The organism is Streptococcus sp. ELY_86 (genome assembly GCF_058314495.1).
This window is the reverse complement of record NZ_JBZFUK010000004.1, coordinates 1-115,343: the sequence shown is the minus strand read 5'-3', so window position 1 is coordinate 115,343 and position 115,343 is coordinate 1. Positions and strand designations below refer to the sequence as shown.

At 42.8% G+C, this 115,343-nt stretch carries 105 protein-coding genes, 1 tRNA gene, 1 other RNA gene and 1 pseudogene (1 of these 108 running past the window's edge); 65 read left to right on the top strand and 43 right to left on the bottom strand.

Annotated features, from left to right (window positions below; translation table 11 throughout):
* The 3 genes from dnaB to rpsD form a co-directional block, all read left to right on the top strand.
* Positions 1 to 1,025: the 3' portion of a replicative DNA helicase gene (dnaB, locus tag AC4HAN_RS07245; RefSeq protein WP_491091910.1), read on the top strand. The gene continues 340 nt to the left of window position 1, outside the view; 1,025 of the gene's 1,365 nt are visible here — the last part of the coding sequence; its start codon lies off the left edge, out of view; it ends in the stop codon at positions 1,023 to 1,025.
* Between the two features lie 14 nt (positions 1,026 to 1,039).
* Positions 1,040 to 1,312, top strand: a complete 273-nt coding sequence (locus tag AC4HAN_RS07240; RefSeq protein ID WP_491091909.1) for a Veg family protein — start codon at positions 1,040 to 1,042, stop codon at positions 1,310 to 1,312.
* A 544-nt stretch (positions 1,313 to 1,856) separates the two neighbouring features.
* Positions 1,857 to 2,468 (top strand): 30S ribosomal protein S4, encoded by a 612-nt coding sequence (gene rpsD / locus AC4HAN_RS07235; RefSeq protein WP_491091908.1) that lies wholly within the window; start codon positions 1,857 to 1,859, stop codon positions 2,466 to 2,468.
* Positions 2,469 to 2,643: 175 nt separating this feature from the next.
* Here rpsD and AC4HAN_RS07230 read toward each other — a convergent pair whose 3' ends face one another.
* The gene (locus AC4HAN_RS07230; RefSeq protein ID WP_491091907.1) at positions 2,644 to 3,201 is read right to left on the bottom strand and encodes a TetR/AcrR family transcriptional regulator; all 558 of its coding nucleotides are present in this window, start codon (positions 3,199 to 3,201) and stop codon (positions 2,644 to 2,646) included.
* Between the two features lie 129 nt (positions 3,202 to 3,330).
* Between AC4HAN_RS07230 and AC4HAN_RS07225 the strand changes: the two genes are divergently transcribed.
* Entirely contained in the window at positions 3,331 to 5,718 is a 2,388-nt protein-coding gene (locus AC4HAN_RS07225) for a YhgE/Pip family protein (RefSeq protein ID WP_491091906.1), read from the top strand.
* 94 nt (positions 5,719 to 5,812) lie between these two features.
* On the opposite strand, the gene AC4HAN_RS07220 is transcribed toward AC4HAN_RS07225, so the two are convergent.
* Together AC4HAN_RS07220 and AC4HAN_RS07215 are read right to left on the bottom strand one after the other, a co-directional pair.
* Positions 5,813 to 6,589, bottom strand: coding sequence for a Cof-type HAD-IIB family hydrolase (locus tag AC4HAN_RS07220; protein WP_491091905.1), 777 nt, complete (start codon positions 6,587 to 6,589; stop codon positions 5,813 to 5,815).
* A gap of 274 nt (positions 6,590 to 6,863) precedes the next feature.
* Entirely contained in the window at positions 6,864 to 7,805 is a 942-nt protein-coding gene (locus AC4HAN_RS07215; protein WP_491091904.1) for a TDT family transporter, read from the bottom strand.
* A 167-nt stretch (positions 7,806 to 7,972) separates the two neighbouring features.
* Between AC4HAN_RS07215 and AC4HAN_RS07210 the strand changes: the two genes are divergently transcribed.
* Positions 7,973 to 8,314, top strand: a complete 342-nt coding sequence (locus tag AC4HAN_RS07210; protein ID WP_057491160.1) for a metal-sulfur cluster assembly factor — start codon at positions 7,973 to 7,975, stop codon at positions 8,312 to 8,314.
* A gap of 55 nt (positions 8,315 to 8,369) precedes the next feature.
* Here AC4HAN_RS07210 and ilvD read toward each other — a convergent pair whose 3' ends face one another.
* The 3 genes from ilvD to AC4HAN_RS07195 form a co-directional block, all read right to left on the bottom strand.
* Positions 8,370 to 10,085, bottom strand: a complete 1,716-nt coding sequence (gene ilvD, locus AC4HAN_RS07205) for a dihydroxy-acid dehydratase (RefSeq protein ID WP_491091903.1) — start codon at positions 10,083 to 10,085, stop codon at positions 8,370 to 8,372.
* A gap of 147 nt (positions 10,086 to 10,232) precedes the next feature.
* Complete coding sequence (locus AC4HAN_RS07200; RefSeq protein WP_491091953.1) at positions 10,233 to 13,013, bottom strand: cation-translocating P-type ATPase; 2,781 nt, start codon at positions 13,011 to 13,013, stop codon at positions 10,233 to 10,235.
* 191 nt (positions 13,014 to 13,204) lie between these two features.
* Complete coding sequence (locus AC4HAN_RS07195; RefSeq protein ID WP_491091902.1) at positions 13,205 to 14,581, bottom strand: NAD-dependent succinate-semialdehyde dehydrogenase; 1,377 nt, start codon at positions 14,579 to 14,581, stop codon at positions 13,205 to 13,207.
* Positions 14,582 to 14,715: 134 nt separating this feature from the next.
* On the opposite strand from AC4HAN_RS07195, the gene AC4HAN_RS07190 reads away from it, so the two are divergent.
* On the top strand, positions 14,716 to 15,294 hold the full coding sequence (locus AC4HAN_RS07190) for a DNA-3-methyladenine glycosylase (RefSeq protein WP_491091901.1): 579 nt from the start codon (positions 14,716 to 14,718) through the stop codon (positions 15,292 to 15,294).
* A gap of 108 nt (positions 15,295 to 15,402) precedes the next feature.
* On the opposite strand, the gene AC4HAN_RS07185 is transcribed toward AC4HAN_RS07190, so the two are convergent.
* Genes AC4HAN_RS07185 through AC4HAN_RS07170 form a run of 4 tightly spaced genes read right to left on the bottom strand, consistent with a single transcriptional unit; the run spans position 15,403 to position 18,782 of the window.
* The gene (locus tag AC4HAN_RS07185; RefSeq protein WP_491091900.1) at positions 15,403 to 16,068 is read right to left on the bottom strand and encodes an ABC transporter permease; all 666 of its coding nucleotides are present in this window, start codon (positions 16,066 to 16,068) and stop codon (positions 15,403 to 15,405) included.
* The gene (locus AC4HAN_RS07180; protein ID WP_491091899.1) at positions 16,068 to 17,000 is read right to left on the bottom strand and encodes an osmoprotectant ABC transporter substrate-binding protein; all 933 of its coding nucleotides are present in this window, start codon (positions 16,998 to 17,000) and stop codon (positions 16,068 to 16,070) included. The genes AC4HAN_RS07185 and AC4HAN_RS07180 overlap by 1 nt, the downstream gene beginning before the upstream one ends.
* A 1-nt stretch (position 17,001) precedes the next feature.
* A complete protein-coding gene (locus tag AC4HAN_RS07175; protein ID WP_491091898.1) occupies positions 17,002 to 17,634 on the bottom strand; it encodes an ABC transporter permease in 633 nt (210 codons plus the stop codon).
* Positions 17,631 to 18,782 carry a betaine/proline/choline family ABC transporter ATP-binding protein gene (locus AC4HAN_RS07170; RefSeq protein ID WP_491091897.1) on the bottom strand — a complete coding sequence of 384 codons (1,152 nt, stop codon included), beginning with the start codon at positions 18,780 to 18,782 and terminating at the stop codon, positions 17,631 to 17,633. Before AC4HAN_RS07170 ends, AC4HAN_RS07175 begins: the two co-directional genes overlap by 4 nt.
* 381 nt (positions 18,783 to 19,163) lie before the next feature.
* On the opposite strand from AC4HAN_RS07170, the gene AC4HAN_RS07165 reads away from it, so the two are divergent.
* Positions 19,164 to 20,501: a replication-associated recombination protein A gene (locus AC4HAN_RS07165; RefSeq protein ID WP_491091896.1), complete on the top strand. Its 1,338-nt coding sequence runs from the start codon at positions 19,164 to 19,166 to the stop codon at positions 20,499 to 20,501.
* A gap of 377 nt (positions 20,502 to 20,878) precedes the next feature.
* Here AC4HAN_RS07165 and AC4HAN_RS07160 read toward each other — a convergent pair whose 3' ends face one another.
* From AC4HAN_RS07160 to AC4HAN_RS07145, 4 genes are all read right to left on the bottom strand, one after another.
* Entirely contained in the window at positions 20,879 to 21,295 is a 417-nt protein-coding gene (locus AC4HAN_RS07160; RefSeq protein WP_491091895.1) for an arsenate reductase ArsC, read from the bottom strand.
* Positions 21,292 to 21,600 (bottom strand): thioredoxin family protein, encoded by a 309-nt coding sequence (locus AC4HAN_RS07155; RefSeq protein ID WP_491091894.1) that lies wholly within the window; start codon positions 21,598 to 21,600, stop codon positions 21,292 to 21,294. Before AC4HAN_RS07155 ends, AC4HAN_RS07160 begins: the two co-directional genes overlap by 4 nt.
* A gap of 11 nt (positions 21,601 to 21,611) precedes the next feature.
* On the bottom strand, positions 21,612 to 22,610 hold the full coding sequence (locus AC4HAN_RS07150) for a permease (RefSeq protein ID WP_491091952.1): 999 nt from the start codon (positions 22,608 to 22,610) through the stop codon (positions 21,612 to 21,614).
* 76 nt (positions 22,611 to 22,686) lie between these two features.
* On the bottom strand, positions 22,687 to 23,016 hold the full coding sequence (locus AC4HAN_RS07145) for an ArsR/SmtB family transcription factor (RefSeq protein WP_491091893.1): 330 nt from the start codon (positions 23,014 to 23,016) through the stop codon (positions 22,687 to 22,689).
* Between the two features lie 190 nt (positions 23,017 to 23,206).
* On the opposite strand from AC4HAN_RS07145, the gene AC4HAN_RS07140 reads away from it, so the two are divergent.
* Positions 23,207 to 23,620 carry a MarR family winged helix-turn-helix transcriptional regulator gene (locus AC4HAN_RS07140; RefSeq protein ID WP_491091892.1) on the top strand — a complete coding sequence of 138 codons (414 nt, stop codon included), beginning with the start codon at positions 23,207 to 23,209 and terminating at the stop codon, positions 23,618 to 23,620.
* Position 23,621: 1 nt separating this feature from the next.
* Positions 23,622 to 23,981 carry a rhodanese-like domain-containing protein gene (locus AC4HAN_RS07135; protein ID WP_491091891.1) on the top strand — a complete coding sequence of 120 codons (360 nt, stop codon included), beginning with the start codon at positions 23,622 to 23,624 and terminating at the stop codon, positions 23,979 to 23,981.
* Between the two features lie 481 nt (positions 23,982 to 24,462).
* Here AC4HAN_RS07135 and AC4HAN_RS07130 read toward each other — a convergent pair whose 3' ends face one another.
* Positions 24,463 to 25,470 (bottom strand): carboxylesterase family protein, encoded by a 1,008-nt coding sequence (locus AC4HAN_RS07130; protein WP_491091890.1) that lies wholly within the window; start codon positions 25,468 to 25,470, stop codon positions 24,463 to 24,465.
* Between the two features lie 89 nt (positions 25,471 to 25,559).
* Between AC4HAN_RS07130 and AC4HAN_RS07125 the strand changes: the two genes are divergently transcribed.
* Entirely contained in the window at positions 25,560 to 26,222 is a 663-nt protein-coding gene (locus AC4HAN_RS07125) for a Crp/Fnr family transcriptional regulator (RefSeq protein ID WP_491091889.1), read from the top strand.
* Between the two features lie 136 nt (positions 26,223 to 26,358).
* Here the strand turns inward: AC4HAN_RS07125 and AC4HAN_RS07120 are convergent, their stop codons facing one another.
* The gene (locus AC4HAN_RS07120; protein ID WP_491091888.1) at positions 26,359 to 27,117 is read right to left on the bottom strand and encodes an SDR family NAD(P)-dependent oxidoreductase; all 759 of its coding nucleotides are present in this window, start codon (positions 27,115 to 27,117) and stop codon (positions 26,359 to 26,361) included.
* A gap of 75 nt (positions 27,118 to 27,192) precedes the next feature.
* On the opposite strand from AC4HAN_RS07120, the gene AC4HAN_RS07115 reads away from it, so the two are divergent.
* Positions 27,193 to 27,561 (top strand): MerR family transcriptional regulator, encoded by a 369-nt coding sequence (locus tag AC4HAN_RS07115; protein ID WP_075347369.1) that lies wholly within the window; start codon positions 27,193 to 27,195, stop codon positions 27,559 to 27,561.
* A gap of 241 nt (positions 27,562 to 27,802) precedes the next feature.
* A complete protein-coding gene (locus tag AC4HAN_RS07110; protein WP_491091887.1) occupies positions 27,803 to 29,671 on the top strand; it encodes a hypothetical protein in 1,869 nt (622 codons plus the stop codon).
* Between the two features lie 54 nt (positions 29,672 to 29,725).
* On the opposite strand, the gene AC4HAN_RS07105 is transcribed toward AC4HAN_RS07110, so the two are convergent.
* Positions 29,726 to 30,298 carry an NADPH-dependent F420 reductase gene (locus AC4HAN_RS07105; protein WP_491091886.1) on the bottom strand — a complete coding sequence of 191 codons (573 nt, stop codon included), beginning with the start codon at positions 30,296 to 30,298 and terminating at the stop codon, positions 29,726 to 29,728.
* 176 nt (positions 30,299 to 30,474) lie between these two features.
* Between AC4HAN_RS07105 and AC4HAN_RS07100 the strand changes: the two genes are divergently transcribed.
* Both AC4HAN_RS07100 and AC4HAN_RS07095 read left to right on the top strand, forming a co-directional pair.
* On the top strand, positions 30,475 to 30,795 hold the full coding sequence (locus AC4HAN_RS07100; protein ID WP_075347394.1) for a winged helix-turn-helix transcriptional regulator: 321 nt from the start codon (positions 30,475 to 30,477) through the stop codon (positions 30,793 to 30,795).
* A 9-nt stretch (positions 30,796 to 30,804) separates the two neighbouring features.
* Positions 30,805 to 31,275, top strand: coding sequence for a pyridoxamine 5'-phosphate oxidase family protein (locus tag AC4HAN_RS07095; RefSeq protein WP_491091885.1), 471 nt, complete (start codon positions 30,805 to 30,807; stop codon positions 31,273 to 31,275).
* Positions 31,276 to 31,318: 43 nt separating this feature from the next.
* Here the strand turns inward: AC4HAN_RS07095 and AC4HAN_RS07090 are convergent, their stop codons facing one another.
* Positions 31,319 to 32,170 (bottom strand): AraC family transcriptional regulator, encoded by an 852-nt coding sequence (locus AC4HAN_RS07090; protein ID WP_075347365.1) that lies wholly within the window; start codon positions 32,168 to 32,170, stop codon positions 31,319 to 31,321.
* Between the two features lie 122 nt (positions 32,171 to 32,292).
* On the opposite strand from AC4HAN_RS07090, the gene AC4HAN_RS07085 reads away from it, so the two are divergent.
* The 7 genes from AC4HAN_RS07085 to AC4HAN_RS07055 all read left to right on the top strand — a co-directional run bounded on the left by AC4HAN_RS07085 (position 32,293) and on the right by AC4HAN_RS07055 (position 37,929).
* Complete coding sequence (locus AC4HAN_RS07085) at positions 32,293 to 34,230, top strand: glucose PTS transporter subunit IIA (RefSeq protein WP_491091884.1); 1,938 nt, start codon at positions 32,293 to 32,295, stop codon at positions 34,228 to 34,230.
* Positions 34,231 to 34,239: 9 nt separating this feature from the next.
* Positions 34,240 to 34,992, top strand: a complete 753-nt coding sequence (locus AC4HAN_RS07080) for a ChbG/HpnK family deacetylase (RefSeq protein WP_491091883.1) — start codon at positions 34,240 to 34,242, stop codon at positions 34,990 to 34,992.
* 54 nt (positions 34,993 to 35,046) lie between these two features.
* The gene (locus AC4HAN_RS07075; protein ID WP_491091882.1) at positions 35,047 to 35,193 is read left to right on the top strand and encodes a hypothetical protein; all 147 of its coding nucleotides are present in this window, start codon (positions 35,047 to 35,049) and stop codon (positions 35,191 to 35,193) included.
* Entirely contained in the window at positions 35,165 to 35,401 is a 237-nt protein-coding gene (locus AC4HAN_RS07070) for a hypothetical protein (protein ID WP_491091881.1), read from the top strand. Before AC4HAN_RS07075 ends, AC4HAN_RS07070 begins: the two co-directional genes overlap by 29 nt.
* Before the next feature lie 96 nt (positions 35,402 to 35,497).
* Complete coding sequence (locus tag AC4HAN_RS07065; RefSeq protein WP_491091880.1) at positions 35,498 to 36,283, top strand: acetoin reductase; 786 nt, start codon at positions 35,498 to 35,500, stop codon at positions 36,281 to 36,283.
* Between the two features lie 43 nt (positions 36,284 to 36,326).
* On the top strand, positions 36,327 to 37,094 hold the full coding sequence (locus AC4HAN_RS07060) for a protein-ADP-ribose hydrolase (protein WP_491091951.1): 768 nt from the start codon (positions 36,327 to 36,329) through the stop codon (positions 37,092 to 37,094).
* A complete protein-coding gene (locus AC4HAN_RS07055; RefSeq protein WP_491091879.1) occupies positions 37,045 to 37,929 on the top strand; it encodes an SIR2 family NAD-dependent protein deacylase in 885 nt (294 codons plus the stop codon). The genes AC4HAN_RS07060 and AC4HAN_RS07055 overlap by 50 nt, the downstream gene beginning before the upstream one ends.
* A 445-nt stretch (positions 37,930 to 38,374) precedes the next feature.
* Here the strand turns inward: AC4HAN_RS07055 and rpmG are convergent, their stop codons facing one another.
* On the bottom strand, positions 38,375 to 38,524 hold the full coding sequence (gene rpmG, locus AC4HAN_RS07050; protein ID WP_002262412.1) for a 50S ribosomal protein L33: 150 nt from the start codon (positions 38,522 to 38,524) through the stop codon (positions 38,375 to 38,377).
* Positions 38,525 to 38,539: 15 nt separating this feature from the next.
* Entirely contained in the window at positions 38,540 to 38,722 is a 183-nt protein-coding gene (rpmF, locus tag AC4HAN_RS07045) for a 50S ribosomal protein L32 (protein WP_003079131.1), read from the bottom strand.
* Positions 38,723 to 39,073: 351 nt separating this feature from the next.
* On the opposite strand from rpmF, the gene hisS reads away from it, so the two are divergent.
* The 4 genes and pseudogenes from hisS (at position 39,074) to AC4HAN_RS07025 (ending at position 44,294) form a co-directional block, all read left to right on the top strand.
* Entirely contained in the window at positions 39,074 to 40,351 is a 1,278-nt protein-coding gene (hisS, locus tag AC4HAN_RS07040; RefSeq protein WP_491091878.1) for a histidine--tRNA ligase, read from the top strand.
* 344 nt (positions 40,352 to 40,695) lie between these two features.
* Positions 40,696 to 42,450 carry an aspartate--tRNA ligase gene (aspS, locus tag AC4HAN_RS07035; protein WP_491091877.1) on the top strand — a complete coding sequence of 585 codons (1,755 nt, stop codon included), beginning with the start codon at positions 40,696 to 40,698 and terminating at the stop codon, positions 42,448 to 42,450.
* Positions 42,450 to 43,388, top strand: a complete 939-nt coding sequence (locus AC4HAN_RS07030) for a YitT family protein (protein WP_491091876.1) — start codon at positions 42,450 to 42,452, stop codon at positions 43,386 to 43,388. Before aspS ends, AC4HAN_RS07030 begins: the two co-directional genes overlap by 1 nt.
* 28 nt (positions 43,389 to 43,416) lie before the next feature.
* Positions 43,417 to 44,294, top strand: a pseudogene (locus AC4HAN_RS07025) (YitT family protein).
* 96 nt (positions 44,295 to 44,390) lie between these two features.
* On the opposite strand, the gene argS reads toward AC4HAN_RS07025, so the two are convergent.
* A complete protein-coding gene (gene argS / locus AC4HAN_RS07020; protein ID WP_491091875.1) occupies positions 44,391 to 46,082 on the bottom strand; it encodes an arginine--tRNA ligase in 1,692 nt (563 codons plus the stop codon).
* A gap of 171 nt (positions 46,083 to 46,253) precedes the next feature.
* Between argS and argR the strand changes: the two genes are divergently transcribed.
* From argR to AC4HAN_RS06965, 11 genes are all read left to right on the top strand, one after another.
* A complete protein-coding gene (gene argR, locus AC4HAN_RS07015; protein ID WP_491091874.1) occupies positions 46,254 to 46,691 on the top strand; it encodes an arginine repressor in 438 nt (145 codons plus the stop codon).
* Entirely contained in the window at positions 46,688 to 47,035 is a 348-nt protein-coding gene (locus AC4HAN_RS07010; RefSeq protein WP_491091873.1) for a YlbF family regulator, read from the top strand. Before argR ends, AC4HAN_RS07010 begins: the two co-directional genes overlap by 4 nt.
* Positions 47,028 to 49,577 carry a DNA mismatch repair protein MutS gene (gene mutS, locus AC4HAN_RS07005; RefSeq protein ID WP_491091872.1) on the top strand — a complete coding sequence of 850 codons (2,550 nt, stop codon included), beginning with the start codon at positions 47,028 to 47,030 and terminating at the stop codon, positions 49,575 to 49,577. The genes AC4HAN_RS07010 and mutS overlap by 8 nt, the downstream gene beginning before the upstream one ends.
* A 72-nt stretch (positions 49,578 to 49,649) precedes the next feature.
* Positions 49,650 to 51,605, top strand: a complete 1,956-nt coding sequence (mutL, locus tag AC4HAN_RS07000; RefSeq protein ID WP_491091871.1) for a DNA mismatch repair endonuclease MutL — start codon at positions 49,650 to 49,652, stop codon at positions 51,603 to 51,605.
* A 208-nt stretch (positions 51,606 to 51,813) separates the two neighbouring features.
* A complete protein-coding gene (gene ruvA / locus AC4HAN_RS06995; protein ID WP_491091870.1) occupies positions 51,814 to 52,407 on the top strand; it encodes a Holliday junction branch migration protein RuvA in 594 nt (197 codons plus the stop codon).
* Positions 52,408 to 52,444: 37 nt separating this feature from the next.
* Positions 52,445 to 53,014, top strand: a complete 570-nt coding sequence (locus AC4HAN_RS06990; protein WP_491091869.1) for a DNA-3-methyladenine glycosylase I — start codon at positions 52,445 to 52,447, stop codon at positions 53,012 to 53,014.
* Positions 53,015 to 53,272: 258 nt separating this feature from the next.
* Entirely contained in the window at positions 53,273 to 54,529 is a 1,257-nt protein-coding gene (locus AC4HAN_RS06985; RefSeq protein ID WP_491091868.1) for a competence/damage-inducible protein A, read from the top strand.
* A 43-nt stretch (positions 54,530 to 54,572) separates the two neighbouring features.
* Positions 54,573 to 55,721 (top strand): recombinase RecA, encoded by a 1,149-nt coding sequence (gene recA / locus AC4HAN_RS06980; protein WP_491091867.1) that lies wholly within the window; start codon positions 54,573 to 54,575, stop codon positions 55,719 to 55,721.
* 89 nt (positions 55,722 to 55,810) lie between these two features.
* Positions 55,811 to 56,209 (top strand): transcriptional regulator Spx, encoded by a 399-nt coding sequence (gene spx, locus AC4HAN_RS06975; protein WP_491091866.1) that lies wholly within the window; start codon positions 55,811 to 55,813, stop codon positions 56,207 to 56,209.
* Between the two features lie 319 nt (positions 56,210 to 56,528).
* Positions 56,529 to 56,948 carry a hypothetical protein gene (locus AC4HAN_RS06970; RefSeq protein ID WP_491091865.1) on the top strand — a complete coding sequence of 140 codons (420 nt, stop codon included), beginning with the start codon at positions 56,529 to 56,531 and terminating at the stop codon, positions 56,946 to 56,948.
* Positions 56,949 to 56,978: 30 nt separating this feature from the next.
* Positions 56,979 to 57,596 carry an SP0191 family lipoprotein gene (locus AC4HAN_RS06965; protein ID WP_491091864.1) on the top strand — a complete coding sequence of 206 codons (618 nt, stop codon included), beginning with the start codon at positions 56,979 to 56,981 and terminating at the stop codon, positions 57,594 to 57,596.
* 107 nt (positions 57,597 to 57,703) lie between these two features.
* Here the strand turns inward: AC4HAN_RS06965 and AC4HAN_RS06960 are convergent, their stop codons facing one another.
* Positions 57,704 to 58,150 carry a DUF3021 domain-containing protein gene (locus AC4HAN_RS06960; RefSeq protein ID WP_491091863.1) on the bottom strand — a complete coding sequence of 149 codons (447 nt, stop codon included), beginning with the start codon at positions 58,148 to 58,150 and terminating at the stop codon, positions 57,704 to 57,706.
* 14 nt (positions 58,151 to 58,164) lie between these two features.
* Positions 58,165 to 58,599 carry a LytTR family DNA-binding domain-containing protein gene (locus AC4HAN_RS06955; RefSeq protein WP_491091862.1) on the bottom strand — a complete coding sequence of 145 codons (435 nt, stop codon included), beginning with the start codon at positions 58,597 to 58,599 and terminating at the stop codon, positions 58,165 to 58,167.
* A gap of 166 nt (positions 58,600 to 58,765) precedes the next feature.
* Between AC4HAN_RS06955 and AC4HAN_RS06950 the strand changes: the two genes are divergently transcribed.
* The 9 genes from AC4HAN_RS06950 (at position 58,766) to nrdG (ending at position 65,491) form a co-directional block, all read left to right on the top strand.
* The gene (locus AC4HAN_RS06950) at positions 58,766 to 59,035 is read left to right on the top strand and encodes an IreB family regulatory phosphoprotein (protein ID WP_003089901.1); all 270 of its coding nucleotides are present in this window, start codon (positions 58,766 to 58,768) and stop codon (positions 59,033 to 59,035) included.
* Positions 59,032 to 59,451: a Holliday junction resolvase RuvX gene (gene ruvX / locus AC4HAN_RS06945; protein WP_491091861.1), complete on the top strand. Its 420-nt coding sequence runs from the start codon at positions 59,032 to 59,034 to the stop codon at positions 59,449 to 59,451. The genes AC4HAN_RS06950 and ruvX overlap by 4 nt, the downstream gene beginning before the upstream one ends.
* 92 nt (positions 59,452 to 59,543) lie before the next feature.
* On the top strand, positions 59,544 to 59,855 hold the full coding sequence (locus AC4HAN_RS06940) for a DUF1292 domain-containing protein (protein WP_491091860.1): 312 nt from the start codon (positions 59,544 to 59,546) through the stop codon (positions 59,853 to 59,855).
* A gap of 68 nt (positions 59,856 to 59,923) precedes the next feature.
* On the top strand, positions 59,924 to 60,052 hold the full coding sequence (locus AC4HAN_RS06935; protein ID WP_491091859.1) for a hypothetical protein: 129 nt from the start codon (positions 59,924 to 59,926) through the stop codon (positions 60,050 to 60,052).
* Positions 60,053 to 60,127: 75 nt separating this feature from the next.
* Positions 60,128 to 61,660, top strand: coding sequence for a glycosyltransferase family protein (locus AC4HAN_RS06930; protein ID WP_491091950.1), 1,533 nt, complete (start codon positions 60,128 to 60,130; stop codon positions 61,658 to 61,660).
* Between the two features lie 99 nt (positions 61,661 to 61,759).
* Complete coding sequence (gene nrdD / locus AC4HAN_RS06925) at positions 61,760 to 63,964, top strand: anaerobic ribonucleoside-triphosphate reductase (protein ID WP_491091858.1); 2,205 nt, start codon at positions 61,760 to 61,762, stop codon at positions 63,962 to 63,964.
* 274 nt (positions 63,965 to 64,238) lie between these two features.
* Positions 64,239 to 64,409, top strand: a complete 171-nt coding sequence (locus tag AC4HAN_RS06920) for a hypothetical protein (protein ID WP_491091857.1) — start codon at positions 64,239 to 64,241, stop codon at positions 64,407 to 64,409.
* Positions 64,384 to 64,905: a GNAT family N-acetyltransferase gene (locus AC4HAN_RS06915; protein WP_491091856.1), complete on the top strand. Its 522-nt coding sequence runs from the start codon at positions 64,384 to 64,386 to the stop codon at positions 64,903 to 64,905. The genes AC4HAN_RS06920 and AC4HAN_RS06915 overlap by 26 nt, the downstream gene beginning before the upstream one ends.
* Positions 64,886 to 65,491, top strand: coding sequence for an anaerobic ribonucleoside-triphosphate reductase activating protein (gene nrdG / locus AC4HAN_RS06910; RefSeq protein WP_491091855.1), 606 nt, complete (start codon positions 64,886 to 64,888; stop codon positions 65,489 to 65,491). Before AC4HAN_RS06915 ends, nrdG begins: the two co-directional genes overlap by 20 nt.
* Before the next feature lie 111 nt (positions 65,492 to 65,602).
* Here nrdG and yaaA read toward each other — a convergent pair whose 3' ends face one another.
* Entirely contained in the window at positions 65,603 to 66,334 is a 732-nt protein-coding gene (gene yaaA, locus AC4HAN_RS06905; RefSeq protein ID WP_491091854.1) for a peroxide stress protein YaaA, read from the bottom strand.
* A 21-nt stretch (positions 66,335 to 66,355) separates the two neighbouring features.
* Positions 66,356 to 67,150 (bottom strand): zinc transporter ZupT, encoded by a 795-nt coding sequence (zupT, locus tag AC4HAN_RS06900; protein ID WP_491091853.1) that lies wholly within the window; start codon positions 67,148 to 67,150, stop codon positions 66,356 to 66,358.
* 228 nt (positions 67,151 to 67,378) lie between these two features.
* Here zupT and AC4HAN_RS06895 point away from each other — a divergent pair, with 228 nt between their 5' ends.
* The 8 genes from AC4HAN_RS06895 to AC4HAN_RS06860 all read left to right on the top strand — a co-directional run bounded on the left by AC4HAN_RS06895 (position 67,379) and on the right by AC4HAN_RS06860 (position 82,614).
* Complete coding sequence (locus AC4HAN_RS06895) at positions 67,379 to 69,322, top strand: Ig-like domain-containing protein (protein ID WP_491091852.1); 1,944 nt, start codon at positions 67,379 to 67,381, stop codon at positions 69,320 to 69,322.
* Positions 69,323 to 69,446: 124 nt separating this feature from the next.
* Entirely contained in the window at positions 69,447 to 71,045 is a 1,599-nt protein-coding gene (locus tag AC4HAN_RS06890; RefSeq protein ID WP_491091851.1) for an Ig-like domain-containing protein, read from the top strand.
* A gap of 143 nt (positions 71,046 to 71,188) precedes the next feature.
* Positions 71,189 to 73,039 carry a collagen binding domain-containing protein gene (locus AC4HAN_RS06885; protein WP_491091850.1) on the top strand — a complete coding sequence of 617 codons (1,851 nt, stop codon included), beginning with the start codon at positions 71,189 to 71,191 and terminating at the stop codon, positions 73,037 to 73,039.
* Positions 73,040 to 73,290: 251 nt separating this feature from the next.
* Positions 73,291 to 74,250, top strand: a complete 960-nt coding sequence (pgfS, locus tag AC4HAN_RS06880; RefSeq protein ID WP_491091849.1) for a glycosyltransferase PgfS — start codon at positions 73,291 to 73,293, stop codon at positions 74,248 to 74,250.
* Positions 74,247 to 77,171: a glycosyltransferase PgfM1 gene (gene pgfM1, locus AC4HAN_RS06875; protein ID WP_491091848.1), complete on the top strand. Its 2,925-nt coding sequence runs from the start codon at positions 74,247 to 74,249 to the stop codon at positions 77,169 to 77,171. The genes pgfS and pgfM1 overlap by 4 nt, the downstream gene beginning before the upstream one ends.
* 34 nt (positions 77,172 to 77,205) lie before the next feature.
* The gene (galE, locus tag AC4HAN_RS06870) at positions 77,206 to 78,222 is read left to right on the top strand and encodes a UDP-glucose 4-epimerase GalE (RefSeq protein ID WP_491091949.1); all 1,017 of its coding nucleotides are present in this window, start codon (positions 77,206 to 77,208) and stop codon (positions 78,220 to 78,222) included.
* 181 nt (positions 78,223 to 78,403) lie between these two features.
* Positions 78,404 to 81,217 (top strand): glycosyltransferase PgfM2, encoded by a 2,814-nt coding sequence (pgfM2, locus tag AC4HAN_RS06865; RefSeq protein ID WP_491091847.1) that lies wholly within the window; start codon positions 78,404 to 78,406, stop codon positions 81,215 to 81,217.
* A gap of 368 nt (positions 81,218 to 81,585) precedes the next feature.
* On the top strand, positions 81,586 to 82,614 hold the full coding sequence (locus AC4HAN_RS06860; protein ID WP_491091846.1) for a YeiH family protein: 1,029 nt from the start codon (positions 81,586 to 81,588) through the stop codon (positions 82,612 to 82,614).
* A 141-nt stretch (positions 82,615 to 82,755) separates the two neighbouring features.
* Here AC4HAN_RS06860 and AC4HAN_RS06855 read toward each other — a convergent pair whose 3' ends face one another.
* The 4 genes from AC4HAN_RS06855 to AC4HAN_RS06840 are packed head-to-tail and all read right to left on the bottom strand — an operon-like array spanning position 82,756 to position 85,706.
* Entirely contained in the window at positions 82,756 to 83,517 is a 762-nt protein-coding gene (locus AC4HAN_RS06855; protein ID WP_491091845.1) for a hypothetical protein, read from the bottom strand.
* Positions 83,514 to 84,416, bottom strand: coding sequence for an ABC transporter ATP-binding protein (locus tag AC4HAN_RS06850; protein WP_491091844.1), 903 nt, complete (start codon positions 84,414 to 84,416; stop codon positions 83,514 to 83,516). Before AC4HAN_RS06850 ends, AC4HAN_RS06855 begins: the two co-directional genes overlap by 4 nt.
* Positions 84,413 to 84,619, bottom strand: a complete 207-nt coding sequence (locus tag AC4HAN_RS06845; protein ID WP_491091843.1) for a PLDc N-terminal domain-containing protein — start codon at positions 84,617 to 84,619, stop codon at positions 84,413 to 84,415. Before AC4HAN_RS06845 ends, AC4HAN_RS06850 begins: the two co-directional genes overlap by 4 nt.
* On the bottom strand, positions 84,600 to 85,706 hold the full coding sequence (locus tag AC4HAN_RS06840) for a helix-turn-helix domain-containing protein (protein WP_491091842.1): 1,107 nt from the start codon (positions 85,704 to 85,706) through the stop codon (positions 84,600 to 84,602). Before AC4HAN_RS06840 ends, AC4HAN_RS06845 begins: the two co-directional genes overlap by 20 nt.
* Before the next feature lie 1,116 nt (positions 85,707 to 86,822).
* Here AC4HAN_RS06840 and AC4HAN_RS06835 point away from each other — a divergent pair.
* A complete protein-coding gene (locus AC4HAN_RS06835; protein WP_491091948.1) occupies positions 86,823 to 86,921 on the top strand; it encodes a type I toxin-antitoxin system Fst family toxin in 99 nt (32 codons plus the stop codon).
* A gap of 335 nt (positions 86,922 to 87,256) precedes the next feature.
* Here AC4HAN_RS06835 and AC4HAN_RS06830 read toward each other — a convergent pair.
* From AC4HAN_RS06830 to AC4HAN_RS06815, 4 genes are all read right to left on the bottom strand, one after another.
* Positions 87,257 to 87,329, bottom strand: a tRNA-Lys gene (locus AC4HAN_RS06830).
* A non-coding RNA gene (gene ssrS, locus AC4HAN_RS06825) (6S RNA) lies at positions 87,328 to 87,521 on the bottom strand. The genes AC4HAN_RS06830 and ssrS overlap by 2 nt, the downstream gene beginning before the upstream one ends.
* Before the next feature lie 66 nt (positions 87,522 to 87,587).
* On the bottom strand, positions 87,588 to 88,856 hold the full coding sequence (locus AC4HAN_RS06820; RefSeq protein WP_491091840.1) for a replication-associated recombination protein A: 1,269 nt from the start codon (positions 88,854 to 88,856) through the stop codon (positions 87,588 to 87,590).
* Between the two features lie 32 nt (positions 88,857 to 88,888).
* Positions 88,889 to 89,380, bottom strand: coding sequence for a GNAT family N-acetyltransferase (locus tag AC4HAN_RS06815; protein WP_491091839.1), 492 nt, complete (start codon positions 89,378 to 89,380; stop codon positions 88,889 to 88,891).
* Between the two features lie 223 nt (positions 89,381 to 89,603).
* Here AC4HAN_RS06815 and AC4HAN_RS06810 point away from each other — a divergent pair, with 223 nt between their 5' ends.
* From AC4HAN_RS06810 to dtd, 8 genes are all read left to right on the top strand, one after another.
* Complete coding sequence (locus AC4HAN_RS06810) at positions 89,604 to 90,074, top strand: DUF3013 family protein (protein WP_491091838.1); 471 nt, start codon at positions 89,604 to 89,606, stop codon at positions 90,072 to 90,074.
* A 151-nt stretch (positions 90,075 to 90,225) separates the two neighbouring features.
* Positions 90,226 to 91,179 carry a 50S ribosomal protein L11 methyltransferase gene (prmA, locus tag AC4HAN_RS06805; RefSeq protein ID WP_491091837.1) on the top strand — a complete coding sequence of 318 codons (954 nt, stop codon included), beginning with the start codon at positions 90,226 to 90,228 and terminating at the stop codon, positions 91,177 to 91,179.
* A complete protein-coding gene (locus AC4HAN_RS06800; RefSeq protein WP_491091836.1) occupies positions 91,180 to 91,923 on the top strand; it encodes a 16S rRNA (uracil(1498)-N(3))-methyltransferase in 744 nt (247 codons plus the stop codon).
* 21 nt (positions 91,924 to 91,944) lie between these two features.
* Positions 91,945 to 92,958: a LacI family DNA-binding transcriptional regulator gene (locus tag AC4HAN_RS06795; protein ID WP_491091835.1), complete on the top strand. Its 1,014-nt coding sequence runs from the start codon at positions 91,945 to 91,947 to the stop codon at positions 92,956 to 92,958.
* A 195-nt stretch (positions 92,959 to 93,153) separates the two neighbouring features.
* Positions 93,154 to 95,337: a PTS transporter subunit IIBC gene (locus AC4HAN_RS06790; protein WP_491091834.1), complete on the top strand. Its 2,184-nt coding sequence runs from the start codon at positions 93,154 to 93,156 to the stop codon at positions 95,335 to 95,337.
* Positions 95,338 to 95,512: 175 nt separating this feature from the next.
* Positions 95,513 to 96,313, top strand: coding sequence for an endonuclease/exonuclease/phosphatase family protein (locus AC4HAN_RS06785; protein WP_491091947.1), 801 nt, complete (start codon positions 95,513 to 95,515; stop codon positions 96,311 to 96,313).
* Positions 96,314 to 96,477: 164 nt separating this feature from the next.
* Positions 96,478 to 98,700 carry a RelA/SpoT family protein gene (locus tag AC4HAN_RS06780; protein WP_491091833.1) on the top strand — a complete coding sequence of 741 codons (2,223 nt, stop codon included), beginning with the start codon at positions 96,478 to 96,480 and terminating at the stop codon, positions 98,698 to 98,700.
* A 123-nt stretch (positions 98,701 to 98,823) separates the two neighbouring features.
* The gene (gene dtd, locus AC4HAN_RS06775) at positions 98,824 to 99,273 is read left to right on the top strand and encodes a D-aminoacyl-tRNA deacylase (RefSeq protein WP_491091832.1); all 450 of its coding nucleotides are present in this window, start codon (positions 98,824 to 98,826) and stop codon (positions 99,271 to 99,273) included.
* A gap of 198 nt (positions 99,274 to 99,471) precedes the next feature.
* On the opposite strand, the gene treR is transcribed toward dtd, so the two are convergent.
* Positions 99,472 to 100,227, bottom strand: coding sequence for a trehalose operon repressor (treR, locus tag AC4HAN_RS06770; protein ID WP_491091831.1), 756 nt, complete (start codon positions 100,225 to 100,227; stop codon positions 99,472 to 99,474).
* A gap of 179 nt (positions 100,228 to 100,406) precedes the next feature.
* On the opposite strand from treR, the gene treP reads away from it, so the two are divergent.
* Together treP and treC are read left to right on the top strand one after the other, a co-directional pair.
* Positions 100,407 to 102,374: a PTS system trehalose-specific EIIBC component gene (gene treP, locus AC4HAN_RS06765; RefSeq protein ID WP_491091830.1), complete on the top strand. Its 1,968-nt coding sequence runs from the start codon at positions 100,407 to 100,409 to the stop codon at positions 102,372 to 102,374.
* Between the two features lie 91 nt (positions 102,375 to 102,465).
* On the top strand, positions 102,466 to 104,097 hold the full coding sequence (gene treC / locus AC4HAN_RS06760; RefSeq protein ID WP_491091829.1) for an alpha,alpha-phosphotrehalase: 1,632 nt from the start codon (positions 102,466 to 102,468) through the stop codon (positions 104,095 to 104,097).
* Between the two features lie 103 nt (positions 104,098 to 104,200).
* Here the strand turns inward: treC and AC4HAN_RS06755 are convergent, their stop codons facing one another.
* From AC4HAN_RS06755 to AC4HAN_RS06730, 6 genes are all read right to left on the bottom strand, one after another.
* Entirely contained in the window at positions 104,201 to 105,328 is a 1,128-nt protein-coding gene (locus tag AC4HAN_RS06755; RefSeq protein WP_491091828.1) for a sodium ion-translocating decarboxylase subunit beta, read from the bottom strand.
* A gap of 14 nt (positions 105,329 to 105,342) precedes the next feature.
* The gene (locus AC4HAN_RS06750) at positions 105,343 to 105,687 is read right to left on the bottom strand and encodes a biotin/lipoyl-containing protein (protein WP_491091827.1); all 345 of its coding nucleotides are present in this window, start codon (positions 105,685 to 105,687) and stop codon (positions 105,343 to 105,345) included.
* Complete coding sequence (locus AC4HAN_RS06745; protein WP_491091826.1) at positions 105,684 to 105,980, bottom strand: OadG family protein; 297 nt, start codon at positions 105,978 to 105,980, stop codon at positions 105,684 to 105,686. Before AC4HAN_RS06745 ends, AC4HAN_RS06750 begins: the two co-directional genes overlap by 4 nt.
* 14 nt (positions 105,981 to 105,994) lie before the next feature.
* Positions 105,995 to 107,389: an oxaloacetate decarboxylase subunit alpha gene (locus AC4HAN_RS06740; protein ID WP_491091825.1), complete on the bottom strand. Its 1,395-nt coding sequence runs from the start codon at positions 107,387 to 107,389 to the stop codon at positions 105,995 to 105,997.
* Between the two features lie 143 nt (positions 107,390 to 107,532).
* Positions 107,533 to 108,813 carry an Nramp family divalent metal transporter gene (locus AC4HAN_RS06735; RefSeq protein WP_491091824.1) on the bottom strand — a complete coding sequence of 427 codons (1,281 nt, stop codon included), beginning with the start codon at positions 108,811 to 108,813 and terminating at the stop codon, positions 107,533 to 107,535.
* Between the two features lie 27 nt (positions 108,814 to 108,840).
* Positions 108,841 to 109,812, bottom strand: a complete 972-nt coding sequence (locus AC4HAN_RS06730) for a dihydrodipicolinate synthase family protein (protein ID WP_491091823.1) — start codon at positions 109,810 to 109,812, stop codon at positions 108,841 to 108,843.
* A 244-nt stretch (positions 109,813 to 110,056) separates the two neighbouring features.
* Between AC4HAN_RS06730 and AC4HAN_RS06725 the strand changes: the two genes are divergently transcribed.
* Positions 110,057 to 111,049: a LacI family DNA-binding transcriptional regulator gene (locus AC4HAN_RS06725; protein ID WP_491091822.1), complete on the top strand. Its 993-nt coding sequence runs from the start codon at positions 110,057 to 110,059 to the stop codon at positions 111,047 to 111,049.
* A gap of 243 nt (positions 111,050 to 111,292) precedes the next feature.
* Here AC4HAN_RS06725 and AC4HAN_RS06720 read toward each other — a convergent pair whose 3' ends face one another.
* The 3 genes from AC4HAN_RS06720 to AC4HAN_RS06710 all read right to left on the bottom strand — a co-directional run bounded on the left by AC4HAN_RS06720 (position 111,293) and on the right by AC4HAN_RS06710 (position 114,890).
* Entirely contained in the window at positions 111,293 to 111,937 is a 645-nt protein-coding gene (locus AC4HAN_RS06720) for a DUF4767 domain-containing protein (protein ID WP_491091821.1), read from the bottom strand.
* A 7-nt stretch (positions 111,938 to 111,944) separates the two neighbouring features.
* Positions 111,945 to 112,538 (bottom strand): hypothetical protein, encoded by a 594-nt coding sequence (locus tag AC4HAN_RS06715; RefSeq protein WP_491091820.1) that lies wholly within the window; start codon positions 112,536 to 112,538, stop codon positions 111,945 to 111,947.
* 621 nt (positions 112,539 to 113,159) lie between these two features.
* A complete protein-coding gene (locus tag AC4HAN_RS06710; protein WP_491091819.1) occupies positions 113,160 to 114,890 on the bottom strand; it encodes an alkaline phosphatase in 1,731 nt (576 codons plus the stop codon).
* Between the last annotated feature and the right edge of the window lie 453 nt (positions 114,891 to 115,343).

Sequence of the window (115,343 nt, the reverse complement as noted above, 5' to 3'; positions counted from 1 at the left end):
TGCTGCGCCGGATTATTGACCGCTTAACAGAAACGGTCAATCAAGCCTATGAGGGAGCGACAGATTCTGAAGAGATTATTGCAGGTGCTGAGAAAGCCCTGGTTGATGTCAATGAGCGCAGCAATCGCAGCGGTTTTCGCAAAATTTCTGATGTTTTAGCCATCAATTATGAAAATCTTGAACTGCGGTCAAAACAGACTTCAGATGTTACTGGGCTGCCAACAGGTTTTCAGGATCTTGATAAGATTACAACAGGCCTGCATCCGGATCAGCTGGTTATTCTGGCTGCCAGACCGGCAGTCGGTAAGACAGCCTTTGTTCTTAATATTGCGCAAAATGTCGGAACAAAAAGCAACCGGCCGGTTGCCATTTTCTCGCTTGAAATGGGGGCGGAAAGTTTAGTCGACCGGATGCTTGCATCAGAAGGTATGGTAGATGCCCATCATTTGCGGACCGGTCAGCTGAGTGAGCAGGAATGGCAAAACATTACGCTGGCTCAGGGAACTCTTGCTGAAGCTCCCATTTACATTGATGACACCCCGGGGATTAAAGTCACAGAAATTCGGGCGCGTGCCCGCAAACTTGATCAGGAACTTGAAAATGGACTGGGTTTGATTGTTATTGACTATCTTCAGCTGATCACAGGAACACGTCCGGAAAATCGTCAGCAGGAAGTTTCTGATATTTCCCGCCAGCTAAAAATACTTGCTAAAGAGCTTAAGGTTCCGGTTATTGCCCTCAGCCAGCTGTCTCGCGGTGTTGAGCAGCGTCAGGATAAAAGGCCGGTTCTGTCTGATATTCGGGAGTCAGGTTCTATTGAACAAGATGCCGATATTGTTGCTTTTTTGTATCGTGATGATTATTATGACAGAGGTGACAAGGAAGACGGACAGGATCAGCTGGAGGACAATACTATTGAGGTTATACTGGAAAAAAATCGGGCAGGTGCCAGAGGAACAGTTAAACTGATCTTCCAGAAGCAGTATAATAAATTTTCGACCATAGCCCCATTTGAGGAAAGATAGGAGAGATACATTTAATGAGTGATGCATTTGCAGATGTCGCAAAGATGAAAAAAATTAAAGAAGATATTAAAAATCATGAAGGTCAGTTGGTTGAACTGACGCTTGAAAACGGCCGTAAACGGGAAAAAAACAAGGTCGGCCGTCTGATTGAAGTTTACTCGTCATTATTTATTGTTGAATATAAGGATGAGGCAAGTATTCCGGGTGAAATTGACAATACCTATGTTGAATCGTATACTTACTCGGATATTTTGACGGAAAAAACGCTGATTCACTACTTTGATTAGATCCTTGGCAGGCTTGATCTTTTATGGTTGACAGAAAATTGACAAAGTTGTAAAGTTTGCAACAAGTCTGCCAACACGGTACAGATTTTAAATCACGCCCTGCAAAACACCAATGGCTAGGTCTATTTGAGACAGTTAAGCTTTGGACTGCGATTAGGCTAGAAAGCACCTTGCAGGAAAGGCAAGGAGATTTTGCCAGATGGCAAAAGCCGATAATTGATTTTAGCTGCTTTGTCACAATAAAATATTATGCGAAAAGGCTTTACAAAGCCTTTTTTCTGTGTTATACTATCGTTTGTGTGAAATAGCAGCAGAGCAAAATAAAGCTCGTCAACAGGTGTCCCCGGTGGCTGTTTGCACTGCATACATTGCTTCTTAGGCTAAACTTTTATTTAATGTTGCCTTCGTGCTTTGTTTTTCGGTACAAATGATCTACTAACTTTTATCAGTAACCTTTGCTGTTTAGGCGAAGGGCATCTGCACGAATTAGGTTTGCTTAAAACGTTATTTCCTACAAAATATTTATTTTATAGGAGGACATCAAATGTCACGTTATACAGGTCCATCATGGAAACAATCCCGCCGTCTCGGTTTGTCACTTACAGGTACAGGTAAAGAACTGGCACGCCGTAACTACGTACCGGGTCAGCATGGTCCAAACAATCGCTCAAAACTGTCTGAGTACGGTTTGCAGTTGGCTGAAAAACAAAAACTGCGCTTCTCATACGGCCTTGGTGAAAAACAATTCCGTAACTTATTCGTTCAAGCGACTAAAGTCAAAGAAGGAACACTTGGTTTTAACTTTATGATTCTTCTTGAACGCCGTCTTGACAATGTCGTTTACCGCTTAGGTCTTGCAACGACACGCCGTCAAGCACGTCAGTTTGTCAACCACGGACACATTCTTGTTGATGGCAAACGCGTTGATATTCCTAGCTATCGCGTTGAAGTGGGTCAGGTCATTTCAGTTCGTGAAAAATCAGCTAAGGTTCCAGCTATCCTGGAAGCAGTTGAAGCTGTTGTCGGACGTCCCGCATTTGTTTCTTTTGATGCTGATAAATTGGAAGGTTCACTGACACGTCTTCCCGAACGTGATGAAATCAATCCGGAAATCAATGAAGCCCTTGTCGTTGAATACTACAACAAAATGCTCTAATATAGGATTATTGCTTATCAAAAGGCTGGAACTAATCGTTTCAGCCTTTTATAATGGTTCTTTTTAATTAAAGGTAGATCAGTCAGCTTATAATAAAAAGGCAGGTACGGCTTCACGATAAAAAAAGCGATTCAAATCGAACCGTTTTTTTGCTTTTAAGAAGAATTAACATAACTTAATGCATCATTTTAATAATAAAATCTGTCATCTGTTCAGGGCTTTCAACCTTACCGCGGGCAATCCACATTTGGCAGACGCCAAAGAGGGCATTGATAATATAGATTGTTCCGTATTCTCTTTCAACATCCGTCAAATTTTTGTTTTGAAAATTATTTTGAATGGTGATGGAAAGACCGACTTGCAAATCTTGAGTGATTAACAGCCGAAATTTGTTTTTCAGGAATTCCTGAATTTCTTTGGTGCCATTCTCAGAGAGCAGGGCTGCAAACAGCGGTTCTCGATTGAGAAATTCAAAGACTTCTAAAATAGCTCCTTCCTGGTTGGCTGAATTTTTGTCAAAAATATACTCCAATTTGCTGAAGAGTGTCTGCTGATAGATGTCAATCATTTCATATTTGTCTTTATAATGCGTGTAAAAGCCGCTGCGGCTGATATGGGCTGCTTTGGCTAACTCAGTTGTTGTAATGTCGTTAAAACTCTCTTTTTCTAATAAATGAGCCATAGCTGTTTCCAAGGCTTGCTTTGTTTTTTCTTTTTTTAGAGATTTTGTCATGGTCAAACTCCTTTTGAACAGAATTATACACACTGTCTAAAATTCTGATTTTTATCTTGTAAAATGCTTATTTATGAGTATAATCTATTATATCAAATATTTAGACATAATGTATAAAAAGGAGAGAAAATGTTAGCGGAATTAAAAGCAGTCTTAAAAAAGCCTATGCTTTGGATTACAATGGTGGGGATAGCCCTTGTTCCTGCTTTATATAATATTATTTTTTTGCGTTCAATGTGGGATCCTTACGGCCATGTGTCAGACTTACCGGTTGCTGTAGTTAATGAAGATAAGCCGGCATCTTACAACAATAAAGAAATGACCATTGGTGAAGATATGGTTGACACCATGGCGCGAAATAAGAATCTGGATTATCATTTTGTCAGCAGCGAGAAGGCCCAAAAGGGACTGCAAGAAGGTGATTATTATATGATTATTACTCTGCCGAACGATCTGTCCCAAAAGGCAGCCAGTGTTTTGACAGATGACCCCAGACAAATCACCATTTCCTATCAGACGTCTAAAGGGCACAGCTTTGTTGCTTCTAAAATGAGCGAGACGGCTGCTAAAACCTTAAAAGCATCTGTCTCAAAAAATATTACAGGAACCTATACAAAATCTCTTTTTAAAAATATGTCAACTTTAAAAACTGGTCTTGGTGAGGCCAGCACCGCCAGTCAAAAGATAGCAGGAGGATCCAGCCAGCTGGAAAAAGGAAGTCAGCTGATTGGCAGCAATCTGGCAACCTTGGCTAATTCCAGCCAAACATTTAATCAAGGGGCTAACAGCTTGTATTCAGGTTTACAGACCTATACAGGAGGAGTGGGGCAGTTAGCTGCCGGGACAAGTCAGCTTAATAGTAAGTCACAGGAACTTCTGGGGGGAGTTTCCCAATTAAGCAATGGTTCAGGCCAGATTCAGCAACTGGCCAATGCTGCCAGTCAGCTCAATCAGGGACTGGCTGCTCTCTCAGCCAAGACAAACCTCTCAGCCCAGCAAAGTCAACAAATTACTCAGCTGATCGGCTCTTTAAATGGCCTCAATACAGCTATCCAAAATTTCAGTGCGGCTCCTGCAGCAGCGCCCAGCAATGTCAATATCAGCAGCTATCTGTCAGCTATAACGACAGCAGCACAGAATATTGTCAATTCGGCCGGTACGACCCAGCAGACGCCAGCAGGCAGTCAGCAGCAGAATCCTCTAGCTGCTGTGCAGGCGACCAGCGCTTACCAAAAGCTGTCTGCATCAGATCAATCTGAAATTGCTGCTGCTTTAGCTAATACAAGTAATTCAACGGCAGCGACAGCAACAGGTCCTGATGCGGCAACCGTTTCTCAGGCAAAGGCCATTTTAACCAGTGTTCAAAGTATTCAAAATTTACTGCCAAACGGACAGGCTGCAGCAAATACTGGCAGCAATCCCAGCGCAGCTTTAACTCAATTAAAACAAACAGCAAATCTGGTGCTGCCGAGTGCATCTGCAAGCTTAACAACTTTGTCAAGTGGATTGACACAGATCAATACGGCTTTAAATACACAGATTATCCCGGCCAGCAGCTCGTTAGCCAACGGCGCAGGTCAGCTTGGAAACGGTCTGTCAGCAGGAACTGCTGCATTGACAAAGGGGTTAAATGCTTATACCAGTGCAGTCGGCACGCTTAATAACGGTGCTAATACATTGGCTGCCAGCAGCAGTCAATTAACTGCTGGAGCCAGCCAGCTGGCTAGCGGTGCCAGCCAAATTTCTACAGGAGCCGGTAAATTGTCAGAGGGAAGCAACACCTTGACAAAGAACTTGACAGAACTGTCAAGCGGAAGCAGCCAGCTTTCTAAAGCTTTATCACATGCAAAGAATAAACTGTCAATTGTATCGGTTGCTGATACTAACGCCAGCACTTTAGCAAATCCTGTTTCTATCAAGCATCAGGATAAGGATCACGTAAAGAATAACGGTGTAGGGATGGCTCCTTACATGATGTCAGCAGCCTTGATGGTTATGGCCTTATCAACCAATACAATCTTTAGGGAGGCTCTTTCAGGTAAAAAGGCAAAAACTCTTAAAGAATGGCTTGAACAAAAATTTGCTGTCAATGGTTTAATTGCTGTAGCAGGAGCCATTATCCTTTATGCTGGAGTCCGTATGATAGGTTTGACGTCCAATTTTGAGCTTAGGACTCTGGGCTTGACTATTCTTACAAGTATCACTTTCATGACGCTGGTAACAGCCTTAGTAACCTGGCATGATAAATTCGGTGCCTTTGCGTCCTTAATTTTACTCTTGCTGCAGTTAGGATCCAGCGCCGGAACCTATCCTCTTGATGTAACAGATAAGTTCTTCCAAAACGTCAATCCTTATTTGCCAATGAGTTACTCTGTATCTGGCCTGCGAGAAACAATTTCAATGGCTGGTACAATCGGCAGTCAGGTCTTGGCTTTAGGCGTATTTTTCGTCATCTTTGCTGTTCTGGGGCTGATAGTCGGAAAACGAAAAGTTGTTTTGCAAAGAAGAGCGGCCTGAAAAGGATAAGCAGAGCTTCACAGCTTACCCTTTTAATTGACTGAATTAAAAAACGAAAAAGATTGGAAAACCTGACTTCCAATCTTTTTTACTGTTAAATTAAATGGTAGTGTGCCAAGGCATGCTTAATTCCGTCTTGATCGTGATGGTGAGTTATAAAGTCTGCTATCTCGCGAACTTCCTCAACGGCATTTTCCATTGCAATTGAATAATCAGCAGCCAAAAGCAAAGGAATATCATTTTTACCATCTCCGAAAGCATAAGTTGGAACATGCTGCAGATTGAGAATATCCTTGACGATATTGACACCTGTTCCTTTGTCAAATCCCACCTTGGTGACGTCAATAGAATAAGGGCTGTTTCTGAAAAAATGGAGCTGAGGGATGGCTTTTTGATATAGGGCATCATGGCTCTTATCAAGACTGCCGACTAACAGCATGTTGATAGAGTTGTCAAGATAAAAATGTTCATTAACTGGCGGTAGTTCCTCATTAAAATAAGTAAAATGTTCTTTCAAGCCTTGGGAATTGCCTGACAGGCGGATGTCAAAGGGCGTGTAATAGGCGATTTCCTCTTCAAAACTGCGAGCCAAATCCAGCAATTTATCAGTAATTTCGCTGTCAATGTTTTGTGAAAAGACTTCTTTTCCTTCAATATAGATAGACATACCGTTCATCATAATAACAGATGTGATGCCTGACTGTTCAAGCACCCCGTTAAGCTCCTTTATCGAACGTCCGGTAGCAATAATAGGAAGATAGCCGTTTGCAGTCAGCTCCTTAAGAGCCAGCTGATTCTCAGATGAAACTTGTGACTGCTTGTTCAAAAGCGTTCCGTCAAGATCAAAAAATACTAAACCTTTATAATTCATGGTAATAGTTTACCATAAAACCTGCATATAGAAAAGCCTATAAAAGATAGGTATCTGCTGACAGGTTGACAGATTTGTAAAAAAGTAAACTTGTAAGGCTAAATTGGGAGAGCTCGCTTGATCTATTAATATCGAGTATAAGGCTGAAGAGAGTGTGCTTTTTTACACATAGCAGGTTGACACAATTGTAAACAAGACTGACCGCTGCAGCTGGTACTTCTGTCAAGCAGAAAAAACCTGCCTGATTCTACTGGATTGACAGGGAAATTTATTTTTAGCTGTCAGGAGCCTTGCTGTGAAACAAGAACCTCAGATAGTGAATAAAGACGAAGAGAACCAGCAAAACAGCCAGTATCTCCTCTAGTTTAACCAAGAGTTGAAACAAAGGATGCTGCACATTCAGATAAAGGCCGGCCGCACGCAGTGAAGTGATGGATATGACAAAGGGAAAGGTAAAAGCGGAAAATCCCGGGTTGAAATCTCGTTTTAAAAGAACAGGCAATTGGACAACAACAAAGAAATAAAGGAGCTGTGAGGCTAAGAGTAAAAACCAGACAATCTTGATATTTGGATGTTGTCCGTCTGGGAAAGTTTTCAAATAGCCCGCAAGCAGGAGCGACAAAGGAGCACAAAATGTAGAAATATTGGGTTTGGCACTCTCAGGAAGACCGATGCGGTAGGCTTTAATCGTCATAAAAGGCAGGACCAGCAGGGTCAAAATCAAGCAAATCCAAAAGATCATTTGCCCTAGCAAATACTGTCCGCTGATAGGAGCTGTCAGAGCAGCTACTGCAATGCCGACATAAAGAACTGACCATGAAGGAAAGACGTAGTCCCAGCTGAAATGCAGGACAAATGTAAAAGTAAAATAAATGATTAAGCCGGCATTTCCCAAGAAGGCCAGCCACCAGACAAGCCGGCTGGCGGCAGTAATCCAAGAACCCAGTCCGGAAAAAATTTGAATATAACCTGCAAGCAGCATGCCTGACATAAAAAAGGTCGGAAAGACGGAAGCAACCAAGGGCTGCAGCAACTGCTCTTTTGCCTGAGGGAGGTTGTTCAAAATCCCGATGATTAAAAGCAGGTAGATAAAGAGGGCGGCTATCCCTAATAAGTAGCGTAAAACCGGATGGTAAAGTTCCAGCAGATTTCCAAGAGCAAACAAGCCCAGACTCAGGCCTGACATCACAAGAGGTGGATTCTTCACATTTTTCATCTCCTCTAAACTCCCTTTCCTTTTATCATTCTTCTTATTTTAACATAAAAAGAGCCTGCTTTTAGAAGGGAAATTATCTGAAATGGAAAAAATCATTTATTAAATATTGAAAAAAAGGTTTATTTATGGGAAAATATAGCCAAATCACTTTGTGAAGGAGAGCATAAATGAGAGATGATATCAAAATCAATGAGCGCGCTGCAGCCATTAGCGATCAGCTGATTGAAAAACTTGAAAAAATATATGACCCGGAGATTGAACTGGATATTTATAATCTTGGATTAATCTACGAAATAAATTTGGATGAAGAAGGGTTCTGCAAATTAGTTATTACCTTTACTGAAGTTAACTGCGGCTGCATCGATACACTGCCTGCAGAAATTATTGATTCTCTGTCTGAAATTGATGGCATCAATAAGGTTGGAGTGGAAGTCGTCTGGTCACCGGCCTGGAAGATTACGCGTATCAGCCGTTTTGGCAGAATTGCATTGGGAATCAGTCCTAAATAATAAGAAAGCTCACCGTTAGTTAAAACGATGAGCTTTTGTTTTTTGAGTGTTAATTCTATTTTTTACCGGTTTCTTCGGGTTTCCAGAAGTCTGTCACAGCTCCTTTAGAAGCGGAGGAAACGATGTGAGCGTATTTGCCTAAAACTCCGCGGGAATAAAGCGGCGGAATTTCGGTTTCAGCCTTGCGGCGTTCAAGCTCTTCTTCTGAGACGTCCATGGTGATTTCCTTGGTATCTTGGTCAACAATAACTGTATCACCGGTACGAAGGTAGGCAATTGGTCCGCCGTCCTGAGCTTCAGGGGCGATATGTCCGACAACCAAGCCGTAAGTCCCGCCTGAGAAACGGCCGTCAGTGAGCAGGGCCACCTTGTCTCCTTGACCTTTACCGACAATCATAGAAGAAAGAGAAAGCATTTCCGGCATGCCAGGTCCGCCTTTTGGTCCGACATAACGAACAACAACAACATCTCCGTCAACAATCTCATCTGTCAGCACTGCTTCGATAGCAGCTTCTTCTGAGTCAAAGACCTTGGCCGGTCCGACGTGGCGGCGAACTTTAACACCTGAAACTTTAGCAACAGCACCTTCCGGAGCGAGATTACCGTGAAGGATAATCAGCGGTCCGTCCGCACGTTTTGGATTTTCCAGCGGCATGATGACTTTTTGGCCTGGTGTCAGGTCGTCAAATTCAGCCAAGTTTTCAGCGACGGTCTTACCGGTACAGGTGAGACGATCACCATGCAGAAAGCCGTTTGCCAAGAGGTATTTCATCACTGCCGGTACGCCGCCGACATTATAAAGATCTTGGAAGACATATTTGCCGGAAGGTTTCAGGTCAGCCAAATGAGGAACTTTTTCCTGAATGACATTGAAATCATCAAGTGTCAGCTCAACATTAGCTGCATGGGCAATCGCTAACAAGTGGAGGGTTGAGTTGGTGGATCCGCCCAGAGCCATGGTTACCGTAATGGCATCTTCAAAAGCTTCGCGTGTCAGGATATCTGATGGTTTAATGCCCATCTCCAGCATCTTCACAACAGCACGGCCGGCTTCTTCAATATCTGCTTTTTTCTCAGGAGATTCGGCAGGATGCGAAGCAGAGCCCGGAAGGCTCATTCCCAAAACTTCAATGGCTGTTGCCATGGTGTTGGCTGTGTACATACCGCCGCAGCCGCCAGGGCCGGGACAGGCATTGCATTCGAGAGCTTTAACTTCTTCTTCGGTCATGTCACCGTGGTTCCAGTGGCCGACCCCTTCAAAGACAGAGACAAGGTCAATATCTTTACCGTCTAAATTACCGGGAGCAATAGTACCGCCGTAGGCAAAGATAGCCGGAATATCCATATTGGCAATGGCAATCATGGAACCTGGCATGTTTTTATCACAGCCGCCGATAGCGACAAAGGCATCGACATTGTGTCCGCCCATAGCCGCTTCGATCGAATCAGCGATAATATCGCGTGATGTCAGCGAGAAGCGCATTCCTTGGGTTCCCATAGCAATACCGTCTGAAACTGTAATGGTTCCGAATTGAACGGGCCAGGCTCCCGAATCTTTAACCCCGACTTTTGCCAGTTTGCCAAAGTCGTGCAGGTGAATATTACAGGGTGTATTTTCGGCCCAAGTGGAAATAACGCCAACGATAGGCTTTTCAAAATCGTCATCCTGCATGCCTGTTGCTCTGAGCATAGCACGATTAGGTGATTTAACCATTGAATCGTAGACAGAACTGCGATTTCTTAAATGTTTAAGAGTTTCTTTGTCAGTCATTTGACCGCTTCCTTTCATCTCATATATAGTTATCTGAAGCAGAATGCTATAACTTTATAAAACATTATAGCACAAATCTTGCTTGTAATCAGTATAATTGTTGCAAAATTCTATTATTTTCTGAAAAATTCTGTATGGTCTTTAAACTCAGCTGTGAGAATGCTTTCTGAGCCAAGCCTTGCGAATTTCTTCCAAAGCAAGAATAGGAATTGGACAGCAAATCAGATAAAGCCAGTTCACTGCTTCTAAAGGGGCTGTATTAAAAATATGGTTAAAAAGAGGCAGGTAGCTCAAAAGGATAAAGAGCAGGATTTCAGCCAGCATTCCCAGATTGATATAAGAATTTGAAAAGAGTTTAAGATCAAAGACAGACTGCTTAGTTGTCCGGCAGTTTTGCACCATGCCGATTTGGCAGAATATGATAGCTCCCAGCGTCATGGTTGTGGCTTCTGCATAGTAGGGGCCGCTAAAAGCAAATCCCTGACCGTGAATCAGATAGGTGAAAAAGAAAGCTCCCATGGCAAGAACAGCTTCCAGCAGACCGTACCAGACAAAGGCTTTAACCAGCAGCTTTTTAGTGAGGAGCGGGTCCGATTTGCGTCTGGGCGGTCTTTCCATAATATCTTTTTCAGCATTTTCAATACCCAGACCTAAGGCGGGCAGCATATCACTGCCAAGGTCAATAGCGAGAATCTGCATAACGGTTAATGGCAGAGGAATGAACCCGCGGGAGAACAGAAAGGTGGCTGAGGGCACTGCTTCAGAGGTATTGGAGTTGAAGATGTAGGTTAGAAACTTTTTAATATTTTGATAGACTGTCCGTCCTTCTTCGATAGCATTAACGATGGAGGCAAAGTTATCATCGGTTAAAATCATGTCAGCTGAGGATTTGGCGACATCGGTTCCGGTAATTCCCATGGCAACACCAATGTCAGCTTTTTTCAAGGCAGGGGCATCGTTGACACCATCGCCGGTTACAGCAACAACATGGCCCAGTTCCTGCAGATTGGTCACGATGCGGTATTTTTGTTCAGGAGCGATACGGGCAAAGACCACTTCGTCTTTAAGAATCATCTGAAGGTCACTGTCGGACAGCTCTCCTAATTCCTGACCTGTGACGAGGCGGGGATTGTTTCCTTGAACAATGCCAATTTTCTTAGCGATGCTGAGAGCTGTCAGACCATAGTCACCGGTGATCATGATAATTCTGATGTTTGCCTTATGGCATTTTTCAATAGCCTCAGCAACTTCCATACGCGGCGGATCCTGCATGACAAGTAGTCCCATGAAGATGAGGTCTTGTTCAATGATTTCAGGGGTATAATCCGCGAAATCCTGCGGCAGGTCAGGCGTGTAATCAAGCTGGCGGCAGGCCAGAGCCAAAACGCGCAGTCCATCTTTGGCATATTGGTCATTGGCTTTTAAAATGGCAGCTCTTTCCTTATCAGTCAAGGGTCTGATCTGGTTTTGGTCGTAAATTCTGCTGGACAGCTCTGCGATTTCTTTAGGCGCTCCCTTAGTAAAACTAATCAGATGGCTTCCATCCAGTGCTGTTTCGAGCTGGTGGATTGTTGTCATGCGCTTACGTTCGGAGTCGAAGGTCAGTTCATGAAGCCTGGGAGCTGTCTTTTCATTGTCGGTTAGGTTAATTCCAGCTTTTTGAGCAAGGACGTTTAGGCAGGCTTCGGTCGGGTCGCCAAGGACAGTGTATCGCGTTTGGTCTCCGTGAGGCGGTTCAATCGAAGCATTGCCGCAAAGGGCAGCTCCTCTGATGAGCCAGTTTAGACTGGGATTATCACTGACTTGAACCGGCTTTTGATTGGCTTCAATCCTGCCTTTGGGAGCATAGCCCAGACCTGTTACATCGTATTCTTGCTGCGGCGTCCAGATATGATTGACTGTCATTTCATTTTGGGTCAGTGTTCCAGTTTTATCAGAGCAGATAACGGAAGTTTCTCCCAAAGTCTCTACAGAAGCCAGCGTTTTGACCAGCGCATTTTTCTTAGCCATCTTTTGAACAGCCATGGCAAGTGACAGTGTCACGGTTGGCAAAAGACCCTCAGGAATAAAGGCCACAATCATGCCCAATGCAAAGACAAAGGCCTGTGCCAAGGGTTCTTTAATGAGTAAAACGGATGTGAGCAAAAAGAAGATACCGACCGATACAGCGATCAAGGAAATCTGCTTGGTCAGACGGTTGAGTTCTTTTTGCAAAGGACTGGTGACATTGCTGACGCCTTGTGTTAAATGGGCAATCTGTCCAAATTCTGTTGCCATACCGATATTGGTGATTAGAACTTTAGCATTGCCCTTGCTGACAGATGTGCCGGCAAAGACAAGATTGTCCAAACTGAGAAGATCGGGATCTTTCTCAGAAATAGCACGGTTATTTTTATTGACAGGGTTAGACTCACCGGTAAGGGCAGACTGGTTAACCTGAAAATCATCTGTAGCAGAAATAATGCGAGCGTCAGCAGAAATACTGTCGCCCTCTTCAATCATCATCAGATCACCCGGTACCAGCTCTTGGGCAAGAATCTTTTCTTCTTGATTTTGCCGGGTAACACGGGCATAGGAAGGCAGCATGTGCTCAAGGGCTTCTGTTGCCTTGCCGGCCTTATATTCTTGGAAGAAGGAAAAGCATCCGTTGATAATGTTGACCAGCCAGATAGCTATTCCCAGCTCAGGTGTCCCTGCAAAGAAGAAGGCGACTGCTCCGCCAATCCAAAGCAGAATTGCCATCAAAGACAAAAAGTTTTTGGCAAATTTGATGATTAAGGGTTCTCCTTTGATTTTTTCCAGTTGGTTAGGGCCGTATATTTCCTGCCTTTTGGCAGCTTCATCAAAAGAGAGTCCCTGAGGACTGGTCTTTGCCTGTTCAAAGACAGTCTGTACATCGTATTGGTATAAATTAGGCTGTCTGTTAATGTTTTGCTGATTGCCTTTTCTAATCACGAAAAACACTTCCCATCTAATGTAAGCCTTTTACTTTATAAGATGATTATACGCCTATTTTCAGAAAGTGGTGCAAAAAAAGTTTAACTTTTCTGGAAGATACAGGCAAATAAAAAACTCCTAAATGCAAGCGCATTTAAGAGTTCAGAAAACGTCAGCTGACTTTATTGGTGAGGCGTGAACACAAGGTGTTCGTTGACGAAAGCATCAAATCCAAGATTGCTGAGTTCGCGGCCGTAGCCTGAGTTTTTGATACCGCCAAACGGAACTTCCGGATGAGATGTCCAGCCGGAATTGATGAAGGACATACCTGTTTCAACTTTAGCAGCAACTTCTTTGGCGTGCTCAAGATCTTTGGAGAAGACTGTACCGCCCAGTCCATAGCTGGAATCATTAGCGATAGCGATAGCTTCTTCTTCGGTATCCACTTTGTAGATAGATGCCACAGGGCCAAAGATTTCTTGGTTGTAGATTGGGTTGTCTTTAGTAATATCAGTCAAGACAGTAGGCATGATAAAGTTTCCCGGATGGTCAATCGGTTCATTGCCATAAACTACATGCGCTCCATTATCTACCGCCAATTTGATTTGACCGAGAACATCTTCTTTGGCTTCAGCAGATGACAGCGGTGCAAGTGTTGTTTCAGGATCCATTGGGTCGCCCCATTTAGCTGTCTTAAAGGCTTCAACAACGATATCAACGAATTTCTTATAGTTGTCATCGCCAACAACGATAAAGCGTTTCGATGATGTACATACCTGACCGGCATTGTAGAGACGGGCAAAGAAGACAGTATTCTTCAAGAGATCAAAATCAGCGTCTTCTAAGATAAGGAAGGCATCGTTACCGCCAAGTTCAAGTGCAGATTTTTTCAGATTTGCTCCTGCTTCGGCAGCGATTGAAGCACCGCCGCGTTCAGAACCGGTCAAGGCAACACCTTGAACCCGAGGGTCTGCAATAGCATTGTTTACTTGGTCGTAAGTGAGGAAGAGGTTCTTGAAAGAGCCCTCAGGAGCGCCTGCTTCTCTAACCAAGTCTTCAAATGCTTGGGCAGAACCCGGGCAGATAGACGCATGTTTTAGGACGGTTGGATTGCCGATCATAAAGTTAGGAGCGAACACGCGCATTACTTGATAGAATGGGAAATTCCAAGGTTCTACCATAAAGAGCACGCCGACTGCCTGTTTGATATAATAGGCATCTCCGTGGATAGGTTCAAATGACTTAGGCTGCAGGAATTCTTCTGCTTTATCAGCAAAGTAGTCGGCAATTTCTGCACATAAATCAACTTCCCCTTGAGCTTCTGTAAAAAGTTTACCCATGTCTTTGGTCATCGCTTCAGCATATTTGTCACGGTCCCTGCGAAGAAGGTCAGCTACTTTATGCAGCTGGGCTTTACGTTCTTCTAAGCCGCCTTCAGCACGCCATTTTTTATAAAGAGCGTGTGCTGTTGCCAATGCCTTTTCTAAATCTGCATCACTGTTGTTTGCAAATTCTTTTAAAACCTCATTCGTATACGGGTAGGTTGTCTTATAGGCCATAGTTGTTCCTCCAATTTTTATTTAATTAAATTCATTATAGCACTTTTGAAACCGATTTCAAGAATTGCGCGTGTTTTTTTGCTGTACCTTGCAAAACAAATCTTACTTAAGCCTTAACATGTTATAATAAAGCTATGCTAACAAATGAATTTAAGCAGTTAATGGAAACAGACACTATCGGCACAGCCAAAGCCTTGCTGGGCATGCAGCTGTGTTTAAATGGTCAGCTGCTGGGCAGAATTGTAGAAACAGAAGCTTATTTGGGCAGCAAGGACAGTGCCTGCCACAGTGCTAAGGGGCGGCGAACGCCGAAAAATGAAGCCATGTATCTGCCGGCAGGGCACTGGTATGTTTATCAGATTTACGGCCATCAGATGCTCAACTTAGTGACTAAGGAACAGGATGTTGCAGAAGCAGTTCTTATCCGGGCTCTGGAACTTCCTGACGGTGAACTTTTGGCCAACGGTCCCGGGAAATTAACAAAGTTGGCAGGGATTGATAAGCGTTTTAACGGAGATTTTTTAGAGGCTTCTCACCTGCAGCTGCTAAAGGACAAATTACCGCACCGTATTGCCGCAAGGCCCCGCATCGGTGTGACCTGCAGCGATAACTGGCGCACAGAGCCGCTTTGTTTTTATGTAGCCGGCAACCGGCACGTCTCTAAAATTTCTAAAAAAAGCCTCTTACCGGATGAAGAGACTTGGTTAGACTGACAGCTGTCTGATGAGGCAGCTTTTTTTATTGATGTAATTTTTGCTTCTGTTTGTGCACGTAGCTGTAAAACAAATAAACCACCCGTTGGCAAACGGATGGCTATGAGTTTAACGGTTGGTTGACATACCTTTTGGTTCCAAATAGTGCTGGATAGCCCCGAGAATTAAATCGGAAACAACAGCCATAAAGGCGGTTGGCAGGGAACCTGCAAGAATGATAGCACCGCCGTTGGTTGCATTGGTACCGCGTATAATAATATCTCCAAGACCGCTGCCGCCGACAAAGGCTCCGATAGCCGTAATCCCGATTGCCAGCACCAAGGCATTTCGGATACCGGCCATAATGACAGCTAAGGATAAAGGCAGCTCAACCATCAGCAGTTGCTGTTTACCAGTCATTCCCATGCCCTTGGCAGCATCGACTAAGTCAGCATTGACATTTCGGATACCGGCATAGGTGTTGCCGATAATAGGCAGCAGGGAGTATAAGAAGACAGTAGCAATAACAGTTTTTGTGCCCAGACCTAAAGCCAGCATAATAATTGAAATCATGGCTAACGAGGGAATGGTTTGGATGACATTAGCGATACCCATGATAAATCCTCGGAGCTGTCCCTTCTTAGCAATCAGTATTCCCACCGGAATGCCTATCAGGGCAGCAAGCAGCACGCCGTATATGGAAATGAGGAAATGCTGCAGAAACTGTGTCAGAATGTAGCTGCTGTTGTGCTGAAAATAGTAAATCAGCTGCTGCGTAAGACTCATATGACTCATTATTGATCCCCTCCTTCGCGGAAGTAATGATGTTTTTTCAAAAAATTATGTGCGACAACGGACGGCTCCAGCAATTGGTCATCAACTTGATAGTTGAGTTCCTGCATGGTCTCAAGGTCAATCTTGCCATCTAAGCGGTGGAGCAGCGGCTTTAACTCAGGATACTGCCTCAAAATACGGTTGTTGGCCACCATGGAGGCGTCATAAGGCGGAAAGAAATGCTTGTTGTCTTTGAGAATAGTGAGGTCGTAGCTTTGAATGCGGCCGTCTGTGGAATAGCCCAGAACCACCTGCATCTTATCGTTCTCAACAGCATCATAGACAAGACCTATCTGCATCGGATAGATACTCTTAAAGGAGAAACCGTAGGTGCGGCTGAATTCCTTGTAACCGTCGCCTTCGCGCCTCATCCAGGTACTGTCAACACCTGCCTTAGCAGTTGTTGCTATCCGCTTTAGATCCGCTACGGTTGTAAGGTTGTTTGCCTTGGCAAATTTGCTGGTTACCATAAAGGCGTAGGTGTCAGCAAAACCATAGCTTGGAAACCAAGTCTGATCAAAGCGTTTGGTGAATTCTTTTTTGATAATTTTGCTGGCCTTGACATTGTCTTTTTCGGCCGGTAAATTCAGCGTCCCTGTCAGGTCAGTTCCTGTATAGCGGGTGGCTGCAATGTCCGCATCTTTTCGCATGAGAGCCTGATGAACCACATTGGTAGAGCCGAGGTTGGAAATCAGGGTTGTTTTATAGCCCAACTCATGGTTAATCAACTCGCTGATCATGTTGGCCATAATACTGGATTCTGTCGTACTTTGTGCAGCGATTCTTATATTAGCGTCGTCCTTAGTTCTCGAACTGTTGTTTTTGCTGCAGCTGGCCAAAACAATTATTGGAATTATGGTAAGGACTGCTAAAAAATATAGTCGTTTTTTCATGTTATAAATTCCTCTTTTGTCGCGGTGTCAAATAATCTTCAAGGCGTCCAAGCAGATAATCAACAATTAAAGAAAGGAGAATAACAGGAATGGTTCCCCCGATAATTAAAGAAGGCTGAAAGAGGCTCAGACCGCTGAAAATGAGATCTCCAAGGCCTCCGGCACCGATATAAGACGCCAAGGTTGCCCAGGCAATGACATAAATGGCAGACAGCCTGATTCCCGTCATAATAACCGGCACTGCCAAGGGCAGCTCAACTTGAAAAATTGACTGAATCGGGGTCATTCCCATGCCCTTCGCACTGTCCTTTAAAATGGGGTCAACATTATTCATTCCGATATAGGTATTTCTCATGATTGGCAGCAAAGAATAAATGAAAAGCGCAATGATTGCAGGCGTCCTTCCGACACCAAACAAAGGGATCATCATGGCTAAAAGTGCCAGACTGGGAACAGTTTGCAGGATACTGGCCAGACCGATGAAAAATTTAGCCAGCTTTGGAAACCGCGTCAGCGCAACACCGATAGGAACAGCGACAATAATTCCCAAAAACAGCGCCATTGCCGAAATATAAATCTGTTCCCAAGTTTTAACGATTAATTCATTGCCGTACTGTGCTAAAAAGTCACTCATAGCGTGTCCTCCGTATCTTGGCTGCCCCAGATAATATCATAGAGCATATCAACCAATGATGCCCGCGTTACAATTCCTTTGAGGTGATGCTCTTTGTCAACCACCGGAACGTATTTTAAGCCGCGCTTCAAAATACGGTGGGCTGTATCGCGCAGGAGCTGGTCTTCTTCTAAGTAGAAATTGACCTTGTTTAGAATATCGCCGACAGAAAGATTTTTCTTATAGTTGTTGTTGAGGGTTTCAATATCAACAAGGCCGAGCAGTTTATTGTCCTTATCTGTGACCAAAAGAGAGTCGACGCGTCTTTGTCTCATTAAAGAAATCGCATCATGCAAGGATTGTTCAGGTGTAATAGAAACCGGGTCTTTTAACATGATTGTCTTAACAGGCGTCACATCAGCGCGTGCCTGAATCAGGCGGTCTTCCCCGATCATCTTTTGGACAAAAGGTGTTGCCGGGTGCCGCAGCAATTCAGTAGGGCTGTCCTGCTGAACGGTATGGCCTTCATCCATGACAACAATTTTGGTTGCAAGCTTTAAGGCTTCATCAATATCATGGGTAACCAAGACAATGGTTTTTCCAGTCTTTTCCTGCAGCGATTTGACAAGATCCTGCAGCCCTTCTCTTGTGATAGGATCCAAGGCTCCGAAAGGCTCATCCATGAGGATAATCTCTTGGTCGGCAGCCAGTGCTCTGATAACGCCGATACGCTGCTGCTGCCCGCCGGACAGCTCATAAGGGTAGCGATCCAAGAAATCTTCCGGCAGCTCAACTAATTTTATCAGCTCTTTTGCCTTGGCTTTTTTCTTTTCTTCCGGCCATTTCAAAAGCTTTGGCACCAGCGTAATGTTTTCATAGATGGTCATGTGAGGCATGAGGCCGATATTTTGAATGACATAGCCGATTTTTCGCCGCAGCTGGACAGGGTTGAAGTGTGAAATTTCCTGACCGTTGATCAAGATTTCGCCGCTGCTTGGTTTTAACATCCGGTTAATCATACGCAGGATAGTTGTTTTGCCGGAACCGCTGGTACCGATCAGGCAGACAAACTCTCCGGGCATAATTTTCAGATTGATATGCTCAACAGCAACATTGTCTCCATAAATTTTATTGACCTCTTTAAACTCAATAACGGGTTCTTTTTCCATACTGACCTCCTTTGGTTGTTTTCGATCATCAGTTTGAACAGTAACAGACGGAGAAAAATTCTCTAGTTACTAGTAGTGTATCAAATTTATGTAAAAAAATGAAATATTTTTATGAATCAAATTATTTTCAGAAAGTGTTTTCATTTCATTTAAATATGTTTTATAAAAAATCAGAGCATTTCCGGCAAGAATTTGTAAGGTTTATAGGAGTGAAAGGACTGCTAGTTTGCTGTCATATCAAACCTTTTGCGCTATAATAAGAGTAGCCTTAAAAGTTAGTCAGAATTTATCAGCAAAGAAAAATAAAAGAATCAATAAGAAATTCTGTAAGGCGAAGCTATTAAGACTTTTGCCTATTATATTGGGATCGGAGGGACAGCCATGGCGCAAACATCTTTATTTGACCAAGATATGGATATGACAGCACCTTTAGCCAGTCGTGTGAGACCGACCAGTCTGGATGATTTTGTCGGTCAGAAACATCTGGTGGGAGAAGGAAAATTTTTGCGGGAAATGATTGATAAGGATCAGGTGTCATCCATGATTTTCTGGGGACCGCCCGGAGTGGGAAAGACGACACTGGCTGAAATTATTGCCAAAAAGACAAAATCGAAGTTTATTACTTTCAGTGCGGTTTTAAACGGCATCAAAGAAATCCGTAAAATCATGAACGAAGCAGAGGAAAACCGCCAGCTGGGTGAGCGCACTATCGTTTTTATTGATGAAATTCACCGCTTTAACAAGGCTCAGCAGGATGCTTTTTTGCCCTATGTGGAAAAGGGCAGTATCATTTTGATTGGAGCGACAACTGAAAATCCCTCTTTTGAAGTTAACTCGGCTTTGCTGTCACGCACCCGGGTCTTTGTTCTCAAGCAGCTGACCGAAGAAGATATTGAAGAACTGCTCAAACGGGTCCTCAAATCCCCTCAAGCTTTTCCGGATTTGGAGATTAGTATCAGCGAGGAGCTTCTGAAACAAATCGCCATTTATTCTAACGGGGATGCCAGGACAGCTCTCAATACGCTGGAAATGCTGGTCATTAACAGTGATATAAAAGATAAAACAGTCACCATCTCCGGTGATCTTTTGGAAGAACTGTTGGATAAGAAAACGGCCTATTATGATAAGGCCGGTGAGGAGCATTATAATATCATCTCTGCGCTGCATAAATCCATGCGCAACAGCGATGTGGACTCGGCCATTTACTGGTTGGGACGAATGATTGACGGCGGTGAGGATCCTATCTATATTGCCAGACGTCTGATTCGCTTTGCCAGTGAAGATATCGGGCTGGCGGACAATAGTGCCCTCAATCTGGCGATTAATGTTTTTCAAGCCTGCCGCTATATCGGCCTGCCCGAGTGTGATGTGCATCTGACCCAGTGTGTGATTTATCTGTCTCTGGCGCCCAAGTCAAATGCGGTTTATAAGGCCAGAACGGCTGTGCAAAAGGACATCAAACAAACCATTGATGAACCGGTGCCCTTGCAGCTGCGCAATGCGACAACCAAGCTCATGAAAGAAGTCGGTTACGGCAAGGGCTATCAGCTGGCACATTTTTATAAAGATAAACTGACTGCGATGCCAACACGCCCTGAAAGCATAGCTGATCATACTTATTACAAGCCGACCGAAGAAGGCCATGAAGCCAGAATCAAACAGCGGCTCAGCTATATCAAAGAATGGAAAGAAAAACACCATACCGACGGTGAAAAGTAAGAAAAGAGCTCTTTTCTTTGCTGCTTTCTTAGCTCGCCTGCGCTTGTGAAAATTTATATGGTATTTTTGCTTATCGAGGTAAGCAAATAGAGGGTTGTCCCACCTCCGCACAGTTTATTAGGGATTGACATGAACTAACGTTCATATAATTGGATATCCTCCAACAGTTCCCCAAACTGTTGGAGCTATCACTTGCGTAGCAAGGGATAAGGACTTCCAATAAACCACTGCGTTAAATATGTGATACTTCATAAATTGAAAGAGTTTGAGACTTTTGTCCCAAACTCTTTTTGACAGTTGAGGCCTGAGCCTAAAATGCTGCTTCACTGCAGCTTCAAGCTGACAGTAAGAAGACGGTTTTTGAAAGTTGAAACGAATCAAGAGTTAAAGGAATGAGTCTTAACAAAGTTGGCCAAAGCTTCAAGCTTATCCTCAATGCTATGAAGTGTTTGCAGAAAGACTTGGTCTGGCTGGCCTGTGGGATCGTCCAAGCCCCAGTCTTCTCTGTGCTTGCAAGGCAGATAAGGACAATTGACATTGCAGCCCATAGTAATCACGATATCAACCGCCGGTATTTCTCCCAGCAATTTAGAATACTGTGCGGCCTCCATGTCAATGCCATAGTGCTCTTTCATGATTCGTACGGCATCTTGATTCATATGCGGTTTGGTCTGTGTCCCGGCCGAATAGGCCTCGAAAACATCAGCGTAACGAGACTTAGCCAGAGCTTCAGCCATCTGGCTTCTGCAGGAATTGTGCACGCAGACAAAGGCAACCTTGGGCTTTGAAATCATGATAATTTCTCCTGAATAATGGCCTTCACGTCCTTGGCAGACAAGACCTTACCAGCAGAAACGACTTCTTCGTTTAGAACAAGAGCCGGTGTGGACATAACACCGTAATTAGCAATTTGGCTGAAATCTTTGACATGTTCGACAACAGCTTTGAGTGCAGTTTCCTCACAAGCTTGCTTGACATTAGCTTCTAAAGTTAGGCATTTCTTACAGCCGGACCCCAGTACCTTAAAAACAGCAGAATCACTTCCGGCAGGGGCAGTCTTGTTAAGACTTTGACTTTCTTTTTTTCCAAATAGTGACATCCTAATACCTCCTAAAATATAAATGCCTGCAGGATATTAAAAGCATATCCTACTAAGATAATACCGACAGTGCAAATCAGGATAAAAACGGCTAAGAGCAGAGGCTTGACAGCCTTTTTTAACATGATGAGCGATGGCAGACTTAAAATGGTGACAGCCATCATAAAAGATAATACCGTTCCCAGCTGAGCACCTTTACTCAGCAGTGCTTCAGCAATTGGAATAGAGCCGAAAATATCCGCGTACATGGGAATACCAATCAGTGTTGCAAGAATAACGCTTAAAGGATTGTGGCTGCCAAGCACCTGAGTGACCCAATGTTCCGGGATCCAATTGTGGATAAGAGCTCCAATGCCAACACCTGCCAGAATATAAGGAAAGACCTTCTTAAAGGTGTCAGCAACCTGTTCTTTAGCAAAAGACAGCCTGTCAGACCAGGCTAAGCTTTCTGCCGCCTCTAAATGAACAGCCTGAGCATTTTTGACGAAATCCTCAACGTATTTTTCCATGCCCAGTTTTTCAATAACAGAGCCTCCGATAACAGCAACTACTAAGCCAAAAATAACGTAAATGACAGCAATTTGACCCCCAAAAATACTCATCAGCAAAATTAAGCTGCCCAAATCAACCATCGGAGATGAAATTAGAAAGGAAAAGGTCACACCGACCGGCAGACCGGCACTTGAAAACCCCATGAAAAGAGGAATGGAGGAGCAGGAGCAAAAGGGGGTTACCGTTCCCAGCAAAGCAGAGACGATATTTGCTGTTAAACCGTCAAAGCGGCTTAAAATTTTTCGGCTGCGCTCTGGCGGAAAGTAGCTTTGAATATAGGAAATGATAAAAATCAGAACACATAAAAGGATGGTAATCTTGATGACATCATAAATAAAAAACTGCAGACTCCCTCCCAGCCTTGACTCAAGGTCAAGACCGAGTGATGATAGGATTTTGCCGATAAGGCTGTTCAGCCATTTCATGCCGAGGATCTGATTTTGGATAAATGACCACATCATTGGGCCTCCATTCACGTTTTACAGATAATAGATCAAAAAAATTTGATACATTAGGTTTAAATAAAAGTCATGCTTACGATGACTTTCGCTGGCAATGGCAGGTTTTAGCATGACTGCTGTCAGCAGCGGTTAATTGCCCGAGGCGCTCTATGGCATAGCTAGCGCCCAGACTGCTGATGCTGTAATGTTTCCATTTTCCCTCCTGCCTGCTGCTGACAAGACCAGACTGGCACAAAATTTTCATGTGGTAAGAAAGTGCCGACTGGGGAATATCTAAAGCTTCCATCAAGACACAGGCACAGGTTTCCCCACGCTGTAAATAATCCAATACCTGCAGGCGCTTTTCATCTGCAAGTGCCTTGAAAATTTGAGCATCACGTGTATACTGACCGATTGCAATCACCTCATATCAAAAAAACTTGATGTATAACTATCTTAAGAGTACAATTTATCAGTATTTTTGTCAAAGATTTATCTGAGCAAGCAAGAAAAATTTTAAAAGGTAAAGCTGTTAAAATGTTCTTTCTAATAGTTGACAAAACATTGCATAAACTATATAATCAGGATAGCTGATAATCAAAAGAGGTGATGATTTGAAATTAGAACAATCATGGGGCTATACCCTTAGTAAAGTTGCTCAAAAGATGGATAAACAGTTTTCCAAATCTCTTTCGATGTATGGCATCGATTCGAGAGGGTACGGTGTTTTAGTTACGCTGAGTAACAATGATTTTATTACGCAAATAAAAATCGGGGAACTCATGTCAATTGATAGGACCACAGTCGGGCAGCTGATTGATACGCTGGAATCAAATGGATTTGTGAAACGCCAACAAAATCCTAAGGACAGACGGCAAAACCTAATCGTCTTAACAAATGAAGGTAAGAAGTTAGTGACTAAAATGTGGGAAGAAATGCACCAAATAGAGCAAGGTGTCATTGCTAATCTGGCTGATTGGCAAAAAGAAGTGCTTGACAGCATCGCAAATGCAATGGGAGGAAAATAAGATGGATAAAGTTGAATTTTTAGAAATGTACTTAGAACTTTATATTAACCACTTCACCGTTTTAGAAGCTATGAAGAACGGGAATGAAGACTATGTCGTCCTTGATATCCGCAATGCTCCGGCGCAAATGAAAAAAGAACAAATCAAGGGAGCAAAGGCTATACCAGCCAAAGATCTGCACGAACATTTAGCCAATCTTGATAAAAGTAAAACCTATGTGGTCTATGATTGGAATGGCGGCACAATTCTGGGCAAACAGGCCTTACTGACCCTTTATAAGGCTGGTTTCAAAGCCTATGAGCTTGCAGGAGCCTTTGAAGGCTGGAAGGGCATGAACCTGCCAACCGAGCCGGCGTTGTAACATACTAAAATTCTTTGAGAATAAATAATTCAAAAGATTTTTAACATTGATGATTAAGGGTATAAACAAAAAAGTATCGCCTGTATATTTGTCTAAGCTACAGATTGTAACCAAGTATCTGCTATTGCTGCTTTTACATTAATCAGCAGCACCAAGCATCATTATTCTTTTTACGTTTTCCTGGAAGGAACAGAAATCTATGGGAAAGTAGTTGCTGCGCTTGATTTTACCGCCAGAAACTATCGCTATGTGGAAGAAGAAGGCTTATTAGATTGTCTTTTAGCGCATGCCAAAGTATTATTTGAAGACAATCAGTCATTTAAAAAGGGATTTCAGCCTAAGTTTAGGTGAACTCCCTTTTTACTTTATCCTTTTAAGAAAAAATGGTTTAATCATCTGCAAATTGATTGCAGTCATTGGCAAAAAGACCGATTAGCCATCATTAAGCCGTTTGACAAAGATATCCAACTTTTGGAAGAAATTATTTCTCTTGCTGGAAGAGCCATTCCATCATGGCAATGGAGCGGTAGGCGTAGTCAAAGCTGGCCATATGGTAGGCTGAGCTGCCGCCCATGCCCGAACTGTCAACCTCGATACTGCCGGACTTCCAGGAGATGAAGTAAGCCTTATTGCTATTGGCGGTCAGTTTTTTACTAGCTTGGCTCAGCTGATCAGGTGTCCAAGAGCCGTCCCATTGGGTGTAGGTATAAGATTCATCATCTTCATCATACATGTCCATGACTTCCTGCATACCAGTCCAGGCATTTTCATCGTCTTCTGCGGCGAAATAGACAATGTTTTGACCTTCGAGCCCAGAGAGCTTACTGATGTCCCACTGCCCATCAACAATCATGATGCCTGCATAGAGGTCAGTGTATTGGCTAGCAAGGAGCAAGGTAGTCATGGCTCCCATAGACTGACCAGTACCGTAGATACGGTCAGTATCAACAGCGTACTTTTCGCTCGCATAGTCGATAAAGCGCTTGGTCAACTCGACATATTCAGTCGTTGTATAACTGCCGTGATCATCCAAGATGGTCTCAGGGTAGCTTGGCACGAGAACGATAGCTTCATTGACAGACTGCCAATCATCACTGGCCCAAACGTTAGCTCCCAGACCTTGCGTCAGAGACTTGGTCGCATCATCACCGGTTGTGCTGCTGTCGCCGATGAAGACAACGGTCGGATACTCTTTGTTTTCATCGTAATCTTCTGGCAGGTAAACATTGTAAGTGATGGTTTTACCGGTCTCTTCATCAGTGTAGTCAACTTGCTTGAATTTAGACGTTGTATCACTAATGAGAGCATCTTCGTCTTCAGCCAAAGCATTGTTGACTTGACCGATACTAGATTTAGCTGTTGATGAGGTGGTAGTTTTTGCAGTGGAATTTGACTGGTTAGAGCTGTTGGTTGACCTAAAGGTAAAAAATCCAACGGCTAAAAGGATAACTAGAATGAAGGTGATCAGGGGGATTAAAAGTTTTTTCATAATAATAACCTCATTTCCTTGTGGATAGGCTTAGTTTACGGTAAACTATACTAAAAAAATATAGTTTAGACTAAGATTTTAGAGGATTTATGAAAACTTTAAGCAATTATTTTGCACTGGGAACACGGATGACTTTCAAAAAGGGAGATTATATCAGTACATCTGACGAAGGCGGCAGCACTAAAGCTATTTACCTTCTTGCCTCTGGGACTTGTGCTTTGCTGTCGAGTTCTTTTAGCGGCCGGGAAAAAGTCTATGCTTATCATTCAGGACCAAAGGTGATTAATTTTGCGCCGTTGCTGCACCATCAGCTGGTCAAAACCGATGTTTTTTGGTCTTCTTTCAGTATTCAGGCGCGTACGGTCTGTGAGGTTTACCGGGTGAGCCATCAAGTCTTTAAGAATCTCCTTACTGATAATGACTTTTTGAAAATTGTAACCCAGACTCTGACGGAAAATAATATTAACCTCATCCAGCACTTTAAAAGCCTGATGGACGAGCCTGTTGCTTTACGTTACTGTCGCTTTTTGCTGGAGCACAGCAAACTTATCAACGGTCGCTATGAACTGCCCAAGTTCTTCAAATATCAGGAAATCGCTGATTACCTCGCTATTCATCCGGTCACAGTCGCCAAGCTAACTAAGACTCTGGCGGTCCAAAATATTCTGAGCAAATCAGGTCAACAAATCATCATTCGAGACCGCCAAGCTTTGGCCAGACTCTTAGCTAATCAGGTTGATTTTGATTATTAAAACATTAGAGAGTAGGATAAAAATCGGTAAATCATGGTAAAATTACCCTATCTGTCATGGTCGCACTAATATTGTTAGGATATTTTACTGCTTCAAAGTTAAACTTTTATGTATCAGCATTTAAATGGTAGTTATCTTAATACTTAAACAGCGGCGGGCTCAGGTGGAAGCTGAAATCTGTTACATCAACTAAGCCAACCACGTCATCACTCTTGTAGAGTTGAATGAGGAAATCAGCCATCTCTTGAGCAGTATGGTATTGTTTAAACTCTCGGTCGTAATCGTATTGACTGGAGTCAGTCGCTACCCTGCCAAATTCGGTCTTGGTTGCTGCCGGAGCAAGCACCTTTGCCCGCAGTTTACGGTGCTGGCTTTTCATCTCTAGGGCCAGTCCTTCGGTAAAGGCACTGACATAAAATTTTGCAGCACAATAGCTCACGGCGTTATTGACCAGCATATAACCGCCGCGAGATGATATATTAATCAGCTGGCTGCCCTCGATATCCTGATAATCCCTAACATATAAAGTTGATAAGATTGTTAAGGCTTCAATATTTAGATGAATCATAGCAGAAATTTTCGTGAGGTCTTGGTCGGCAACACTATCATAGTTGCCAAAGCCCGCATTATTAATCCAAACAGAGATGTGATAATTCTTTAAGTCTTCGTATAATTGATAGACGTTATCTGAGATACCTAGGTCAACGCTTTTGACAACAATATCCAGGTCGGGATAAGTGTGCAGAATTTCTTGCTTCAGCTCCTCTAATGATTCTTTTCGTCTGGCTGCCAGAATGAGATGGAATCCGAGATGAGCGAAAGCTTTGGCTGACGCTCGTCCGATGCCGGAACTGGCGCCGGTGATGCAAACATATTGCTTTAAAGTGGCTGTCATTTTTAAATTCCTCCTTTTTAAGTTATACTTATTATAATTTCTAGAGTTAACTCTAGGTCAAGGAGAAAAAGAAAAATGAACTATTCAATTGGAGAAATGTCAGCATTAACAAATCTTAGCATCCATACATTAAGATATTATGAAAAGGAAGGTCTGTTGTTTCCAAAGAGAAATGATGGAAATAGACGTTATTACGACGAAAACGATTATAGATGGATTCAGTTTATTCAGCGGTTAAAAAAAGTAGGCATGCCCATCAAAGACATCAAAACCTATTCAGACCTTCGTTTACAAGGTGACACCACCTATTATGAAAGACTCGTATTGTTGGAATCCCACTTAAAGTTATTGGACGGCAATATTTCAGAATTACTGGAAAACAGGGAGAAGCTGATTGAAAAGATTGCGTATTATAAAGAAGAGATACAAAAAATAGCAGACTAAAAATCTGACCAGACAGCAAGCAGATAGGACATGTTTTTAGCAGCAAAAAAGCCTAGAAACGCTTATTTGAAGACTGAAAATGCTTATTTTCTATAATAATCACTGTCTGATTTTCAATTGGGAGCAAGTTTAGTTGTTTAGAATAACAGCGCATAGTTTCGGCGATACTCTCAACGAAGGGAATTTACCATTATGGGGAAAGAATATACTTATCCCCTATATTATTATGATAGGAGAAAAAATGGATCAATTTATCTACTATACATTGACAACTGATAAAGATTTATTTCTTCATTTTTGGCATCAAGATACATATGCTAAGTTTTCGTTTCGAGAAGATCGAACACAATTTTTAGATAAACTCTCTTGGCTAACAGCGAATCAATCTCTTTATAAAATTTCTTATCGAGGCAGTCATGTGGAAAAGCCCTTGATAATCGCCGTACGAACTTTAGCTGGCAAGGACTTGTCGGATGATGAGGTTGTAGCAAAATTGTCTGAACTGCAATCCTTGGACGGTGCGCCTAGTAAGCGACTAGGGCAGGTTTTAGGGAAGTATTCTAAACAATATTATGAAAACTACCTTGAACTCTTGACGCAGCCGCTCTTGTTGGATATTGAAACCTTTGATGGCCGTATTTACCATAATCGTTTTGACAGGCTTGAAATTCAAGCTCAATTGACGCCTGCCGAAACACCGCAGGAATACTTGAAACATCTAGAAATGTTATTTCTGACACCGGCCTTTCAAAAAGTTTTTCAGCAAAAAAACTATCTTCTTGAAACATTTGCAGGACATTTTCACATTGCGGTTAATGCAACGACTACGGATGCGCAATTGACAGAGTCCTTTTATACTCGAGGAAAGCTCCGCGATGCCAATTCTGTCTTTATCCCGCCTAAGTACCTTCCCTTTACTTATTTTCTGAAGGGAAATCTGGAGAAATTGTATCATACTTATCAGAAACGGCAGCCCAAAACGGCTATCAGAAAGGCATTTGGAAAAGACGGCGCACTAACACCGCTGGGAGATTTTATCATTTCTTCAGGCGCATCGGCACCAATGGGATTTCAAATTAAAGGGTATAATCCTAAGAAGTCCTGGACGAGTCAAGTCAAACCCTTACGTTTTGAAAAGGCTATTCGACTTGATCTAACCCATATTCAAGCCAGAATAATGAAAGAAGTGGTTGCTGACAGCTATTTTCGGGAAGCTTTAGGTCAGGTTTTGGAGAAATGGCAGAGCTGTCCAGATAAACGCCCTGCCTTAAATCGCTTACTGTACCCTATCCAAGGCAGCATGGACACTCCTTTTACTCATGATTTGCATACACCGAACTATGCTTACAGTATGCGTTTTACGCATAATTTAGTATTAGTTGGTCTTCTGACGACTTTAAGTGAGGAAGGTATGAGGCCCATCAGTCTGAACAATGAAGTGATTTTCCTAGAGGTAACTCATTTTCAAAAAGATCGATTTGAACAGTATCTGCAAGTGCTTGATACCTTTTATGATTATCGCATCATTGAAAATCTCATTATTAAGGATACGAATAATTATACTTATTTTGATCTGCGTGAGGGCGACTATGTTTTCCGAGGGGCTTCTTTTAATCATCATGAGGGTGCGGATGTGACAACAAATATGGATACACCGCCAATCGTTGATTTTATTTTACAGAAGATGGTTAAAGAACAGGGGGATGTTCGAGAGGATTTGGTCGAAACTTATCTCCAATCATTTTTAGAAACAGCTAATTTTAGCACGATAAAAGAATACCTCATGGTACCGCTATTCCCACTAAAAAATCGCTATCAATATCTTTATAAAGGAAATAACTGCTACGAGATACAATCGGCACAGGCTTATTTTGCCTCCCAATCTCATCAGGCCTGGCATTACAAGCAATTCTATTCAAGTAAAGGAAAAGAGGTTGACAATAACATGCAGGATTTTCTGATCAGATATAATCTTCCGATTCATAAGGATTGGAAAGAAGTTGCTGGCAGTCAAAAAAACTTGGAACCTATGGAGGCGTTTGCCTTGGAGAAAGTGGATATTGGGTATTACAGTGAGTTGATTCGTAAGGAAATAGCTTTATGGATATAAAAAGGACCAGCCCTTTCATTGGGCTGGTCCTCAGTATGAGTCTGAATAACGGTATTAGTCAAGAATAGCAAAGCCGCCTGTCCAAGACACTTTTTCAGACACTGCAAAAGTAAGTTGGAGGAAGCCGGTTGCTTCCAATTCACGGGCACGTTTCAAACTGCCAGCATCAATGATACGCAAACCAGAACCTTCGAGTGCAGCGGTGAAAGTTGCTTTAGCATCGGCGTCATCACCGGCAACTAGAACTGTTGTATCAACGGTATCCGCTACTTTTTTAGTTGCCAAATGCGCTGCAAATGTTGTATTAAAAGCTTTCAAGACTTTTGTATTTGGCAATTCTTTAGCAATCTCAGCAGCTGCGGAACCATCAGCAGGGACAACAAGACCATCAAATGTTGAAAAATCAAGTGGATTTGTGATGTCAATAAGAATTTTACCTGCCAAAGCATCGGCATAGTTCTTAGTGATTTCTGCAACCGCAGGATATGGAACAGCCAGAATGACGATGTCGCCGAGGTTAGCATCTGTCTCATGGCCAATCAATGAAACGGTGTTGCCCGCTTCCTCATAACGTGCTTTGAGAGCCTGAGCCATGCTACCTTTACCGAAAATAGAAATAGTAACCATAATAAAAACTCCTTTAAAACTGAAATTTATAACTTGTTTTTTTCAAGTTACACCATTATAATAAACCTAAGAAATCTTATCGGCAAGTATGCACTTTAAAGTTTCCTAGTTACTTTTAGGTACCAAATGTCTTAAATAGCTTATTGACGATAATAATTTTTTTGGAGGATTTTATGATGACTGAAAATCAACCAGTTTGTCCGGTAGAGACAACCTTATCTTTAGTCGGCAATAAATGGATTGTGTTAATTTTGCGCGATCTTTTTAAGAGAACTATGCGTTTTGGTGAATTGAAAAAATCTCTGGCGCCGATTAGTCAAAAAGTTCTGACTCAGCAGTTGAGACAAATGGAAGCCAATGGCTTGGTGAATCGTAAAGTCTATGCAGAAGTGCCTCCTCGGGTAGAATACTCTTTGACTGATCTAGGTTGGACCTTGAAACCTATTATTGACAGCATGTCTGATTGGGGAAATTGGTATAACGAGAGAATTAGCTGAGGTAAGAAAATGTCACATTTATCATTTTTTCAATCGCTTGATTTTGACAATGCTTTAGAAGTAGTGACCCGAATTTTTCAGCGGTTTCCTTTACAATACGGGACAACATTAGGGTTGGATGGGCATCCGCAGATTCGTCCCTTGGAGTTTAAGTTTGAAAAGGATGGTGTTCTTTATTTTGATACGGTCACGTTTTATACCTCTTACAAGGAAATGCTGGTGCACCCTTATGTGCAGTTGTGTATCTGTGACCAAGAGACCATGACCTATCTGCGCTTAGGTGGAAGGGTAAACTTTACCACTGACAAAGAGATTATCAATCGTTGTTTTGAGGCTAGTCCGGTTCTCACATCACAATTTGGCAAGCGTCGTGATTTTGTCGTTGCTTACTATCTGACTGAAGCATGGGCAGAATTTGCTTCTTTTTCACCCAAATTACCAACTAAGCATTATGAGCTGCCAAATAAATATGATTACTAAAAAAAGACTTTGAAGGTTACGGACATCATCCCTCAAAGTCTTTTTAGTGTGTTTGGTATTGTTGTCTGTATTCAGATGGTGTATAACCAACTTTTTTGCGAAAAACAGTGTAAAAATAGGAGAGATTGGAATAGCCGCAGCTCTTTGCAATATCAGCAATTGCTTCGCTGCTGAATAATAATCTTTTCTGTGCTTCACCTAATCTACAGCTCACAATATAGTTATTGACGGTGTAGCCAATGTATTTTTTAAATTGTCTTGATAAATGATAGATGCTAATATGAAAGGCTGTGGAGAGCAGATCTAAAGATAAGTTTTCCTTAAAATGCTGATCAATGTAATTTTTTATTTCTTTTATAATATTTTCATGTTTATTAATGGATTTTATACGAAAGTCTTTGGTTTCATAAAGAATAATCTGAAGAGCAGAACACATAAGTACGTTAGCAAGTTCTTCATTAACGCCATTATTACCCATGACCTCATTTAATATCTTTCTAAAAAGAAGGCTCAAGAGTTCTTGGTGTTTTTCAGAAGTGATGACAGGGGATGTTTCAGAACTTAATAAGTTATTAGCTGGCATTCCTTCAATTTGTAAACCGCTAATATTGATACAAATTTGTTCCACGGGATAAGCGAGATTATTTTTCTCAGCATGAGGAACCCCTTGATTTTTGATGACAAAATCACCAGCTTTTGCTTCGTATACTTTGCCATCAATATAGAGACCGCATTTTCCAGATAAAATATAGGAGATTTCTACACTATCTTTGTGAGTATGCATCTTAAATGACCAATTCAGCTCATTTTTGGCTTGAATGTAATGGATATTGGTTATATAGGGATTTCCTGGGACAGATATTGGAAAATTTTGATGAAAATTATAAGTAAACATAGTACCCTCCTCACGCTAAGTATAGTCTTCTTTTCGATTAAAAGCAAGATTTGAAACAAGGTGTTAGAGCTTTTGTTTTATAAAAGCTTTTAATAAAAGCTTTTGAAAAGGCTAACAAAAAAATGTCAGCAAATAATTGGAATAGAAATCCTGCAAAAATTGCAATATACTATAATCAAGAAATAAAGAGGAGTTTGATTATGGGGAATCAAGATTTTAAAGCAATCGCTCAACAAATACTGAATGGGGTTGGTGGGTCTACTAATATTACAAATGTGACTCATTGTATGACCCGATTACGTTTTAATTTGAAAGACGAAAATTTAGCTAATGACGAAAAGATTAAGGCTATTGATGGTGTTATTGGTGTGAACAAACAGTCAGGACAATACCAAATCATTATCGGACAAACAGTGGATAAGATTTTTGCCGCATTTACAGAGCTTGCTGGTTTTACTGTTACTGAAACGACCAATAGTTCAGAAAAAGCAAAAGAAAAATTAACATTTAAAATGGCTTTTACAAAAGTGTTAGACTATCTTTCGGGAAGTATGACCCCCCTCATACCAGCTATGATTACAGCAGCAATGTTTAAAACTATCCAAGTAGTAGTTGGACCAGACCTGCTCAACATTGTCAGTTCAAAGAGTGACTTGTATCTCTTGTGTGGATTTTTATACAGTGCTTTTTTCTACTTTCTTCCGATTTTTCTGGGCTTTACAGCAGCTAAGAAATTGGGAGTCAATCAGGTCATGGGGCTTTATATTGGGGCTTTGCTAGTAGTTCCGGAGTTAATTCAGTTAGATGGCAAAGCATTTATGATTTACGGTTTTATTCCAACGACTATTCATAATTACTCTCAGACTGTAATCCCAGCAGTATTGAGTGTTTGGATTATGTCCTATGTTGAAAGAGGATTTAAGAAAATTATTCCAGCTGTATTATCAACGATTTTTGTGCCCTTTTTAACGATGTTAGTGATGACACCACTTATCTTAACTCTGCTTGCTCCTATTGGAAATATTTTAGGAACATGGATTGGTGATGGGCTGATTGCTTTTGGAAATGTTGGCGGCTTCCTAGCCGTTGCAGTTGTCGCTGCGCTGTGGGAATTACTTGTCATGACAGGTATGCATATGGTGTTGATTACCTTTGCATTGACAGGATTAATGACAAATGGTGTTGATAATTTTGTCATGGTAGCAGCCGTTCTTGCAACTTGGGCAACCTTTGGTTTAGCTTTCGGTGCAGCTTTGCGTATCAAGGATAAAGAAGAAAAAGCACTGACCTTTGGATATGTTGTTAGTGGTATTGTAGGAGGGGTGACAGAACCAACAATTTACGGAGTCATGCTCAAATACAAACGGACGATTGTGACACTAGCAATCGGTGGTGGCTTAGCAGGTGTGTATGCAGGCCTAACTCAGGTTGGTCTTTATGTTGCCGGTGCATCTAACTTTCTCAGTGTAGTTGGTTACTTTGCGGGCGGAACGAACAATATCATCAATGGATTCATTGCCACGGGCATTGCTTTTTTCGGCACAGCTCTTTTGACCTATTTCTTTGGGTTTGAAAAGGAAGTGACAGTGATCTCTGGGAATGTGGATTCAATAGTTATCAATAGTCCTCTTTCTGGGACAGTCATTCCATTGAATGAGGTAAAAGATGAGGTATTTGCGTCGGGTGCTATGGGGCAAGGTATTGCCATTAAGCCATCGAAAGGACAGGTTATTGCACCAGCAGATGCAGAAGTGACTTTGCTTTTTCCAACAGGGCATGCAATTGGATTGAAAACAGTAACGGGTGCTGAGATTCTCATTCATATTGGTATGGATACAGTTACTCTGAATGGTCAAGGATTTACGACACATGTCATAGTTGGTGATAAAGTTAAAGCTGGTCAAGTTTTGATTAATTTTGACATGAAGGTTATTTCGGAAGCAGGTCTGTCAGCAGTAACTCCAATCATTGTAACAAATGCCAATGATTTTTCGGAAACTTCTCTGACAATTGAAACAGACGTAGCTCAAAACGATTTCTTAATGGAACTAGTGAAGTAAAGGAGCGATATGGTTAAAAAACTTTTATTACGTGCAGATGACCTTGGCTACTCTGAGTCAATTAATTATGGGATTGAAAAGTCTATTAAAGATGGGCTTATTCGCAGTCTTGGGGTCATGGTTAATATGCCTGCAACTCAGCATGGTGTTGATTTGATTAAGGATTATGATATTGCACTTGGTGTTCATACTAACATTTGTGCTGAAAAACCTTTAACAGATCCTAGTCTGATTCAGAGTTTGGTGGATGAGAATGGTTATTTCAAATCATCTAAGGTTTATCGTTCTAGCCAAGAAGATTTTGTGGTTTTTGATGAAGTTGTTTTAGAAATTGAAGCGCAGTATCACAAATTTATTGATTTGTTCGGGTATCAGCCGGATTATTTTGAAGGTCATGCTGTTGCATCAACCAATTTTTTCAAGGGGCTGGAATATGTGGCAGACAAATACAATCTAAAATATTCGGGTTTTCCCGTAGGAAATAGAGATTTGCAAATAGGTGACAGCTTGGTTCAGTTTAATATGGAATCTATGTTACCCAACTATAATCCATTTGATATGATCAAACGGATGGTTGAAAAAAGCGATGATAAAGTGGTTCAATTAGCGATTTTTCATCCAGGTTATCTGGATGATTATATTTTGACACATTCGAGTTTAACAGTGCCACGTACTAAAGAAGTAGCGGTTCTGATTGATCCTGATTTCAAAAACTATCTACACCATAAAGATGTAACTTTGCTTGATTATCGAGATTTATAAGCAATAGCTACAGATTATTATGTGACCCTTGGCAAATAAGAAGGGGAATTTAAAATGATTGACAATAGTATTATGTATTTAGTTGAAACAACAGTTGAGGAAAAGAACTTTCCTGCTTTGAAAGAACTCATTGACAAAAAGGTAGCTCATACAGCTAAAAGAAGAAAGAATCTTGGCTTATTATTGGTCAATCAAGGATAACACGGCCTTTACGATTGAACATTATCGTGATAATGCTGCTGCTAAATTATATCTGGATGGCTTTATGGCAAATTTTACAGAAGAGTATATGAGCCTTGTGATTGCAACAACTTGCACGGTTTATGGCAGCCCTAATGCAGAAGTTAGAGCAATTTTAGACGGTTTCGATTCTGTTTACCGTAAGACACTTGATGGGTTTGTCAAATAACAGCTAGACATGGTTAGTTGAGAAGAGAGTTAATATTACTATACAATCATTTAGTACTAACTATTTATCTTATTCATATCTTTAAAGGAGTATCGTATGACAAAAGTAGCAATGGTAACAGGTGCAGCACAAGGTATTGGTGAAGCGATTGCCAAACGTTTGGCAAAAGATGGCTTTGCTGTCGCTATCGCCGACCTTAATGTAGACAAGGCAGAAATTGTAGCAGAGGCTATCCGTTCAACAGGAGGTCAAGCTTTAGCGGTTCAAGTAGATGTTTCGCAACAAGATAGTTTCTTTTCAGCGGTAGAACAAGTCGCAGAAAGCTTTGGTGGTTTTGATGTTCTGGTTAACAATGCTGGGATTGCCCTAGGAAGCGTGATTGAAGAGATTACTCCTCAACAGTTTGACCAAATGTTTCATATTAATGTCGCAAGCATCGCTTGGGGAACTCAGGCTGCACTGGTGCAATTTAAGAAGAAAGACCGTCAAGGCTGTGAAATTGTTGGTAAAATCATCAATGCCAGCTCACAAGGTGGTGTTGTCGGAAATGCTGGCGCTTTTCTATATAGTGGTTCAAAATTTGCAGTTCGGGGAATGACCCAAGTAGCTGCTAAAGACTTGGCGCCTTATGGTATTACGGTTAATGCTTACGCACCTGGAACGGTCAAAACGCCAATGCTTTTAGGAGCTGTTAAAGATATTGCTGCTGCTAATGGCCAAGATGAAGATTGGGCCTTGCAACAGTTTGCTCAAAACATTACCTTGGGTCGTTTATCAGAACCCGAAGATGTCGCTGCCGGCGTTGCTTTTCTAGCAAGCCCAGATTCGGACTACATGACAGGGCAAACACTTGAAATTGATGGTGGCATGCAATTCCATTGATATTGCCATAAAAGATTGGCAGGGAGTGAAAGAAGGGATTGAGATGAATCAAAAAGAGCGTCGTGTGTACTTAATACGCTATTTGTTACGTGAAGAAGGCTATGCTATCAAGTTGCCTGATTCAGAAACTGAGCAAGAGACTCTGTTGCGAGCTCTTGTCAACGTAAGACCAGCAAAAGCGATTGCTGCAAGATTTTTAAAAATCCAAGATGATTACTTGCAAGAAAAGTTATCAGCAAAGCAAGTAACTCAGTTGACAGATTTAACTCCAATGATGCCACAACTTTATCTGTGGCGTGGAGATATAACCTCTCTGCAAGTAGATGCCATTGTCAACGCTGCCAATACTTACTTACTAGGTTGTTTTCGCCCCAATCATGCCTGTATTGATAACGCCATTCATACCTATGCAGGTGTTCAATTACGACTGGCTTGTCACAGTATCATGCAGAAACAAGGATACCTCGAACAAACAGGGCAGGCAAAATTAACGCCTGCTTTTAACCTCCCCTCAACTTATGTTATTCACACGGTTGGTCCAGTTGTTTCAGGAGAGCTGACAAATCATGAACGTCAGGAATTAGCCAGTTGTTATCGCTCTTGTTTAAGATTGGCAGAGGCATATCACCTATCTAATCTAGCTTTTTGCTGTATTTCAACAGGTGAATTTCATTTTCCAAATGACGAGGCCGCGCGTATTGCGGTGACCACAGTCAAAGCCTTTCTTCAAGAAACTCAGAGTCACATGAAGGTGGTATTTAATGTTTTTAAAGAAAAAGATGAAAAAATCTACCAATCCCTACTCAGCTAGCATCGAAAAAGCAAGGTTAGCGCTTAGGGATGCTGATGCTATCTTGATTGGCATTGGTGCAGGCATGTCAGAGTCAGCTGGATTAACTTATTCAGGTGAGCGGTTTGAACAGTATTTTTCAGATTTTAGGAAAGCATATGCTATTGATGACATGTATTTTGGTGGTTTCTTTGACTTTCCGACTAAGGAAGAATACTGGGCATGGTGGAGCCGGCAAATCTACTACAATCGCTACGATACCCCAGTTGGAAAACCTTATGCTGATCTTTATGAGTTGGTTAAGGATAAGGATTATTTTGTTCTAACGACTAATGTAGACCATCAAGTTCAAAAAGCTGGCTTCTCAAAGGAGAGGTTATTCTATACTCAAGGGGATTATGGCTTATTTCAATGTTCAGTCCCTTGTCATCATCAAACCTATGATAATGAAGTGATTGTCCGTCAAATGATTCGTGAACAAAAAAGATTGAAGATTCCAAGTGATTTGATTCCTTATTGTCCAAAATGTGGAGCAGAGATGACGTTGAATCTGCGTTCAGATGAGCGTTTTGTAGAAGATGAAGGATGGCATCGAGCTAAAGAGCGATACAGCAATTGGCTGACTGAGCATGTAGAAAAAAAGATTGTTTACTTAGAATTAGGTGTGGGGATGAATACTCCGGCGATTATCAAGTATCCTTTTTTGAAATTAACAGCTCATAATCCGAAAGCAACCTTTATAACGATCAATCAAGCACTCTTTGAATATCCTAAAGAAGTTCAAGAGCAAACGCTGCAATTTGTCTCAGATATAGGAGAGATGGTATTGAGCTTGTTAGAAAAAAAGAGGAAGTAGCGGTTTAGTTGCTATGATTCCGGAGATATCAGTATTATTGGCAGTTTATTCTGGTGATGCTGTGTTCCATATATGATAAAAATTTAAAAAGCTCGCTTGCCTTAGAGGCACCGATGAACTTTTGGTTATTAATATTTAGATAAGAAAGTCAAATCAGAAATTATATATTCAGCTCATATCAACTGTAGCTTAAATATGGTATTTGATGAGATTCTTAAGAACTGCTGTAGGATTGTTTACAACTCTTCGAGAGACGCTAATGAATAAAGTGAAAAAGAAGCCTTAGCATTGCTAGAGCTTCTCTTTTTGTATCTCCGAACTTCTAAATTTATTTCACAAAAAATGTAGTCATTCGGCTGATTTTTACTGCAATCTACTGAAAATTCATCTTTCAAAAATCGCATAAAATCAAGGTTCTTCGTCTCAACTGACGTGTATTGAATGTCTACTTAACTTCAGTAAAAATCACGTGTTTACGCAATTTTGGTGAGTATTTTTTCAATTGCAGACGGTCTGGGGTGTTACGTTTGTTTTTTGAAGTAAGGTACAAGCGTTCACCAGATTCTTTGTGTTCAAGTGTAATATTTACGCGCATGGTATCTCCCTTCTATTATTCCGCAGCCTTAGCTTTAGCGATTTTACGTCCTTTGTAGTATCCTTTGAGGGATACACGGTGAGAACGTGAGTAATCTCCGGTTGTTTCGTCAAATTTCACAGTTGGAGCTGTCAAATTGTAGTGTGTGCGGCGTTTGTTTTTCTTCGCTTTTGATGTGCGACGTGCAGGTACTGCCATTTTTTTCTTTCCTCCGTAAGATATAAAGGGCTTTTAGCCCGTATTTATTTTTTGGGTTAATGTGACTTGCGTCAACTTTAATAGTATATCAAAAGATTTTTGTAAAGTAAAGTTACTTGACAGATTTTTTAGAAAAAAGCTCTGCTATCTTTCAAAAATGTCCTAAAAAATGGTAAAATAGATAAGGATTTTATCTGTATAGAAAGGAAGGACAAAAGGCGAAAAGCGTTTGTGCTGGAATTAAACACAGGCTAAGCGCTGGGCAAAAAAAGATAAGGTGTCTGGGAAATCAGAATTTTCTGCCGCCTGCCTGCTTTTGCTGGGTGCTTAACGTCTTTTGTATCATAAAATATGAAGCTTCAGAAGCCTAAGGGAACACAGGATATACTGCCTCAGGAAACGGTTAAATGGCAGTATGTTGAAAACATGGCGCGTGAGACCTTTAAAAAATACCGCTATGGTGAGATCAGGACGCCGATTTTTGAACACTATGAAGTCATCAGCCGTTCGGTCGGCGATACGACAGACATTGTCACCAAGGAAATGTATGATTTTTATGACAAGGGAGACCGTCATATTACGCTGCGTCCGGAAGGGACAGCACCGGTTGTGCGTTCTTATGTGGAGAATAAATTTTTTGCACCGGAAGTGCAAAAGCCGGTCAAGGTTTTCTATATTGGCTCCATGTTTCGCTACGAGCGTCCTCAGGCGGGACGCCTGCGGGAATTTCACCAGATTGGTGTAGAATGTTTTGGATCCAGCAATCCGGCGACTGATGTTGAAACGATTGCCATGGCCTATCAGCTGTTTGCTGAGCTTGGTATTAAAGATGTTGTTCTGCACCTCAACAGTCTGGGAAATACCGAAAGCCGCATGGCTTATCGCCAAGCCTTGATTGATTATCTGACGCCGATGCGGGAGAGCTTATCTAAGGACAGCCAGCGCCGTTTAGATGAAAATCCGCTGCGTGTGCTGGATTCTAAGGAAAAAGAGGATAAAGCGGCGGTGGAAAACGCCCCTTCCATTCTTGACTATCTGGATGAGGAATCACAGGAGCATTTTGCAGCAGTGCGTGAAATGCTTGAAGCACTTGATATTCCCTATGTTATCGATACCAATATGGTACGCGGACTGGATTATTATAACCATACGATTTTTGAATTTATCACGACGGTTGATCAGTCTGAATTGACTATCTGTGCGGGCGGCCGCTATGATGGTCTGGTAGAGTATTTCGGCGGACCGCAAACAGCTGGTTTCGGCTTTGGACTGGGTCTTGAGCGTCTGCTGTTGGTTCTTGAAAAGCAAGGTATTGAATTGCCGCTTGATGACAGCTTAGATGTCTATGTCGCTGTTCTTGGCAGCAGTGTTAACGGCAAGGCCTTGGAACTTGTTCAAGCAATTCGCAGACAGGGCTTTGCTGCGGAGCGTGATTATCTCGGCCGTAAAATTAAGGCTCAGTTCAAATCGGCAGATGCCTTTAAAGCTAAAACCGTGATTACTCTTGGCGAAAGTGAAGTTGAAGCCGGTCAGGTCACCATCAAAAATAATAAGACACGCGAAGAGATGACGGTAAGTTTTGATGCCCTTATCAATGATTTTGCCTCTGTTTTTGCTAAAGTGAACTAAGGCAAAACATTTTATCTCCAAATGGCTTTGCTGCCAAGACCTGACAGCAAGAGGGTACATACTGTCTGTTTAAAGAGCAGCTCAGCTATTCTTAAAAATCGTGAAAAACTCCTCCTATATGGGTGGGGTTTTTGTGTGCTTTTTGCTATAATAGATGGGAATGAATAAATGATATATGTTGAAAGGAAATGAATTCGGGCAGGAAAGCTTGAAAACGGATCAGCTGTTTAACAAAGAAAAATGTCATGCCAGCTGTTTCTGAGTTTTCAGTTGTTTTTTGCTGCGGCCTTCTGCTGCTTGGGATAGTCTTTTACACTATTTCAACGATTCAGGTATCTTAAGTTATGAAGCGTTCTATGTATGCTGGCCGTGTTCGCAGCGAACACATCGGAAGTGAAATTACTTTAAAAGGCTGGGTTGCTCGTCGCCGTGATTTGGGAGGGCTTATTTTTATTGATCTGCGTGACCGTGAAGGCATTATGCAGCTGGTCATCAATCCTGAACAAGCCGCAAAAGAGGTTGTCGAAGCGGCAGAGGCTCTGCGCAGCGAATATGTTATTGAGGCAACCGGTCTTGTTGTTGAGCGTGCTCAGGCCAACGATAAATTGCCGACCGGTCAGGTTGAACTGCAGGTTGAAGCTTTGGAGATTTTAAACCGTTCTAAGACAACACCTTTTGAAATCAAGGATGGTGTGGAAGCTGCTGATGAAACGCGCCTGCGTTACCGTTATCTTGACCTGCGCCGCCCTGAGATGTTAGAAAACTTTAAACTGCGTGCCAAAGTGACGCACTCGATTCGCAATTACCTTGATGGGCTGGAATTTATAGATGTTGAAACCCCGATGCTGGCTAAGTCAACGCCGGAAGGGGCGCGTGATTATCTAGTACCAAGCCGTATCAGCCGCGGTCATTTCTATGCCCTTCCGCAAAGCCCGCAAATTACCAAGCAGCTTTTGATGAATGCCGGCTTTGACCGCTATTACCAGATTGTTAAGTGCTTCCGTGATGAGGATCTGCGGGGAGACCGCCAGCCTGAATTTACACAGGTGGATTTAGAAACTTCATTTCTGACGGATCAGGAGATTCAAGACATCACAGAAGGCATGCTTGCCAAAGTAATGAAAGATACGAAAGGTTTTGATGTGACTCTTCCTTTCCCACGCATGACTTATGATGATGCCATGAATCATTATGGTTCTGATAAGCCGGATACTCGCTTTGACATGCTTTTGCAGGACGTGACAGAGCTTGTCAAGGGAATTGACTTTAAAGTCTTCTCAGAAGCTCCGGCTGTTAAAGCTCTTGTCGCTAAAAATGCTGCCGATAAGTATTCCCGAAAAGCTATTGATAAGTTGACAGACTTTGTCAAGCCATTTGGTGCCAAAGGTTTAGCTTGGATCAAGTACAGCAAGGGAGAAGCTGCGGGTCCTATCGCTAAATTCCTCTTGCCAATTGCTGATAGGTTGACAGAACATTTACAGCTGGAAGAAAATGATTTAGTTCTTTTTGTAGCAGACAGCTTAGATGTGACAAATAATGCCCTGGGAGCACTGCGCAATCACTTAGGCAAAGAGCTGGGTCTCATTGATCCATCTAAGTTTAATTTTCTCTGGGTAGTTGACTGGCCCATGTTTGAATGGTCAGAAGAAGAGGGCCGCTATACCAGTGCTCACCACCCTTTCACTCTGCCTCAGGAGAATACGGCTCAGGAACTAGAAGGAGACCTGAGCAAGGTTCGGGCCGTTGCCTATGATATTGTACTCAACGGTTATGAGCTTGGCGGCGGAAGTCTGCGTATTAATCAAAGAGAATTGCAGGAACGCATGTTCAAAGCTCTTGGTTTTACAAAAGACAATGCCCAAGAACAATTTGGCTTTTTGCTTGAAGCCATGGATTATGGTTTTCCACCGCATGGCGGGCTGGCTCTTGGCCTTGACCGCTTAGTCATGCTGCTGGCTGGTAAGGATAATATTCGTGAAGTTATTGCCTTTCCAAAGAACAACAGAGCCTCTGATCCAATGACTCAGGCTCCCAGCCCTGTCTCTGCTCAACAGCTCGATGAGCTTTCCTTAAATGTATTAGACCCTTCTGAAAAATAATGAATAAAAATAAATTCGTCATCGTTTTTAAGCACCGCCTCAAACGGCTGGCCAAGCGCTATCAGCTCATCCATGTTCTCTCGTCTATTTCGCGGGAGAAGTATGGTGAGCGGATTTCCGGTTCTATTATTTATGCTTTGCTGTCCTCTATTGCGGTTAATTTTTTCTTTCAGCCGGGGAAAGTCTATGCCAGCGGAGCTACCGGTTTGGCACAGATTGTGTCTGCCTTGTCAGCTGAGTATGCCGGTATCACTGTTCCCGTTTCAGTAACCTTTTACGCTGTTAATATACCGCTCTTGATTATGGCTTGGTACACTATTGGACATAAGTTTACTGTTTTCACCTTTATTACAGTCACTCTGAGCTCGCTGTTTATCCAATTCATCCCCCAGATTACATTGACACCTGACCCGATGATGAACGCTATATTTGGCGGTTTGGTTATGGGGGTGGGCATTGGTTTTGCGCTTCGCAACAATGTCTCAAGCGGCGGAACGGATATTATCAGTCTTTTGGTCCGTAAAAAAACAGGCCGCAAGGTTGGAACAGTCTCTTTGGTTGTCAATGTTTTGATCATGGCTGTAGCGGGCATGACTTTTGGCTGGCAGTATGCGCTTTATTCGATGGTTACCATCTTTGTATCCAGCCGAATGACGGATGCTGTCTTTGTTAAACAAAAGAAAATGCAGGCCATGATTGTCACCGGCAGACCCAGCCGCGTCATTCGTATGATTCATAAGCGGCTTAACCGCGGTGTGACCATCATCAATGATGCTGAAGGAACCTATAATCATGAACATAAAGCTGTTCTCATTACCATTATCACGCGTGCGGAATTTAATGATTTTAAGGACATTATGAAAAAAACGGACAAGGACGCCTTTGTTTCTGTTGCCGATAACGTCAACATTATCGGCCGTTTTGTCGAGGACGATTAAATTTTATTTTGTGATTTAAGGAGCTTCGATGAAAATAGATTATACGCTGCATTTGAGGAATTTTATTTTTATTGCGATAGGAGCAGCCATTTATGCCTTTGGTTTTGTCAATTTTAACATGGCCAACCATATTGCTGAAGGCGGCATTACAGGGCTAACACTGGTTTTTCATGCGCTTTTGAGGATTGACCCGACCTATAAGGTTATCTGATGAACTTGCTTTTGTTGCTTCTTGGTGTCCATATGTTTGGGCGCAGAGCAATGCTGTATACGATATACGGCACAAGTGTGATGTACCTGTTTGTCTATGCTTTTCAGAGAATTCCGCTTTATATTGATTTACAGCATGACTATTTAGTTGTTGCGCTGGTAGCCGGCATCTGTTCAGGTATTGGCAGCGGGATTGTCTTTCGTTATGGCGAAACAACCGGCGGCTCTGATATTATTGCCCGCATCATAGAAGATAAGTACGGGATCCAGCTGGGTCAGGCCCTGCTGGGGTTTGATATTTTTGTTATGCTGCTGTCTTTGACCTATGTATCCATCCCTCAGATGATGTACGCGCTTATCGCCAGCTTCATGTTCAGTCAGGTTGTCATTTTAATTCAGAATGGCGGTTATTCTGTTCGCGGGGTCTTGATTATTACAGACAAGCATGAGGAAGCAGCTGAGGCCATTCTCCAAGACCTTAACCGCGGAGTCACTTACCTGAAGGGTCAGGGGGGCTATTCCGGGAAAGAGAAAAACGTCCTTTACGTTGCCTTAAATCCTTCGGATGTCAGGGCTCTCAAAGAAATCATGGAAGAAGTGGATCCGGATGCTTTTATCTCTATTTTAAATGTGGAAGAGGTTGTCAGTCCGGATTTCGTTATCAGCAGGCGTGAGCGCAGAAAGGCTTACAGATAGGCTGTTTTTAAACTTGGAAATTGTCAAAGAAAATTTTCATATTGAATTAATAAAAAGCTGAGATTCTTGTTGATCTCAGCTTTTTGCTTATCTTTTTTACATTTCATCCGGAGCTTCTACACCGAGCAGACGCAGGGCTTCTTTGAGAACCGTTGCTGTCGCATAGCTGAGTGCCAAGCGGCTGCTGCGTTCTGGACCGTCATCAAGAATGCGGGTATGGGCATAGAATTTATTGAAACTCTGTGCCAAGTTGATGGCGAATTTAGCAATAACAGAAGGATCGAAGTGATCTGCTGCCTTGACAATCATGTCCGGGAAGGCTTGGATGAGTTTGATAATCTCCCAGCTCTCAGCATCATTTAAACTGTAAACGGCCTTTACATCAGGCTGGAAGTTAGCTTTTCTAAGAATGGACTGAATGCGGGCATGGGCATACTGGACATAAGGCCCGGTTTCGCCTTCAAAGGAAACCATGGCTTCAAGATCAAAGTCATAGCCGTTATTGCGGTCTGTTTTCAAATCGTAAAATTTAATGGCTCCGACTCCGACAGCGTGGGCGACGTCTTCCTTGTTGGCCAAATCGGGATTTTTAGCATCAATTTGTGCCAGAGAACGCTTGACAGCCTCAGCAATAGTCGGCTCTAAGAGGATAACATTGCCCTTGCGGGTTGAGAGTTTTTTTCCGTTTTTAGTTACCAGTCCAAAAGAGACATGCTCGATGTCTTGCCCCCAAGCAAATCCCATCTCCGTAAGAACAGCCTTTAACTGCTTAAAGTGGGCTGCTTGTTCCTGTCCGACAACATAGAGGGATTTGGCAAAATCATATTCACGTTTGCGGTAGAGAGCGGCAGCCAAATCACGGGTAATATAAAGCGTAGCCCCGTCCGATTTTTTGATGAGGGCAGGGTGCTCAATGCCGTATTTTTCAAGATTGACAACCTGAGCTCCGTCAGATTCTTCTAAAAGGCCTTTTTCGGTCAGGAGCTCAACAATTTCATCCATTTTATCGTTATAGAATGCTTCACCGTTGTAGCTGTCAAAGCTAACGTTTAGTTCTGTGTAAAGCCGGTTGAATTCAATCAGGCTTTCATCACGGAACCATTGCCAGAGAGACAGCGCTTCTTTGTCGCCATTTTCTAACTTGCGGAACCATTCGCGGGCTTCTTCATCAATTTCCGGCTGCTTTTCGGCCTCAGCGTTAATGCGGACGTAAAGTTTTAAAAGCTCGTCAATAGGATGAGCTCTGACAGCCTCCTCGTTTCCCCATTTTTTATAGGCTGCAATCAGCAGGCCAAATTGCTTGCCCCAGTCACCCAGATGGTTGATTTTGATGGTTTTATAGCCCAGTTTTTGAAAAATGTTGGACAGAGCATCCCCGATAACAGTTGAGCGCAGGTGCCCAACTGAAAATGGTTTTGCGATATTTGGGCTTGAGAGGTCTATGGCAATTGAGCGGCCCTGCCCGATTGTTTTTTGAGCATAGCTGCTGCCTTGGTCGATAACATCTTTCAGGACCTGTGCTGAAATTTCTGCTTTGTTAAGAAAAAAGTTGACGTAAGGACCTACAGCTTCGACTTTTTCAAAATGATCGGCGTCAATCTGTTCAGCCAGTGAAGCGGCAATCATTTGCGGTGCTTTGCGCATGGTTTTAGCCAGACTGAATGCAGGGAAAGCCAAGTCGCCCATATCGGATTTTTTAGGCTTTTCCAGCAGATCTGAAATGCTGTCAGTATCTAAATCACTAATGACTTTAGCCAGTTCTTCTGCAACTAATTGTTTGTTATCCATTTCTGTCTCCTCAAAAGTAATCATTTTATTTTAACATAAATTACCATGCTTTTGCTGAAAATTGCAAAAAATCTACAATCTTTCCTGTCAGCTGCTTTTAACAATCAAAGGATGAAAAAAGCTCCAATTTTTGATATAATTTTAGAGATAATCAGATAATTGAGGAAACTAATGAATAAAAAAGACCGTCAGCAGCAGATAAAGCGTATCATTCAGGCTAATCATATCGGCACTCAGGAAGAAATTAAAGCCCATCTTCAAAAAGAGGGCATTTCAGTAACACAGGCGACTCTTTCGCGCGATCTGCGGGAGATTGGTCTGCTAAAACTGCGGGATGAATCAGGACGGCTTTACTATACCCTTTCAGAAGGAGATTCTTCTTACTTTGATCCTTTGATTTTGAGCTATGTTTTAAGCGTTGCCCGTGCCGGTTTTATGCTGGTTCTGCATACGAATCTGGGTGAGGCAGATGTTTTGGCCAATTTGATTGATGGCAACAAAAAATCTGAAATTCTGGGAACCATTGCCGGTGCAGATACTCTTTTAGTTATCTGCAAAGACGTAGATACTGCCAGCCGTTTAGAAAGCGATATTCTGTCAAGCCTATGAGCTCATTTGAAAAAGCCCTTGAAGCTTTGATTGCCTTGCTGCGAAAACACGACAGTGTCCTAGCTTATCAGGCTGCCGAAAAAAAGATTAAGTCGCTGCCTGAGCTCAGCCATTTGGCCCATGAAATGAAGGCCTACCAGCAAGATGCTGTGCTCTTTCAGAAAATTGAAAAGTTGAAAGCTCAAAAAAAGGCAGACCAGCAGGCGCAGAAACTGGGAAAAGATTTAGACGGCCTTCCGATTGTCCAAGATTATCGAGCTAAAATGCAGGATGCCAGTGATCTCTTACAATATGTTACAAAGGCGCTGGAAGACAGGATAAATGAGGAGTTAGGAAATGACTAAGGAAAAGCTCTCTCCGGGAATGCAGCAGTATTTGGATATTAAGGAAGATTATCCAGATGCTTTTTTGCTTTTCCGTATGGGAGATTTTTACGAACTTTTTTATGATGATGCCGTCAAGGCCGCCAGAATTTTAGAAATCAGCCTCACCAGCCGCAACAAGAATGCAGATAATCCTATTCCTATGGCAGGTGTTCCTTACCATTCGGCTCAGCAGTACATTGATGCTTTGGTTGAGCTTGGCTACAAGGTTGCTATTGCAGAGCAGATGGAAGACCCCAAAAAAGCTGTCGGTGTCGTTAAACGTGAGGTTGTTCAGGTTATTACACCGGGGACACTGGTGGATTCCGGAAAACCTGACAGCGCCAACAATTTCTTGGTTGCTTTGGATACGGATGGCAGCCGTTTTGCTTTGTCTTATATGGATTTATCAACCGGAGAATTTTATGCGACGACCTTAGCAGATCTAACCGCAGTCAGAAGCGAAGTGCTTAATCTCAAGGCGCGTGAGTTGGTTTTGGGATTTGATCTTGATGAGGAAGCAGAGCAGATTTTCCGCAAGCAGATGAATCTTCTCTTGTCTGTTGAAAAGACGGTCTATGATGATCTGCACCTGCTTGACAGCCAGTTAACCGATCTGGAGCTTGCCGCAGCTGGTAAGCTTTTGCAATATGTGCACACAACTCAAAAGCGAGAGCTGAGCCATTTACAAAAGCTTGTTCACTACGAGATTAAAGATTATTTGCAAATGTCCTACGCCACGAAATCCAGTTTGGATCTCTTGGAAAATGCTCGCAGCGGTAAAAAACACGGCAGCCTCTACTGGCTTTTGGACGAGACAAAAACAGCGATGGGAACCCGGCTTTTACGGACTTGGATTGACCGTCCTTTAGTCAGCCGCAAGCTTATCAGCAAGCGTCAGGAGATTATTCAGGTTTTTCTTGATCAATTTTTTGAACGCAGTGATTTGAGCGACAGTCTGAAAGGCGTTTACGATATCGAGCGCTTGGCCAGCCGAGTTTCTTTTGGAAAAGCAAATCCTAAGGATCTTTTACAGCTGGGCCAGACCTTGGCCCAAGTTCCGGTTATTAAGGCTATTTTAGAAAGTTTTGCCAATCCTGCACTGGAAGATTTAGTCAATCAAATTGATCCTCTTCCAGAACTGGAGAACTTGATTCGCTCAGCTATTGATCCTAATGCGCAGATGACGATTACAGAAGGCAATATTATTCGCGAAGGTTTTGATGAGACCTTGGATAAATACCGTAAAGTCATGAGGGAAGGAACAAGCTGGATTGCAGATATCGAGGCCAAAGAGCGCCAAGCAAGCGGCATTTCCACCTTGAAGATTGATTATAATAAAAAAGACGGTTACTATTTCCATGTCACTAATTCAAATCTCTCTTTGGTGCCTGAACACTTCTTTAGAAAAGCTACCTTGAAAAATTCTGAGCGTTTCGGTACAGCAGAGTTAGCCAAAATTGAGGGTGAAATGCTGGAAGCGCGGGAAGAATCAGCTAATTTAGAGTATGATATTTTCATGCGGATTAGGGCTCGGGTTGAATCCTATATTGAGCGCCTGCAAACTCTGGCTAAGACGCTGGCAACGGTTGATGTCCTGCAAAGTTTGGCAGTGGTGGCAGAAAATAATCATTATGTTCGTCCGTTTTTTAATGATGATAGAATCATCACTATTGAAAACGGCCGCCACGCGGTGGTTGAAAAAGTCATGGGGGCTCAGGAATATATTCCTAATACGATCCATCTCAATCAAGATACCAGTATCCAGCTGATTACAGGGCCTAATATGAGCGGTAAGTCAACCTACATGCGCCAGCTTGCCCTGACTGTCATCATGGCTCAGATGGGTTCTTTTGTTGCAGCGAATTCAGCTGATCTGCCCATTTTTGATGCCATTTTTACCCGCATCGGTGCGGCGGATGATTTGATTTCTGGGCAGTCAACCTTCATGGTCGAAATGATGGAAGCTAATCATGCCATCAAGGCTGCCAATGAAAATTCTCTGATTCTTTTTGATGAACTGGGCCGCGGAACAGCCACCTATGACGGGATGGCTCTGGCACAGGCTATTATCGAATATATTCATGATGAGATTGGTGCTAAGACAATGTTTGCGACTCACTATCATGAGTTGACAGACCTGTCAACTACATTGACACACCTTGTCAATGTCCATGTTGCAACTCTGGAAAAGGACGGGGAAGTCACTTTCTTGCACAAAATAACAGACGGTCCGGCAGATAAGTCTTATGGGATTCATGTCGCAAAAATTGCCGGCCTGCCTGAAGATTTATTGAACCGTGCAGACCATATTCTGGTAGACTTGGAAAACACCAGTGCTGCCGTTTCGGTTAATCTGAAAAATGATAAAACCCCTGATCAGCCTGCCCAAGAACAGCTGTCGCTTTTTACTATCACTGATGATCACAAAGATTTGCTGGAAAAACTAAGGCAGCTGGATGTTGCCAATTTAACGCCAAGAGAAGCGATGAACACTCTTTTTGATTTAAAAGATATGCTGTAATAAAGGAGCTATCTCAAATGAGATTGCTCTTTTGTTTTATGTTATAATAGACACATTCCAGTGAGGTAGCTTATGTCAAAAATTATTGAATTACCAGAAATATTAGCCAATCAGATCGCTGCCGGTGAAGTCATTGAAAGACCGGCCAGTGTTGTGAAAGAATTAGTTGAAAACGCCATCGATGCAGGCGCCGGTCAGGTCACCATCGAAATTGAGGAATCAGGCCTCAAAAAGATTCAGGTGACAGATAACGGTCAAGGAATGGAAGAGGCTGATGTAGCTATGAGTCTGCACCGCCATGCAACCAGTAAAATCAAGAATCAGGCGGATCTTTTCAGGATTCGTACACTGGGTTTTCGCGGTGAGGCTCTTCCTTCTATTGCTTCTGTCAGCCGTTTGAGTATTAAAACCGCCAGTGAGACAGAAAATCACGGAACTTTTCTCCTTGCTAACGGGGGCAAGATTGAAAAGGAAGAAGCGGTCAGTACGCCGGTCGGCACCAAAATAACCGTTGAAGATCTTTTTTTCAATACTCCGGCTCGGCTAAAATACATGAAAAGTCTGCAAGCTGAGTTAGCTCACATTATTGATGTTATCAACCGTCTCAGTCTGGCTCACCCGGAGATTGCCTTTACCTTAGTCAATGACGGCCGTGAGTTAACAAGAACTTCAGGAAGCGGTGATTTACGCCAGGCCATTGCAGGTATTTACGGCCTTAATACGGCTAAAAAGATGATTGAGATTTCCAATGCTGATCTTGATTTTGAGGTGTCCGGTTATATAAGCCTGCCGGAGCTGACACGGGCAAACCGCAACTATATCACGATTCTTATCAATGGGCGCTATATCAAAAATTTTCTGCTTAACCGGGCTATTTTAGATGGTTATGGTTCCAAGCTGATGGTAGGGCGCTTTCCAATTGCGGTTATTGATATTCAGATTGATCCTTACCTAGCAGATGTCAATGTCCACCCGACTAAGCAGGAAGTTCGCATTTCTAAAGAAAAAGAGCTGATGCAGCTTATCAGCTCAGCCATTGCTGAGAGTCTCAGGGAGCAAGACTTGATTCCTGATGCTCTGGAAAATCTTGCCAAGGCAAGTACCCGGCACAGTCAAACAAGGGAGCAGACTTCTTTACCCTTAAAGCAGCCAACCATTTATTACGATAAAGAAAAGCATGATTTTTTCCGTAAAGATACAACGGTAGCAGAACAATCAGCAGGGTTTACAGAAGTTGACAATGCTGTAAAGCAATCTGTTGACAGTAGAGCACCCGGTGCTGTCAGATATGCCGAGCGTCAGACAGACAGACAAGAAAACAAAGACCATCCTGACATTGTTTTAAATGATAAGAGTCAGAAGCGGCAGTTCAGTAAACTTGTTAAAAATTTGGAAAATGAAGAAGTGTCATCTTTTCCTGAGCTGGATTATTTCGGTCAGATGCATGGAACTTATCTCTTTGCTCAGGGGGAAGGCGGTCTTTACATTATTGATCAGCACGCTGCACAAGAGCGCGTAAAATATGAGTATTACCGCGAAAAAATCGGTCAGGTTGACAGTAGTTTACAGCAGCTTTTGGTGCCTTATCTTTTTGAATTTCCAGCCAATGATTTCATGACTCTGCAGGAAAAGATGCCGATTCTCAATGAAGTTGGCATCTATCTGGAAGCTTATGGAGAAAACACTTTCATTCTGCGAGAGCACCCGATCTGGCTGCAGGAAAAAGAAATCGAATCTGCCGTCTATGAAATGTGTGACATGCTGCTCTTGACAAATGAAGTGTCTGTAAAAAATTATCGTGCAGAGCTGGCCATTATGATGTCCTGCAAACGATCGATCAAGGCAAATCATGCCTTAGATGACTATTCCGCCAGAGACCTTTTGAATCAGCTGTCACAGTGCAAGAACCCCTACAATTGTCCGCACGGCCGGCCGGTTCTGGTCAATTTTACCAACTCCGATATGGAAAAGATGTTCCGTCGGATTCAGGAAAATCATACCAGTCTGCGAGAATTGGGCAAGTACTAAATGACCTGACCCAAAGGAAGAAATATAATCCATTTGATATTCCGGCAAAGCAGAGTTCTAATTAGTTTTATCAGCTTCTTTTGCCTCTTGGTTTTTTGCTGATGGCGACGGTATTTGGCTCTGTAAGGACGATTATTTAGGTAGCAGCTCCTTTGAAAATTGATAAATTATGCTATACTGATAGGGATTAAAGAGAGGTAATAAAAACATGTTCGATTATATCAAAGGGAAATTGACAAAAATCACAGCAAAATACATTGTTGTTGAAGCAGGCGGTTTGGGTTATATCATTAACGTTGCCAACCCTTACAGCTTTTCAGAACAGATGAATCAGGAACTGAGAATTTACCTGCATCATGTCGTGCGCGAAGACGCTCAGCTCCTTTATGGCTTCCATACAGAGGACGAAAAATCGGTTTTTCTTAATCTCATCTCTGTCTCAGGGATTGGGCCTACGTCAGCGCTTGCCATTATTGCAGCTGATGATAATGACGGCTTGGTAGCTGCTATTGATAAGAGCGATGTGACTTATTTAATGAAATTTCCAAAGATTGGGAAAAAAACTGCCCAGCAAATGGTTCTGGATCTGGCCGGTAAGTTTGCTGATGCCAAACAGCCGGCAGCTGGCACAAAGAGCAAATCTTCGGCTCAGGATAACAAGGACCTGGAAGAAGCTATGGAAGCTCTTTTGGCACTGGGTTATAAGGCTAAGGAACTGAAAAAAATTCGGACATTCTTTGAAGGAACGACTGATACGGCAGAAAATTATATCAAGTCATCTCTAAAAATGCTTATAAAATAAGGGCTGAGCTTTGCCGTTTTCATTACAGGAGGTTATTATGCAGCGCTGCGGCTGGGTTAAGGAAAACAATCCTTTATATATTGCTTATCACGATGAAGAATGGGGGCAACCGCTCCATGATGATCAAAAACTATTTGAATTACTGTGCCTAGAGACCTATCAGGCAGGCCTGTCCTGGGAGACAGTCCTCAATAAACGTACCGCTTTCAAAAAAGCTTTTCATAACTATGATGTTCAAAAAGTGGCTCGCATGTCCGATCAAGAACTGGATAGGCTGCTTGCCAACCCTGAGATTATTCGCAATAAGCTCAAGATTTATTCTACCCGTGCCAACGCGCTGGCCTTTTTAAAAATTCAAGAAGCGTATTCCAGTTTTGATGCCTATCTTTGGTCCTTTGTCCATGGCAGAAGCATTAATAATAAGGTAGAAGACTACCGAGAAATACCAAATAAGACAGCTTTATCCGAGATACTTTCGAAGGATTTAAAAAAGAAGGGCTTTAAATTTGTCGGACCTGTCTGCATTTATTCCTATCTGCAGGCGGCCGGTTTAATTAATGACCATGAAGCAAACTGCGATTTTAATCCCAATAAAGCAAAGGATTAACGCCGAGGATCGGTCTGCTAAATCTGCAGATGTCAACGACAACAGACAACAGGCAGAGCAAATAAATCACCATGAAAAACAGGGACAGCAGTCCTTGTCTTTTTTATTGTCAGAGAAAGGACTTTCTGATTTAGAATGGTACAAGCAGAGTAGGCTGGGTTGCTGTTTGGCCCTTAGCAAATTTAGCAAAAATGAGAAATTAAGCTTATTTTGTGATAAAATAAAGCGATATTACGAATAGATAAAGTAGGTAACAATATGAAAGCTGAGATTATTGCTGTAGGAACAGAGATTTTGATGGGACAGATTGTCAATACCAATGCGCAGTTTTTATCGGAAAAACTGGCGCAGTCCGGCATTGATGTTTATTTTCAGACAGCCGTAGGTGACAATGAAGAGCGGCTTTTGTCGGTTTTGAACATCGCTAAAGGACGCAGTGATTTAGTAGTGCTCTGCGGCGGTCTGGGACCTACTGAAGATGATTTGACCAAGCAGACCTTGGCAAAATTTTTAGGAAGAGAGCTGGTTTTTGATAAGGCTGCTCAGGTTCGTCTGGATGAATTTTTTGCTTCTCGTCCGGCCTCAGCACGTACGCCCAACAATGAACGTCAGGCACAGATTGTTGCAGGAAGCCGACCGCTCCCTAACGCGACCGGCTTAGCTGTAGGCGGTATTTTAGAAGCTGAAGGAGTGACTTATATTGTACTGCCTGGACCGCCTAGCGAATTGAAGCCCATGGTTAACCAGGAACTCCTGCCTTATTTGTCTGAGACATCCGAGCAGCTCTACTCGCGCGTGCTGCGTTTTTTCGGCATTGGTGAGAGCCGCTTGGTGACCTTGCTGCACGATCTGATTGACAGTCAGACCGATCCTACTATTGCTCCTTATGCCAAGACTGGAGAAGTAACGATTCGGCTGTCAACAAAAGCTCACAGTCAAGAAGAAGCGGATGTTAAGCTGGATCAGGTGGAAACAGAGATTTTAGCGATTGACCGTCTGTCTGACTATCTCTACGGCTATGGAGAGGATAATTCATTGGCGCAGACTGTGTTTGAACTGCTTAAAGAGCAGGGAAAAACAATTACAGCAGCCGAAAGTTTAACTGCAGGGCTGTTTCAAGCAAGACTGGCAGATTTTGCAGGAGCTTCGGATATTTTTAAGGGCGGCTTTGTGACTTACAGTATTGAAGAAAAGGCTAAGATGCTGGATATTCCGATTGAAGAATTAAAAAAACACGGTGTTGTCAGTGACTTTACCGCTCAAAAAATGGCGGAGCAGTCACGGCTTCTGACCGGAGCAGATCTGGCTGTTTCCTTGACCGGAGTAGCCGGTCCCGATCAGTTGGAAAATCAGCCGGCCGGGACAGTCTTTATCGGCCTGTCAAGTGCCCAGGGAACGCTGTCACGCAAAGTTTCAATCGGCGGACGCAGCCGTTCGGATGTGCGTTATATTGCCGTTTTACATGCTTTTAATTTAGTACGTCAAACTTTATTATCTGATAAAAATTTAGTATAATAAAATGACGGTCTTGGAACTTTAAAAAATAGGAGAAAAAAGATTGGCAAAAAAAACAAAAAAGACAGAAGAAATTACCAAAAAATTTGGAGACGAGCGTAAAAAAGCGCTTGATACTGCCTTAAAAAACATTGAAAAAGACTTCGGTAAAGGTGCTGTGATGCGCCTTGGCGAACGAGCTGAACAAAAAGTTCAAGTCATGAGTTCAGGCAGTCTGGCGCTTGATATTGCTCTGGGTGCCGGCGGCTATCCTAAAGGACGTATTGTTGAAATCTACGGTCCGGAATCATCAGGGAAAACAACAGTAGCCCTTCATGCTGTTGCTCAGGCGCAAAAAGACGGCGGAATTGCTGCTTTTATTGACGCAGAACACGCTTTGGATCCGGCCTATGCCGCAGCTTTGGGCGTTAATATTGATGAACTCTTGCTGTCGCAGCCGGATTCAGGGGAGCAAGGCCTTGAAATTGCCGGTCAGCTGATTGATTCAGGTGCTGTTGATTTAGTCGTTGTTGACTCGGTTGCGGCTCTTGTACCGCGTGCAGAAATTGACGGTGATATCGGTGACAGCCATGTCGGTCTTCAGGCACGGATGATGAGTCAGGCTATGCGTAAACTGTCGGCATCAATCAATAAAACAAAGACTATTGCTATTTTTATCAACCAGCTGCGTGAAAAAGTCGGAGTGATGTTTGGAAATCCTGAAACAACACCCGGCGGGCGTGCGCTGAAGTTCTATGCCTCTGTGCGTCTGGATGTTCGCGGCAATACTCAGATTAAGGGAACAGGCGATCAAAAAGACAGCAACATTGGTAAGGAAACCAAAATTAAGGTTGTCAAAAATAAGGTTGCTCCGCCGTTTAAGGAAGCCTTTGTGGAAATTATGTACGGAGAAGGGATTTCCCGCACGGGTGAGCTGGTCAAGATTGCCAGTGATTTAGGCATTATTCAAAAGGCCGGTGCCTGGTATTCGTATAACGGCGAAAAGATTGGTCAAGGTTCAGAAAATGCCAAAAAATTCTTGGCCGATAATCCTGACATTTTTGATGAAATTGATCATAAAGTCCGTGTTCAGTATGGTTTAATTGAAGACAGTGAATCTGATTCAAAGCAGACTTCTAAAGAAGAAAATACCGATCAATCTGATCAAGATCTCGTTCTTGAACTTGATGATGCTATCGAATTGGAAGATTAAGTAAAAATAGGTCCAGAGACCGACTATTTATTTAATGAATTATGCTAAGATAGTATTATCCTGTAAGGAAAGAGAGGAGAGATTGAAACATGATTAAAATTTATACAATTTCAAGCTGTACAAGTTGCAAGAAAGCAAAAACATGGCTTAATGCTCACAAACTCCCTTATAAAGAACAAAACTTAGCAAAAGATATACTGACCAAGGAAGAAATTCTCAATATCCTTTCGAAAACTGAAAATGGGATTGAAAGTATTGTGTCCTCGAAAAATCGCTATGCCAAGGCTCTCAACTGTAATATTGATGATTTGAGCCTCAACGAAGTTATTGATTTGATTCAGGAAAATCCACGAATTCTTAAAAGCCCTATTTTGATTGATGATAAACGTCTTCAGGTCGGCTACAAAGAAGACGATATTCGCGCTTTCTTGCCGCGGGCTATCCGCAATGTTGAAAATACAGAAGCTCGTTTGCGTGCGGCTTTGTAAAAGTAATAAGCTGGAGCATGTACTGTACCTTAAAGTCAGATAACAAACTGACGGTTGGCACAGCACAAAGCTCCGGCTTTTTTGTTGCCGTGACTGGCATGCAGCAGCAAGTTCTTGTTTGGGCTTAAAGGATGTTGAAATTGCCGCATGACGATTGGATTTTATGTTAAAAACAGTACAAATAAGGGCTAGCAGTTTATCAGATCATTGCTGCGATTGCTGAGGGCAGACAAAACGATGGGAAAGGGGCTTTAATTTTTTTGATATCCCTACTTTTTTTCCTTTAAATTATGCTATACTGGAATTAAGGAGAAAAAGCATGAGAAGAAGTAACAAAAAACAAAAAAAGTTAGCCCCGTTCTGGCTGTATTATAAAATTGGCCTTGGTCTGGTTTTTATTGTCTCACTGGCTGTGCTTTATTTTTATCGGTCTCAGTGGCTGACCATTCTTCCTTTTGCTTATATATCGGGATTTCTGCTCTTACTGTCCAGAACTAAGTTAAGTGGTTGGTCCTTGGTTGTGCTTAGTTTTGTTCGTTATGCAGCTGTCTTTTTTACGCTGACTTACGGTGCCTTTGTTGTTTTAGATATTAAACAGGGTGCAAGGATAAAAGAAGCCCTGATAGCTCCATATCGCCTGTTTGCTCTCGTTTTTGAGCCGACCATGCCTTTTTCAGGGATATTGATGGGGGTTATAATACTGCTGCTCTTTCTCTTTGCTTACAGAAAAAGAACATAATACCGCTGATAAGACAGGGGAGATTGAGTATTGATAAAAAAATTAACGCTGTTGCTGCTGACTGGTTTGTTTTTAACCGCTTGTGTTCCGGTACATTTGGTTAAGAATCTGTCTTCAAAGCAAGCAGAATCTGAAAAAATAGTCAGAAAACGGGCTAAAAAGACAAACGAATCTGACACAGCCACAACAACTGAAGAAGAAAAAGAAGTTGTCACCGAGGCCTATACCTATACGTATCAGTCTAAAAGTGACATGCCCGATCAAAGGCATACGCACACGCTGACCTATCAAGGGAACAAGTTTCTTACCATTAAGATGGAGGTCATCCAGCCTTACGATGAGCAGACAACAGCAACCTTAAAGAATCACAGTTTAGAAGAAGTACGGGCACTTTTGAAAAAACAAATGGATGTCAATCCGGATATTCAAAAGCTTAAAACTGTTCAAGGTGTAACTTTGGATATTGATGTTACAGAAAACTACGAAGCAAAGGTAACTTTTACTTTTGATATCCCAAATATTGACAGGAATGCCTTGTCAGCAGTTGGAAGCAGTTTCGGTGATTTATCAAGAATGACGAGACTAACACCAAAACTTTATATTGCTGCTCTCAAAAGAGAAGGGGCAACGAAGATTATTCAACAATAAGTCTGGAAGAGATGGCTGCCATAGCTGTCTTTTTCAGACTTTGTTTTTTTTAAAGATAGTTATTCCAGTGTGATAAACGACTTAAGAATAACTCATCGTTCTGCTGTTTAGATCTGATTGAGATGCTTATTGATTTCTTGAATGTCTTTTTTTTGTGTCAAATAGAGGAAGAGATAAATAAAGCCATAAATGATAGAGGCAAAGAGCAAGAATAGACCAAAACTCGCCCAAGCCATTTTAAACCAATGCAGGTAAATACCCGAAAGAACAAGCGGGATAAGGATTAGAAAATAATGAATTGCAGTTGCAGACAGCAGGCTTAATCTTTCATTTTTAAAAAGCCTGCCTGCCGCCCCCTGAAGTATGCCAAGCAGCGCGAAGATAAAAAGCTGAACAGCACCGGCCTGTGAGGTTGATGAGAACATGTGAGTGAAACTTGGAATTCCTAGAGAGCTGCTGTTTGGGAAAAAGAGGATTGTGATGAGACAGTTTACGAATGAGCCGATTCCCATTCCAATAAAACCATAATGGATAATGTGTTTAGCGATTTTCATGGCAGGTCTCCTCCTTAAATTTTTAATTTTTCTTTAAAACGCCTTAAACTGCGTCTGGATACAAAACTGACAAGGCCGTTTTTTAAAGTGACTTCAATGCTGCCCTTAATAGTCAAATCCAGTTGTTTTATGTACTTGATATTGATTATTTCTCCCTGTGAAATCCGAATGAAATTTGAATTTAAGTGCTGCTCAAAGTAAAAAATTCTTTGTTTGGCCAAATAGGTGTCCGTTAGGGTTTGAATGAAAACATGCTTGTTTTCAGTGAAAATCCGAATGATGTTTTCAGTCTTGACAAATTCCAGCCGCTTGTTTTTGTAGCCATAGATAAAATAAGGTTTTTTCTCGATAAAATCAATAATTTCCTGAGTTTGTAAATCAATCTGCGCTGTGTAAATTTTAATCAGGGTTTCTTTTAGCTGAGCATCCTTAATAACTTCTAATTTCATATAGCTTTCCTTCCTTTGTCTTTAGTATATAGAATTTTTGAAAGAGAGACCAGCGTTTGCGGCTATGTGGCTTCTAATTTGAGATATGTGGCTCTTATCCTTGTGAAAATACTGAAAATAAGATATAATGTAACATGATATTCCCTATGAGAAAGAAGGTGTTATTGTGGGATTTACAGATGAAACAGTTCGTTTTAACCTTGACGATGGAAATAAGAAAGAAATCAGTGAAACATTGACACATGTTTATCGTTCACTGGAGGAAAAGGGTTATAATCCAATCAATCAGATTGTCGGTTATGTTTTGAGCGGTGATCCTGCTTACGTGCCTCGTTATAATGATGCTCGCAATCAAATCCGTAAATATGAACGCGATGAAATTGTCGAAGAATTGGTACGTTATTATTTACAAGGAAACGGGATTGATTTAGGATGAGAATAATGGGGCTGGATGTTGGTTCAAAAACAGTTGGTGTTGCAATTAGCGATCCTCTGGGTTTCACAGCGCAGGGAGTTGAAATCATCGCCATCAATGAAGCCAATGAAGAATTCGGTCTTGAGCGCTTGGCTGACCTGGTCAAAGAATACAGAGTAGAAAAATTTGTAGTGGGTCTGCCTAAAAACATGAACAATACAAGCGGTCCGCGTGCGGAAGCCAGCAGAGCCTATGGCGAAAAAATCAAGGAACGTTTTGGTTTGCCTGTTGATTATCAGGATGAACGTCTGACCACTGTTCAGGCAGAACGAATGCTGGTTGAGCAGGCTGATGTCAGCCGCGGCAAACGTAAAAAAGTTATTGATAAGCTGGCAGCTCAGCTGATTTTACAAAATTATTTAGACCGAATGTTTTAGGCCTGACTGCTTAGCAGCTGTCACCAGATGATTTATGTTTTCTTCGCAGGAAGAAAAGCTGTTTAATAAATGAAAGATAATAGGAGGCGATTATGTCACATCATCATGATCATGAGCAAGAACATGACCTCATTACGTTGGTTGATGAGCAGGGAAATGAGACCCTGTTTGAAATTCTCTTAACCATTGACGGAAAAGAAGAATTTGGAAAAAATTATGTTCTTTTAGTGCCGGCCGGAGCAGAAGAAGATGCTGACGGTCAGATTGAAATTCAGGCCTATTCATTTATCGAAAATGAAGACGGTACAGAAGGCGACTTGCAGCCGATTCCGGAAGATGCTGATGCTGAATGGGATATGATTGAAGAAGTTTTCAACAGTTTCCTGGATGAAGACGATAACTAATCTAGAAATGTCTGAGGCAATCAGGCTTTTTCTTTTTGCTTTTTACGAATAGCTAAAAGGGGTGCACAATGAGCAAGAAGAAGGAGCTGACTAAAGAGGAAGAATTATTTTTGAAAGCTTACAAAGAGAAGTCCTGCCACCGTTTCAGAGATATTTTAACCTATGCTTTTATCTTAGATAAATTGACTAATAAGTAGATTTTGTTATACTTTTAATAGGAAAATTCAAGGAGAACCAGTTTGGATAAACGACAAGAAAAATACAGCAACGAAATATCGGCAGACCAAAGTGTCCGCAAGGATTCTGATACGAGCAGGGAGCCTGCAGAAGTTGATTCTCTGCACCGGCTTTATATTGTCATATTCAGCGCTTTTGTCAGCTTTTTTAGTGTGGCTATGCCTGTTTTCACTGATTTCAGCAATGCTGTGCAATCCCAGAATCTCTATACGGGCTTTATGATGGCACAGAACCATTTGCCTTACAGTGATATTTTTTCGACGGGCGGCTTTGTCTATTATGGACTGATCTCTTTGAGTTATTTATTAGGAAGCAGTTTCTGGCTGATCTTTGTCCAGTTCGCCGCCTTTTACTTTTCAGGGATCTACCTTTATAAGATTGTCTACCATATGACAGATAAAGAAGAAGTAGCTATCAATACCATACTGCTTTTTTATCTGGGGAATTTTGCCTTGGGCTTTGGCGGTCTTTATCCTGTTCAGTTTGCCATGCCTTTTGTTTTGCTGTCGCTGTGGTTTTTAACCAAGTATTTTGCAGGACTGACAAGGGATGAGGGATTTATTGTTTATGGTCTGACCGGAGCCTTTGCTTATTTAATTGAGCCCAGAACCTTATTTTTCTGGCTGGTTTCCTTGGCTGTGATCTGTATCCATAACATCAAAAACCATCGCTATGCTCATGGTTTCTATCAGATTCTCTGCTTGCTGTTTGGCGGCCTTTTGGTATTTTATACCTTCGGCTATTTTGTCTTAAACATGCAGATTCTGTCGTCCTATGTATCGCAGGCCGGAACTTATTATTTTACTCACTTTGCTCTGGGCAAAGAAGACGTTTTGCTGACCATTTTCTTCCAGCTCTTTGTATTGTTTGCTTCTGGCTTACTAATGGGGGCTCTGACCTTCTTTAATCATATTAAGCGAGAAACAGACCGAGATGACTTGGTCAAGTCCATTGTCTTTTTAAGCTTTGTTTTTAGCTTGATTTTCGTTTTGCTGTCACAAAGTTTTGCCACTTATCAATTTTTACTGCTTTTGCCGTTTGGCTTGGTTTTGACGGGTCTTTATCTCGATGATAAGTATAAGGAATCTCAAAGGCACAGGTCGCGCCGCCGCAAGCAGCACAGGCGTCTGTCGCGCAGAGTCTTCGAATTGTTTTTACTGGGACATTTTTACCTGCCTTGTTTGCTGTTTGTCTATGGACTGGCCCAGCCGGTGGTTCACTATATATCTTCTTACGGTTTGAATCAGGAGCGGGCGCAGGCGGCTGATTATATCAGAGAAAATACTGAGAAGGATTCCAAAATCTATGTCTGGGATTCCAGTGCAAAGATTTATATGGATGCCAACCGTCTCTCCAGTTCGCAGTTTCCTCTGCCTGCAATCAATACGGTTAAGGCGTCTAATGAAAAAACACTGGAAGATGAACTCTTGCAAAATGAGGCATCCTATGTTGTGGTGAATGAGACCGCTGATCGGCTGCCGAGTGTCTTAAAAAATAATTTTAGAAAAAATTATAAAGCGATTTCTCTGAAGACAAGCCCCGACTTCACTGTCTACAAGCGAAAATAGGCTAAAAATCAATATATTGTGTCTGATAACTTTTTTTGACACAACATATTGATTTTTTTTCTTCTTGTGTTATAATAGCTCTTGTAAGGAGAGAGACCTATGATTGCACTCGAAAAAGAAAATATTTTTGTTAAACCTGCTATGATTGTCATTAAACGCGATGGCCGTCAGGTTGCCTTTGATAAAGACAAAATTTATCAGGCTATCGTCAGGGCAAGCAATCAGATAACACCGATGACCCCTTTTATTGAGGCAAAGCTGTCGGATATTGCTGATCGGGTTGTTGCTGAAATCTATGAACGTTTTAGCGAAAATATTAAAATTTATGAAATTCAAAATATTGTAGAGCATGAACTTCTGGAAGCCGGTGAGTACACTATTGCTCAGGAGTATATTAATTACCGTGCAAAACGTGATTTTGAGCGCTCTCAGGCAACTGATATCAATTTTACCATTGATAAATTGATCAATAAGGATCAGACTGTTGTCAATGAAAATGCCAACAAAGACAGCGATGTCTTCAACACCCAGCGCGATTTAACGGCTGGTATTGTCGGCAAATCAATCGGCCTTAAGATGCTGCCTGAGCATGTTGCCAATGCGCATCTTAAAGGCGATATTCATTATCATGATTTGGACTACAGCCCTTATACGCCGATGACAAACTGCTGTTTGATTGATTTTAAAGGGATGCTGGAATCTGGCTTCAAAATCGGCAATGCTGAGGTTGAAAGTCCTAAGTCTATCCAGACGGCGACGGCTCAGATCTCGCAAATCATTGCAAATGTAGCTTCCAGTCAGTATGGCGGCTGTTCGGCTGACCGTATTGATGAAACCTTGGCTCCGTATGCAAAACTCAATTATCAAAAGCATCTGAATGATGCCCAAAAATGGGTTGCTGAGGACAAGCAGGAAGAATATGCGCGTGAAAAGACTAAAAAAGACATCTATGATGCCATGCAAAGTCTCGAATATGAAATCAATACTCTCTTCACCTCTAATGGACAAACACCGTTTACGTCTCTAGGTTTTGGTTTAGGTAAGGATTGGTTTGAACGCGAAATTCAAAAAGCGATTCTTAACATTCGGATTAAAGGGCTGGGCAGTGAACACCGTACCGCTATCTTTCCTAAGCTCATTTTCACGGTTAAACGCGGTTTGAATCTGGAACCGGGAACACCGAACTATGATATCAAGCAGTTAGCGCTTGAATGTGCCACTAAGCGCATGTACCCTGATATGCTGTCTTACGAAAAGATTATCGAGCTGACAGGTTCTTTCAAGGTACCTATGGGCTGCCGTTCCTTCCTTCAAGGCTGGAAGGATGAAAACGGCGTGGAAGTGAATTCCGGCCGTATGAATCTCGGCGTGGTAACGGTCAACCTGCCGCGTATTGCTCTTGAATCCAACGGAAATATTGATAAATTCTGGGATATTTTCAGCGAGAAAATGGCTATTGCCAAAGATGCGCTTGTTTACCGCGTTAACCGTGTTAAAGAAGCGACACCTGCTAACGCACCTATTCTCTATCAATACGGTGCTTTTGGCAAACGTCTTGGCAAGGATGATTCGGTAGATGAATTGTTCAAGGACCGCAGGGCGACAGTTTCACTTGGCTACATCGGACTGTACGAAGTTGCCACTGTCTTTTACGGCGGTGAATGGGAAACCAATCCAGCAGCCAAAGACTTTACTATTGATATTATCCGTCAGATGAAGGACCTCTGCGGTAAATGGTCTAATGAATATAATTACCATTTCTCTGTTTATTCAACACCGTCTGAAAGTCTGACAGATCGCTTCTGCCGTTTAGATACCGAAAAATTTGGTGTCATCAAAGATATTACGGACAAAGAATACTATACAAATTCCTTCCACTATGATGTGCGTAAAAATCCAACACCGTTTGAAAAATTAGATTTCGAAAAAGACTATCCGGAAGCAGGTGCGACAGGCGGCTTTATTCACTACTGCGAATATCCTGTGCTGCAGCAAAACCCTAAAGCACTTGAAGCTGTTTGGGACTATGCCTATGACCGTGTTGGCTATCTGGGAACTAATACTCCGATTGATCGCTGCTATGACTGTGGTTTTGAAGGTGATTTTACACCGACAGAGCGTGGCTTTATGTGCCCGAACTGCGGTAACACAGACCCTAAGACTGCCGATGTAGTCAAGAGAACCTGCGGTTACCTTGGCAATCCTCAGGCTCGTCCTATGGTCAATGGCCGTCACAAGGAAATTTCAGCTCGTGTAAAACACATGAACGGCTCAACCATCAAGAATCCGGGACATAAAAACTAGATTTGTTTCTGGTTTTATCAGGCTGGTGCTGATAATCTTTTGAGGCTGAGGAGGCAGGTTTTGAGTGCTCACTGCCTGCTTCCTCGTTTCGGCAGAACATAAAAGATTTAGACTTAGCTGTAAGATTGCTGAAATGGTGAGAGGGACTGGGAAAGTTGTTTCCCGCCCCTTTTTTAGCTTTTAGGCCTGCAGTCTGCAAAACTGCTTGCAGACTGTTAGGAAGCTGCAAGTGCGCAGTATTTGAAATTTAACATAACTAGAAAGAAAAGAAAAAATGGGAAAATACCAATTAGATGATAAGAGTAAAGCCCAGGTCCAGCGTTTTCATGAAAAGCATGCCCAAGGGATGAATGCTCAAACTAAAAAGGCCCGTGCACAAGCTCTGCGTGAAAAGTTTTTGGGAAAAGGAAAAACTGCCAATGGAGCTAAGAAGACCAACTCTTAAAGACAAAAAAACTGTTCTTGACATGATAGAGGAGTTTACGGGCAGCCGGTCCGCCCATGACGGCGGTTTTTGGAAGGAAGATTTTGACTATGAGGACTGGCTGCAGATCAACTTAGCCTATGAGATGGGTGTCGGTATTCCTGATGGCTTCGTTCCTGCTATTCAGCTGGTTTCTTTTGATGATGAGGGCCGGGCACTGGGCTTTCTGCACATCCGCCTGCGTCTCAATGACCTTTTGCTGAGCCAAGGCGGCCACATTGGCTATTCCATTCGGCCGTCTGCGCGCGGCAAGGGCTATGCTAAGGAAGCGCTGCGTCTGGGTCTGCTGGAAGCTGAAGCGAAAAATATTAAACAAATTCTCCTTACCTGCCGTGATGACAATCCGGCCAGCCGAGCGGTCATTTTGGCCAACGGCGGTGTCTTGGAAGATGTCAGAGATCAGGTGGAGCGCTATTGGATAGATTTGGAGGAAAAAGATGACATGGAACACACCTAAGCCCGGAGAATGGAAAAGTGAAGAGCTGAGTCAAGGTCGGATTATTGATTACAAGGCCTTTAACTTTGTTGATGGTGAAGGCGTGCGCAATTCGCTCTATGTATCCGGCTGCATGTTTCACTGTGAAGGCTGTTATAATGCGGCCACTTGGTCCTTTAAGGCCGGAATTCCCTATACACAGGAGCTAGAAGAGCAAATCATGGAAGATCTAGCCCAGCCCTATGTACAGGGCTTGACGCTTTTAGGCGGTGAGCCGTTTTTAAATACGGGGATTCTCATTCCTTTGCTTAAACGCATTTGCAAGGAGCTGCCTGAAAAGGATATCTGGTCCTGGACGGGCTATACTTGGGAAGAGCTGATGCTGGAGACACCGGATAAACTGGAGATGCTTGGGCTGGTTGACATTCTAGTAGATGGACGTTTTGACAAATCAAAAAAGAACCTCATGCTGCAGTTTCGCGGGTCTTCCAATCAGCGTATTATCGATGTTCCTAAATCACTGGCTAAGGGTGAAGTTGTCATTTGGGATAAACTCAATGACGGTAAAGAGACTTATGAACAGGTTGACAGGACTGATATGATTTAAACCAAAAACATCCGGAATCTTTCAAACCAACTCAGTAAAGCTGTCAATCCCTAAATAACCTAAAACGAGGCAGAACGTCTGCCTCGTTTTTATGATCTGAATTGGAGAATCTCAGCCATGTCGCTTCTTAACAAAGACAAGTTCTTTGGCCTTGGAGAGATTTGCCTGATACTGAAAGCCGTCAAAGGACAGGCTTTTCAGGTCTTCAATGGTTTGGCATTGTTCATGCATGGCCTGCGTCAGAAAAGCTCCTCTGGCTTTTTTGGAGATGGTCGAATGTGTTTTCAAGCTGCCGCCTCGTTCCTCTAAAAATTTGACAGTTGTCAGCCGGCTGCGCACGCTGGGTGAAAAGACATCCGTGAATTCACTGGATAAGAGTGAAATGAGCTTATCATTTTCTAAGACAAAGCGGTCGTAGTCTTTACGCCAGTACTTTTTAAGAGATGCTCCTTCAACGCTGATCTTAGTATTAAAATCAAGGCGGTGGGGAACGATTTTTTCAAAAGCAGGGATAATACCGTAAAGAGCAGATGTTATAAAGAGATGGTCTTTCAGAAAGCTTCTCTCATCAAGGGACAGGTTCTCGCGTTTGATATGGCGGTACATGAGACCGTTAAAGAGCTGGAGTGCCGGATAGGCTTGTGCCTGTCCTTTTTGAATGGCCTGCAGACGCCCGTATTCGGCCTCAGCAGCCTGAGGCTTGATCTTATAGACCTCGGCAAGCTCATCCAAAGACAAGGCTGCAAGCTGGCTGATAATAGGCCGGGCTTTAGCCGGAAGTTCTTGCGGAGAGAAAGCACCGCTTTCTTTCATTTCCTTAGCTGTTGGGATTAAAAATTTCATAGATTTCCTTACTAACTGATCTTAGATAAAGAGCAAGAGGCTTATGGCCATGACGATCATACCGGAGATTAAGCCATAGATAGCCAAGTGGTGCTTGCCGTATTCTTCAGCGGCTGGCAGCAGTTCATCCAGAGAAATAAAGACCATAATCCCGGCCACTCCTGAAAAGATAGCACCGTAGACAATGTCATTCATAATTGGCATCAGCAAAAACCAGCCGATAAGAGCGCCTAAAGGCTCAGCCAGACCAGACAGGAAAGAATAGGTGAAGGCCTTTTTCTTAGAGCCTGTTGCCTGATAAATGGGTACCGAAACCGCGATGCCTTCAGGAATGTTGTGAATGGCAATAGCCACAACGATAGGGATAGCAACGCTTGCGTCCTGCAAACCAGAGATAAAGGTTGCTAAGCCTTCCGGAAAATTATGAATAGCAATGGCGATAGCTGTCATCAAGCCCATGCGCATGAGTTTTCCGGGTTTTTGCTCTTCTTCTTCAACGGTTTTAATTTCATGGGGATTTTCCTCAGAAGGGATCAATTTATCAATAATGGCAATTAAAAACATGCCGCCGAAAAAGGCCAGAACAGTCAGCCAGGAACCGCTTCTTTTGTCCAGTGCTTTAATCAGAATATCCTGAGCAGTTGGAAAAATCTCAATCATGGAAACATAAATCATAACACCGGCAGAAAACCCCAGGCTGACAGATAAGAAAGCTTTGTTGGTATGCTTAGCAACAAAGGCGATGAGGCTGCCAATGCCGGTGGAGAGCCCCGCAATGGCAGTGAGTACAAAGGCAGTAAGTAAATTTTGAGACATGGTCAATTCTTTCTCTGGGATATGTTTGTATGCTCTCATTATAATATGAATTGCTGTTTTCATCAAATCTGAAAATGAGAAAAATAAGAAGCCGGAAGTTACAAAATTATTACAAAAACTAATTTAAAGTTAAAGCTATTGACATAATGTTTTTTTTTTGTAAAGTTATAAAAAGTAATGCGTTTTTTAGAATTCTTAATTTTTAATATAATGTGAAAGGAACTTATTATGAAAAAGAAGGGGTTTACTCAGATAATCGTACTTCTTTCTCTGTCTTTGACCTTTGTTTTCGGTGTTTTTGCTGCTAAAAATATCAAAACTCAAGCAGAGGCACGGGATAATGTGATTACTTCTGTAAACATTACAGATGAAAAAGGCCAGCCTTTGGACGGCACTCTTGAGAAGTGGGAAAACTTCCGCCTCAGTGCCAACTTCAGCCTGCCTAATAACACTGTCAAAAAAGGCGACACAACAACTATCGCACTGCCGGAAAAGCTGCGCTTCAATCGCTCAGAAGAGTTTGAGATTAAAGACAAGGACGGCAATACCGTGGCTACGGCTAAGGTTGATGCCGCAAGCAAGACAGCTACGCTGACTTATACAGACTATGCCGAAACGCACTCTGATGTCACAGGCAGTTTCTATTTCAATGTTCTTGTGGATCACACAGTAGTGACACAAAAAGAAACGATCCCTGTCACTATCGAAGTTGAAGGCAAGGTTGTCAATGCCGGCACTGTTGACTTCACAGGTGTCGGAGAAGCAAAAACAAGTGATCTGACCAAGTCCGGCTGGATAGACAGTCAAGGGGTTATCCATTATCAGATCCCAGTTAACCGTTCCGGTAAAAACTTCCCTGCTGCCGTTATTACAGATCTCTTAAAATCATCAGGGGTTACCTATGTTGAAGGCAGCTTTAAGATTGAAAAAGGGACTTGGACTGCCAATGGAAGTGAATGGGAATTCCAAAATGGTACTAATGTCACCGATCAATTCAGCGTTAATTTCCAAGGTGATACCGGCTTTGCGATTAACTTAGGCGATATCGCTGAAACAGACGGCTATCTTATCACTTATGATGCCAAGGTTGATTATAAGCTGAGTGACGGTGAGGTTCTGAACAATACAGCTTCGCTGACATCTAACGGTCAAAAGATAACAGATGTTACCTACGGGCAAACCTACAGAGAATCCGGAGGAACTGCTGAAGGTTACGTTTACTCTATTAAGCTTCACAAGAAAAATAAGGACAATGATCCATTGGCAGGTGCTGTCTTTGTTGTCACTCGTGATGCCAACGGTCAGGTCATTGGAGAATTTACCACAGACGCTGAAGGAAATATCACTGTTCCTGGTTTGCTGAAAGATTCCTACACTATTACAGAAAAAACAGCTCCGGACGGTTACCAGCTCTCAGGTGAAAGCATCAAGATTTCAGAAGAAGACTTTGGCAGCAGCAAGACTGTCACAAAAGATGTTGTCAATGAAAAGATTCCGGAAACCACAACGACAGAGGAAACGACTACAACAACGCAAGCTCCGACGACAACGACAGAGGAGCCTACCACAACGACAGAAGCTCCGACAACGACGACTGAAGAGGCAACCACAACAACAGAAGAGCCAACAACCACTGAGGCTCCCACAACGACAGCTGAAAGCACCACAGCGTCGGAAGAGCCGACAACGACAGAGGCTCCAGCCACTACGACTGAAGGCACAACAACAGCGGCTGAAACGACTACTGAAGCAGTCATTTCTACGACTGAAGGTGCAACCACGACAAGCAACGTTGGTGAAACAACGACACAGAGTGAGTCAACAACAGAAGGGCTCACAACAACAGAAAGTTCAGCAATGACAACAGAAACTCCGACAACTACAGAAATTCCAAGTACCACTGAAAGCCTGACGACAGAAACAGCAGCCACAACCACAGAAGTGCCGGCTACGACTGAGGAAACGACGACAACAGAATCCGACACTACTCAGGCGCCGGCAGCGACCACATCGTCAGCCGGAACGACTTCTAAGCAAGCAAGCGGCAAGAAAAAAGCTGCTTCAAACGGTCTTCCAAGTACCGGCTCAGACAGCGGCTTTGCCTTGTCCTTGCTTGGACTTGTGAGTGTTTCTGCACTGGGAATAGTTTATTATCAAAAGCACTTTAGTTAAGTTTTAGTTCAAAGACTGGTTCTGCTCTTTTAGTCCTTTCGAGCCAGAGCCAGTTTTTGTTAAAATAGAAATTAAATGTTAAAATAGAAAAGGAACTACTTCTTTTAAAAGGAGATAAAAGAAAATGAAAAGATTTTTAAAGTGCTTATTGGCTGTTGCTGCTGTTCTCGGTCTGGTCATAGCGTTCAGCAAGGGGACAAGGGCAGAGGCTAAAACAGTGGATATCACTGTAACCAACTCAAGCCTGTCTCAAGAGAGTATCACAGGTTCCAACACGACAACGATGTCTCTGGACTTCGCCGTTCCAAATGAAGCAGCTGCAGGGGATACAACAACCATTTCGCTGCCCAATGAACTGGCTTTCACCAGAAACCAAAGTTTCAACGTTGCAGCTGCAGATGGAACAACTGTTGCGACAGCTGTCATTGACGCTGCGTCCAAGACCTTGACTATGACCTACAGTGACTATGTCAACACACATGATAATGTGACAGGCACCTTAAACTTTCAAGTAAAAGCTGACACGACTGTTGTTAAGGGAGATACAAACATCCCTGCAAAAGTTCAGGTTGGGGGCGCTGAGATTACAGTCGGCAGCGGCAATATCGGCTACGGTGTCGGTACCGGCGATGCAAACCTTGATTTCTATAAGTACGGTCAAATTGATTACGACAAAAATGAAATCATCTATGTGATCAACGTCAACACCAGCAATTCTTCTGCGTCAAATGTTGTCATCACAGATGAGATGAAGTCAGAAGGTTTGTCTTATATTGATGGCAGCTTTGCTATTCAGACGGGAAATTGGTATAAAAATAACAATAATCAATGGGCTTTAAGCGGTAGGACAGATGTTACTGGAAACTATTCTGCTAATGTGTCCGGCAATTCTTTCACTGTCAATCTGGGAAATATCACTCAGGGCTTTACCATTTCCTATAAAGTTAAAATCGACCGCCCGCTTGTTAATGGTGAAAAAATCCTCAACAAAGCGACAGCTACGTCAACTGAAAACGGCAGCATCAGTTCAGATAATGGGGTTATTTACCAAACAGCCAGCGGTACAGCCAGCGGCTACAACTACAGTCTGACAATTGCCAAGAAAGATAAAGACGGCAATGTTTTGGCAGGTGCAGAATTTACCGTTACCCGCAAATCAACCGGAGAAGTCGTCGGTACGCTTACAACAGATGCTACCGGCTCAGCTACCATCAGCGGATTGCTGAGTGATGAGTATATCATCACGGAAACAAAGGCACCGGACGGTTACAAGCTGGCAGATCCGATCACTGCTAAGGCGGACAATTCGACTGTAGAGATTGTCGATGAGAAAGACTCTCCGGCAACAACCACAACCGAAGAGCCAACGACAACGGAAACTACAACCAAGGCAACAACGACCGAGGAGCCGACCACAACCGAAGAGACGACTTCTACGACTGAAGCGCCATCAACAACTGAAGCAACCACTGAAGGGGCAAGCACGACCGAAAGTGAAACAACGGAAGTGTCTGATGCTACTACCGAAGGTACAACAACAGCCAAGGGTCAGACCACGACTCAGGAAGCGGCTGCAACAACTTCAAGTCAGTCATCTGCTGGGAAGAAAGCTGTTAAACACGGCCTTCCAAGTACCGGTTCAGAAAATAATGTTGCTTTAATAATTCTGGGACTTGCCTTTGTTTCAGGAGCAGGAGTGCTCTACTGCCGCAAACCGCGCTAATATAGGCTAAACAACTCTCAAGGAAGACCGTAAAAGGTCTTCTTTTTATTATTTGTTTTTAATCGAAAATTTAGTGTTGACAAAAAAACGAAAACCGTCTATAATGTGCTTGTAACAATTTTGTTGCAGAAAGGACTAAAAAAATGAAAAGAAAAGGTTTATTAAAACTATTAAAGTTTTTTGGAACCGTTGCCATCATTTTGCCGATGTTTTTCATAGCTTTAACGAAAGCTCAGGCAAGTGATGTCAGCAGTAACATTTCATCGCTGACGGTATCACCGACTGAAATCAACGACGGCGGCAAGACCACTGTCCGCTTTGAGTTTGATGAGCATGCCCAAAACATTAAAGCAGGCGATACCATTACTGTTAACTGGGAAAACTCAGGAACTGTCCGCGGATCAGGTTACAGTAAAACCATTAAGCTGGAAGTTCAAGGCAAGTATGTCGGTGATTTGGTAGTGACGCAAGATAAAGCAGTCGTTACCTTCAATGACGGTATTACTGGATTGCAAAACATCACCGGTTGGGGTGAATTTGAAATCGAAGGCCGGAATTTTACTGACACTACCGAAGCACATACCGGCAGCTTTAGAGTTACCAGCGGCGGCAAGACAGCTGACGTTAGCGTCGTTAAATCTGCTGCGGGAACTACCGGCGTTTTCTACTACAAGACTGGGGATATGCAGACAGACGACACCGATCATGTGCGCTGGTTCTTGAATATCAACAATGAAAGAGCCTATGTAGATGAAGAGGTCCGTGTTGAAGACGAAATTCAGTCTGGTCAAACCTTGGATATGGACAGTTTTGAGATTACTGTAACTGACTATAACAATCAGGTTACATCTTATCGCGGTCAAGGAGGTATTAATCAGCTTGCCCAAAGCGGAGTAATTATTTCAGCGGATCCGGCTACTGGGAAAATCAGCGTCTACATTCCTAAAGATTCCGCTCAGTTAACCAGCTATAGTATCATGTACTTGACTAAAGTTGATGATCCTGATCAAAAAACGTTTGAAAACAACAGTACAGCTTGGTACAAAGAAAATAATAAAGAAGCTGTTCATGGTAAAGAATTTAACCATTCTGTAGCCAATGTTAATGCTGCCGGCGGTGTGGACGGAAAAACAACTACAACCGAAGAATCTACTACCACAACGGAAGAGCCGACGACTACAACCGAAGAACCTACTACTACGACGGAAGAGCCGACGACTACAACTGAAGAACCTACTACCACAGAAGCTCCAACGACAACAGAAGAGCCAACCACAGAGGCTCCAACAACGACAGAAGAGCCAACTACAGAAGCTCCAACAACAACGGAAGCACCGACGACAGAAGAGCCAACTACAGAGGCTCCAACAACAACGGAAGCACCGACGACAGAAGAGCCAACTACAGAGGCTCCAACAACAACGGAAGCACCGACGACAGAAGAGCCAACTACAGAGGCTCCAACAACAACGGAAGCACCGACGACAGAAGAGCCAACCACAGAAGCTCCAACAACAACGGAAGCACCGACAACAGAAGAGCCAACTACAGAAGCTCCAACAACGACGGAAGAACCGACGACGGAAGAGCCAACTACAGAAGCTCCAACAACGACGGAAGAACCGACAACGGAAGAGCCAACTACAGAGGCTCCAACGACAACGGAAGCACCGACAACAGAAGAGCCAACCACAGAAGCTCCAACGACAACGGAAGAACCAACAACGACAGAGGTTCCGGCGACTACAGAAGTATCTTCAGAAACAACAAAAGCTGAAGAAACAACTACTAAAGCTAAAGAACCAGAAAAAACAACGACATCAGCTCCAGCAGGTACACCTTCAAATAAACCTGGTAAGCCATCAGGCAAACAAAGTGCTGGTGCCAAGGGACTTCCAAGCACAGGCGAAGAAAGCGGCACAGTTTTGTCACTTCTGGGTCTTGCAGCTGTCTCAGCGACTGGTCTATTCTATTACCGTAAACATCATAACTGATATTGATTGAAAATAGGATGAAAGAGGCAGGGACAAAAGTCTTTGCCTCTTTGTGTTAGTAAAAAATAGTTTAGAATAGGATCTTGATTACTCCAAATAAGACTTTTCGGTCAGAAAAAGGAAGCTTTCCTGCGGCGGATGATTTGAACGATGGGCTAAAAGGTCTCGAAAAGTCTTTTGAATTATGATAGAATACAATTGGTATTATGCTGTTTTTTGTTCAAAATAGTAATTAACTAGGAAGGGTTTGTATGAAATTATCAATCGTCGTTGCTTTTTACAATGAAGAAAAAATGATTGAAAAAACACATAGCGAAATTTCCAAACAGCTGCAGGAAATGCTTGGAAAAGCTGTTGATGACTATGAATTGGTGTATGTCAACGATGGCAGCAAAGATAGGACTTTAACGCTTATGAGACAGATTGCTGACGGAGATCAGCGGGTCAGATTTATCAGTTTCAGCCGGAATTTCGGGCGCGAAGGCGCTATTTTGTCCGGCTTAAGATATGCGACCGGTGATGCTGTCATGCTGATGGACGGTGATTTGCAGCATCCGCCTGCGCTCATTCCGGATTTTGTGGACGCCTTTAAAGAGGGCTACGATGTAGTCAGCGGTCAAAGAGACCGTCAGGGAGAATCAAGACAAAGTACTTTTTTTGCCAGACTGTTTTACCGCTTCTCCAACCATCTGATGGACGTACAGCTGACAGATGGTATTTCAGAATTCAAACTTTTCAGCCGGAAGGCTGTCAATACGATTTTGTCCCTGCCGGAATACAATCGCTTTTCAAAGGGGATTTTTTCCTGGATCGGCTTTAAGGAAAAGATCATTCCTTACAAAAATCATATTCGCGAAGCCGGCGAGAGTAAGTTTGGTTTCAGACGGTCTCTGAATTATGCTTTTCAAGGGATTATTTCCTTTAATGACAAACCCTTGCGTATCTGTATTCAGTTCGGCTTTGCCTGCATCGGTTTTGCCTTGCTGTATCTGTTAGCCATGTTTATTGCTTATTTTGTGAAGCCTGAGATTTTGGTCAGCGGTTACTTTACGACCTTAGCAGCCATTATTTTGTTCAGCGGTGTCCAGTTGATTTCGATAGGCATTTTGGGCGAATACATCGGCAAGATTTACTATGAAGTGAAACGGCGTCCGCATTATATTGTGGATGAGACTAATATTGAGAAAGCAAAAGAGGATTTAGTCGGATGAGTCACGCAACACGTAAAGAAAAAAAGCAAAGACTGCCTTTCAAAGAAAATAAAAAGGCTCAGGTGCTCCTTTTAAGTGCGCTTCTTCCCATGCTGATTATGCTTGTGGTCTGGATTTTCATGGGTGTTTTTCCTTTTGGCAGAAATACCTTGATGGCTGTTGACTTTGGCCAGCAGTATATCGGCTTGTACGGTTTCTTAAAGCACACCGTTTTGACAGGGGATTGGTCGGGACTTTTCTATTCCTTTTCCAAGTCCATTGGCGGAGCGATGATTGGGGTCTGGGGCTTTAATCTCATCAGTCCTTTTAATCTCTTGTATATTTTGCTGCCTTTAACCCAATTTAAATGGGCGGTCTTTCTGACAATCTGGCTGCGCTACGGAGCGATGGGACTGAGCTTTGCCTATCTTTTGGTCAAACGCTACAAAGCTATGGATTATAATCTGTGGCTGCCGCCTCTTATGGCAACGGCTTATGCCCTGTCGGGCATGATTGTTTCGTATCAGATGAATCCGATCTTTTACGATGCCATGATTATGCTGCCCTTGCTGATTATCTGCTTGGAAGAAGTGATTGATGGCGCTAAGCCCTTCAAATACATCTTTCTTTTGGCTTTGACCATGCTGCTGCATTTTTATATGGGCTACATGATTTGTCTTTTTATTGCTCTGTATACCTGCTATTATGCAGCGCCTCGCCTGGCAGAAAAAGGCGACTGGAAGGTGAGACTGACAGCCTTCTTTTGGCCTGTCTGGCGTGTTGTCTATGCATCTGTTCTGGGAATAGCATCGGTTTTCTTTTTGCTTTATCCCATCTTTTTGAACCTTTTGCGCAGTAAAGGGGCTTATGAAAGTCCAATGACTTTCAACTTTGCCCTGCAGATCAATCCGCTGGATATTTTATCCAAATTGATGATTGGCGGTTTTGACAATGAAACGTCCTGGTCGGCGGGCCCTAATCTGCCCAATATTTATGTGGGTGCTTTGGCTTTGGTTGGTTTCTTTCTCTACTTTGCGCAGGCCAAGGCGCATCAGTTTCGCAAGATTGCTGCCGGCCTTATCAGTGTGATTTTCTTTGTCTCGATTGTCAATGAATTTGCCAGCAAGATCTGGCACATGGGGCAAAATCCGGCCGGTTTCTTCTATCGTTTCTCATGGATTGTTTCTTTCTTTATGGTGCTTTTGGCTTATCAGGCCTTAAGAGAAGAGAAGCGTTTGGGCTGGAAGGGACTGGCGGCAGGAACAGCTCTGAGTTTTGCTTCGGCTTACTATGTTATCCATCACAGTTATACTTATATCGCCAAAAGCCAGCCCAAGGCGGTTACAAGTTTTGTCGGTCATCACAGTTTTTTAACTGGAATTTTGCTTGTGGCTGTCTTTGGAAGTTTGGCTGTTCTTGCTTGGAAACGTCTCAGCCGCTATAAAGAAAGCAGGCTGTTAGCTCTTGCAGCCTGTCTCTTTGCTGTGATTGTGTCCTTTTACCTGCTGAGCAAGGGATTCTTATTAACTCAGGTTTCTTTGACACTTCTCAGCTGGCTTTTAATTCTGATGTATTTTGCTCTGCGTCCGAGAAGCAAGCTGGTTTGGGCCTTTTTAGCGTTCATCACTGCGCTTGAATTGGGCTACAATGCTTACCTGTCACAGGTTACCATGGCCTATGCAGATGCTTATAAGTTTACAGATGTCACGAAAAACATGAAAGAGCTGGCTGATGTCATTAAAAAGAAAAATAAAGCTGGTTTTTATCGAGTAGGTTCAAGTTTTCTTTACTCAAAAAATGATCCTTTCCTTGTTTCTTATCCGGGTCTGAGCAGCTTTAGTTCCAACATGGAAAAATCAACCATCAATCTTTTTAATTCGATGGGAGATGTCGGAGGCAATGCGGCGACTTTTTATGCCAATGGTACGGCTTTGACCGATGCTCTTTATGGTGTTCGCTACTATATTGACCGCAAGGAATATACGGTGACAGATATGAAGCAGCATCCCAACTGGCAGTTCTTCAACCGCAATTCTACCCGTTCAGACCTCAGCGATTATTACAAGCCTATCTATGAAAACAAGCGTTTCACCATTTATGAAAATCCTGATGTCTTTTCAGCGGCCTTTGGGACCAATACGCTGACGCGAAATATTAAGTTTGGCCTTAACAACCCTGTTTCTAATCAAAATATCATTCTCTCATCAATGTCGGGTGCTGAAAAGAAATATTTTGAATACGTCGGTATTCCTAAAATAGAGCTCTTTAATATGCAGGAAGTCAATGAAAACGGCCAGCGGCTTTTCAAACGCATTGATAAAAAGCAGCCCGGCACGGTTAGAATCATCTTTACGCCGCAGACGGACTATACCTATTACTTCCAAGCCCCTTACAGCTTGCGTAAGTCCATGGGAAATATTTCCATCATGCTCAATAACCAGTGGTATCACTATTCGCAAAGCTATGACCAAGTTCAGCTCTGGAACCTGACGGACAGAACACCGGGCAAGGAAATGGTTCTGCAGCTGCAGACCTCGCAGGATGATCAGCTGGATTTGACCAATATGGCGCTCGTCCGCGCTGATCAAAAGTCTATCAAGAAGGTTCTCAATGACCGCCTGAAGCAAAATATGACGGTAACTAAGTGGACAAATACCTTAGTTAAAGGGCATGTCACTATTACTGATAAGAGCAATGTCATGATGACAAGCATCCCCTACAATCCGGGCTGGACAGTCAAGGTAGATGGTAAAAAAGTGAAGACCAGCGAGGCTTGGGAAAGTCTCTTGTCCTTCCCGATTACAAGCGGCAAGCATCAGATTGAAATGTCCTTCCTGCCGCAGGGACTGTTGACAGGGATTACTGTTTCTGTGCTCTCTCTTGCCCTTATTGGTTTTTTAAAGTGGTATGATGGCAGAATGGGAAACGATGAGTTATTTTAAGACGTATGTATCTGGTTAGGAAAAAACGATGCTGATTAAAAAGATTTTGGTAACAGGGGGAGCCGGCTTTATCGGTTCTCACACCTGTGTTGAATTACTTAATCAAGGTTATGACCTTGTTGTTGTTGATAATTTGCTTCATTCAAATCCAAAAAGCCTGAAGGTTATTGAGGACATTACCGGCAAGACTCTCAGCTTTTATCAGACAGATATCAGAGCTAAGGAGCAGCTGGCTGCCATTTTTGAAGCCGAAAAAATTGATGCTGTCATTCATTTTGCCGGACTCAAGGTCGTCAATGAATCAAGCAGCCTGCCTTTGGACTACTATGACAATAATGTCTCGGGGACGGTGACGCTCTTGCAGGTAATGAAGACTTTTGACTGCAAAAATTTGATTTTTTCATCGTCTGCCAGCGTTTACGGCAATGATGCTCCGGTACCAGTGCCTGAGGACTCGCCGCGATCAAGTCTGACGCCTTACGGCCGGACAAAGCTGATGATTGAAGATGTGCTGACAGACTTGGCTGCATCAGATGATAATTGGAATATTGTCATTCTGCGCTATTTCAATCCTGTCGGTGCTCACCCTTCGGGTGATTTGGGAGAAGATCCCAAAGGCAGACCAAACAATCTTATGCCTTATGTGACTCAGGTTGCTCTGGGAAAACTGGAGAAAGTGCAGGTCTTTGGCAGCCAGTATGATACCAAGGACGGAACGGGTGTCCGTGATTATATTCATGTTGTTGATCTGGCCCGCGGCCATGTTGCAGCTATTCAGAAATTAAAAGCTCAGTCGGGTCTTTCTGTCTACAATCTGGGAACCGGCAAAAGCTCTTCTGTTTTGGAAGTCATTCATGAAATGGAGCAGGCGGTCGGTCACTCTATAGCCTATGAAATTACTGACAGACGTCCCGGGGATATTGCGGTTTCTTACGCTGATGCCAGCAAGGCTAAAAAGGAGCTCGGCTGGCAGGCAGAATACGACCTTAAACGCATGTGCGAAGATGCTTGGCGCTGGCAGACGAAGCATCCTAACGGTTTTGAAGAATAAGCGCTTGACGCTTGTTAGCTCTTTAGCAGTATGCTGTTTAAACCTATTTAAGTCAGAAGGCGTGGGGCAAAACCCATGCCCTTCTTTTTAAAGCTAGCCAGGTTTTAAAAGCAGCGTTAACAACGATTCTGAATTATGATACAATGAGAATAATGAGTGAAAAATAAAAAATGGAGATACGATGGTAGCAGGAAAAGAAAAAGATCAGAAAACAGTTAAGGGGGCTGAAACCTATCAGGAATCCCAGCAGCAGCTATCAGCAACCTTCAGCCGCTCCCGGCGCAATATGTCCGAGCAGCAAAAAGAGCTTAACCGACATGATGCAGCAAAAGATAAGGCGGCGCAGTCCCCGCTTAAAGATACGCTGAGTTTTTTAGCAGCTTTTAGTCTGCCGATTGTGGTGATGACAACTGTTTTTGCTGTGATGAAGCTGTATCCTTTTGGTTCAAAGACAATCATGAGCGGTGATTATACCCTGCAGTACATTCCGCTTTACCGCGCCTTGGGGCATGCCTTTAGGCACCTTGATATTGGAGCTCTCTTTTGGTCTTGGCATAAGGGGATGGGTGGTGTGATGCCGCCTGTCTGGGGCTTTAACAGCCTCAGTCCCTTTAGTTTAGCGGTGGGTTTAAGCCCTGCTAAATCCCTTAATTTATCTGTTTTCCTGGTAACAGTGCTGCGGCAGGGATTTGCGGGACTTAGTTTTTACTATTTCCTCCACAAGCGCTATGAAGCCAGCCGCAACAGACTGCTTTCGGTCTGTGTAGCGGCGGTTTATGGCTTGAGCGGTTTTTTGGTTGTGCATCAAGTTAATCCTAACTTTTTGGATAACCTCATCTTACTGCCGCTGTTAATCATTGGTGTGGAAAAGATTCTGGATGGCAAGGTCAGCCTTAAGTATTCTTTGGTTCTGGCTGCGATGTTTGTGGTTCAATTCTACACGGCTTATATGGCAGCGCTCTTTGTTGTGTTTTACAGCTTTTATTACCTCTTGGCTAAGAAAGCTGCCTTTATTTTCAAGATCAAGCAGCTGTTTCGGCTTTTCCTCTATTCCCTTGTGGGAGTCGGTTTGAGTGCTGTCTGGCTGCTGCCGGTCTTTTACGGGCTGCTGGATACCAAAGTAGCAGGAGGACAGCAATATCCTTGGGTCTTTACCTTTCTCTACAATCCGCTCAAACTTTTAATCAAGTTTGTTCCGGGTGCTGCCAGCGGAGAAGAATGGGGAGATTTCAATACGCTGCCGAATTTCTATATCGGTGTCCTTGGCTTTATCGGCCTCTTTAATTTCTTTTGGACGAAGACGATTGACCTGCGAAAGAAAATCAGCAGTTTTGTCTTACTGGCACTTTTACTTGTCGCCTTTTCCAATGCGGCTGTAATTCGTTTCTGGCACATGGGGCAGATGCCGGTTGGCTTTTATTATCGCAATGCCTGGCTGCTCAGCTTTGTGTTCCTGATTTTTACCTACCAAGCTTTTCAAAGGGTGCGTTCTTGGAGCCGCCTGCAGCTGTCACTTACCCTTGTTTTAGTTGTTTTAGCCAATGTCTATGTTTATTTTGCCGTGCAGGAAAAATCTTACCCGCTGGTCACTGTTTGGCAGCAGATCGCCATGCTGCTACTTGCGGTTTTGATTGTGCTGCTCTTTTCATGGCGGTCTGTTAAGAGCTGGCAGCTGTGTCTGCTGCTGCTTTTAAGCATGATTGATATGGGCATCAATGCTAAATTTACGATAGAAAGAAACCTGTGGCACACCCCCAGATCGGTTTTGGAAGCCGAAAGCAAGCAGGAAGCCTTTTATCACAAGCTAAAACTGCCCAAATCAACTTTGGCACGTATGGAAAAAAGCAGTGCCAATACCTGGAATGATTCGCTGACCTATGATTATTACGGCATCAATCATTTTACCTCCAGTGTCGAATACAAAAATTTACAGTTTTTAGGAAATTTAGGGCTTCCTTCCTCAACCGCTATTTCTATGTATACGGGCGGCACACCGCTGACAGATGCGCTGTTTAATCTGCGTTATTTTGTAGACAACGGCATCTGGAGTTATTCGGCAAGAAAAGATTTGAGCAAGTACTATCAGCCCATTCAAACGCTAAAAAATGCCAGACTGTTGGAAAATAAAACCGTGTTTGGTTTAGGATTTTCAGGGGATGCGGCCATGCTGAAAACCAAATTAGATGACAAAGACGCTGCGGCTAATCAAAACAAGATTTACCATGGTCTTTCGGACAATGTGGAAAACGTTTTAGAACCACAGAAGATGGAGATGACACTTGACAATGTCACTTTAATCAATGGTGAAAACGGTCAGCAAATCTACAGACGGACCGCGTCTGAGCGTCCCGGGCTGATCCGCTTCAAGTGGACTCCGGCAGATAACAATGGCTATTATCTGGATTCTGCAAGGATCAAGTCAGACAACCTGTCTCATATCAAATTATCTGTGAACGGCCAGCCTTACACCGTCTTTGACCGGTATCGCAATCCTCAGCTGTGGAATTTAGCTGCTGACAGCAAAGGGCAGGAACAGACTTTTGAAATCCAGCTGACAGATAACAATCCGCTTGATATCGCTGATTTGCAGCTTTATCGTTTTAATGATGACAGTTTCCAAACCTTTGTCAAACAAAAGAAAATCGCTAAGTGGAACCCGAAGAAGGTAAGGTCAAGATCGCTTTCCGGGAGAATCACACAGCCTGAGGGCAAAGATTATTTACTGACGTCTATTCCTTATAATTCCGGCTGGCGCGTGAAAGTTGACGGCAAACGCGTCAAAAGTCAGGAAGTTTGGAACGCTATGCTGGCCTTTAAAGTACCTGCCGGCAAGCACCGCATCGACCTCTATTATGTTCCGCAAGGAATCATTTTAGGCGGACTTGTGACCCTGTTCTCAGCTGTTTTATCCATCAACATCCTGCAAAAAAGCCGCCGTCAAAAGAAACTATCAGAAGAAGAGGACTTCGACTTCGATGAAGACGATTTTGACTGAGCCGTTTGATCTTGGCAGCATCTGTACAGCACGGACAGGCTTAGAGCTTTTTGAGCCGTTGTTGCTTTGAGCAATTCCACAGTCTGATAAAAAAAGCTCAAACAGTTTGTACCAAGCTCTTGGAAAATAATCAAAAGCCTATCACATAGTCATCAAGGATGACCGAGCGATAGGCTTTTAAGGTTAATTTTTTTATGTGCAGCTTTGGTGATATTCAGCGTCGCATAAATAAACCTTGATAAAGATATCGATGTGGAAATTCAAGATCTAATGGTTCTTTTCATTATTTCGGCAGAATCAATCATCATTTTACAGAACGATTGAAAATCAGTATAATAAAAGCTATCTAATGCTGATAAGGAGATTTTATGACGAATCAATTCATGCTTAAATTACCGGGGATTGTTTTGTGTCTTGTTGTTGCCCTGCCTGCTTGGTGGCTGGGGCAGCTCTTTCCAATCGTTGGATCACCTGTATTTGCTATCTTTTTGGGCATGCTGCTGGCTGCTTTTTATCATAGGCGAGAAAAGACAGGAGCAGGCATTGCTTTTACGTCTAAATATATTTTGCAGTTTGCCGTTGTTTTGCTGGGTTTTGGTTTAAATCTGTCACAGGTTTTAAAAGTCGGCGGAATATCGCTGCCTATTATTTTGGCAACTATAACGTCTGCCTTGCTGCTTGCCTTTCTTTTGCAGAGGTGGTTTAAATTGGATGTGAACACAGCAACCTTGGTCGGAGTAGGCTCTTCCATTTGCGGAGGCTCTGCCATTGCGGCAACAGCACCTGTTATTCAAGCTGATGATGACGAAATTGCCCAGTCTATTTCGGTTATTTTCCTCTTTAACATTTTAGCTGCCCTTCTTTTTCCAACTTTAGGCGATGTGCTGGGATTATCAAATCACGGCTTTGCCCTTTTTGCAGGAACAGCAGTTAATGATACTTCATCTGTAACAGCAACGGCCGCAGTCTGGGATGGCTTGCATCATTCAAATACCTTAGATGGTGCAACAATTGTTAAACTGACGCGGACTTTAGCCATTATTCCAATTACTGTTGGGCTGTCTTTTTATCAAATTTATAAAGCTAAAAAAAGCGGTCAGAATCAGCAGCACACGGTCGCAATAAGAAAGGTCTTTCCGCTGTTTATCCTTTATTTCATTTTGGCTTCTGTTGTGACAACTCTCTTGACGGGACTGGGTTTTAACCCCCTTATCTTTGAATCCTTAAAGACACTCTCTAAGTTCTGTATTGTCATGGCAATGAGTGCAATAGGCCTAAATACAAATCTTGCCAAGCTCATCAAAACAGGCGGTCAAGCCATTGCTTTAGGGGCAGCCTGCTGGACAGTCATCACTTTGGTCAGCCTTGCCATGCAGCATTTTCTGGGTATTTGGTGACCTAGAATGCTCAGACAAGAGCGGCTCCCAACGTTGACAAAATAATCAGTTAAAGGTGCACTTTAACAGCTGGTTCATGCCATCTTTATTTGAAATAAATAATTTTAAGAAACTCTGCTATTTTCATTTCTGCAGAAGTCTTCACACCTCAGTCTTTCTAAAAATTAAGGCAGCTGCTGCAATGTTGACAGTAATTAAGGCTGCTGTTATCAAAAGCAATAAGCAGTACTGATGCCAAGAAAAGCTGCTAAGTAAAAGGTTTGTTTGTTTTTGAACAAGCAGCAAAGGATTAAAATCCTTGACAGACTTAATGAAGGTCATTAAAAAAAGCGTAACTGTCACAGCGAGCGTTCCTAGTAAAACGCCGCTGTTTTTCTTAAATAACGACGAAAACAGAAGAATTAAACTAATGAGTAAAAGACCAAAAAGCCAGCTCCCCAGATAGGCTGTTATTTTGTGTGAACCGTTGTTATTAAAGTAATATAAGGTATAGTCGTATTGGACTGCTGATCCGATGGTATAAGTGATGCTCCAAATAAAAGAGAGCATATAAAATTTAGCTAAGATAACTGAGGTCTTTGGAAGTCCTTTTGTAATCAGATTAATGAGCGTGCCTTTTGAGAGTTCCTGAGTCAGTGTATTGCTAAATAAAAACACCAGAATGATAAAACCTAATTGATTGATATTTTTGAAATATTGGGTGTAGGCGTCTATATAAGAGGGTTGGGGAATGGCCTGACTGAGATTTTTAGGTAATAAATTAGCCATAATATCCGGCATCATAAGCGCAGTGAAGGGCCCCAGAATTCCAAAAGAAGCACCGCAGATTATCATAGCCAGTGTTTTATGAGTTCTGGCATTTTCCAGCCATTCTTTTCTGAGCATGGTTAATAGATATTTCATGATGTAACCTCTAAATACAGCTGCTCTAATGAATCATCAACTAATTCTATAAAAGTTGGGAAAATGTGCAGTTTCATTAGCTTTTGGTAAAAGTCCTCTAAGACATCGCTGTTCGCAGCGTTTTTTCTTATGGGAAGATAAACTTTTGTCTTGTTTTCCTGAATTTCAAGTTTATAATAGCCTTGCAAAATGAGCCGCTCTTTTTCGTTGATTTTTAGCAAAACAGTATAATAGGGTTCTGTCATTGCCAAGCTGTTCTGAAGCTGCTTTAGATTTTGAATGGTGTTTTTAGTTAGCACTAATACTTCATCGCAGACTTTTTCAACATCAGATAAGATATGTGTAGAAAATATCACGGTCTTTTTCCCTCTTAAATTTGAAATGATATCCAAAATATCCTGTCTGCCTTTTGGATCAAGGGCACTGGTGGGTTCATCGCAAATGAGTATTTTAGGATTGTGAACAAGTGCCTGAGCCACTCCCAGACGTTGTTTCATGCCTCTGGAGTAGGTAGAAATCAGTTGTTCATTGCCCTTTAAACCAACTTCGTCAAGTAAATCATCTAAATTTTGACATTTGGAACCATAGGTAAGCTCCGAGCACAGTTTAAGATATTCTCCGGCAGTCATATAATCATAAAATTCAGGAACATCAGATAGGTAACCAATAAATTTATTGGTGGGGGTATTTCCAAATTTAACCCTTTCGTTAAAAATATGTATGTTACCAGAATCAATCTTAGTCAACCCCAGAATCATTTTTATGGTGGTTGTTTTTCCAGAGCCGTTCGGCCCGACAAATCCGTAGATTTTGTTTTCTTCCAGAGTCAAAGAAACATTGTTTAAAATACAGTGATTTTTAAAAGATTTATGAACTTGATCAAATGTAATTGCCTTCATGCTTTCTTTCCTTCAGCAATTATAAAGGAGATGGGCCCTATGATATTTATAAATAATATAATCACAGTCCATGCTGCTTTATTTAAGTAGTTAGTCTGTTTGAGTTTGCTCAGCTTAAAAAGTGCAATAATCACTAAAGTGGCTTGCAACACAAACAGCGGAATAATAAAGGGTAAGTACTCACTAGGAATTGTCAGGTTCATTTTGCAGCTCCTTTTTTAAATCTTGAATATCCTTGAGTAAAGACTGGAAGCGGTGATTTTCACTTATTTTGGAAAATACTGGAGCATGAAACATCTCTTCAACGCTAGACATCAACAGTCTTTTATTGGTAGGCGGAATCACGCCCATCGGCAGGGATTCAAGCCAAGGGTCAATAGCGTAAAAAAAGTCATCTCCGTGTAAGTGAAATTGAGTCAAGAGATTTTTGAGACACTGCAGCAGCTTAGATAAAAAGCAGAGAGACTTTTCTTGGTCTGTATCAACAAAATAAACAGCCAAGGTGTAATAACATTTTATCACAGAGTTAGGGTGCAGTTTTTCAAGCTCAAAAAGATTTATAAGGCTAATGAGACGGTTGATGATTTCAGTATTGTTCTCTTTGGTCTCATAACTGATTAACGTTGATAAATACGCAATCATTAACAGAATTTGCTGATAAAGTTCGACTTGTAAGACCTCTTTAGCCTTTGTTATATTACCTTGTAAGGCATAGCTGTTGGCTAACAGCAATTCTTCACCGAGCTTATAGGGGCGGTCTTGGTAAATCTTGATAATATCATCATAATTTCCATTTTGAAACAAAATGACTATCTTTAGCATAATCGCTGATTGAATTTCAGATTCTGCTGAAGCATGGCTGATTATTCTGTTAAGAAGCTCCAAAGACAGCTCCGCAGTATGATTTTTCAAATCTTCATTGTTTAAAAAGTTGTTAATCATGAATTGCACCAGCATGAGCAGAGTCTTGTGATCATTTAAATACTGCTTAGACAGTTTATCAATGTTAGCCAAACTTTGATCAGCTGCAAATTTCTTTTGGCTATTTTTCAAGTCGTTAAAGAGATCGCTTCTTTCTTGGGCTGACAGTTTCATTTTATGACCGATTAAGTCGTCGATGCTGATATTAAATAAATTAGCCATTAAGATGAGATACTGAACATCAGGTGTGGCCTGATTGTTCTCCCACTTGGATATGGTTGCTTTTGTCAAATGTAAATACTCACTCAGCTGTTCTTGCGTAAAATTTATCTTGGTTCGATTTAGGTAGATATTTTTACCAATATTCATAAGATACCCTCCTGCCTTTTATTATAGGGTACCGCTAAGAGAAATTAAAGTTCTTATTTAGAGATATTCATTAACAAAAGTTTCTGCAAAGGAAACTTCTGAATAAATTATGAAACAAAACGGCTATTATGAAAAACTTCATCAAAAAAGCTCCAGTAAAACAGTGCCGGATTTTAAAATATTTGGTTGCAAGGATACAATAACATCGCGAGAAAAAAACGTGGGCAGAGTCCAAAAGGCATAAAGAAAAGCCTGCTATGACAGGCTTTTTCATCATATATATCTATGCCCCCTACAGTCAAAAATAGTTAAAATTTTGTATTAGGAAAGAACAGTAATGGTGATATATCAAGATTTTGTCGTTTATTGATTAGTATTGAGATTTTAAAAGTTGACCAAATTTGAAATTTTAATAGTAATTTTATAATAGTAAATTTGATTTCTGGCTTATAGAGAACATTTTCCAGTTACTGGAAACAGCTAGCAAAAAAAATAATACTAAAAGTTCCTAATTAGCAGTTATAGCTGCTTTTTGCAACAGTGGCATTGAATAATAAGAAAGGATAAGAGGGGAGTAGATATTTAATAGAAAGTTTATCTATATACTTTTAGGTATTACTGCAGTGATTGGTTTGGTAATTTATTTGGTTGTTATTAATGTTAATGGGGGGTATCTGGCTTAGGTAATAGTTTAAATGGTAAGTATTATAAATATGAAGATTCTGATAATATTGTGATTACAGATAGTGATCTTTTGAAAATTACTGGAGAAAAAACAGCATTATATAGGAACTTGGATAAAATTAATGATTCGGATGGTATTGTTATAAGGTAGATACTGAAAATAAAACTATTACTAAAGATGATGGTTATGAGTATTCATACACATTTAAGAATAATGTATTAAGATTTGGTGATTCTATTTATGTGAAAAAATCAGCTGAAAAGTTTAAAAAAGCTAAAAAAATGAAGCATGAAGATTTTGTTTCTCAGGAGATAGATAAGGAATTTGAAAACGACTAGAAAGTGTATATAGCTGTTTTATTGTATATGAAGAATATGATATAATACTAGCGGCACAAATTACACCGCCTTAGAGAGGGGGTGAGTTGCCATATGTGGCATGATTTCTTTATATATATCGTCGCACCGATTACGGTCGGGGTAGTGCATGCACTATTTTCTGAATGGCTGGATAGGAAAGATGACGATTAAGTGCCGCTAGCCCGGGCACAGTATTCGCAACTGTGTAAAAAAAGCCTTAGCTCTGCCAAGCTAGGGCTTTTCCGTTGCCAAATGTTAAGGCACGATTTCTTTATTCGCACTGTTATTGTATCTTTTTATTTTGGTTTTGTCAATTTTTGTTTATTTTTTGGTAGAACTTTTTAAGGATACGACTCCTTACGAGAAACTTATATCCATTTATTAAAAGAAAATAATAAAGTGAGAAGTTTTCTACGGCATTTAGATTAAAAACATGAAAGTTGACCAAAAGTTGACCAAACCAAATAAAAAAAGCCTCAATACTGAGGTTTAGGGTAGGTAAGTTATGCCCCCTACAGGGCTCGAACCTGTGACCCATGGATTAAGAGTCCACTGCTCTACCAACTGAGCTAAGGAGGCAAATGCTGTATTGGCACCGATGATTCACGTTTTGTATTGAACCCGCACACTTAAGCAGGTGGGCAACTCGCTTCTCCTTTAGTTGCTTCCGCGTGAAACGGCCTGCATACTGGAGAATGACTTCTGTTTCCCGATAATACAAAAAAATAGTCGGTCAACACTTGGATGTGAATTCGTATGCCACAGCAATCTTCTTTATTTATGATACCATAATGTTAAAAAATTTCAAGTTAAAAATTTACTTTTTTTACGTCTGCTTTACTTTAGCAGCTCATCAATTTTGTCCTTATTGGCTCCAAGAGCCCGTTCATATTTTCCGGTTTGGTTGGCCATAAAATAATTAGCTTTTTTGATTTTATCCGGCAAATATTGCTGTTTAACCCACTTTTCAGGATAGGCATGCGGGTATTTATAATGCTGGGCATTGCCCAGTTCCTTGCTGCCGGCGTAATGCCCGTCCCGCAGGTGGCGCGGAATGGGGAGATTTCCGTTTTGGTGCAGGTCAGCTATGGCGGCATCAATAGCCTCATAGGCGGAATTGGATTTGGGAGACAAAGCCAGGTCAATAACAGCATTGGCGATTAAAATCCGTGCCTCGGGAAAACCGATCTGCTTGGCAGCTTCAAGGGCTGTTACGGTATGTATCTGAGCATCAGGATTGGCAAGGCCGATGTCTTCGTAAGCGATAACTGTCAGCCGTCTGGCCAAACTGGGCAGGTCTCCTGCTTCAATCAGTCTGGCAGCATAATGGAGACTGGCGTTAACATCGGATCCGCGAATGGATTTTTGCAGGGCGGACAGGATGTCATAATGCCCGTCTCCGTCTTTATCCATGGTAATGTAGCTGCGCTGCAGGCTATTTTCGACAATATCTAAAGTGATGCGGCGCACACCCTTGTCATCTGGCTGAGTAGACATGACGGCTAAGTCGAGTGAATTATAAGCCGACCGCAAATCCCCGTTGGTCGCCAGAGCAATAAAATCAAGAGCATCGTCATCCAGCTTGACATCAAAATCAAATCCGCGTTCCTTATCGGCAATGGCTGCTTTAAGAGCTTGCTTGATATTGTCAGCTGTCAGTGGTTCCAGCTCAAAAATCTGAACCCGGCTTCTGATGGCGGGAGTTACTGAGAAAAAAGGATTCTCAGTTGTTGCGCCGATCATGATAATTTGGCCGTTTTCCAACAGCGGCAGCAAGAAATCCTGTTTAGTTTTGTCTAAGCGGTGGATTTCATCTAAAAGCAGCACCAAACCGCCTGAAAATTTAGCCTCTTCGGCAATTTCCTGCAGGCGTTTTTTAGTATCTGTTGTCGCATTAAAAGTGCGAAAAGCGTATTTTGTGGTTCCGGCAATGGCAGCAGCGATTGATGTCTTGCCGATTCCGGGCGGTCCGTAGAGAATCATTGATGACAGGCGATTGGCAGCGACCATGCGTGCAATAATTTTCCCCTCACCGACCAGATGCTGCTGGCCGATGACTTCTGAAATATCACGCGGGCGCATGCGCAAAGCGAGATTATTAATCATACGTTTCCTTTCTTGGATTTTTTCTTTAGCAGTTAAGCACTGAGGTATTTCTTTAGATCAAAGCTAAAGATCAGATCATCAACATACTGACCATTGAGAAAAAACTGCTGTTTTAAACGGGCTTCTAAGCAAAACCCCAGATTTTCATAAAAAGCAATAGCTTTGAGATTAGTGGACAGCACATGGATAAGGACTTTTCGGTAATCATTTTTGACGTCCTCTAAAAATTGCCGGACTAATTTTTTACCAATCCCCTTGCCGCGCTCTTTATCGGCAACGGCAATACCAAAGGTCACCACATGGCTGCCGCTGGGAAAAGGATAGAGCGGACCGTAATCAAGGACCGCCAGAATGCGGTCTTTTTCTTTAGCGACCAAAAAATGCCTGCCGTTTTCAAAACTGTTGACAATCTTGTCTTTGCTGGCAAGAGGCAAAGGAAAAGGGGTATTGTGGCTTGACCAAACCGCATTTTCCAGTGCAATGACCTGATCAAGTTCCGTTAATTCCATGGGTTTAATTATCATCAGAATGCCTCAGCTTTTTAGCACTATTGTAACACATTTTACTAAAAAATGATGAGGCTGCTTTCTGACAGTGTAAGCAGGCCTGGACTGCCCAGTTTGCAAACAGTTTTTCGGCAATGACTGGTAAACGGCGTTTTAAGTATTTGACTGGCTGAAAAGTTTCTTCCTAGAGCACTCATGAAAATGTTATAATGGAAGAAAACGATATTAAATGGAGAATCTGATGGCGACATACGGCTTTTTGTCAGTACTGGAAGAAGAATTAGAAAAGCATTTTGATTTTGACTTTGCTATGGATTGGCAAAAGAAAAACCATGCGGTAGAAGTCACTTTTATTTTGGAGGCGCAGAATCAAACGGGCGTTGAGACGGTTGATGATCGTGGAGAGACTTCAGATGAGGATATTTTCTTTGAGGACTATGTCCTCTTTTACAACCCTGAAAAATCACAGTTTGATGCTGGAGACTACTTAGCGGCGATTCCCTATGAGCCTAAAAAAGGCTTGTCGCGTGAATTTTTAGCCTACTTTGCTCAGTTTTTAAATACTGCTGCCACAGAAGGTCTGAGTGATTTGATGGATTTTCTGACAGATGAGATGGCAGAAGAATTTGCTGTTTCGTGGGATGCCGAGGCTTTTGAAAAAGGCAGAGCAGAGCTGAAAGAAACAGAGTTTTACCCTTATCCGAGGTATTAGACAAGGGAAAATAAAGGAAAGGAAAAGAGAGTGCTCGTCATTGAACACGAGCGGAAAAGCTAGTGAAAAAGATGCCGCGACTAGAAAATCAGGATTTTCTGTCTCGTCCCTATTTTCATACGCTTTTCTAATCGCTCTTAGTATCTGAAACATGAATAACTGGCAAGAATTAACGATCACAGTGAATCGTGAAGCAGAAGAAGCGGCGTCTAATATTTTGATAGAATCCGGCAGTCAAGGCGTTGCGATTGATGACAGCGCGGATTATCTTGGCGGGGTCGGTAAGTACGGCGAGCTTTTTCCGGAAGTTGAGCAGGTTGAAACCGTGGCAATTACCGCCTATTATCCTGAAACTGTCAATATGAAAGCCGTTAAAAAAGAAGTTCAAGAGCGTTTGGCAGAGCTTGCGGATTTTGGCTTAACGACAGGTCAAATAGAGCTTGAGACCCAGGAATTGGCTGAAGAAGACTGGGCGGAAAACTGGAAGAAATATTATGAGCCGGCTCGTATCACTCATGACTTGACCATTGTTCCCAGCTGGACCGACTATGAGGCGGCAAGCGGCGAAAAAATTATCCGCTTGGATCCCGGGATGGCTTTTGGTACGGGAACACACCCAACAACCAAGATGAGCCTCTTTGCACTGGAGCAGGTCTTGCGCGGCGGTGAGACAGTGCTTGATGTGGGAACGGGCTCAGGCGTACTTTCCATTGCCAGCTCTCTTCTTGGGGCCAAGGAAATTTTTGCCTATGATTTGGATGATGTTGCTGTGCGCGTGGCTCAGGAAAATATTGATCTCAACCAAGGAACAGACAATATCCATGTGGCAGCAGGCGATTTACTGCGGGGTGTCAAGACTCGGGCAGAGGTTATCGTGGCCAATATTTTAGCAGATATTCTAGTCAATCTGACCGATGATGCTTATCGTTTGCTGAAGGATGACGGCTATCTGATCATGTCCGGTATCATCAGCGAGAAATTGGACCTGGTGCTGGAAGCGGCTTACAGCGCAGGCTTTTTCCTTGAAACCCACATGACTCAAGGAGAATGGAATGCCTTGGTGCTGAAGAAAACAGATGATATTGCAGGGATAACGGGAGGCTAGATGCAACAGTATTTTGTAAAAGGACAAGCAATAAATCCTGTTACTATTACAGATAAAGAGACAGTCAAGCACATGTTTCAGGTTATGCGTTTGGCAGCAGGCGATGAGGTGGTTTTGGTTTTTGATGATGGCATCAAGCGCTTAGCTGTGGTCACAGACAGCGCGGCCCATCAGTTTGAACTTATTGAAGAACTGACCGACAATGCCGAAATGCCTGTGCAAGTGACCATCGCTTCCGGCTTTCCTAAGGCAGACAAGCTGGACCTGGTCACGCAAAAAGCGACAGAGCTTGGTGCTGGTGCTATCTGGGGCTTTCCGGCAGACTGGTCAGTGGTCAAATGGGATAAGAAGAAATTAGCTAAAAAAGAAGAAAAATTAGCGAAAATTGCTCTCGGTGCGGCTGAACAAAGCAAGCGCAACCGTGTGCCGGAGATCAGATTGTTTGATAAAAAGGCTGACTTTTTAGTCCGGCTGTCTGATTTTGATAACATTTTTATTGCCTATGAAGAATCGGCCAAAGAAGGCGAGCAATCAGTCTTGGCGCGTGAATTGGCAGACTTGAGTGCAGGGCAAAACGTTCTTTTTATCTTTGGCCCTGAAGGCGGTATTTCACCGGATGAAATCGAAGTTTTTGAAAAGAGCGGTGCTGTCAAAGTCGGACTCGGTCCTCGCATCATGCGAACAGAAACGGCTCCGCTTTACGCACTGAGTGCTGTGAGCTATGCTTTGGAATTGATGAACTAACAAAAACGAGAAGGAAGACCTATGGCAACAATAAAAGATGTAGCAAAGCTGGCTGGGGTATCAACATCGACAGCGTCCAGAGCTATGCATGACAGTTCCATGATCAGTCAGGCGACGAAAGAGCGTGTGCGCAAGGCCATGAAAGAGCTGAATTATTCTCCTAATTATTCAGCCCAAAATTTGGTTAAAAGGCGCTCCAATACTATCGGGGTTGTCTTGCCTGTTCGTGAAAGCCAGGAATCGCTGGGCAACAATCCGTTCTTCATGCAGATTATTCAAGGCATATCAGGAGTCTGCACAGATAACCACTACATGGTCAGCCTAGCAACAGGACGAACAGAAGAAGAGCTGATTGCCAATATCGAGACCCTGATTCGCAGCGGTAATATTGACAAGTTTATCTTTTTGTATTCAAAGGCCAATGACAAGGTTTTTCAGTTTGTCCAACAGGCGGAAGTATCCTGTGTGGTTGTGGGGGAATCTTACAATGCTGCTCAAAAAGGCATCCAATTTGTGGATAATGACAATACTTTGGCAGGCCGAGATGCTGCTCGGTTTCTTGTTGACAAAGGCTGGCATGAAATCGCTTATGCCTATACGGACATGGATGAACTGGTGCAGGCCAGCCGCTACATGGGCTATGCCAATGTTATGAAGGAAGAGGGATACAAGACTAAGCGGCTGCAGCTGTCAAGAATTGACGACAGCGCCAATCTTACTGTCTTAAAGGCTTTTTTTAAAAAGAATCCCCGTCTGGAAGCTTTTGTGGCCTGTGATGACATCATGGCCATCCGTCTGCAGCGGCTTTTTAAAAAGCTGGATCTTCCCAGTGATAACTTTGCCATGATCAGCTTTAACAACTCCATCGTCAGTGAACTGGCGACACCTGCCCTAACATCTGTCGATATCTTCCCTTATGAGCTGGGAAGTAAGGCGGCAGAGCTGATTCTGGGCAAGGCTGCAGGTGAAAATTCTTTGACCATTCCCCATCAGATTATTGAACGGGATTCGACTTGGCCAAATCGCAAAAAATAAGCAGTCCAAGTAATTTTTCAGTTAATAAATCATTGAACTAAGACGTCTGTTTAGCCCTGGGAAAATCGTGAGGGAAGCTAAGCAGACCTTCTTTTTGTTAATTTTTGAAAAAGGTCTTTACAAAAAAAGATTTCATGTTATAATAATAGTAGAAATTGCAAACGTTTGCGTAAAACGTTTGCACAGGAGGTAAAAATGAAAAATTATAAACAGCTTTTCACTTTTGAATTTTGGCAAAAGTTCGGAAAATGTTTAATGGTTGTTATTGCCGTTATGCCTGCTGCAGGTTTAATGGTTTCAATTGGCAATTCATTGGCTTTGATTGATCCGAAATCAACTGTTCTGGTGACGGTTGCCAATATCATTGCCCAAATCGGCTGGGGTGTTATCAATAACCTTCATATCTTGTTTGCGCTGGCTATCGGAGGCAGCTGGGCTAAAGAACGTGCCGGCGGTGCATTTGCTGCAGCGATCGCCTTTATCCTGATTAATCTTATCACAGGGAACTTCTACGGTGTTTCCTTAGATATGATCGCTGATAAATCCAGCTATGTTCACAATATCTTTGGCGGGAAAATGCATGTGTCCGACTACTTTATCAATGTTCTCGGCCAGCCAGCCTTGAACATGGGTGTTTTTGTTGGTATTATTTCCGGTTTTGTCGGGGCAACTGCCTATAATAAATACTATAATTTCCGTAAACTGCCCGATGTATTATCTTTCTTTAACGGCAAACGTTTTGTACCTTTCGTTGTCATTGTTCGCTCAACAATTGTAGCGCTTATCTTATCTGTTGTTTGGCCGGTTATTCAGTCCGGTATCAACGGCTTTGGTATGTGGATTGCATCTTCGCAAGATTCAGCACCATTTTTGGCTCCTTTCCTTTACGGTACTTTGGAGCGTCTCCTTTTGCCGTTTGGTTTGCACCACATGCTGACCATTCCAATGAACTATACATCACTTGGAGGCACTTATGTTATTTTGACAGGTGCCAGTAAGGGAGCTCAGGTATTTGGTCAGGATCCGCTCTGGCTGGCTTGGGTGACTGACCTGATTAACCTTAAGGGTGCCGGTCACATGGAACAATACCGTCATGTGCTTTCAACGGTGACTCCGGCTCGTTTCAAGGTGGGGCAAATGATTGGTGCCAGCGGTATTCTCATGGGTCTGACGCTTGCTATGTACCGCAATGTTGATCCGGATAAAAAAGAAAAATACAAAGGGATGTTCATTTCTGCTGCTGTAGCGGTCTTTCTTACCGGGGTGACAGAACCGCTTGAATACATGTTCATGTTTGCAGCACTGCCTCTTTACCTTGTCTATGCTGTGATGCAGGGGCTTGCTTTTGCAATGGCCGACGTGGTTCCTTTGCGGGTTCATTCGTTTGGCAATATCGAGCTTTTGACCAGAACACCGATGGCCGTCAAAGCAGGTCTGGCTATTGATTTAATCAACTTTGTCTGGGTATCGGTTGCCTTTGGCTGTGCCATGTACTTTATTGCCAATTTCATGATTAAGAAATTTAATCTTGCCACGTCAGGCCGCAACGGCAACTATGATGACAGTGATGAAGCAGCCGAAAGCAGCAGCAGTACAGCAGGAACTGCCAATGTTAATTCACAGATTGTCAAAATCATTAACCTTTTAGGCGGTAAAGAAAATATTGCTGATGTGGATGCCTGCATGACCCGCCTGCGGATTACGGTAGCAGATGTTGCTAAAGTGGGTGATGAAGCCAGCTGGAAGAAAGCCGGTGCCATGGGCTTGATTGTTAAAGGCAATGGGGTTCAGGCTGTCTATGGTCCTAAGGCCGATGTTTTGAAATCTGACATTCAAGATTTGCTGGATTCCGGTGCAGAAATTCCTAAAACCGATGTTTCAGCCCTGAAAGAAGAACCATCAAGAGAAGTAACCTTTAAAGGTGTTACAGAAGAAGTAGCGACAGTTGCTGACGGGGATGTTATGCCAATCACAGAAGTTCATGATCCGGTCTTTTCACAAAAGATGATGGGAGATGGCTTTGCAGTTGAACCGGAAAACGGCAATATCTATGCTCCTGTATCGGGCTTAGTTACCAGTGTCTTTCCAACAAAACACGCTCTGGGACTTTTAACGGATCAAGGCTTGGAAGTTCTCATTCATGTGGGCTTAGATACGGTTGCCTTAAACGGTGCGCCATTCTCAGCTAAGGTAAAAGACGGTCAGCGTGTCGAAGCCGGCGACTTGCTCTTGGTTGCTGATTTAGAAGCCATCAAATCTGCTGACCGGGAAACAACCGTTATTGTTGCCTTTACCAACACAGCAGAAGTCAAAGCTGTTACTCTAGAAAAAATAGGCCGCCAAACAGCCAAAACAGTGGTTGCCAAGGTAGAACTTTAAGTTTTGAAAGAGGAAGAGGGGCTAATGCTTACAGGCTCCTCTTGCCTCTTTCTATTTTTTATGGCTAACTAAAAATACAACAACAGCAAAGAGAGCAGTGCTGCTGTTTTCACCCTTTCTTATGTGACAAAGGAGAATTTCATTGAAATTATTAACCATCAATACCCACAGCTGGATGGAAGAAAATCCTCAAGAAAAATTAAATTATTTAGCGCAAGCCATTCTTAAAGAGCACTATGATGTTATCTGTCTGCAGGAAGTCAATCAGCTGATTGCTTCCGCACCGGCCAAAGCTTTGTTTAACTATTGTCAGGCACCCGGAACGCCCGCTGTTCATGAAGATAATTATGCTCTTGAGCTGGTTAGGCTGTTATCAGAACACGGGCAGCCCTACTATTGGTCTTGGGCTTATAACCATATTGGTTACGGGCGTTTTCAGGAAGGTGTTGCCATCTTGTCGAAGTGTCCGCTGCAAAGTGAAACGATTTTAGTATCAGAAACAGATGATGAAGCGGATTATCATACCAGACGGGCGCTTTTAGCTAGGACTGAATTTGAAAAAAAGAGCTTTGCTGTCGCAAGTGTTCATCTGTCTTGGTGGAATAGAGGCTTTGAAGAGGAATGGAATAAGCTGGAGCGTGCTTTGTCAGCCTTAGAGTGTCCGCTGCTGCTGATGGGAGACTTTAATAATCCGACGGCACAAGCCGGCTATCGCCTGATTTTAAACAGCAGCCTGCACCTTAAAGACAGCCATAAAACAGCAGAGGCTGTTTATGGTTCGGCGACTATTCAAAAGGAAATTGACGGCTGGCAGGGCAATCAGGAAGCCCTTAAAGTTGACCATGTTTTTTTGAGTCAGGAATGGCGCATTCAAAAATCAGAAGTCGTTTTTGATGGGACGAAATATCCTTACATCAGTGACCACTGCGGTCTGGCCTGTGAGGCCTATCTGAACGAGACGGATCGAGAAGAATAAGCTATTTTTTCTTGCATCTTAGCAAAAAAGAATAGCAGATGAAAAGCAGGCTTAAGAGCTGCTGTATCTAGAAAAGGAAGATTGTGCCTGAAACCGACAATCTTCTTTTTCTTTTGGTCTTAAAGTGTTAGAATAAGAATAAGATATTTGTAGAGAGGAACAATATGGCAAAAGATGCAAATTTAACAGGTCAAGAAGTTATTGAGATATGCTCTGCTTATATGAATGAGGCAGATATTGCTCTTGTTCAAAAAGCTTTAGACTACGCAGTAGAATGCCATAACGGCCAATTTCGTAAGTCAGGAGAGCCCTACATTATCCATCCGATTCAGGTTGCAGGGATTTTAGCGGACTTGCATTTGGACGCTATTACGGTTTCCTGCGGCTTTTTGCATGATGTCATTGAAGATACCGAAGCTACCTTAGAAAATTTGGAAAATAAATTTGGCAGCGATGTCAAAAATATTGTTGACGGTGTGACAAAGCTGGGCAAGGTAGAGTACAAATCCCACGAAGAGCAGCTGGCTGAGAACCATCGGAAAATGCTCATGGCCATGTCCAAAGATATCCGCGTTATTCTGGTTAAACTGGCTGACCGCCTGCACAATATGCGGACTTTAAGACATCTGCGCAAAGACAAGCAGGAGCGTATTTCCCGGGAAACGATGGAAATTTATGCTCCCTTGGCCCACCGCTTAGGGATCAGCCGCATCAAATGGGAACTGGAGGACTTGGCCTTTCGCTATCTGAATGAGGTTGAGTTTTACAAGATTTCTCATTTGATGAATGAAAAACGCCGTGAACGTGAAGCCCTGGTCAATGACATTGTCGATAAAATCAAAAAATATATGGAAGAGCAGGGGCTGCACGGGGAAATTTACGGCCGTCCTAAGCATATTTATTCGATCTATCGCAAGATGCGCGATAAGAAAAAGCGTTTTGATCAGATTTATGATCTGATTGCCATTCGCTGTGTTTTAGATACCCAAAGTGATGTCTATGCCATGCTGGGCTATATCCATGAACTTTGGCGGCCTATGCCCGGCCGCTTCAAAGACTATATTGCCAATCCCAAAGCTAACGGCTACCAGTCCATTCACACGACCGTTTATGGTCCTAAAGGGCCGATTGAAGTGCAGATTCGGACCCATGAAATGCATCAGGTTGCTGAATACGGGGTTGCAGCCCACTGGGCCTACAAAAAGGGCATCAAGGGCAAGGTTAACAGCCAAGAGTCGGCTCTCGGCATGAACTGGATCAAAGAACTGGTTGAACTGCAGGCTGCTTCTAACGGCAATGCTGTTGATTTTGTGGATTCTGTTAAAGAAGATATCTTTGCTGAGCGCATTTATGTCTTTACACCCAACGGTGCTGTTCAGGAATTGCCTAAGGATTCCGGCCCTATTGATTTTGCCTATGCCATTCACACCCAGGTCGGAGAAAAAGCGACCGGCGCTAAGGTTAACGGCCGCATGGTTCCTTTGACTGCTAAGCTCAAAACAGGTGATGTGGTAGAAATCATCACCAATTCCAATTCCTTTGGCCCCAGCCGCGATTGGATCAATATTGTCAAGACCAATAAGGCCCGCAATAAAATCCGCCAGTTCTTCAAAAATCAGGATAAGGAACTATCCATTACCAAGGGACGCGACCTGCTGATTGATTATTTCCAGGAACACGGCTATGTCGCCAATAAATACCTGGATAAAAAGCACCTTGAAGCTGTTTTGAGCCGCCTCAATTACCGCAATGAAGAGGCGCTGTATGCTGCGGTTGGTTTTGGTGAAATCTCGCCGGCCAATGTTTTCAATAAATTAACCGAAAAAGAACGCCGCGAAGAAGAGCGTGCCAGAGCCAAGGCAGAAGCTGAAGAGCTCATGAAGGGCGGCGAAATCAAGCACGACAGCAAAAAAGAAGTGCTGAAGGTTAAAAGCGAAGGCGGCGTTATCATTCAGGGGTCGTCTGATCTTCTCATGCGTATTGCCAAGTGCTGCAATCCTGTGCCGGGAGATCCGATTGAAGGCTATGTCACTAAAGGACGCGGGGTGGCTATCCACCGTGCGGACTGTCACAACATCAAAAGTCAGGAAGGCTATGAAGAGCGCTTGATTGAGGTCGAATGGGATGATGAGCATTCCACCAAGGAATACATGGCTGAGATTGATATTTACGGTCTCAACCGTTCAGGGCTGCTCAATGATGTCCTGCAGATTCTGTCCAATCAGACCAAAAATATTTCAACTGTCAATGCGCAGCCGACCAAGGATATGAAGTTTGCTAATATTCATGTAACCTTTGGCATTCCTAATTTAGCGCTTTTAACAGCTGTTGTGGATAAAATCAAGATTATTCCGGATGTTTATTCTGTTAAGCGAACCAATGGATAATTTGAGAACGTGCGCACCTGCTGCAAGGTGTCCTGTCACAGGTGTACTTGGCATACAGAAAAAATCAGCCTGTATCTGCAGGAGGCTGTTTGATATGAAAAACTATTGACAAAGGAGTTCACCGTGAGAATTGTGCTTCAGCGTGTTTTGAAAGCTGACGTAACCATCAATGGCCAAACAAAAGCTGCTATCGGCTCGGGGTTGCTGCTGCTGGTTGGAATTGGACCTGCTGATACTCAAAAAGATCTGGACTATGCTGTCCGAAAGATAGTTAATATGCGGATTTTTTCCGATGCAGACGGGAAGATGAATTTATCCGTCCAAGATGTTAAGGGCTCCATCCTTTCTGTTTCGCAGTTTACCCTTTTTGCTGATACGAAAAAAGGCAACCGGCCTGCATTTACCAAAGCCGCTCCGCCTGATCTGGCAAATGATTTTTATGAGCGTTTTAACAGGCAGCTGGCTCAGCATGTTCCGGTAGAAACGGGGGCATTCGGGGCTGATATGCAGGTATCCTTAGTAAATGACGGACCAGTGACTATTATCTTAGATACCAAAAAGGAATTGGAATAAGAAGAGCTGTCAGCTTGTCTTTATACTAGGCCAATTAAGGCAGATTACTATAAAAATCCGGCAAATGCATCGTTTTGCCGGATTTTTGTTTATAGACGAAGGGAAAATGATTGACCTGTTTATGATGAGATGCTAATGTCTGCAAAAATGAAAGCAAGAGCTGAGCCTTGAAAGTGCTGATAAAGCAGGCTCTCGCATTTACGGCAAAACGTCTGCAGGATAGATGGCTACATAGCTGTCTGTCACTTTTTTGCGTCTGGCAAAATCCACAAACTTGAATTTTTCAAGCTTATGCCGGCTTTCGGTAAACTGCAGCTGCCGCTCGTTGCTGAGATAAACCTTAGATTTGATTGAAACAACATGGCTTTCTGAGTCAATATCCAGTAAAATTTTATCTTTTTCAGTCAGCTGGTCAATCGTGATTTCTTTTTTGGCGTAGGCAATATCTAGTTTTAAGTCGTTTTCGAGATAGCTGTAAATAGAATATTCGGCAATTTCTCTGGTCATATGGGGGACCAAAGACTTATCCAGATAATCGGTGTCAAGGACAGAAGCCACACCATCCACCACGCGCTGTCTGGTGATACGCCAGAGAAGGCTGTGCGGGGCAAAACCGGTCAGCTTGGCCAATTTGTCATCAACGATCAGCTTATCAATAGCAATAACATTGGTTTTAGAATTCATATGGAGCTGCTGTACCAATTCCTGGTAGCTAGTCAGCTGAGAGACAGGAAAATCAATCTGCTCATGCTTGATGACTTGAGAGCCGCGTCCTTGCTGTGTCTTGATAAGGCCTGCTTTTGTCAGCTGCTGCAAAGCTTTTCTGACCGTGTCGCGGCTGCAGCTATAGTTTTGGCAGAGCTGCGTTTCCGTAGGCAGGAAGTCGCCAATCTGGTACTTTCCGTCAGCGATGGCTTTTTGCAGTTCTCGGAAAATCACTTCATATTTTTTCATAAACTTGTTTTTTCTCCTCACTTGTCTAAAAAAAGACATACAACTTCTCTTATTTTAGCAAAAATACCCCCTTTTTTCCACAAACAACTTGCCAACAAATTTGTTACCGTTTACAATAAAACCGTAAGCATATTTGTTTTATAATAATAAGGAGGTCTAGGGCGACCTAGAAAAAAGCTATGGGAAAATTTGAAAAAGATGCCCAGGTATTGCTGGATGCTATCGGCGGCAAAGAAAATGTTTCTGCTGTTACGCACTGTGCAACGCGCATGCGTTTCGTTTTAAATGACGACAAGAAAGCAGATGTCAAGGCGATCGAAGCAATTCCTGCTGTCAAAGGAACCTTTACCAATGCAGGGCAGTTCCAAGTCATTATCGGAAACGATGTACCGATTTTCTATAATGATTTTACGGCTGTTTCCGGTATTGAGGGTGTTTCTAAAGAAGCAGCAAAATCAGCAGCTAAAGGCAACCAAAATCCAATTCAGCGCGTGATGACCATGCTGGCTGAAATCTTTACGCCGATTATTCCGGCCATTATCGTTGGGGGTCTTATTTTAGGTTTCCGCAATATTCTGGAAGGTGTCGAGTTTGCCAATCTGGGAGGCAAGACAATTGTAGAAGTTTCTCAGTTCTGGAACGGTGTCAACTCATTCTTATGGCTGCCCGGTGAAGCCATTTTCCACTTCCTGCCTGTAGGAATTGTCTGGTCAGTCTCTCGTAAAATGGGAACCAGTCAAATTTTGGGAATCGTACTCGGTATCTGCTTGGTATCACCGCAGCTGCTCAATGCCTACAATGTTGCCAGCACATCACAGGCTGAAATCGCTAAAGATTGGGTCTGGGACTTTGGCTTCTTTACCGTTAACCGCATCGGTTATCAGGCTCAAGTCATTCCGGCACTTCTATCAGGATTATCACTGGCTTATCTTGAACGCTTCTGGCGCAAGGTCATTCCGGAAGTTGTGTCGATGATTTTTGTACCGTTCCTGTCTTTGATACCGGCTTTGATTTTGGCACACACCGTTCTTGGGCCAATCGGCTGGACCATTGGTAAGGGAATCTCATTTGTTGTGCTTGCTGGTTTGACAGGTCCTGTGAAATGGCTCTTTGGCGCAATCTTTGGAGCTCTGTATGCACCGCTGGTTATCACTGGTCTGCACCATATGACCAATGCTATTGACACGCAGCTGATCGCAGATACTGCCAGCAGGACAACAGGCCTTTGGCCCATGATTGCCCTGTCTAATATCGCACAAGGTTCCGGCGTATTTGCTTACTACTGGATGCATCGCCATGATGAGCGTGAAGCACAGATTGCTCTGCCGGCAACCATTTCGGCTTATCTGGGTGTAACAGAACCGGCCCTCTTTGGGGTCAACCTTAAATACGTTTACCCATTTGTAGCAGGAATGATTGGTTCAGGTATAGCTGGTCTGCTGTCAACAACCTTCAACGTTCAAGCCAATGCTATCGGTGTTGGAGGACTGCCAGGTTTCATGTCCATCAATGCCAAATATATGGTCCCTTTCTTTATCTGTATGGCAGTTGCCATTGCAGTACCATTTGCCTTGACTGTTTTCTTCAATAAAACCGGTATTTTGAACAAGACCGAAGAAGAAAGTCCGGCACCGCAGGCTGAAGCCGTGGCGAAGGCTAAACAAAGCTCAGAAATAGCTGTCGGAACAAAAATTGATATTAAAAGCCCATTAACCGGTTTGGTGAAACCTTTGTCTGAAGCGACAGATCCTGTCTTTGCTCAGGGAGTGATGGGACAAGGCGTCTTGATTGAACCAAGCGAAGGTCTGCTTGCGGCACCTGTTGACGGTGTGGTCTCTGTACTTTTCCCGACCCACCACGCTGTCGGTCTGGTTACTGACCAAGGGCTTGAGCTGCTCATGCATATTGGTATGGATACCGTTAACCTTGAAGGCAAAGGTTTTGAAACCTTTGTTGAGCAGGGAGACCGCGTTAAAACAGGTGATAAACTGATTGGTTTTGATATGGATGCCATTCAAAAAGCAGGTTATGTCACTGAAACACCGGTTATTGTAACAAACCAAAACGACTATCAGCCGGATGCTGTCGGAGCACTGCCGCATGATGTTCATCAGGGAGATGAACTGCTGACAGCAAGTAAAATTTAGAAAAATTTGATATAGTAGATAACAGAGTAGGATATCAGACGTGAAAAGGAGGTCTTTATCCTGCTCTCTTATTATTAGTGAGGAGCATAGTATGACATTAGACAAGAGAAAGGTTGTCTATCAAATTTATCCAAAGTCTTATAAGGATACAACCGGCAATGGGATTGGCGATTTAAAAGGGATTATTGAAAAGCTTCCTTATCTGGAAGAATTAGGCGTGGGAGTCATCTGGCTCAATCCTTTCTATCCGAGTCCGCAGCGGGACAATGGCTATGATGTTTCTGATTATACAGCTGTAAACCCCTTGTTTGGCACGATGGAAGATTTTGAAGAATTATCCCGCAAAGCTAAGGAGCACGGCATTGAGATTATGCTGGATATGGTGCTCAATCACTGCTCGACCGATCATGAGTGGTTTCAAAAGGCTCTGGCCGGTGATCGTTATTATCAAGATTTCTTTATTTTACGAGATCAGCCGACAGACTGGGTTTCCAAATTCGGCGGCAGTGCCTGGGCTCCTTTTGGCGATAGCGGTAAATACTACCTCCACCTTTTTGATAAGACACAGGCTGACCTTAATTGGCGCAATCCTCACGTACGCGATGAACTGTTTAAGGTTGTTAATTTTTGGCGCAATAAAGGCGTCAAAGGTTTTCGCTTTGATGTCATCAATCTGATTGGCAAAGATGAGGAATTAAAGGACAATCCTGACTTTGACGGCAAGCCGGAATACACTGACCGCCCCATTAATCATGACTATCTGAAGCTCTTGAACAAAGCTACTTTTGGCAATGACAGTGACGGTATGACAGTCGGTGAAATGAGTTTTACAGACATTCCTAACTGTGTTCAGTACAGCAATCCAGACAGCCATGAATTGTCTATGGTCTTTAATTTTCATCATCTGAAGGTTGACTATGAAAACGGTCAAAAATGGACACGCAAGCCCTTTGATTTTGAAGAATTAAAAACGCTGTTTCATACTTGGGGAGAAGGCATGAGTGACGGAAACGGCTGGAGCGCTCTTTTTTGGAATAATCACGATCAGCCGCGCGCACTCAATCGTTTTATTGATGTTGAGCATTTCCGCAATGAAGGAGCGACCATGCTTGCATCCAGCATTCATCTGTCACGCGGAACGCCCTATATCTATATGGGGGAAGAAATCGGTATGCTTGATCCGGATTATGACAGCATGGATGATTATGTGGACGTTGAGTGTCTTAATGCTTATCAAGAAATGTTAGATCAGGGAAAATCTCCTGAAGAAGCTTTTCATATTATTAAGGCTAAATCGCGGGATAATTCGCGCACGCCCATGCAGTGGGATGCAAGCCCCAATGCAGGTTTTTCATCGGCTGAGCCCTGGCTGAAAGTTGGCCGGACTTATGAACAGATTAATGTTGCTAAAGAAAAAAGCGGAAAAATTTTTCCATTTTATCAAGAACTCATCCGCCTGCGTAAGACCCTGCCGATTATAGCAGAAGGGGATTATAAAGCGGCCTACAAAGACAGTTCTCAAGTCTACGCTTTTGAGCGAAACTATAAAGGCCAAAAACTGTTGGTTCTCAATAATTTTTCAGCAGCTGAAGCAGAGCTTGATTTGGCAGACAATTATCAGACAGGGCAGGTTTTAATCAGCAATTATGATCATGCCGAGCTTGCTGCTAAAATTACTTTAAAACCCTATCAAACGCTGGCGATTTTACAGCAGGACGATTAAACAGTCAATTTTTTAAGTTAACATTTAAAGAGCGAGACCAAAATCAATTCCTCAAGGATTCTGATTTTGGTCTCGCTCTGTTTTATTAATAGTAAAGTTGGTTTTATGAGAAGAAGGCCAGCAAAATTCCGGCAGCGATAGCAGAGCCGATAACGCCGGCAACATTTGGCCCCATGGCATGCATCAGTAAGAAGTTCTCAGGATCTTCTTTTTGCCCTTCTTTATGGACCACACGCGCAGCCATTGGCACTGCTGATACACCCGCCGCACCAATCATTGGATTGATCTTTCCTTTGGACAGGTAACACATGAGCTTGCCCATTAGCACGCCTGAAGCAGTACCCACTGCAAAGGCAATAAGGCCAAGAAGCGTAATCTTTAAGGTTGTGACAGACAAGAATAAAGCTCCGTCAGCCTTGGCTCCTACAGTCAAGCCTAAAATGATTGTTATACCGTACATTAAAGCATTTTGCAGGACAGTCGTGATGTTTGGAACAACACCGGATTCCTTGACCAAATTGCCCAGCATCAAGCAGCTGATGAGGGTTGTGGCACTAGGAACCAAGAGACTTACAAAAATAGTAACAACAATAGGGAAAATGATTTTTTCGCGCTGGCTGACTTTTCTGCCGACTGTCATAACAATGCGACGCTCTTTTTGAGTGGTCAGCAGTTTTATGATAGGCGGCTGGATAATGGGGATAAGCGCCATATAAGAGTAGGCTGCCAGGGCAATGGCAGAGAGCAGATGGGGAGCCAGTTTCGATGTTAAAAAGAGGGCTGTCGGACCATCAGCACCACCGATAATCCCCACAGAAGCGGCTTCCTGAGGAGACATCCCCCAGCTGGCAGCCAGAAAGAAGGCTGCAAAGATACCGAATTGGGCAGCTCCTCCCAGTAAAATTGTTTTGGGATTGGCCAGCAACGGTTCAAAGTCTGTTGATGCTCCCAGACAAAGGAAAATCAAGGGCGGGTAAATGCCTAAATGAGTTCCTTGGTAGAGATAATAGAGGAGCCCGCCAGCTTCAGCCTTTGTCGGTTCAGCCATCAGATTGGCCAGAGGAAGGTTGACTAAAAGCATCCCGAAAGAAATCGGAATCATAAGGTAGGGTTCATATCCCTTTTTAATGCCCAGGTAGAGGAAGATGCAGGCTATCACAATCATGATGATATTTTGATAGGTTAAATTATAAAAACCGGATGTTTCTATTAATTGATGAATGATTTGCATAGCAATCCTCCTTGTCAGATGGTCATCAACAGATCATCGGCATTGACAGTTTGATTGACTGAAACAGCAACAGCAGCAACAGTCCCGTCTTTTGGTGCCTGAATAGGAGTTTCCATTTTCATAGCTTCCAAGGTAAATAGTGTATCGCCTGCTTTGACCGCATCTCCGACAGTCTTATGAATTTGCAGAATTTTTCCTGCCATCGGTGCCTGAATATCATAGCCATCTGAAGGATCAGCTGCTGCAGGCGCAGGTGCTTGCTTAGCTTGCTTAGGCGGAGCAGTCTCCTCTGCTGCATCGAGCTCTCTCAGGCTGACAATATAGATATCTCCATTAACGTTCACTTCATATGTTTTCATTTTTGACTCCCTACTTTTTCAACTTTTTCGATTTTAAATTGTTTATCTTCTTCTTTACTGGCAATGGCCAGCGCTGTGATGACGGCTATTTTGGCGTGCTTGTCTTTGTCAACTAAGTTCTGGCCTGTCAAAATTTTTGGCGCCTGCGCTGATAAAGGCGCAGGTTCGCTCTTTTTGTCAGAAGCATTGGCAAGAGCAGCCGTCAGCTGAATGACATACATTAAGCCGGTCAAAATGAGAAAGACCAAGCCCATGGATGCCAAGGTTATAATAAACATATCGGTTAATTCCATGATTCCCCCTTCTTTTAGAACCTGCCGGACACTCTGATAAGGTCTTCTTTAGTGTCTGCCGGAGTGTATTTTGTTTTCAAAAATTCTTTTCCAACCTTTGGAAAGAGGGCGTAAATGAGAATATCTTCATCGGACTGTGCAAGACCTGAAACCTGTTCAGCTAAGCTGTCAAATTCAGGATCCAGATGGTCGGCCGGCCGGTCTGTGATGACCTCTTCATCCTCAATCAGCTGCCTGCGGAAATCATCATCGATAGGAACGGGAGAACGTCCGTATTGACCCATCAGATAAGCTTTGATTTCGCTGGGTACCATTTTGTAGGCACTTCCGGATACAACATTCATGGTTGCCTGTGTTCCCACCATCTGACTGAGCGGGGTTACAAGCGGCGGGTAGCCCAGATTCTTGCGGACCCGTGGAATTTCTTTCAGGACTTCTTCGTATTTGTCAACAGCATTGGCCTGTTTTAACTGTGAATACATGTTTGACAGCATACCGCCCGGCACCTGATAAATAAGCGAGCGCGGATCCGGCGTCAGCATTTTCGGATCGAGCAGGCCTTCCTTGAGATAGCGGTCCTTTAAGGGTCTGAAGTAGTCTGCCGCTTCTTCAAGCAAATCCATGTTCAGTCCGTGGTCATATCCCAGCTCTTTCAGCACAATAGCCATGGACTCAGTAGCCGGCTGGCTGGTTCCTTCACTAAAAGGTGAAATAGCTGTGTCAATGCGCTGAGCTCCAGCCTCTAAGACCGCCTGATAAGTCAAAGGTGCAATGCCGCTGGTACAGTGGGTATGCACGACAATAGGAATGCGGATGACTTCAGCCAGAGCACTTACCAGTTCTTTTCCTTTAGCCGGTGTCAAAATACCGGCCATGTCTTTGATACACAGGGAATCTGCTCCCATCTCCTGCATTTCCTGAGCCAGCGAGACATAATAAGGGACGGTGTGAACATCGCTGATGGTATAGCAGATAGTCAGCTGAGCTTCTTTTCCCGTCTTTTTAACAGCTTTGAGGGCAGTCTTTAAATTTCTGACATCATTTAAAGCATCAAAAATCCGAAAAATATCAATCCCGTTTTTAGCAGACCGACTGATGAATTTTTCAACGACATCATCGGCATAATGCCGGTAGCCTAATAAGTTTTGCCCGCGCAGCAGCATCTGCAAAGGGGTGTTGGGAGCCAGTCTTTTGATGGTGCGCAGGCGTTCCCAAGGGTCTTCATTTAAAAAGCGGATGCAGGCATCAAAAGTTGCTCCTCCCCAGCATTCCAAAGAGGCATAGCCGATTTTGTCCAGCAAAGGGATGACGGGCTCCATATCAGCCAGAGGCATTCTGGTGGCCATCAAGGACTGATGGGCATCCCGCAGGACGGTATCGGTAATGCCGATTTTTCTGACATTGTCCATAATATACTCCTTATCTAGTGCTTTAGGAAATAGTTACTTCTATTATACTACATTCTTCGAAAAAGGAAAAAGCCACCGGCTGATAAGCATAAAGAGCATACAGCTCTAAGATGCTTAAAAGCGCAAGTGGCTTTTTTACGGTTTTAGCCTCCTAAAGACTCAATCAGCTGTGGGATATAAACGCCCAGAGCAGAAACAGTCATTGCCAGAACGAAAATATAGCTGACAGTCATGGAGATTTGTAAAATTCTGGGGATTTTGTAGCCCTTGTGAATTTCCGGCTTCCACAGAATCAGCATAACAAAGAGCCCGGCAACAGGGGTTGCAATAGCAGTTGCTACATTTGCAATAAAAATCAGTTGGGTAGGAGAACCATTGTAAGAAAAGCAGACAATGCAGGCAAATACAAGGCAGATCAGACAGCCCCAGCGGATAAATTTTGATTCGAGGGCCACATCTTTGTCAAATCCTGCTCCCAAAAGAACCATACCGCGCTGCGTATTGCCAAGAAGCGATGAGAATCCTGCCCCCAGCAGGGCAATTCCCATGACAAATTTAGCAGCTTTTCCTAAAAACGGAACGAGTAAATCAGCTAATTGTGACGGATTTTGGATGGCAATATGCTGCGGGTGCAAAACGATAGCCCCCACAAGAATAATAGCTCCTGAAATCAGTACAACGGTAACAACATGCGCTATGGCATCCCAAAACATGGCCCCATTGAACAGATCTTCTTTTTTCCATTTTTTCTCAACTCCCAGATAAGTGCCATAGATACCGGCAGTAACAGCAGCATTGGTACTGATATAAGCGAGTGCGGTGCTCAGGCTCCCTTTGGGAACTTTCCACAGCACCAAACCTTTGCCGAAAGCAGCCCAATCCGGTCCGCCGGAAGCGACTAGGGTTGCATAAAAAGCAAGAATCATGCCAATGATACAGATTAAAATACCTTTTTCAACCTTTGAGTAAACGCCTTTGGAGAAATAACAGTACATCAGTACAGCCAGCATAATGAGAGCCCCTAATTTCCAGTCGATGCCAAAAATCAGATTCATTCCGGCTCCGGTACCGCTGATATTTCCTAAAGTAAAGAAGAGGCAGGATAAAAAGAGAGCACAGCCGACAAAACCGGAAGCAATTCCGCCGTAATAGTGCCTAATGGCATGTAAAATAGGCATGCCTGTTAGCATAGAAATACGGTAAGACGTCAGCATGAAGGTAACCCCCATGAAAATGATGGGGATTACCAGCCAGATCAGCTGATAACCGTAATTTGCTCCCATCATGGCAGACGCTGTGATATTTCCAGGACCGATAACAACACCTGTTAAAATCAAACCGGGTCCGATTCGTTTTAAAATTTCCCGAAAACCAAGTTTTTTGACAGATGACAAGTCAGCAGTTTGATTATCTTTATCAGTCATAATCTACTCCATTTCTGCAGATACACATTATTTGAATGGAGTCATATCAACTTCAGGCAGGTCGCTGCGTTCAAGGCCCAGAGCGATCCAGTCTTTTTCTTCTTGATTGAGCGGCAGTACAGGTTTTCTCATTAATCCTGAGCTGAAAATACCGCGCTGTACTAATGCTTCTTTCAAGCGGGCATGAGCTTCGCCGGAAGGCTGTCCGCCGCCGTAAATAGCTTGTGAAATATGGAAAATCCGGTCTGACCAATCTTGAGCTTCTTTCAAGGTATGTTTATCAGGGTCGGCGAAGACTTCACGTGCAGGACAGATGATTTCCGGAACACAGCCGGCAAATCCGATCAAAGCACCGTCCATGCCTGGGAACCAGCTGACACAGAGCGTTTCATCGTGGCAGGTAATCAAGGAAATGTCAGGACATTTTTGACGCAGCAAACGAACATCGTGTTCATAGATTGACGTTACGCGCGTGCCCATCTTGATACATTTGACGTGATCGATTTCATTGCACATCTTAATCAGGGTTTCGACAGGATAGAATGCTTTGCTGGTAGCTGGGTAGAGGTGAATGACAATATCAATGTCAGCACCTTCAGCAACATCTTTAACATATTCAAATGGTGCATCAGGGTGCATACCAAAGCGCAGCCACATGTGCGGCGGCATCAAAAGGATAGCATCAGCGCCGGCTTCTTTAGCTTCGCGGGCCATTTCAATACTTTCAGCTGTGTTTTCGCAGTTAACACCGGAAACGATGGTCATAACATCGCCGCACTCTTCCGCACAGATTTCAACGACACGTTTGCGTTCTTCGCGCGTCAGTCCGGTAACTTCGCCTGTGTGACCGTTACAGACCAAGCCGTCCATACCTTTGCCGTAAAATGTTTTGATCCAGCGCAGGTAAGCTCGAAATTCCGGTTCGTTAATAGAATAATCGTCGTTGAGCGGAACAGAAACAGCAGGGAAGATTGTTTTGAAGTTTTTAACTTTAGCCATGAGAAAGACTCCTTTAAAAATGATTTTTGTACAAACGTTTGTTTACAAAACACATTATATTATTGACTGAAAACGCTGTCAACAGTATCCGCTGTTTCTGCAAAAAATTGTATAAAACAGGCTTTTTTATAGTCATTATTGAAAAAAATATAAAAAAGTAAAAAGGAGAAGGGAGCTTGCATTTTTTGCCTTTCAGGCTTATAATAAGAGTAAATATACAATCGTTTGCAGAAGGAGACAGCAGATGGTAACCTTAAAAGACGTTGCAAAATTAGCCTGTGTCGATGTCAGCACAGTTTCCAGAGCTCTGAACAATTCAGCTTATGTTCACCCTGAAACAAAGGCGCGCATCATGGAAGCCGTAAAAGAACTGAGCTACCAGCCCAATGTGCTGGCTAAGGGTCTCAGAGAAGGGAAACGCCACACCATCGGTGTTGTCATTCCACATCTGCATATGACAACTTTTGCTGAGATCACACAGGGCATAGAAGAAGAGGCAACAAAGGCGGGCTATGCTACTCTTATTTGCAATACCGGAGATAACCCTGCTATTGAAAAAGCCTATCTCAACCGTTTGAGAAATGGTTTTGTTGATGGCATTATTATCGCAGGAACCGGCAGCAACAAAAAGCTGCTCAGAGATATTCAAGTCAGCGGCCTTGCCGTGACACAGATTATGCGAAAGCAGGATCCTGAAATCAGCAGCGTTACTGTGGGCTATAAAACCAGTGCCTACGAGGCAACCAAATATTTTGCCGACAAGGGCTGCAGGCAGATTGGCTTGATTAACGGAACGATGACATTAGCTCCCTATAAGGAACGTTATCAGGGCTATCAAAAGGCCTTAAAAGAATTGGGGCTGACTGAGACCACCGCTGAGTTTGACAATCCTGTTAATACCATGGATTACGGCTATGACTGCACCATGGAATTGCTGCGGCGCAACCCACAGTTAGATGCTATTGTGGCAGCGGTTGATACGCAGGGAATTGGAGCTTTGCGAGCCTTGAAAGAAAAGAAGATCAGAGTTCCGCAACAAGTCAGGCTGATCAGTTTAACCGGTCAGGCAATCGGAGCCATGCTGGAAACCTCAATGACGGCCATGGAAATTCCGGCTAAAGAGCTGGGCGAAAAAGCTGCTGTCATGAATCTTGAGGATATTGGTTCCAAAACGAAAAAACCAAGCGCCAGGCACTTGGTCTACAGCTCAGTATTGGTGGAGAGAGAAAGCAGCTGAGCAGAAAGAATCGGCAGTATAAGAGGCTGGGATAAAAGTCTTTCCTACTTTAACTATTTAAGATATAGCAGTTTGACGCAGTGGTTGGGAGTAAGACTTGTTGGCTGTGTCAACTTAGTCTTGCCCCTGCACAGTTCATTAGGCGCTTTAGCACCAATGAACCACTGCTGATTGGAGGTGGAACGACAAAATCAAAATCGTACTGTCATTACGATTTACCGATTTTTGTCTCACTGATATTTTTCAGTCATGCGTAAAAATATCAGTGAAGACAGAGCGCAGTTTGCTGCTGCCCTTACTTGTAAAAACTATGCGCTTCCGTTTAAGTGAAACAGGCTCAATAATCTGCGCTTCTTTTCCATCTTTTATGATAAAGAAGTAAGTGTGTTTTTTGCTGGCTTTTGTGTCATTTTGATTTGAAAAAACAGCAACAACGTTCCAGCCGGGCAGCTCGCCCGTTTTGGAATACTGCAGCTGGCGGCTTTTCCCGTCAACGCTGACCTTGAGAATCTCTTTAGTTTTAATATTGCTGATAACTTGGGTTGGCAGGGTGATGCCCTTCCATTTAACGCCTGTTCCTACCCAGTACTCCGTGAAACGACCTTGGTTTGACGGGCGGTAAACCATCATTCTCTGCCTTAGGGACTCTGCTTTTTGCAGATTCCAGGCAGTCTGTTTTTCTGACTGCTGTTCTTGGTGGTCATGGTCTGCTTTTAACAAGTGGCTGCGGGATTCTTGTTTATTATGGACAGCCGTCAGACGGCTTATTTGTTCGGAGTTTTGCCGGGCAGCGGCCGGTTTTGTTTGAAATGCCAAGGAAACAGCCCAAACAGCGGCCAGGCTGCAAAAGACAGCAGTTTTGATAAGGTTTTTAAGTGCTTTCATCATCTTCTTTCTACTCCGTTTTATTTAAAACAGCTTCCTGAAAAGTTTTATATTCTTTAGTATTAAAAATAGAAATGCCGTAAGCTTTTTGTTTCTTAGTCACCGGGATTTCACGGTAAGAAATAGAAACATCATTCATAACATAAGGGTCATAGCGATTGCTCAGCAAAATTTTCTCTTTTTGCTGATAGTAGTCGGTTGTTTTCAGTCCGATATCCAGAGCTTTTTGGGAATAAGCGATAATGCCGTAGTATACAAATTGACCTTGAGAATAGTCCGGAATGGTATTATTGGCGACAAAATATTGATTGCCGCTGATTTTATCTTTAAAGTAATCGGCCTTCAGAAAAATACCATCGCCGGTTTGGGTATTTTCACTTTTAACAGGTTTGCCGAATTCTGCTTTCAGATAATTGTAGATTTCGCTGTAAGTGGTTAGCTTGCTGCGGTTAAACTTGTGCTTGGGCAATTTAACCGAGGCAGCATTAAATTTTTTCTGCAGACGCGGCTCGTTCTTTAGCAAAGCCGTTTCGCTTTCGGCCTTGCTGCCCGGCACCAAAAAGAGCAGAGACAGCAGTATTAGAGGCAATGCATATTTTCTCATGTTCTCTCCTTTATTTAAGATACAAAGGGCGTGAAGAAATCCGTATAAAAATAGGAAACGGACGCTGTGTCGTTAAGACACAAGGACGTTTATCTTTTTTACTAGGATTTTAGCCCGTGTTCAATTACTAAGATATGGCAGAGGATTGTTATCTAAGTGCTTTGCACTTGATAACAAATGAGGCTGGACAAAAACTTGTCCAATATTCCTGTTTTGGAATAAGCTCTTGACGCAGTGGTTGGCTGGCTTTCCTTTTGCCACGAGGCCAAAGCGGAAAACCTAGCCAACTGTGCGGGGGTGGGAGTGAAACGGTCTGGGGAGAGACCGTTTCAGGTCACCACCTTGAAACTAGGGAGTGGTGAGAACCAAAATTTTCAATTTTTGGGTTCTTTCCCACTCCCTGCCTCTCCCGCTAACATCGTTTGCTTAGTAAGATCGACTAACCAATCGAAGTGTCGCAAAGGGCGTTAAGAAAGCGAGAAGAAAATAGGAGGCTAACGCCATGTGCTTTGCGCATAAGGCAGGCTATCTTTTTCTCGACGCTTTCAGCCCGTGTTCAGTTATGAAAGAAGGGGCAATACTTATTACCCCTTTCTTTTTATAGATAAAATAGAGAGACCGTTATTCTTTTGCCTTAGGCGGCTTTTGTCCGACACCTGTTGGCTTTTTCGTTTTCTTTTCCATCTCATCTTTAGGTCCGGCAGGTTTACCGTTGAAGCCCATTGCTTCGCCGATGCGGACAGCTACATCTGTGTCATCAAATTCACCGTCAAACATGTAAGCTCCGGATCCCATGGCATAGACGGGCACTTTATCGCCGGAATGGTCGGTAGTCGTCCAAGCCAAACCTGATTTTTTGTTTAGTATCCTTGTTGCAGTAATTGAAACCGGAACATAGCCGCCGTAGTTGGTATCTTGCTGATCGGATTCTTTTTTAGATTCTTCGAATGCTTTTTTAAGGCTTTCATATTCTTCTTTAGAACACAGAAGTCGGTCTTTGCCCTGCTGCTTCAGATAATCTTCCTCCTGAGCATTGGTGATTGTTTCAGAAGGAGCGTCAGCCTTTAGTTTTAAACCGAAGAAGTCTTGGATTTTCGGAGCAAATTCTTCGAATGTCAAGTCAGGGTTCTTCTCAAGAGCTGCCGTCACAATCTTATCAAATTCGACCTGTGATCCTTTTTGGTGAGTCAGTTGATCCAGATAAGTTTCATAGCCGGTCGATTCATTACCGATTGTAAATCCTCCGGTCGCATGGTCAGCTGTCACAATAATCAAGGTATCATCAGGATGTTCCTTGTAAAAGCGGATAGCCGTCTGAATGGAATCTTGAAAACCAATGACTTCATTGAGAGTAGTCGCAGCATCGTTGGCATGCTCAGCCCAGTCAATTTTTCCGGATTCGGCCATCATGAAGAAGCCTTCCGGGTCGTCTTCCATGACTTCGATCCCCTTTTTGACCATATCATTTAGATCTTGATCGCCTTTTTTCTGGTCAATTTTATAGGTCATGGCACCGTCATCCTGGAGGTCTTCGGCAACCAAATAGACTTTTTTAGAGTCTGCATCAATCTTTTTCGCTTTTTGCTTGGTGTCAGCTATTGTATAGCCGTTTTCCTTTAAAACCTTGTAGAGATCTTTTTGATCCTCATTTTCTCCGGTTCGGTCTTTTAAAGAGCCCCCTGCAAAGTAATCGAAGTTTGTTTTTGCCATCTGCAAGCCGATATCATAATAAGAATCGCGGGATTCCTCGTTGGCGTAAAAAGCAGCCGGTGTCGCATGGTTGAGTGTTACAGAGGACAGGATTCCGACTGATTTGCCCGAACGTTTAGCCTTTTCGGCAATGGAATCAGCCGATTTTGAGAAATCTCCCGAAAGTCCCAGAGTGTCTGTCTGTGTCTTAATCCCTGTACCAAAAGCTGTTGCTGTTGAGGCTGAATCTGGGATAAAGGAGTGGCAGTCGTACTGTGTTTTGAGACCGATAACCGGCATATCAGTAAAGTTCATGCGGTCAGGATAGACTTCCCCCTTGTTTGTTTTGGTAATTCCCAAATAATTTTCGGCAGCTGTGACAGGAGTAATTCCCATACCGTCGCCAATGAAAAGAAAGACGTATTTAGCCTGATTTTCATTAACTTTTGAATAATCTTCTGTCTTGGGCCGATTGGTATCATACATAGCAACGTCTTTTCCGTTAGCCGTTTTTCTGGCAGCCGAGGAGCTGTTAACCGCATCCGTATTTAGTTTGATGGCACCTGACTTCGCACAGGCACCAAATAGCATAGCCGAAGCTGCCAAAGCAATCCCAAAACGTTTTATTGATTTAGCGTTTGACTTCATAAATTCCCCCATCATTATATTAAGATCACTTTGATTATAGCTAAACTTTGTATGATTTTTATCTTGTTATTATCAATTTTATGTAAATCTTGAAAGAAAAACCGCAGCCACATGTTCAGCGCTGGAAGAATTGAACAGACCAAATCAATCGTTCATATATTTTATATAACGCTATTACGAAAAGACGCCTATGATAAATTACGAATAGTCTTTGTGAAACACTTGATAAGAGTGCTGACTTCGTTTTGAATAGTTGGGCCTGTCTCCAAGCACCTCTTAATAAAGCTGTAACATGCCTTTGTTAAAATGAAAAATAAATTATTGCAGCAGTGAAAGAACACAGGCATTTTTTAATTGGCAAGAATCGGAGAAAAATCTCCCCGCATTGTAAAATGAAGTGCAACAGAAAAGACATGTTCGTCTGATATACTAGAATTCCCCAACTCAGTATAGAAAGCAGATGAACAT

Bases quoted from the DNA above. Each gene is read 5' to 3' on its own strand.
- argS (WP_491091875.1), bottom strand. From the start codon at position 46,082: ATGGATAACAAACAATTAGTTGCAGAAGAACTGGCTAAAGTCATTAGT.
- pgfS (WP_491091849.1), top strand. From the start codon at position 73,291: ATGAAATTATCAATCGTCGTTGCTTTTTACAATGAAGAAAAAATGATT.
- AC4HAN_RS06720 (WP_491091821.1), bottom strand. From the start codon at position 111,937: ATGATGAAAGCACTTAAAAACCTTATCAAAACTGCTGTCTTTTGCAGC.
- AC4HAN_RS07095 (WP_491091885.1), top strand. From the start codon at position 30,805: ATGTCACATTTATCATTTTTTCAATCGCTTGATTTTGACAATGCTTTA.
- AC4HAN_RS07215 (WP_491091904.1), bottom strand. From the start codon at position 7,805: ATGAAAAATGTGAAGAATCCACCTCTTGTGATGTCAGGCCTGAGTCTG.
- spx (WP_491091866.1), top strand. From the start codon at position 55,811: ATGATTAAAATTTATACAATTTCAAGCTGTACAAGTTGCAAGAAAGCA.
- AC4HAN_RS06960 (WP_491091863.1), bottom strand. From the start codon at position 58,150: ATGAAAATCGCTAAACACATTATCCATTATGGTTTTATTGGAATGGGA.
- AC4HAN_RS06815 (WP_491091839.1), bottom strand. From the start codon at position 89,380: ATGATAATTAAACCCATGGAATTAACGGAACTTGATCAGGTCATTGCA.
- AC4HAN_RS07115 (WP_075347369.1), top strand. From the start codon at position 27,193: ATGAACTATTCAATTGGAGAAATGTCAGCATTAACAAATCTTAGCATC.
- AC4HAN_RS07080 (WP_491091883.1), top strand. From the start codon at position 34,240: ATGGTTAAAAAACTTTTATTACGTGCAGATGACCTTGGCTACTCTGAG.
- AC4HAN_RS06730 (WP_491091823.1), bottom strand. From the start codon at position 109,812: ATGGCTAAAGTTAAAAACTTCAAAACAATCTTCCCTGCTGTTTCTGTT.
- ilvD (WP_491091903.1), bottom strand. From the start codon at position 10,085: ATGACTGACAAAGAAACTCTTAAACATTTAAGAAATCGCAGTTCTGTC.
- AC4HAN_RS06935 (WP_491091859.1), top strand. From the start codon at position 59,924: ATGAGCAAGAAGAAGGAGCTGACTAAAGAGGAAGAATTATTTTTGAAA.
- hisS (WP_491091878.1), top strand. From the start codon at position 39,074: ATGAAGCTTCAGAAGCCTAAGGGAACACAGGATATACTGCCTCAGGAA.
- AC4HAN_RS07225 (WP_491091906.1), top strand. From the start codon at position 3,331: ATGTTAGCGGAATTAAAAGCAGTCTTAAAAAAGCCTATGCTTTGGATT.
- ruvA (WP_491091870.1), top strand. From the start codon at position 51,814: ATGTTCGATTATATCAAAGGGAAATTGACAAAAATCACAGCAAAATAC.
- AC4HAN_RS07165 (WP_491091896.1), top strand. From the start codon at position 19,164: ATGGCGCAAACATCTTTATTTGACCAAGATATGGATATGACAGCACCT.
- AC4HAN_RS06845 (WP_491091843.1), bottom strand. From the start codon at position 84,619: ATGAACCTGACAATTCCTAGTGAGTACTTACCCTTTATTATTCCGCTG.
- AC4HAN_RS06710 (WP_491091819.1), bottom strand. From the start codon at position 114,890: ATGATGGGGGAATTTATGAAGTCAAACGCTAAATCAATAAAACGTTTT.
- AC4HAN_RS07130 (WP_491091890.1), bottom strand. From the start codon at position 25,470: ATGAAAAAACTTTTAATCCCCCTGATCACCTTCATTCTAGTTATCCTT.
- AC4HAN_RS07075 (WP_491091882.1), top strand. From the start codon at position 35,047: ATGATTGACAATAGTATTATGTATTTAGTTGAAACAACAGTTGAGGAA.
- AC4HAN_RS06855 (WP_491091845.1), bottom strand. From the start codon at position 83,517: ATGAAATATCTATTAACCATGCTCAGAAAAGAATGGCTGGAAAATGCC.
- rpsD (WP_491091908.1), top strand. From the start codon at position 1,857: ATGTCACGTTATACAGGTCCATCATGGAAACAATCCCGCCGTCTCGGT.
- AC4HAN_RS06740 (WP_491091825.1), bottom strand. From the start codon at position 107,389: ATGGACAATGTCAGAAAAATCGGCATTACCGATACCGTCCTGCGGGAT.
- AC4HAN_RS07090 (WP_075347365.1), bottom strand. From the start codon at position 32,170: ATGTTTACTTATAATTTTCATCAAAATTTTCCAATATCTGTCCCAGGA.
- AC4HAN_RS06745 (WP_491091826.1), bottom strand. From the start codon at position 105,980: ATGGAATTAACCGATATGTTTATTATAACCTTGGCATCCATGGGCTTG.
- AC4HAN_RS07135 (WP_491091891.1), top strand. From the start codon at position 23,622: ATGGATAAAGTTGAATTTTTAGAAATGTACTTAGAACTTTATATTAAC.
- AC4HAN_RS07190 (WP_491091901.1), top strand. From the start codon at position 14,716: ATGCTAACAAATGAATTTAAGCAGTTAATGGAAACAGACACTATCGGC.
- AC4HAN_RS07170 (WP_491091897.1), bottom strand. From the start codon at position 18,782: ATGGAAAAAGAACCCGTTATTGAGTTTAAAGAGGTCAATAAAATTTAT.
- AC4HAN_RS06895 (WP_491091852.1), top strand. From the start codon at position 67,379: ATGAAAAAGAAGGGGTTTACTCAGATAATCGTACTTCTTTCTCTGTCT.
- mutL (WP_491091871.1), top strand. From the start codon at position 49,650: ATGTCAAAAATTATTGAATTACCAGAAATATTAGCCAATCAGATCGCT.
- treR (WP_491091831.1), bottom strand. From the start codon at position 100,227: ATGAAAAAATATGAAGTGATTTTCCGAGAACTGCAAAAAGCCATCGCT.
- AC4HAN_RS06985 (WP_491091868.1), top strand. From the start codon at position 53,273: ATGAAAGCTGAGATTATTGCTGTAGGAACAGAGATTTTGATGGGACAG.
- AC4HAN_RS07085 (WP_491091884.1), top strand. From the start codon at position 32,293: ATGTCAGCAAATAATTGGAATAGAAATCCTGCAAAAATTGCAATATAC.
- mutS (WP_491091872.1), top strand. From the start codon at position 47,028: ATGACTAAGGAAAAGCTCTCTCCGGGAATGCAGCAGTATTTGGATATT.
- AC4HAN_RS06860 (WP_491091846.1), top strand. From the start codon at position 81,586: ATGACGAATCAATTCATGCTTAAATTACCGGGGATTGTTTTGTGTCTT.
- AC4HAN_RS06750 (WP_491091827.1), bottom strand. From the start codon at position 105,687: ATGAAAACATATGAAGTGAACGTTAATGGAGATATCTATATTGTCAGC.
- pgfM2 (WP_491091847.1), top strand. From the start codon at position 78,404: ATGGTAGCAGGAAAAGAAAAAGATCAGAAAACAGTTAAGGGGGCTGAA.
- rpmG (WP_002262412.1), bottom strand. From the start codon at position 38,524: ATGCGCGTAAATATTACACTTGAACACAAAGAATCTGGTGAACGCTTG.
- prmA (WP_491091837.1), top strand. From the start codon at position 90,226: ATGAATAACTGGCAAGAATTAACGATCACAGTGAATCGTGAAGCAGAA.
- AC4HAN_RS06715 (WP_491091820.1), bottom strand. From the start codon at position 112,538: ATGAGAAAATATGCATTGCCTCTAATACTGCTGTCTCTGCTCTTTTTG.
- AC4HAN_RS07065 (WP_491091880.1), top strand. From the start codon at position 35,498: ATGACAAAAGTAGCAATGGTAACAGGTGCAGCACAAGGTATTGGTGAA.
- pgfM1 (WP_491091848.1), top strand. From the start codon at position 74,247: ATGAGTCACGCAACACGTAAAGAAAAAAAGCAAAGACTGCCTTTCAAA.
- AC4HAN_RS07210 (WP_057491160.1), top strand. From the start codon at position 7,973: ATGAGAGATGATATCAAAATCAATGAGCGCGCTGCAGCCATTAGCGAT.
- treC (WP_491091829.1), top strand. From the start codon at position 102,466: ATGACATTAGACAAGAGAAAGGTTGTCTATCAAATTTATCCAAAGTCT.
- AC4HAN_RS07220 (WP_491091905.1), bottom strand. From the start codon at position 6,589: ATGAATTATAAAGGTTTAGTATTTTTTGATCTTGACGGAACGCTTTTG.
- AC4HAN_RS07010 (WP_491091873.1), top strand. From the start codon at position 46,688: ATGAGCTCATTTGAAAAAGCCCTTGAAGCTTTGATTGCCTTGCTGCGA.
- ruvX (WP_491091861.1), top strand. From the start codon at position 59,032: ATGAGAATAATGGGGCTGGATGTTGGTTCAAAAACAGTTGGTGTTGCA.
- AC4HAN_RS06820 (WP_491091840.1), bottom strand. From the start codon at position 88,856: ATGATTAATAATCTCGCTTTGCGCATGCGCCCGCGTGATATTTCAGAA.
- AC4HAN_RS07175 (WP_491091898.1), bottom strand. From the start codon at position 17,634: ATGAGTGACTTTTTAGCACAGTACGGCAATGAATTAATCGTTAAAACT.
- AC4HAN_RS07240 (WP_491091909.1), top strand. From the start codon at position 1,040: ATGAGTGATGCATTTGCAGATGTCGCAAAGATGAAAAAAATTAAAGAA.
- AC4HAN_RS07100 (WP_075347394.1), top strand. From the start codon at position 30,475: ATGACTGAAAATCAACCAGTTTGTCCGGTAGAGACAACCTTATCTTTA.
- AC4HAN_RS06735 (WP_491091824.1), bottom strand. From the start codon at position 108,813: ATGACTGATAAAGATAATCAAACTGCTGACTTGTCATCTGTCAAAAAA.
- AC4HAN_RS07110 (WP_491091887.1), top strand. From the start codon at position 27,803: ATGGATCAATTTATCTACTATACATTGACAACTGATAAAGATTTATTT.
- AC4HAN_RS07155 (WP_491091894.1), bottom strand. From the start codon at position 21,600: ATGTCACTATTTGGAAAAAAAGAAAGTCAAAGTCTTAACAAGACTGCC.
- AC4HAN_RS06755 (WP_491091828.1), bottom strand. From the start codon at position 105,328: ATGCAAATCATTCATCAATTAATAGAAACATCCGGTTTTTATAATTTA.
- AC4HAN_RS06785 (WP_491091947.1), top strand. From the start codon at position 95,513: ATGGAAGAAAATCCTCAAGAAAAATTAAATTATTTAGCGCAAGCCATT.
- AC4HAN_RS07180 (WP_491091899.1), bottom strand. From the start codon at position 17,000: ATGAAAAAACGACTATATTTTTTAGCAGTCCTTACCATAATTCCAATA.
- AC4HAN_RS06990 (WP_491091869.1), top strand. From the start codon at position 52,445: ATGCAGCGCTGCGGCTGGGTTAAGGAAAACAATCCTTTATATATTGCT.
- AC4HAN_RS07120 (WP_491091888.1), bottom strand. From the start codon at position 27,117: ATGACAGCCACTTTAAAGCAATATGTTTGCATCACCGGCGCCAGTTCC.
- AC4HAN_RS07060 (WP_491091951.1), top strand. From the start codon at position 36,327: ATGAATCAAAAAGAGCGTCGTGTGTACTTAATACGCTATTTGTTACGT.
- AC4HAN_RS07030 (WP_491091876.1), top strand. From the start codon at position 42,450: ATGAATAAAAATAAATTCGTCATCGTTTTTAAGCACCGCCTCAAACGG.
- AC4HAN_RS06940 (WP_491091860.1), top strand. From the start codon at position 59,544: ATGTCACATCATCATGATCATGAGCAAGAACATGACCTCATTACGTTG.
- yaaA (WP_491091854.1), bottom strand. From the start codon at position 66,334: ATGAAATTTTTAATCCCAACAGCTAAGGAAATGAAAGAAAGCGGTGCT.
- AC4HAN_RS07160 (WP_491091895.1), bottom strand. From the start codon at position 21,295: ATGATTTCAAAGCCCAAGGTTGCCTTTGTCTGCGTGCACAATTCCTGC.
- nrdG (WP_491091855.1), top strand. From the start codon at position 64,886: ATGACATGGAACACACCTAAGCCCGGAGAATGGAAAAGTGAAGAGCTG.
- zupT (WP_491091853.1), bottom strand. From the start codon at position 67,150: ATGTCTCAAAATTTACTTACTGCCTTTGTACTCACTGCCATTGCGGGG.
- argR (WP_491091874.1), top strand. From the start codon at position 46,254: ATGAATAAAAAAGACCGTCAGCAGCAGATAAAGCGTATCATTCAGGCT.
- AC4HAN_RS07125 (WP_491091889.1), top strand. From the start codon at position 25,560: ATGAAAACTTTAAGCAATTATTTTGCACTGGGAACACGGATGACTTTC.
- AC4HAN_RS06850 (WP_491091844.1), bottom strand. From the start codon at position 84,416: ATGAAGGCAATTACATTTGATCAAGTTCATAAATCTTTTAAAAATCAC.
- AC4HAN_RS06795 (WP_491091835.1), top strand. From the start codon at position 91,945: ATGGCAACAATAAAAGATGTAGCAAAGCTGGCTGGGGTATCAACATCG.
- AC4HAN_RS06780 (WP_491091833.1), top strand. From the start codon at position 96,478: ATGGCAAAAGATGCAAATTTAACAGGTCAAGAAGTTATTGAGATATGC.
- AC4HAN_RS07105 (WP_491091886.1), bottom strand. From the start codon at position 30,298: ATGGTTACTATTTCTATTTTCGGTAAAGGTAGCATGGCTCAGGCTCTC.
- AC4HAN_RS06920 (WP_491091857.1), top strand. From the start codon at position 64,239: ATGGGAAAATACCAATTAGATGATAAGAGTAAAGCCCAGGTCCAGCGT.
- AC4HAN_RS07195 (WP_491091902.1), bottom strand. From the start codon at position 14,581: ATGGCCTATAAGACAACCTACCCGTATACGAATGAGGTTTTAAAAGAA.
- AC4HAN_RS06890 (WP_491091851.1), top strand. From the start codon at position 69,447: ATGAAAAGATTTTTAAAGTGCTTATTGGCTGTTGCTGCTGTTCTCGGT.
- aspS (WP_491091877.1), top strand. From the start codon at position 40,696: ATGAAGCGTTCTATGTATGCTGGCCGTGTTCGCAGCGAACACATCGGA.
- AC4HAN_RS06970 (WP_491091865.1), top strand. From the start codon at position 56,529: ATGAGAAGAAGTAACAAAAAACAAAAAAAGTTAGCCCCGTTCTGGCTG.
- AC4HAN_RS06840 (WP_491091842.1), bottom strand. From the start codon at position 85,706: ATGAATATTGGTAAAAATATCTACCTAAATCGAACCAAGATAAATTTT.
- AC4HAN_RS06915 (WP_491091856.1), top strand. From the start codon at position 64,384: ATGGAGCTAAGAAGACCAACTCTTAAAGACAAAAAAACTGTTCTTGAC.
- AC4HAN_RS06725 (WP_491091822.1), top strand. From the start codon at position 110,057: ATGGTAACCTTAAAAGACGTTGCAAAATTAGCCTGTGTCGATGTCAGC.
- AC4HAN_RS07055 (WP_491091879.1), top strand. From the start codon at position 37,045: ATGTTTTTAAAGAAAAAGATGAAAAAATCTACCAATCCCTACTCAGCT.
- AC4HAN_RS07230 (WP_491091907.1), bottom strand. From the start codon at position 3,201: ATGACAAAATCTCTAAAAAAAGAAAAAACAAAGCAAGCCTTGGAAACA.
- AC4HAN_RS06810 (WP_491091838.1), top strand. From the start codon at position 89,604: ATGGCGACATACGGCTTTTTGTCAGTACTGGAAGAAGAATTAGAAAAG.
- treP (WP_491091830.1), top strand. From the start codon at position 100,407: ATGGGAAAATTTGAAAAAGATGCCCAGGTATTGCTGGATGCTATCGGC.
- AC4HAN_RS06790 (WP_491091834.1), top strand. From the start codon at position 93,154: ATGAAAAATTATAAACAGCTTTTCACTTTTGAATTTTGGCAAAAGTTC.
- AC4HAN_RS06800 (WP_491091836.1), top strand. From the start codon at position 91,180: ATGCAACAGTATTTTGTAAAAGGACAAGCAATAAATCCTGTTACTATT.
- AC4HAN_RS06955 (WP_491091862.1), bottom strand. From the start codon at position 58,599: ATGAAATTAGAAGTTATTAAGGATGCTCAGCTAAAAGAAACCCTGATT.
- nrdD (WP_491091858.1), top strand. From the start codon at position 61,760: ATGATTGCACTCGAAAAAGAAAATATTTTTGTTAAACCTGCTATGATT.
- rpmF (WP_003079131.1), bottom strand. From the start codon at position 38,722: ATGGCAGTACCTGCACGTCGCACATCAAAAGCGAAGAAAAACAAACGC.
- AC4HAN_RS06885 (WP_491091850.1), top strand. From the start codon at position 71,189: ATGAAAAGAAAAGGTTTATTAAAACTATTAAAGTTTTTTGGAACCGTT.
- AC4HAN_RS06835 (WP_491091948.1), top strand. From the start codon at position 86,823: ATGTGGCATGATTTCTTTATATATATCGTCGCACCGATTACGGTCGGG.
- AC4HAN_RS07185 (WP_491091900.1), bottom strand. From the start codon at position 16,068: ATGAGTCATATGAGTCTTACGCAGCAGCTGATTTACTATTTTCAGCAC.
- AC4HAN_RS07150 (WP_491091952.1), bottom strand. From the start codon at position 22,610: ATGTGGTCATTTATCCAAAATCAGATCCTCGGCATGAAATGGCTGAAC.